Origin of the sequence: Pseudonocardia hydrocarbonoxydans (genome assembly GCF_006539565.1) — a bacterium.
GTDB lineage: Bacteria > Actinomycetota > Actinomycetes > Mycobacteriales > Pseudonocardiaceae > Pseudonocardia > Pseudonocardia hydrocarbonoxydans.
Genome location: NZ_BJNG01000026.1, coordinates 1 through 113015, shown reverse-complemented (window position 1 = coordinate 113015; position 113015 = coordinate 1). Strand labels below are relative to the sequence as shown.

General features: G+C 74.2%; 121 protein-coding genes and 2 pseudogenes (1 of these 123 running past the window's edge). 99 read left to right on the top strand and 24 right to left on the bottom strand.

The features are described from left to right. The 7 genes in view from mbhE to mnhG are tightly spaced (each overlapping or abutting the next) and all read left to right on the top strand, a layout consistent with a single transcriptional unit that may run on beyond the window. A protein-coding gene (mbhE, locus tag PHY01_RS16535; RefSeq protein ID WP_141279685.1) for a hydrogen gas-evolving membrane-bound hydrogenase subunit E crosses the window boundary here: on the top strand, window positions 1-2302 show its 3' portion. Its footprint begins 41 nt before the window's first position; 2302 of the gene's 2343 nt are visible here — the last part of the coding sequence; its start codon lies off the left edge, out of view; its stop codon occupies window positions 2300-2302. Then, entirely contained in the window at window positions 2299-2841 is a 543-nt protein-coding gene (locus PHY01_RS16530; protein WP_141279683.1) for an MnhB domain-containing protein, read from the top strand. The genes mbhE and PHY01_RS16530 overlap by 4 nt, the downstream gene beginning before the upstream one ends. Beyond that, window positions 2841-3371 carry a Na(+)/H(+) antiporter subunit C gene (locus tag PHY01_RS16525; protein WP_141279681.1) on the top strand — a complete coding sequence of 177 codons (531 nt, stop codon included), beginning with the start codon at window positions 2841-2843 and terminating at the stop codon, window positions 3369-3371. The genes PHY01_RS16530 and PHY01_RS16525 overlap by 1 nt, the downstream gene beginning before the upstream one ends. Beyond that, complete coding sequence (locus PHY01_RS16520) at window positions 3368-4924, top strand: Na+/H+ antiporter subunit D (protein ID WP_246085948.1); 1557 nt, start codon at window positions 3368-3370, stop codon at window positions 4922-4924. Before PHY01_RS16525 ends, PHY01_RS16520 begins: the two co-directional genes overlap by 4 nt. Then, complete coding sequence (locus PHY01_RS26565) at window positions 4921-5442, top strand: Na+/H+ antiporter subunit E (RefSeq protein ID WP_170183843.1); 522 nt, start codon at window positions 4921-4923, stop codon at window positions 5440-5442. Before PHY01_RS16520 ends, PHY01_RS26565 begins: the two co-directional genes overlap by 4 nt. Further along, complete coding sequence (locus tag PHY01_RS16510; RefSeq protein WP_141279677.1) at window positions 5439-5705, top strand: MrpF/PhaF family protein; 267 nt, start codon at window positions 5439-5441, stop codon at window positions 5703-5705. Before PHY01_RS26565 ends, PHY01_RS16510 begins: the two co-directional genes overlap by 4 nt. Then, on the top strand, window positions 5702-6055 hold the full coding sequence (mnhG, locus tag PHY01_RS16505; protein ID WP_141279675.1) for a monovalent cation/H(+) antiporter subunit G: 354 nt from the start codon (window positions 5702-5704) through the stop codon (window positions 6053-6055). Before PHY01_RS16510 ends, mnhG begins: the two co-directional genes overlap by 4 nt. A gap of 121 nt (window positions 6056-6176) precedes the next feature. On the opposite strand, the pseudogene PHY01_RS27675 reads toward mnhG, so the two are convergent. Further along, window positions 6177-8309, bottom strand: a pseudogene (locus PHY01_RS27675) (protein kinase domain-containing protein); the annotation flags it as partial. A gap of 126 nt (window positions 8310-8435) precedes the next feature. Here PHY01_RS27675 and PHY01_RS16495 point away from each other — a divergent pair. From PHY01_RS16495 to PHY01_RS16480, 4 genes are read left to right on the top strand one after another with little or no spacing between them, the layout of a single operon-like run. Beyond that, on the top strand, window positions 8436-8957 hold the full coding sequence (locus PHY01_RS16495) for a gamma carbonic anhydrase family protein (RefSeq protein WP_141279667.1): 522 nt from the start codon (window positions 8436-8438) through the stop codon (window positions 8955-8957). Then, on the top strand, window positions 8957-9637 hold the full coding sequence (locus PHY01_RS16490; RefSeq protein WP_141279665.1) for a uracil-DNA glycosylase: 681 nt from the start codon (window positions 8957-8959) through the stop codon (window positions 9635-9637). Before PHY01_RS16495 ends, PHY01_RS16490 begins: the two co-directional genes overlap by 1 nt. Window positions 9638-9679: 42 nt before the next feature. Continuing rightward, the gene (locus PHY01_RS16485) at window positions 9680-10384 is read left to right on the top strand and encodes a TetR/AcrR family transcriptional regulator (RefSeq protein WP_141279663.1); all 705 of its coding nucleotides are present in this window, start codon (window positions 9680-9682) and stop codon (window positions 10382-10384) included. After that, complete coding sequence (locus PHY01_RS16480) at window positions 10381-11592, top strand: cytochrome P450 family protein (protein ID WP_141279661.1); 1212 nt, start codon at window positions 10381-10383, stop codon at window positions 11590-11592. The genes PHY01_RS16485 and PHY01_RS16480 overlap by 4 nt, the downstream gene beginning before the upstream one ends. Before the next feature lie 69 nt (window positions 11593-11661). Here the strand turns inward: PHY01_RS16480 and rpmB are convergent, their stop codons facing one another. Further along, entirely contained in the window at window positions 11662-11856 is a 195-nt protein-coding gene (gene rpmB / locus PHY01_RS16475; protein ID WP_141279659.1) for a 50S ribosomal protein L28, read from the bottom strand. Window positions 11857-11965: 109 nt separating this feature from the next. On the opposite strand from rpmB, the gene fakA reads away from it, so the two are divergent. The 3 genes from fakA to PHY01_RS16460 all read left to right on the top strand — a co-directional run bounded on the left by fakA (window position 11966) and on the right by PHY01_RS16460 (window position 16721). Further along, window positions 11966-13591, top strand: a complete 1626-nt coding sequence (fakA, locus tag PHY01_RS16470) for a DAK2 domain-containing protein (RefSeq protein WP_141279657.1) — start codon at window positions 11966-11968, stop codon at window positions 13589-13591. Continuing rightward, the gene (gene recG / locus PHY01_RS16465; protein WP_141279655.1) at window positions 13588-15732 is read left to right on the top strand and encodes an ATP-dependent DNA helicase RecG; all 2145 of its coding nucleotides are present in this window, start codon (window positions 13588-13590) and stop codon (window positions 15730-15732) included. Before fakA ends, recG begins: the two co-directional genes overlap by 4 nt. 119 nt (window positions 15733-15851) lie before the next feature. Next, window positions 15852-16721 (top strand): PDDEXK-like endonuclease domain-containing protein, encoded by an 870-nt coding sequence (locus PHY01_RS16460; protein WP_141279654.1) that lies wholly within the window; start codon window positions 15852-15854, stop codon window positions 16719-16721. Between the two features lie 59 nt (window positions 16722-16780). Here PHY01_RS16460 and PHY01_RS16455 read toward each other — a convergent pair whose 3' ends face one another. Next, window positions 16781-17623 carry a hypothetical protein gene (locus PHY01_RS16455; protein ID WP_141279652.1) on the bottom strand — a complete coding sequence of 281 codons (843 nt, stop codon included), beginning with the start codon at window positions 17621-17623 and terminating at the stop codon, window positions 16781-16783. A 100-nt stretch (window positions 17624-17723) separates the two neighbouring features. On the opposite strand from PHY01_RS16455, the gene PHY01_RS16450 reads away from it, so the two are divergent. Further along, window positions 17724-21119 carry a pyruvate carboxylase gene (locus PHY01_RS16450; RefSeq protein ID WP_141279650.1) on the top strand — a complete coding sequence of 1132 codons (3396 nt, stop codon included), beginning with the start codon at window positions 17724-17726 and terminating at the stop codon, window positions 21117-21119. Then, window positions 21116-21682: a 16S rRNA (guanine(966)-N(2))-methyltransferase RsmD gene (gene rsmD, locus PHY01_RS16445; protein ID WP_141279649.1), complete on the top strand. Its 567-nt coding sequence runs from the start codon at window positions 21116-21118 to the stop codon at window positions 21680-21682. The genes PHY01_RS16450 and rsmD overlap by 4 nt, the downstream gene beginning before the upstream one ends. On the opposite strand, the gene PHY01_RS16440 is transcribed toward rsmD, so the two are convergent. Together PHY01_RS16440 and PHY01_RS16435 are read right to left on the bottom strand one after the other, a co-directional pair. Further along, window positions 21676-22419, bottom strand: coding sequence for a sulfite exporter TauE/SafE family protein (locus PHY01_RS16440; protein WP_141279647.1), 744 nt, complete (start codon window positions 22417-22419; stop codon window positions 21676-21678). The two genes, rsmD and PHY01_RS16440, sit on opposite strands and share 7 nt — an antisense overlap. A 31-nt stretch (window positions 22420-22450) precedes the next feature. Then, on the bottom strand, window positions 22451-23206 hold the full coding sequence (locus PHY01_RS16435) for a dienelactone hydrolase family protein (RefSeq protein ID WP_141279645.1): 756 nt from the start codon (window positions 23204-23206) through the stop codon (window positions 22451-22453). 56 nt (window positions 23207-23262) lie between these two features. On the opposite strand from PHY01_RS16435, the gene coaD reads away from it, so the two are divergent. From coaD to mutM, 7 genes are all read left to right on the top strand, one after another. Next, the gene (gene coaD / locus PHY01_RS16430; RefSeq protein ID WP_141279643.1) at window positions 23263-23745 is read left to right on the top strand and encodes a pantetheine-phosphate adenylyltransferase; all 483 of its coding nucleotides are present in this window, start codon (window positions 23263-23265) and stop codon (window positions 23743-23745) included. A 76-nt stretch (window positions 23746-23821) separates the two neighbouring features. Beyond that, window positions 23822-24565 (top strand): DivIVA domain-containing protein, encoded by a 744-nt coding sequence (locus PHY01_RS16425; protein ID WP_141279641.1) that lies wholly within the window; start codon window positions 23822-23824, stop codon window positions 24563-24565. Window positions 24566-24610: 45 nt separating this feature from the next. After that, window positions 24611-25855: a MinD/ParA family ATP-binding protein gene (locus PHY01_RS16420; RefSeq protein WP_246085947.1), complete on the top strand. Its 1245-nt coding sequence runs from the start codon at window positions 24611-24613 to the stop codon at window positions 25853-25855. Between the two features lie 216 nt (window positions 25856-26071). Beyond that, window positions 26072-26608: a YceD family protein gene (locus tag PHY01_RS16415; RefSeq protein ID WP_370467303.1), complete on the top strand. Its 537-nt coding sequence runs from the start codon at window positions 26072-26074 to the stop codon at window positions 26606-26608. A gap of 40 nt (window positions 26609-26648) precedes the next feature. Next, a complete protein-coding gene (gene rpmF / locus PHY01_RS16410; protein WP_141279639.1) occupies window positions 26649-26831 on the top strand; it encodes a 50S ribosomal protein L32 in 183 nt (60 codons plus the stop codon). 13 nt (window positions 26832-26844) lie between these two features. After that, complete coding sequence (gene rnc, locus PHY01_RS16405) at window positions 26845-27585, top strand: ribonuclease III (protein WP_141279637.1); 741 nt, start codon at window positions 26845-26847, stop codon at window positions 27583-27585. 6 nt (window positions 27586-27591) lie between these two features. Beyond that, window positions 27592-28461, top strand: a complete 870-nt coding sequence (mutM, locus tag PHY01_RS16400; protein ID WP_141279635.1) for a bifunctional DNA-formamidopyrimidine glycosylase/DNA-(apurinic or apyrimidinic site) lyase — start codon at window positions 27592-27594, stop codon at window positions 28459-28461. Here the strand turns inward: mutM and PHY01_RS16395 are convergent. Both PHY01_RS16395 and PHY01_RS16390 read right to left on the bottom strand, forming a co-directional pair. Beyond that, entirely contained in the window at window positions 28439-29473 is a 1035-nt protein-coding gene (locus PHY01_RS16395; RefSeq protein WP_141279634.1) for a magnesium and cobalt transport protein CorA, read from the bottom strand. The genes mutM and PHY01_RS16395 overlap by 23 nt on opposite strands. Before the next feature lie 72 nt (window positions 29474-29545). Then, entirely contained in the window at window positions 29546-30223 is a 678-nt protein-coding gene (locus tag PHY01_RS16390; protein ID WP_246085946.1) for a CAP domain-containing protein, read from the bottom strand. Window positions 30224-30244: 21 nt separating this feature from the next. Here PHY01_RS16390 and PHY01_RS16385 point away from each other — a divergent pair, with 21 nt between their 5' ends. The 8 genes from PHY01_RS16385 (at window position 30245) to PHY01_RS16350 (ending at window position 41823) form a co-directional block, all read left to right on the top strand. Next, window positions 30245-30535 (top strand): acylphosphatase, encoded by a 291-nt coding sequence (locus tag PHY01_RS16385; protein WP_141279632.1) that lies wholly within the window; start codon window positions 30245-30247, stop codon window positions 30533-30535. 39 nt (window positions 30536-30574) lie between these two features. Beyond that, window positions 30575-31852, top strand: a complete 1278-nt coding sequence (locus PHY01_RS16380; RefSeq protein WP_141279631.1) for an MFS transporter — start codon at window positions 30575-30577, stop codon at window positions 31850-31852. A 27-nt stretch (window positions 31853-31879) separates the two neighbouring features. Further along, window positions 31880-35464 carry a chromosome segregation protein SMC gene (gene smc / locus PHY01_RS16375; RefSeq protein WP_141279629.1) on the top strand — a complete coding sequence of 1195 codons (3585 nt, stop codon included), beginning with the start codon at window positions 31880-31882 and terminating at the stop codon, window positions 35462-35464. A gap of 36 nt (window positions 35465-35500) precedes the next feature. Then, complete coding sequence (ftsY, locus tag PHY01_RS16370; RefSeq protein ID WP_141279628.1) at window positions 35501-37126, top strand: signal recognition particle-docking protein FtsY; 1626 nt, start codon at window positions 35501-35503, stop codon at window positions 37124-37126. Between the two features lie 191 nt (window positions 37127-37317). Beyond that, window positions 37318-38676, top strand: a complete 1359-nt coding sequence (locus tag PHY01_RS16365) for an ammonium transporter (protein ID WP_141279744.1) — start codon at window positions 37318-37320, stop codon at window positions 38674-38676. A gap of 3 nt (window positions 38677-38679) precedes the next feature. Next, complete coding sequence (locus PHY01_RS16360; RefSeq protein ID WP_141279627.1) at window positions 38680-39018, top strand: P-II family nitrogen regulator; 339 nt, start codon at window positions 38680-38682, stop codon at window positions 39016-39018. 103 nt (window positions 39019-39121) lie between these two features. Beyond that, window positions 39122-39460 (top strand): P-II family nitrogen regulator, encoded by a 339-nt coding sequence (locus tag PHY01_RS16355; RefSeq protein ID WP_141279626.1) that lies wholly within the window; start codon window positions 39122-39124, stop codon window positions 39458-39460. Continuing rightward, window positions 39457-41823 carry a [protein-PII] uridylyltransferase gene (locus tag PHY01_RS16350; protein WP_141279625.1) on the top strand — a complete coding sequence of 789 codons (2367 nt, stop codon included), beginning with the start codon at window positions 39457-39459 and terminating at the stop codon, window positions 41821-41823. Before PHY01_RS16355 ends, PHY01_RS16350 begins: the two co-directional genes overlap by 4 nt. A gap of 55 nt (window positions 41824-41878) precedes the next feature. Here PHY01_RS16350 and murJ read toward each other — a convergent pair whose 3' ends face one another. Then, entirely contained in the window at window positions 41879-43408 is a 1530-nt protein-coding gene (gene murJ / locus PHY01_RS16345) for a murein biosynthesis integral membrane protein MurJ (RefSeq protein WP_170183842.1), read from the bottom strand. 90 nt (window positions 43409-43498) lie between these two features. On the opposite strand from murJ, the gene PHY01_RS16340 reads away from it, so the two are divergent. The 21 genes from PHY01_RS16340 to PHY01_RS16245 all read left to right on the top strand — a co-directional run bounded on the left by PHY01_RS16340 (window position 43499) and on the right by PHY01_RS16245 (window position 59912). Next, window positions 43499-44788: an ammonium transporter gene (locus PHY01_RS16340; protein ID WP_218030189.1), complete on the top strand. Its 1290-nt coding sequence runs from the start codon at window positions 43499-43501 to the stop codon at window positions 44786-44788. Next, on the top strand, window positions 44785-45123 hold the full coding sequence (locus PHY01_RS16335) for a P-II family nitrogen regulator (RefSeq protein ID WP_141279623.1): 339 nt from the start codon (window positions 44785-44787) through the stop codon (window positions 45121-45123). Before PHY01_RS16340 ends, PHY01_RS16335 begins: the two co-directional genes overlap by 4 nt. Window positions 45124-45158: 35 nt before the next feature. Then, the gene (locus PHY01_RS16330) at window positions 45159-45713 is read left to right on the top strand and encodes an AAA family ATPase (RefSeq protein WP_246085945.1); all 555 of its coding nucleotides are present in this window, start codon (window positions 45159-45161) and stop codon (window positions 45711-45713) included. A gap of 54 nt (window positions 45714-45767) precedes the next feature. Further along, the gene (gene ffh / locus PHY01_RS16325; protein ID WP_141279621.1) at window positions 45768-47288 is read left to right on the top strand and encodes a signal recognition particle protein; all 1521 of its coding nucleotides are present in this window, start codon (window positions 45768-45770) and stop codon (window positions 47286-47288) included. Window positions 47289-47290: 2 nt separating this feature from the next. Beyond that, window positions 47291-48358 (top strand): amidohydrolase family protein, encoded by a 1068-nt coding sequence (locus tag PHY01_RS16320; RefSeq protein ID WP_440590671.1) that lies wholly within the window; start codon window positions 47291-47293, stop codon window positions 48356-48358. Between the two features lie 30 nt (window positions 48359-48388). Then, on the top strand, window positions 48389-49705 hold the full coding sequence (locus PHY01_RS27140; RefSeq protein WP_218030188.1) for a CPBP family intramembrane glutamic endopeptidase: 1317 nt from the start codon (window positions 48389-48391) through the stop codon (window positions 49703-49705). Between the two features lie 144 nt (window positions 49706-49849). Beyond that, on the top strand, window positions 49850-50317 hold the full coding sequence (gene rpsP, locus PHY01_RS16310) for a 30S ribosomal protein S16 (RefSeq protein WP_141279617.1): 468 nt from the start codon (window positions 49850-49852) through the stop codon (window positions 50315-50317). Between the two features lie 73 nt (window positions 50318-50390). Then, window positions 50391-50630 (top strand): RNA-binding protein, encoded by a 240-nt coding sequence (locus tag PHY01_RS16305; RefSeq protein ID WP_141279615.1) that lies wholly within the window; start codon window positions 50391-50393, stop codon window positions 50628-50630. Between the two features lie 4 nt (window positions 50631-50634). Continuing rightward, window positions 50635-51183: a ribosome maturation factor RimM gene (rimM, locus tag PHY01_RS16300; protein ID WP_141279614.1), complete on the top strand. Its 549-nt coding sequence runs from the start codon at window positions 50635-50637 to the stop codon at window positions 51181-51183. A gap of 99 nt (window positions 51184-51282) precedes the next feature. After that, complete coding sequence (locus PHY01_RS16295; protein ID WP_141279612.1) at window positions 51283-51498, top strand: helix-turn-helix domain-containing protein; 216 nt, start codon at window positions 51283-51285, stop codon at window positions 51496-51498. 12 nt (window positions 51499-51510) lie between these two features. Next, window positions 51511-52068 (top strand): Clp protease N-terminal domain-containing protein, encoded by a 558-nt coding sequence (locus PHY01_RS16290; RefSeq protein ID WP_141279610.1) that lies wholly within the window; start codon window positions 51511-51513, stop codon window positions 52066-52068. Between the two features lie 85 nt (window positions 52069-52153). Beyond that, window positions 52154-52894: a tRNA (guanosine(37)-N1)-methyltransferase TrmD gene (gene trmD, locus PHY01_RS16285; RefSeq protein ID WP_141279608.1), complete on the top strand. Its 741-nt coding sequence runs from the start codon at window positions 52154-52156 to the stop codon at window positions 52892-52894. Between the two features lie 145 nt (window positions 52895-53039). Then, window positions 53040-53399 carry a 50S ribosomal protein L19 gene (gene rplS / locus PHY01_RS16280; RefSeq protein ID WP_141279606.1) on the top strand — a complete coding sequence of 120 codons (360 nt, stop codon included), beginning with the start codon at window positions 53040-53042 and terminating at the stop codon, window positions 53397-53399. Window positions 53400-53678: 279 nt separating this feature from the next. Then, complete coding sequence (gene lepB, locus PHY01_RS16275; RefSeq protein WP_373865361.1) at window positions 53679-54962, top strand: signal peptidase I; 1284 nt, start codon at window positions 53679-53681, stop codon at window positions 54960-54962. 19 nt (window positions 54963-54981) lie between these two features. Continuing rightward, window positions 54982-55755, top strand: coding sequence for a ribonuclease HII (locus PHY01_RS16270; RefSeq protein ID WP_246085944.1), 774 nt, complete (start codon window positions 54982-54984; stop codon window positions 55753-55755). Beyond that, window positions 55752-56075: a DUF2469 domain-containing protein gene (locus PHY01_RS16265; protein WP_141279604.1), complete on the top strand. Its 324-nt coding sequence runs from the start codon at window positions 55752-55754 to the stop codon at window positions 56073-56075. The genes PHY01_RS16270 and PHY01_RS16265 overlap by 4 nt, the downstream gene beginning before the upstream one ends. Window positions 56076-56160: 85 nt before the next feature. Continuing rightward, entirely contained in the window at window positions 56161-56514 is a 354-nt protein-coding gene (locus PHY01_RS16260; protein ID WP_141279602.1) for a YraN family protein, read from the top strand. 8 nt (window positions 56515-56522) lie between these two features. Beyond that, entirely contained in the window at window positions 56523-58154 is a 1632-nt protein-coding gene (locus tag PHY01_RS16255; RefSeq protein ID WP_141279600.1) for a recombinase family protein, read from the top strand. Between the two features lie 111 nt (window positions 58155-58265). Then, on the top strand, window positions 58266-58484 hold the full coding sequence (locus tag PHY01_RS16250; RefSeq protein WP_141279598.1) for a hypothetical protein: 219 nt from the start codon (window positions 58266-58268) through the stop codon (window positions 58482-58484). Window positions 58485-58756: 272 nt separating this feature from the next. Next, the gene (locus tag PHY01_RS26550; protein ID WP_170183841.1) at window positions 58757-58909 is read left to right on the top strand and encodes a hypothetical protein; all 153 of its coding nucleotides are present in this window, start codon (window positions 58757-58759) and stop codon (window positions 58907-58909) included. Between the two features lie 487 nt (window positions 58910-59396). After that, window positions 59397-59912, top strand: a complete 516-nt coding sequence (locus tag PHY01_RS16245; RefSeq protein WP_141279596.1) for a hypothetical protein — start codon at window positions 59397-59399, stop codon at window positions 59910-59912. Window positions 59913-59939: 27 nt separating this feature from the next. Here the strand turns inward: PHY01_RS16245 and PHY01_RS16240 are convergent, their stop codons facing one another. Beyond that, window positions 59940-60278 (bottom strand): hypothetical protein, encoded by a 339-nt coding sequence (locus PHY01_RS16240; protein ID WP_141279594.1) that lies wholly within the window; start codon window positions 60276-60278, stop codon window positions 59940-59942. 171 nt (window positions 60279-60449) lie between these two features. On the opposite strand from PHY01_RS16240, the gene PHY01_RS16235 reads away from it, so the two are divergent. From PHY01_RS16235 to PHY01_RS16140, 24 genes are all read left to right on the top strand, one after another. Next, on the top strand, window positions 60450-60674 hold the full coding sequence (locus PHY01_RS16235; protein WP_170183840.1) for a hypothetical protein: 225 nt from the start codon (window positions 60450-60452) through the stop codon (window positions 60672-60674). Window positions 60675-62165: 1491 nt separating this feature from the next. Further along, on the top strand, window positions 62166-62465 hold the full coding sequence (locus PHY01_RS28370; RefSeq protein WP_440590670.1) for a terminase small subunit: 300 nt from the start codon (window positions 62166-62168) through the stop codon (window positions 62463-62465). Continuing rightward, entirely contained in the window at window positions 62462-62605 is a 144-nt protein-coding gene (locus PHY01_RS26545) for a hypothetical protein (protein ID WP_170183839.1), read from the top strand. The genes PHY01_RS28370 and PHY01_RS26545 overlap by 4 nt, the downstream gene beginning before the upstream one ends. Continuing rightward, on the top strand, window positions 62605-64074 hold the full coding sequence (locus PHY01_RS16230) for a terminase large subunit domain-containing protein (protein WP_141279590.1): 1470 nt from the start codon (window positions 62605-62607) through the stop codon (window positions 64072-64074). The genes PHY01_RS26545 and PHY01_RS16230 overlap by 1 nt, the downstream gene beginning before the upstream one ends. Before the next feature lie 169 nt (window positions 64075-64243). Beyond that, a complete protein-coding gene (locus tag PHY01_RS16225; RefSeq protein WP_246085952.1) occupies window positions 64244-65434 on the top strand; it encodes a phage portal protein in 1191 nt (396 codons plus the stop codon). Next, entirely contained in the window at window positions 65431-65577 is a 147-nt protein-coding gene (locus PHY01_RS26540) for a hypothetical protein (RefSeq protein ID WP_170183838.1), read from the top strand. Before PHY01_RS16225 ends, PHY01_RS26540 begins: the two co-directional genes overlap by 4 nt. Further along, window positions 65574-66350, top strand: a complete 777-nt coding sequence (locus PHY01_RS16220; protein WP_246085943.1) for a peptidoglycan recognition protein family protein — start codon at window positions 65574-65576, stop codon at window positions 66348-66350. Before PHY01_RS26540 ends, PHY01_RS16220 begins: the two co-directional genes overlap by 4 nt. Then, on the top strand, window positions 66347-67117 hold the full coding sequence (locus PHY01_RS16215; RefSeq protein ID WP_141279586.1) for a DUF305 domain-containing protein: 771 nt from the start codon (window positions 66347-66349) through the stop codon (window positions 67115-67117). The genes PHY01_RS16220 and PHY01_RS16215 overlap by 4 nt, the downstream gene beginning before the upstream one ends. Window positions 67118-67287: 170 nt before the next feature. Beyond that, window positions 67288-68589 carry a phage major capsid protein gene (locus PHY01_RS16210; RefSeq protein WP_141279584.1) on the top strand — a complete coding sequence of 434 codons (1302 nt, stop codon included), beginning with the start codon at window positions 67288-67290 and terminating at the stop codon, window positions 68587-68589. A 1-nt stretch (window position 68590) separates the two neighbouring features. After that, window positions 68591-68923 (top strand): hypothetical protein, encoded by a 333-nt coding sequence (locus tag PHY01_RS16205; protein ID WP_141279582.1) that lies wholly within the window; start codon window positions 68591-68593, stop codon window positions 68921-68923. A gap of 11 nt (window positions 68924-68934) precedes the next feature. Beyond that, window positions 68935-69558, top strand: a complete 624-nt coding sequence (locus PHY01_RS16200) for a head-tail connector protein (protein WP_141279580.1) — start codon at window positions 68935-68937, stop codon at window positions 69556-69558. Continuing rightward, window positions 69555-69953: a hypothetical protein gene (locus tag PHY01_RS26535; RefSeq protein WP_170183837.1), complete on the top strand. Its 399-nt coding sequence runs from the start codon at window positions 69555-69557 to the stop codon at window positions 69951-69953. Before PHY01_RS16200 ends, PHY01_RS26535 begins: the two co-directional genes overlap by 4 nt. 5 nt (window positions 69954-69958) lie before the next feature. Next, window positions 69959-70369 carry a hypothetical protein gene (locus PHY01_RS26530; RefSeq protein ID WP_170183836.1) on the top strand — a complete coding sequence of 137 codons (411 nt, stop codon included), beginning with the start codon at window positions 69959-69961 and terminating at the stop codon, window positions 70367-70369. Between the two features lie 28 nt (window positions 70370-70397). Further along, window positions 70398-70724: a hypothetical protein gene (locus PHY01_RS16190; RefSeq protein WP_141279576.1), complete on the top strand. Its 327-nt coding sequence runs from the start codon at window positions 70398-70400 to the stop codon at window positions 70722-70724. A gap of 167 nt (window positions 70725-70891) precedes the next feature. Further along, a complete protein-coding gene (locus PHY01_RS16185; RefSeq protein WP_141279574.1) occupies window positions 70892-71308 on the top strand; it encodes an HK97 gp10 family phage protein in 417 nt (138 codons plus the stop codon). Further along, complete coding sequence (locus PHY01_RS16180; protein ID WP_141279572.1) at window positions 71308-73335, top strand: phage tail tape measure protein; 2028 nt, start codon at window positions 71308-71310, stop codon at window positions 73333-73335. The genes PHY01_RS16185 and PHY01_RS16180 overlap by 1 nt, the downstream gene beginning before the upstream one ends. Continuing rightward, a complete protein-coding gene (locus PHY01_RS26525) occupies window positions 73335-75524 on the top strand; it encodes a hypothetical protein (RefSeq protein WP_170183835.1) in 2190 nt (729 codons plus the stop codon). Before PHY01_RS16180 ends, PHY01_RS26525 begins: the two co-directional genes overlap by 1 nt. A gap of 9 nt (window positions 75525-75533) precedes the next feature. Then, complete coding sequence (locus tag PHY01_RS16170) at window positions 75534-76025, top strand: hypothetical protein (RefSeq protein ID WP_141279570.1); 492 nt, start codon at window positions 75534-75536, stop codon at window positions 76023-76025. A gap of 97 nt (window positions 76026-76122) precedes the next feature. Continuing rightward, window positions 76123-76389 (top strand): hypothetical protein, encoded by a 267-nt coding sequence (locus tag PHY01_RS16165; RefSeq protein ID WP_141279568.1) that lies wholly within the window; start codon window positions 76123-76125, stop codon window positions 76387-76389. After that, window positions 76386-76901 carry a hypothetical protein gene (locus tag PHY01_RS16160; protein WP_141279566.1) on the top strand — a complete coding sequence of 172 codons (516 nt, stop codon included), beginning with the start codon at window positions 76386-76388 and terminating at the stop codon, window positions 76899-76901. The genes PHY01_RS16165 and PHY01_RS16160 overlap by 4 nt, the downstream gene beginning before the upstream one ends. Before the next feature lie 276 nt (window positions 76902-77177). Beyond that, window positions 77178-78683 carry a YifB family Mg chelatase-like AAA ATPase gene (locus PHY01_RS16155; protein ID WP_141279564.1) on the top strand — a complete coding sequence of 502 codons (1506 nt, stop codon included), beginning with the start codon at window positions 77178-77180 and terminating at the stop codon, window positions 78681-78683. After that, on the top strand, window positions 78680-79825 hold the full coding sequence (gene dprA, locus PHY01_RS16150; protein ID WP_141279562.1) for a DNA-processing protein DprA: 1146 nt from the start codon (window positions 78680-78682) through the stop codon (window positions 79823-79825). Before PHY01_RS16155 ends, dprA begins: the two co-directional genes overlap by 4 nt. A 118-nt stretch (window positions 79826-79943) precedes the next feature. Further along, window positions 79944-80876, top strand: a complete 933-nt coding sequence (locus tag PHY01_RS16145) for a tyrosine-type recombinase/integrase (RefSeq protein ID WP_141279560.1) — start codon at window positions 79944-79946, stop codon at window positions 80874-80876. Further along, complete coding sequence (locus PHY01_RS16140; RefSeq protein WP_141279558.1) at window positions 80851-81747, top strand: FliA/WhiG family RNA polymerase sigma factor; 897 nt, start codon at window positions 80851-80853, stop codon at window positions 81745-81747. The genes PHY01_RS16145 and PHY01_RS16140 overlap by 26 nt, the downstream gene beginning before the upstream one ends. Before the next feature lie 4 nt (window positions 81748-81751). On the opposite strand, the gene PHY01_RS27670 is transcribed toward PHY01_RS16140, so the two are convergent. Then, window positions 81752-82144: a M23 family metallopeptidase gene (locus tag PHY01_RS27670; RefSeq protein WP_246085942.1), complete on the bottom strand. Its 393-nt coding sequence runs from the start codon at window positions 82142-82144 to the stop codon at window positions 81752-81754. A gap of 1069 nt (window positions 82145-83213) precedes the next feature. On the opposite strand from PHY01_RS27670, the gene rpsB reads away from it, so the two are divergent. The 6 genes from rpsB (at window position 83214) to PHY01_RS16105 (ending at window position 87886) form a co-directional block, all read left to right on the top strand. Next, window positions 83214-84101, top strand: a complete 888-nt coding sequence (gene rpsB / locus PHY01_RS16130) for a 30S ribosomal protein S2 (protein WP_141279556.1) — start codon at window positions 83214-83216, stop codon at window positions 84099-84101. Window positions 84102-84172: 71 nt separating this feature from the next. Next, window positions 84173-84988 carry a translation elongation factor Ts gene (tsf, locus tag PHY01_RS16125; RefSeq protein ID WP_141279554.1) on the top strand — a complete coding sequence of 272 codons (816 nt, stop codon included), beginning with the start codon at window positions 84173-84175 and terminating at the stop codon, window positions 84986-84988. Further along, window positions 84988-85740 (top strand): UMP kinase, encoded by a 753-nt coding sequence (gene pyrH / locus PHY01_RS16120; protein WP_141279552.1) that lies wholly within the window; start codon window positions 84988-84990, stop codon window positions 85738-85740. Before tsf ends, pyrH begins: the two co-directional genes overlap by 1 nt. Window positions 85741-85747: 7 nt before the next feature. Continuing rightward, window positions 85748-86305 (top strand): ribosome recycling factor, encoded by a 558-nt coding sequence (gene frr / locus PHY01_RS16115; RefSeq protein WP_141279549.1) that lies wholly within the window; start codon window positions 85748-85750, stop codon window positions 86303-86305. Between the two features lie 4 nt (window positions 86306-86309). Further along, window positions 86310-87212 carry a phosphatidate cytidylyltransferase gene (locus PHY01_RS16110; RefSeq protein ID WP_141279547.1) on the top strand — a complete coding sequence of 301 codons (903 nt, stop codon included), beginning with the start codon at window positions 86310-86312 and terminating at the stop codon, window positions 87210-87212. Beyond that, entirely contained in the window at window positions 87209-87886 is a 678-nt protein-coding gene (locus tag PHY01_RS16105) for a class I SAM-dependent methyltransferase (RefSeq protein ID WP_141279545.1), read from the top strand. Before PHY01_RS16110 ends, PHY01_RS16105 begins: the two co-directional genes overlap by 4 nt. On the opposite strand, the gene PHY01_RS16100 is transcribed toward PHY01_RS16105, so the two are convergent. Further along, window positions 87873-88271, bottom strand: a complete 399-nt coding sequence (locus PHY01_RS16100) for a Rieske (2Fe-2S) protein (protein ID WP_246085941.1) — start codon at window positions 88269-88271, stop codon at window positions 87873-87875. The two genes, PHY01_RS16105 and PHY01_RS16100, sit on opposite strands and share 14 nt — an antisense overlap. 80 nt (window positions 88272-88351) lie before the next feature. Here PHY01_RS16100 and PHY01_RS16095 point away from each other — a divergent pair, with 80 nt between their 5' ends. After that, window positions 88352-88888, top strand: a complete 537-nt coding sequence (locus tag PHY01_RS16095) for a hypothetical protein (protein WP_141279542.1) — start codon at window positions 88352-88354, stop codon at window positions 88886-88888. On the opposite strand, the gene PHY01_RS16090 is transcribed toward PHY01_RS16095, so the two are convergent. From PHY01_RS16090 to PHY01_RS27990, 3 genes are all read right to left on the bottom strand, one after another. Continuing rightward, window positions 88879-90282 (bottom strand): multicopper oxidase family protein, encoded by a 1404-nt coding sequence (locus PHY01_RS16090; protein ID WP_218030187.1) that lies wholly within the window; start codon window positions 90280-90282, stop codon window positions 88879-88881. The genes PHY01_RS16095 and PHY01_RS16090 overlap by 10 nt on opposite strands. Then, window positions 90279-91082: a hypothetical protein gene (locus tag PHY01_RS16085; RefSeq protein WP_141279540.1), complete on the bottom strand. Its 804-nt coding sequence runs from the start codon at window positions 91080-91082 to the stop codon at window positions 90279-90281. The genes PHY01_RS16090 and PHY01_RS16085 overlap by 4 nt, the downstream gene beginning before the upstream one ends. A gap of 73 nt (window positions 91083-91155) precedes the next feature. Continuing rightward, window positions 91156-91287 carry a hypothetical protein gene (locus PHY01_RS27990; RefSeq protein WP_281283648.1) on the bottom strand — a complete coding sequence of 44 codons (132 nt, stop codon included), beginning with the start codon at window positions 91285-91287 and terminating at the stop codon, window positions 91156-91158. Between PHY01_RS27990 and rlmN the strand changes: the two genes are divergently transcribed. The 3 genes and pseudogenes from rlmN to PHY01_RS28115 all read left to right on the top strand — a co-directional run bounded on the left by rlmN (window position 91286) and on the right by PHY01_RS28115 (window position 93313). Then, complete coding sequence (rlmN, locus tag PHY01_RS16080; RefSeq protein WP_141279538.1) at window positions 91286-92392, top strand: dual-specificity RNA methyltransferase RlmN; 1107 nt, start codon at window positions 91286-91288, stop codon at window positions 92390-92392. The two genes, PHY01_RS27990 and rlmN, sit on opposite strands and share 2 nt — an antisense overlap. After that, window positions 92320-92673, top strand: a pseudogene (locus PHY01_RS28120) (alpha/beta fold hydrolase); the annotation flags it as partial. The gene rlmN and the pseudogene PHY01_RS28120, both read left to right, overlap by 73 nt. A 97-nt stretch (window positions 92674-92770) precedes the next feature. Beyond that, the gene (locus PHY01_RS28115) at window positions 92771-93313 is read left to right on the top strand and encodes an alpha/beta hydrolase family protein (RefSeq protein ID WP_307723975.1); all 543 of its coding nucleotides are present in this window, start codon (window positions 92771-92773) and stop codon (window positions 93311-93313) included. A 309-nt stretch (window positions 93314-93622) separates the two neighbouring features. Here the strand turns inward: PHY01_RS28115 and PHY01_RS16070 are convergent, their stop codons facing one another. The 5 genes from PHY01_RS16070 to PHY01_RS28365 form a co-directional block, all read right to left on the bottom strand. Beyond that, complete coding sequence (locus PHY01_RS16070) at window positions 93623-94690, bottom strand: ATP-dependent DNA ligase (protein WP_141279536.1); 1068 nt, start codon at window positions 94688-94690, stop codon at window positions 93623-93625. A 96-nt stretch (window positions 94691-94786) separates the two neighbouring features. Further along, the gene (locus tag PHY01_RS27985) at window positions 94787-94915 is read right to left on the bottom strand and encodes a hypothetical protein (protein WP_281283647.1); all 129 of its coding nucleotides are present in this window, start codon (window positions 94913-94915) and stop codon (window positions 94787-94789) included. A 10-nt stretch (window positions 94916-94925) separates the two neighbouring features. Next, the gene (locus PHY01_RS16065) at window positions 94926-95975 is read right to left on the bottom strand and encodes a class I SAM-dependent methyltransferase (RefSeq protein ID WP_246085940.1); all 1050 of its coding nucleotides are present in this window, start codon (window positions 95973-95975) and stop codon (window positions 94926-94928) included. After that, window positions 95972-96244 carry a YdhR family protein gene (locus PHY01_RS28235; protein ID WP_141279725.1) on the bottom strand — a complete coding sequence of 91 codons (273 nt, stop codon included), beginning with the start codon at window positions 96242-96244 and terminating at the stop codon, window positions 95972-95974. The genes PHY01_RS16065 and PHY01_RS28235 overlap by 4 nt, the downstream gene beginning before the upstream one ends. 72 nt (window positions 96245-96316) lie before the next feature. Continuing rightward, entirely contained in the window at window positions 96317-98230 is a 1914-nt protein-coding gene (locus PHY01_RS28365; RefSeq protein WP_440590669.1) for an AAA family ATPase, read from the bottom strand. Window positions 98231-98336: 106 nt separating this feature from the next. Between PHY01_RS28365 and mug the strand changes: the two genes are divergently transcribed. Then, entirely contained in the window at window positions 98337-98897 is a 561-nt protein-coding gene (mug, locus tag PHY01_RS16050) for a G/U mismatch-specific DNA glycosylase (protein ID WP_218030186.1), read from the top strand. Between the two features lie 34 nt (window positions 98898-98931). On the opposite strand, the gene PHY01_RS16045 is transcribed toward mug, so the two are convergent. Further along, window positions 98932-99489, bottom strand: coding sequence for a TetR/AcrR family transcriptional regulator (locus PHY01_RS16045; RefSeq protein WP_246085939.1), 558 nt, complete (start codon window positions 99487-99489; stop codon window positions 98932-98934). A gap of 97 nt (window positions 99490-99586) precedes the next feature. Between PHY01_RS16045 and PHY01_RS16040 the strand changes: the two genes are divergently transcribed. From PHY01_RS16040 to PHY01_RS16030, 3 genes are read left to right on the top strand one after another with little or no spacing between them, the layout of a single operon-like run. Next, window positions 99587-100513: an SDR family NAD(P)-dependent oxidoreductase gene (locus PHY01_RS16040; RefSeq protein WP_141279530.1), complete on the top strand. Its 927-nt coding sequence runs from the start codon at window positions 99587-99589 to the stop codon at window positions 100511-100513. A 53-nt stretch (window positions 100514-100566) separates the two neighbouring features. Beyond that, a complete protein-coding gene (locus tag PHY01_RS16035) occupies window positions 100567-100896 on the top strand; it encodes a DMT family transporter (RefSeq protein ID WP_141279529.1) in 330 nt (109 codons plus the stop codon). Window positions 100897-100906: 10 nt separating this feature from the next. Further along, window positions 100907-101407 (top strand): TetR/AcrR family transcriptional regulator, encoded by a 501-nt coding sequence (locus tag PHY01_RS16030; protein WP_170183834.1) that lies wholly within the window; start codon window positions 100907-100909, stop codon window positions 101405-101407. A 3-nt stretch (window positions 101408-101410) separates the two neighbouring features. Here the strand turns inward: PHY01_RS16030 and PHY01_RS16025 are convergent, their stop codons facing one another. Both PHY01_RS16025 and PHY01_RS16020 read right to left on the bottom strand, forming a co-directional pair. After that, on the bottom strand, window positions 101411-102379 hold the full coding sequence (locus PHY01_RS16025) for a non-homologous end-joining DNA ligase LigD (RefSeq protein WP_141279525.1): 969 nt from the start codon (window positions 102377-102379) through the stop codon (window positions 101411-101413). A 7-nt stretch (window positions 102380-102386) separates the two neighbouring features. Beyond that, window positions 102387-102647, bottom strand: coding sequence for a DUF2631 domain-containing protein (locus PHY01_RS16020; protein WP_141279523.1), 261 nt, complete (start codon window positions 102645-102647; stop codon window positions 102387-102389). 45 nt (window positions 102648-102692) lie between these two features. On the opposite strand from PHY01_RS16020, the gene dxr reads away from it, so the two are divergent. The 8 genes from dxr (at window position 102693) to map (ending at window position 111046) form a co-directional block, all read left to right on the top strand. Next, window positions 102693-103868, top strand: coding sequence for a 1-deoxy-D-xylulose-5-phosphate reductoisomerase (gene dxr, locus PHY01_RS16015; protein ID WP_141279521.1), 1176 nt, complete (start codon window positions 102693-102695; stop codon window positions 103866-103868). Beyond that, window positions 103865-105154 carry a M50 family metallopeptidase gene (locus PHY01_RS16010; RefSeq protein WP_141279519.1) on the top strand — a complete coding sequence of 430 codons (1290 nt, stop codon included), beginning with the start codon at window positions 103865-103867 and terminating at the stop codon, window positions 105152-105154. The genes dxr and PHY01_RS16010 overlap by 4 nt, the downstream gene beginning before the upstream one ends. Then, a complete protein-coding gene (locus tag PHY01_RS16005) occupies window positions 105151-105651 on the top strand; it encodes a phosphatase domain-containing protein (RefSeq protein ID WP_141279517.1) in 501 nt (166 codons plus the stop codon). The genes PHY01_RS16010 and PHY01_RS16005 overlap by 4 nt, the downstream gene beginning before the upstream one ends. Before the next feature lie 120 nt (window positions 105652-105771). After that, window positions 105772-106914, top strand: a complete 1143-nt coding sequence (gene ispG / locus PHY01_RS16000; protein ID WP_174824128.1) for a flavodoxin-dependent (E)-4-hydroxy-3-methylbut-2-enyl-diphosphate synthase — start codon at window positions 105772-105774, stop codon at window positions 106912-106914. Between the two features lie 76 nt (window positions 106915-106990). Next, entirely contained in the window at window positions 106991-107824 is an 834-nt protein-coding gene (locus tag PHY01_RS15995; RefSeq protein WP_141279515.1) for a GNAT family N-acetyltransferase, read from the top strand. A 73-nt stretch (window positions 107825-107897) separates the two neighbouring features. Beyond that, a complete protein-coding gene (locus PHY01_RS15990; RefSeq protein ID WP_141279513.1) occupies window positions 107898-109715 on the top strand; it encodes a penicillin-binding transpeptidase domain-containing protein in 1818 nt (605 codons plus the stop codon). A 61-nt stretch (window positions 109716-109776) separates the two neighbouring features. Then, the gene (locus tag PHY01_RS15985) at window positions 109777-110154 is read left to right on the top strand and encodes a DUF3054 domain-containing protein (RefSeq protein WP_170183833.1); all 378 of its coding nucleotides are present in this window, start codon (window positions 109777-109779) and stop codon (window positions 110152-110154) included. Window positions 110155-110188: 34 nt separating this feature from the next. Continuing rightward, window positions 110189-111046, top strand: a complete 858-nt coding sequence (map, locus tag PHY01_RS15980; RefSeq protein ID WP_141279510.1) for a type I methionyl aminopeptidase — start codon at window positions 110189-110191, stop codon at window positions 111044-111046. 4 nt (window positions 111047-111050) lie between these two features. On the opposite strand, the gene PHY01_RS15975 is transcribed toward map, so the two are convergent. Together PHY01_RS15975 and PHY01_RS15970 are read right to left on the bottom strand one after the other, a co-directional pair. Continuing rightward, window positions 111051-111626: a hypothetical protein gene (locus PHY01_RS15975; RefSeq protein WP_141279508.1), complete on the bottom strand. Its 576-nt coding sequence runs from the start codon at window positions 111624-111626 to the stop codon at window positions 111051-111053. Further along, window positions 111623-112399 carry an alpha/beta fold hydrolase gene (locus tag PHY01_RS15970; RefSeq protein WP_141279506.1) on the bottom strand — a complete coding sequence of 259 codons (777 nt, stop codon included), beginning with the start codon at window positions 112397-112399 and terminating at the stop codon, window positions 111623-111625. Before PHY01_RS15970 ends, PHY01_RS15975 begins: the two co-directional genes overlap by 4 nt. A gap of 47 nt (window positions 112400-112446) precedes the next feature. On the opposite strand from PHY01_RS15970, the gene PHY01_RS15965 reads away from it, so the two are divergent. Further along, on the top strand, window positions 112447-113013 hold the full coding sequence (locus tag PHY01_RS15965) for a pyridoxamine 5'-phosphate oxidase family protein (RefSeq protein WP_141279504.1): 567 nt from the start codon (window positions 112447-112449) through the stop codon (window positions 113011-113013). Window positions 113014-113015: the final 2 nt, after the last annotated feature.

The following is a 113015-nucleotide window of genomic DNA, read 5'->3' as shown; positions in this document are numbered from 1 at the left end:
GTTGCCGCTGGTCTCCGTCCGCAGCCACCGGACGGCCTTCCTCGTCGCCGCCGTGCTGCCCGCGCTCACGCTGGTGTGGGCGCTCGCGCAGAGTGGCGTCGCACTCGGCCCCGGCCTGGCCGAGACCACCCCGTGGGCCCCGTCGCTGGGCCTGGAGCTGAGCTTCCGCCTCGACGCGCTCGCGCTGGCCATGATCGTGCTGGTCTCCGGGCTCGGCGCGGTGATCCTGGTGTACAGCGCGGGCTACTTCGGCCCGACCTCGGAGGAGGCCACCCGCTCCGCCGCGCTCGTGCTCACGTTCGCGGGCGTGATGCTCGGCCTGGTGCTCGCCGACGACCTGCTCACGCTCTACGTGTTCTGGGAGCTCACCTCGATCACGTCCTACCTGCTCGTCGGGCAGCGCGGGGAGAAGCGCGAGAGCAGGCGGGCCGCGTTGCAGGCCCTGCTGGTCACGGTGCTGGGCGGGCTGTCGATGCTGCTCGGTTTCGTGCTGCTCGGCGAGGCCGCAGGGACGTACCGGATCTCGGAGATCCTGGCCGACCCCCCCCGCGGCGGGATGGTCCCGGTGGCGCTGCTGCTGATCCTGCTGGGGGCGTTCACCAAGTCCGCCCAGCTCCCGTTCCACCCGTGGCTGCCCGCGGCGATGGTCGCGCCCACCCCCGTCAGCGCGTACCTGCACGCGGCGTCGATGGTGAAGGCCGGGGTGTACCTGGTGGCCCGGCTGTCGCCCGCGTTCGCCGACCTCGCCGTGTGGTGGGTGCCGGTGGTCGCCGTCGGAATCGGCACGATGGTCGTCGGCGGCTGGCGGGCCCTGGCCGAGACCGACCTCAAGCGCGTCCTCGCCTTCGGCACCGTCAGCCAGCTCGGGTTCCTGATGGTCCTGTTCGGGGCGGGCGGGCGGATCGCGGCGCTGGCCGGGATCGGGATGCTGCTGGCCCACGGGCTCTTCAAGGCGCCGCTGTTCATGATCGTCGGCGTGATCGACCACGCCACCGGCACCCGTGACCTGCGCCGGCTCTCCGGGCTGCGGCACTCGATGCCGGGGGTCGCGGCGGCCGGGGTGCTCGCCGCGGCGTCGATGGCCGGGCTGCCGCCGCTGATCGGCTTCGTCGGCAAGGAGACGGCGTTCGCCGCGTTCCTCGACGAGGGCGACTCGCGGAGCTGGGCGATCGCGCTCGGGCTCCTCGCCGGCTCGGTGCTCACCGCGGCCTACAGCGCCCGGTTCGTGTGGGGGGCGTTCGGCGCGAAGGCGGGCAAGGAGCCGACCCCGGTGCACCACGCGCCGGGCCCGCTGCTCACCGCGCCGGTCTGGCTGTGCGTGGTGGGCGGGCTCGCCCTCGGGCTCGCCGCCCCCGTCGTCGACGCGCTGGCGGCCGGGTACGCCGACCGGTACGTCCCCGCCGACGCCGAACAGGCCGGCTACGAGATCGCGCTGTGGCACGGCCTGGGCCTGCCGCTGCTGTTCTCCGCGATCGCGATCGGCGGCGGCCTGCTGCTGCACCGCCACCGCAAGCGGGTGCGCACGCTCGCGTACCGCAGCCCGTTCAGCGCGCAGAACGGCTACGAGAACACCGTGGCCGGGCTGGAACGGGTGGCCGTCGTCGTGACCGGCCGCTCGCAGGTCGGATCCCTGCCCGCCTACCTGGCCACGATCCTGGTCGTGGTGGTGGTGCTGCTCGCCCCGGCCACGCTGGCGGGCGGCGCCTGGCCCGCCGACCAGGTGCTCTACCACGAGATCGCGCAGGTCCCGCTGGGCATCGCCGTGGTCGTCGCCGCGATCGCGGTGGTGCGGGAGCGGCGCCGGTTCACCGCGGTGCTGCTGGTCGGCGTGATCGGCTACGGGGTCGGCGGGCTGTTCGTCGTCGACGGGGCACCCGACCTCGCACTGGCCCAGTTCCTGGTGGAGACGCTCTCGCTGGTGGCGTTCGTGTTCGTGCTGCGCAGGCTGCCCTCGCACTTCACCGAGCAGCCGTCGCCGCGCCGCTCGCAGGTGTTCAAGGCCGTGCTCGCGGGCGTCGGCGGGATCGTCGTGGCCGGGGTGGCGGTGGTGCTGTCCGGCGCGCGGGTCGCGCCGTCGTCCACCAGCGGCCAGTTCGTGGCGCTGGCCCCCGAGGGCGCGGGCGCCGACAACGTGATCGCCGCGATCCTCGTCGACTTCCGGGCGCTCGACACCGTCGGCGAGATCGGCGTGCTGTTCGTCGCCGCCGCCGGGGTGGCCAGCCTGGTCCTCGCCACCCGCTACGACCGGGGCCGCGACAGCGGCCAGGGCACCCCGCGACACGAGAAGGACGTGCTCGGATGACCGCCGCGGAGCCGGAGCGGGTGCCCTTCGAGGAGTGGGACCGGCCGCAGGAGGGCTGGCTGCTGTCGGGGCGGTGCCGCGACGGGGACGACCGCACCCTGCTGCTCGAGGTCGCCACCCGCACGCTGTTCCCGACGATGCTGGTGTTCTCGCTCTACCTGCTGCTGGTCGGGCACTACTCGCCCGGCGGCGGGTTCTCCGGCGGGCTGGTCGCCGGGCTGGCGTTCGTGCTGCGCTACACCGCGGGTGGCGACGTCGGGCTGGGCGCGGTCGTCACCGTGCGCCCCCCGGTGCTGATCGGGTCCGGGCTCACGATCTCGGTGCTCACCGCGCTGGTGCCGCTGGCCCTGGGCGCCCCGGTGCTTTCCAGCGCCAAGCTGGAGGTGGTGCTGCCGCTGGTCGGCAGCGTCTCCACGCAGACCAGCCTGCTCCTCGACGTCGGCGTGTACGTGCTGATCGTCGGCGTGGTGCTCGACCTGCTGCGCTCGCTGGGGTCCGGCATCGCCCGCGACATGCGCGACGCCGGGGAGCGCTTCTGATGACCACGATCAACGTCGCCATGGCGCTCACCGTCGGCACCCTGTTCGCGGCCGGGTTCTACCTGCTGCTGCAGCGCTCGCTGATGCGCGTGCTGCTCGGCGTCGTGGTGCTCGGGCACGGCACGAACCTGTTGCTGCAGATCGCCGCGGGCCCGCCGGGGGCACCGCCCGTGCTCGGCACCGGGAACACCGACCTCATCACCGACCCGCTGCCGCAGGCCCTCGCCCTCACCGCGGTGGTGATCACCTTCGCGCTCACCACGTTCCTGCTCGCGCTGGGCTACCGGTCGTTCGTACTGGTCGGCCACGACGAGGTGCAGGACGACGTCGAGGACCGCCGCATCGCCACCCAGACCATGCCCTCGGCGTCGCTCGACGAGGACCACGACCACGTCGAGCGCCCCGGCGCCGACTCCGACGACGACGCGGGCGACGACGAGACGGGCGGCGACGAGACGGGCGGCGACGAGACGGGCGGCGACGAGCCGGGCGGCGACGAGACCGGCGACGTCGAGGCGGCCGCCCGGTGAACAACGCCGCCGCCGACCCCTACGCCTGGCTGCTCGCGCTGCCGGTGCTGCTGCCCCTGCTGGGCGCGGCCGTCACCGTCATCGGCAGCCGCTCGCCCACGCTGCAGCGCGTCGTCGGCATCGTCGTGCTGCTGGCGGTGTCGGCCATCGCGGGGGTGCTGCTCGTCGTCAGCGACGGGACCGGGCCGATCGTCGCCCCGCTCGGGGGCTGGGCCGCGCCCGTCGGCATCGCGCTGGTGGCCGACCGGCTCTCCTCGCTGCTGCTGCTGGTGTCCACCCTGGTCACGCTCGCGGTGCTGGTCTACGCCATCGACCAGCGGATCGCCGACTACGGCCGCGGCACCGCCAGCACCACGTTCCACCCGATGTACCTGATGCTCTCGGCGGGGGTGTCCCTGGCCTACCTCACCGGCGACCTGTTCACGCTGTTCGTCGCCTTCGAGATCATGCTCACCGCCTCCTACGTGCTGATCACGCGCCGCACCAGCGCCCAGAAGATCCGCGCCGGGATGACCTACGTGACGGTCAGCCTGCTGTCGTCGCTGCTGTTCCTCACCGCCATCGCGCTGGTCTACGCGGCCACCGGCACCGTCAACCTCGCCGACCTCGCCGGGCGCGTGGCGCAGCTGCCGCCGGGGCTGGCCACCGTGCTCGGGCTGATGCTGCTGCTGGTGTTCGGCATCAAGGCCGCGATGGTGCCGCTGCACTTCTGGCTGCCCGACAGCTACCCCAACGCCCCCGGCCCGGTGGCGGCGCTGTTCGCGGGCCTGCTCACCAAGGTCGGCTTCTACGCGATGGTGCGCACGCAGACGCTGCTGTTCCCCCGCGACGACCCCTGGACGCTGCTGCTGGTGATCGCCACGGCCACGATGCTGGTCGGGGCGCTGGGGGCGCTGGCGCAGAACGACATCAACCGGCTGCTGTCGTTCCTGCTGGTCAGTCACATCGGGTTCATGCTGTTCGGGCTCGCGGTGTTCGACGCCGCCGCGGTGTCGGGTGCCGCGCTCTACGCCGCGCACCACATCACGGTGCTGGCCACGCTGTTCCTGGTCAGCGGCCTGATCACCCGGCGCACCGGCACCGTGCTGCTCGACCGGATGGGCGGGCTCCTGCGCACCGCGCCGTGGCTCGCGGCGCTCTACGCGATCCCCGCGCTGACGCTGGCCGGGGTGCCGCCGACGGCCGGGTTCGTCGCGAAGCTGGCGCTGCTGCAGGCCGGCGCGGCCGCGGGCCCGTGGCCCACCGTCGTCGCAGGGGTGGTGATCGTGGCCAGCCTGCTCACCCTCTACGCCCTCGCGCGGGTCTGGGTGCGGGTGTTCTGGGGCGCGCCGAAGGCCGCGCTGCCCGACGACGACCCCGACGACGAGGTGCTGGTGGGCACCTCGCGCACCCCGATGCCGATGTTCGCGGCCACCGCGGGCCTGGTGGTGGTGAGCCTGGCGATCGCGGCGTTCGCCGGGCCGCTCACGGCCGTCACCGGGCGCGCCGGGGTCGACCTGCTCGACCGCGACCCCTACCTGGTCGCGGTGCTGGGATCGGGAGGGGACCGGTGAACCGCGCGCTGAGCGTCGCCTGGCTGGCGTTCGTGTGGGTGCTGCTGTGGGGCTCGTTCACGCTGCTCACCGTGGTCGGCGGGGTGCTGGTCGGGTACGTCGTCACCGCGGTGTGGCGCCCGGGCGAGATGCAGGGCCGGCTGCCGGTGCGGCCGCTGGCGCTGCTGCGCCTGGTCGGCTTCCTGGCGCGCGACATCGTGGTGTCCTCGGCCGCGGTGAGCTGGCAGACGCTGCGCTTCGGCCCGCGCACCCGCGGCGCGGTGCTCGAGCTGCCCCTGCTGAGCAGCTCCGACCGGGTCGTGGCGATCGTCGCCGGGGCGTACTCGCTCTCGCCCGGCACGCTGGTGCTGCAGATCGACCTGCGGGAGAGCCGCTGGTACATCTACGTCGTCGGCCCCCGTGACCCCGCCGACGTCGAGACGGCCCGGCGGGCGGCGCTGGGCGTCCAGCGCCGGGTGCTCGCGGCCTTCGGCACGCCGGAGGAGCACCGGACCGCACGGGAGCTGGAGGCACGGTGACCACCGTCTACCTGATCGTGCTGGGCGTCATGAGCCTGGCCGGCCTGCTCACGCTCGTGCGGCTGTTCCAGGGCCCCGACGCCCTCGACCGGATCGCCGCGCTCGACGTCTTCATCGTGCTCATCATCGGCGCCACCGCCGTGTACGTGGCGTTCTACCGCGACGGGTCGAACATCCCGCTGCTGGTGGCGTTCGCGCTGCTGGCGTTCGTCGGGTCGGCCACCGCGGCCCGGCTGGCGGAGCGAAGGGAGTGGCACCGGTGATCCTCGACATCGTCTCCGCGGCCCTGCTGCTGGCCGGCGCGTCCCAGTGCCTGCTCGGGGCGCTCGGGCTGGTCCGGCTGCCCAGCGTGCTCTCGCGGATGCAGGCGGCCACCAAGCCGCAGACCCTCGGTCTGTTCCTGATCCTGGCCGGGGCCGCGCTGCGGGTGCCGCTGGAGAGCGCGGTCACGCTGCTGCTCGTCGCGGTGTTCCAGGTGATCACCGCGCCGGTCATCGCGCAGCTCGTGGGGCGCTCGGCGTACAACGGGGGGTCGGTGCAGCCGCGGCTGCTGGTCGTCGACGAGCTGGCGCCCCGGATGCCGAGCGAGGGTCCCGAGCGGCCGCCCGGCTGACCCCGGCCGTCACACCGCCGCGGTGTCGAGGATGAGCACCGTGCCCGAGTTCAGCAGCGTGACGTAGGCGGTGCGCCCGTCGGCCGACACGGCCACGCTCGTCGGGCCGTCGCCGGTCGGGATGGTGGCGCTCGCCCCCGACGTCGACGACCGAGAGCGTGTCGGAGTCGACGTCGGTGGTGTAGAGGAACCGGCCGTCGGCGGCGTAGGCGACGTCCTGCGGGTTGCGGCCCACGGGGACGGTGGCGACCACCGTGTCGGACGCGGTGTCGATGATCGAGACCTCGTTGCTGTCGAAGTTCACCACCGCCACCCGTGAGCCGTCGGGCGAGAGGGTCGTGCTGTGCGGGCTGGTGCCGACCGGGACGGTGGTGAGCACCGTGTCGGTGGCCGGGTCGATCACCGACACCACGTTCGACTCGTGGTTGGCCGCGTAGAGCCGCGAGCCGTCGGGGGAGAACGCCACCCAGTGCGGGTTGGGCGCCACCGAGATCCGGCCGACGACGGCGGCCGTGGCGGTGTCGATCACCTCGATGCGGCCGTCGTCGTGGCTGGGCACGTAGAGGCGGGTCCCGTCGGGGGTGGTGGCGGAGGCGAACGGCCTGCGTCCCACCGGGATCGTCGTGAGCACGGTGTTGGTGGCGGTGTCGAGCACGCCGACCAGGTTCACGGTGCGCTCGGTGTTGTAGATGCTGACGTAGGCGCGGCTGCTGTCGGGGGAGAAGGTGACGAACTGCGGCGGGCCCGCCTCCACCGGGATCGTGGCCGTGACCTGGTTGATCGTGGTGTCCAGGACGGTGATCACGCGGGCGTCGCGGTTGGCGATGTAGGCGAAGCGCCCGTTCGGGGCGATCTCCAGGTAGCCGGGGGTGGGACCGACCGACACGGCGCCCCGGACGGTCGGCACGGCGACGCTCGCCGCCGCGACGGGGGCGGCGTCGTGGTCGTGGCCCGTCGCCGCCGGCGCGGGACCCGGCGCGGCCGGGGCGCCGCCGGTGGGGCGCAGGACGATCCCGGTGACGACGGCGGCCGCGACGACCGCCGCCGCGACCACGAACGCGACCACCCGACCGCGGCCCCGCCGGGCGGGAGCGGGGTGGGGGGCGCCCTGGGGCGGGGGCGGCGGACCGGACGGGCCGCGGGGCGCGGGGACCAGGCGGGTGGCGGCGGAGAGGTCGACCCGGACGGTCGGGGCCTCGGCGGTGGCCACCGACAGCTCGGTGGCGGCGTCCCCCGTACCGCCCGCCGCACCGGCACCCGGCCCGGCGGGCGGGTCGGTGGGCGGGGTCGGGCCGGCGGGCGGGGTCGGGCCCGGGGGTGGGGTCGGAACGGTGGGCGGGGCGTCGGCGGGGGTGCCCGCGGCGGGGACCGCGACCGGGACGGCGGCCGGGCGGTCGGCCCCCGCGGCGGGTGCGGCACCGGCGACGGGGGCCGTGCCCAGCGCCTCGCGCGCCGCCCCGACCAGTGCCGTCGGCGTGGCGAACCGGTCGTCGACCTGCTTGGCCATCCCGCGCGCGACGACCGCGTCGATCTCCGGGGGCAACCCCTCGACCAGCGTGCTGGGCCGTGGCGGCTCGGTGAACAGGTGCGCGTACATCAGGGACGGCAGGTCGTCACCCGGGAACGGCGGGCCCCCCGTCAGGCACTCGTAGAGCAGGCAGGCCAGCGAGTAGACGTCGGCGCGGGCGTCGATCGCCGTGCCCGCGAACCGCTCGGGGGCCATGTAGTCCAGCGTGCCGATGGTGACGCCGGTCAGGGTGAGCGAGGTGCGGGAGGTGCCGACCGAACGGGCGATGCCGAAGTCGACCACGTAGACGAAGTCGTGGTCGGTCACGAGCACGTTGGACGGCTTGATGTCGCGGTGCACCAGGCCGTCGGCGTGCGCGGCCTCCAGCGCGTCGGCGACCTGGCCGAGCAGGTGCACGGTGCGGGCGGGCGGCAGGGCGCCCCGGTCGTCGAGGATCGCGCGGACGTCCCGGCCGTCGACCAGCCGCATGTCGATGAACAGCTGCCCGTCGATCTCGCCGTAGTCGTGGATCGGGATGACGTGCGGCTCCCGCAGCCGCGCGGCCACGTGCGACTCGCGGCGGAAGCGCCGCTGGAACTCCTCGTCACGGCTGTAGGCGGCGGGGAGCAGCTTGAGCGCGACCTGGCGGTCGCGGCGGGTGTCGTAGGCGACGTGGACCTCGCCCATGCCGCCGAAGCCGAGCAGCCGTTCGAGCCGGTACGGACCGATCTGCCGCGCCTCCACCATCCACCACCGCCGATCCCGCCGCCCGTCTGTCGGCGTCGGTTTCTCGGCGCGGGTGCGGCGGTCGTTACACCGGCGCGGCCCCGCCCCCCGGGCCGGACGGCGCGCCGGCCCGTAAGGTCCACGGCCGTGCCCATCTATGCGCTCGGCGCCGTCGAACCCGACATCCATCCCGACGCCTACGTCCACCCCGACGCCGTGGTGATCGGCGACGTGCGGATCGGCGCGGAGTCCTCGGTGTGGCCCACCGCGGTGCTGCGCGGCGACGACGGCCACATCGTGGTCGGGGCGCGCACCAGCATCCAGGACGGCTCGATCATCCACACCACCGTGCAGCGCCCGACGATCATCGGCGACGAGGTGACGGTGGGGCACAACGTGCACATCGAGGCGGCCACGATCGGGACGCGGGCGCTCATCGCCTCGGGCTCGGTGGTGCTCAACGGCGCGGAGATCGGGGAGGGCGGGGTGGTGGCCGCCGGTGCCGTCGTCTCGCCGAACGCCGTGGTGGAGCCGTGGACGATGGTGCTGGGGATCCCGGCGCAGGTGCGGCGCGGTCACACGGTGCCCGCGAACGCCACCGACTACGCCGTCGCCTCCTACGTCGAGCGCGGGAAGCGGTTCCGCGCCGAGCTGCGGCGGCTGTCCTGATGGCCGCCAAGCCGCTGTCCGAGGTCGTCGAGGCCGGGTGGGCGCGGGCCCTGGAGCCCGTCGCCCCGGTCATCGCCGACATGGGGGAGTTCCTGCGCGCCGAGATGGGCGCCGGGCGGCGCTACCTGCCGGCCGGGGCGAACATCCTGCGCGCCTTCACCCGCCCCTTCGACGCCGTGCGGGTGCTGATCGTGGGCCAGGACCCGTACCCGACGCCCGGGCACGCGATCGGGCTGTCGTTCTCGGTGGCGCCCGAGACGCGGCCCGTCCCGCGGTCGCTGGCCAACATCTTCCGCGAGTACAGCGACGACCTCGGCCACCCGACGCCGTCCACCGGCGACCTGAGCCCGTGGGCCGACCAGGGCGTCCTGCTGCTGAACCGGGTGCTCACCGTGGAGCCGGGCAACCCGGGGTCGCACCGGGACAAGGGCTGGGAGAAGGTCACCGAGCAGGCCATCCGCGCGCTCGTCGACCGCGACGGCGAGCCGCTGGTGGCGATCCTGTGGGGCCGCGACGCCCGCAACCTCGCCCCGCTGCTGGTGGACGTGCCGCTGGTGGAGTCGGCGCACCCGTCACCGATGTCGGCCGACCGCGGCTTCTTCGGCTCGAAGCCGTTCAGCCGCGCCAACGCCCTGCTCGAGGAGATCGGCGGCGACCCCGTGGACTGGAAGCTGCCCTGACGGGCCTTGCCGCGGACTGAACACGCGTTTAGTCTGCTGAACATGCGTTCAGGGGTGGCCGGGGAAGCGGACCTCACCGCCCGTGCGCGCATCCGGGACGCCGCGATCGAGGTGTTCGGCAGCGCCGGGTTCGACGCGCCGGTGCGTGCCGTCGCGGCGCGGGCCGGGGTCAGCCCGGGCCTGCTCAACCACCACTTCGGGTCGAAGGACGGGTTGCGGGCGGAGTGCGACGCGCACGTGCTGCAGCGGATCCGCCGGGCCAAGACCGACGCGGTCACCGGCAGCCCGGCCGTCGCGCTGGCCCAGCTCGCGGCCGTCGAGGAGAACGCGCCGTTGGCCGCCTACGTGCTGCAGGCGCTGCAGGCGGGCGGGGACTTCGCGGCCGCGTTCGTCGAGCAGATGGTGTCGGACGCCCGGGACTACCTGGCCGCGGGCGTCGCGGCGGGCACGGTGCGGCCCAGCCGGGACCCGGCGGCCCGCGCCCGCCACCTCACCCTGTCCGCGCTGGGGTCCCTGCTGCTGCACGCACGGCTGCGCAGCGGCGGCACCGACGTCGCCGGGCTGCTGCGGCACGTCGCCGACAGCGCGACGCTGCCCGCCCTGGAGCTCTACACCGAGGGGTTGCTGACCGACCGCAGCATGCTCGACGACTACCTGATGCAGGTTCCGGACCCGCCCGCCGCGGCGTCCGCTCCCGCCACGCCCCCGCCGGACGGGGGTGTCCCGAACCCTCAGGAGTCCGCATGACCACACCTCCGCCCGAGGCGACGCTCGTCGTCGACGGTCCCGAGTTCCTCGCCGACCCGCACACCCACTACGACCGGATGCGCCGCGAGACGCCGATCCGGGTCGGCCGGATATCGGTGCTGCCCGGCCAGGACATCCACTTCCTCGCCCGCTACGCCGACTGCGTCGCCCTCACCACCGACACGCGCTTCCGCCGGGCCCTCCCGGACGGCGCGCCGCAGCCCCTGCCCGAGGCGCTGCGCCTGCTGGCCGTGGACTCGATGATCCTCAAGGACGATCCGGAACACCGCAGGCTGCGACGGCTGGTGAGCAGGCCGTTCACTCCGCAGGCGGTCGGGCGCCTGGCCGAGCGCGTCCAGGAGGTCACCGGTGCACTGCTCGACGGATTCCTCCCCGGCCGCCCGGTCGACCTGCAGCAGGCCTACGCGCTCCCGATCCCGGTCACGGTGATCAGCGAGATGGTCGGGCTGGCGCCCGACGAGCGGACGACCTTCCACGAGGGGATGCGCCTGCTCGTCGGCGGTCTCGCCACCCTCGGCATGGACGAGGCGGTCCGGCGGATGGAAGAGCTGACCGGGTTCGTCCGCGGGTTGGTCGCCCGGCGCCGTCGCGCGCCCGGCGAGGACATCATGAGCGGGCTGGTCCAGGCCTCCGACGACGGCGAGGCGCTCACCGACGACGAGGTCGTCGCGATGGTATTCCTGCTCGTCGCGGCCGGGTACGAGACGACCTACAACCTGATCGGCAACGGGGTCGTCGCCCTGCTGGGCCATCCCGACCAGCTCGCGCGGCTGCACCGGGACCCGGAGCTGATCGACGGGGCCGTGGAGGAGATCCTGCGCTGGACCGGCACGATCGGGGGCACCAAGCCCACCTACGCCCACGAGGACGTCGACTGGCACGGCGTGCGGATCCCGCGCGGGGCGATGATGATGCCGCTGCTCGCCTCGGCCAACCGGGATCCGGCCGTGTTCGACCGGCCCGACGAGTTCGACATCACCCGGTCACCGAACCCGCACATCGCCTTCAGCAAGGGCGCGCACTTCTGCCTGGGGGCGAGCCTGGCCCGGATGGAGGCCCGGATCGCGATCGGCAACCTGGTCGCCCGGTTCCCCGGCCTGCGCCTCGCCGTCGACCCGGCCGCACTGCGCACGCTGCCCTCGCCGCTGATGCTGCGGCTCGACGGACTGCCGGTGGTGCCGGGCTGACCGCGGCCGGTGACACGACGACGGCACCCCCGCCGTGGCGGAGGTGCCGTCGTCGAGGTCTGGCGCCGCTCAGGCGCGGGCGACCTTGCCCGCCTTGAGGCAGGAGGTGCACACGTTGAGGCGGGTGCGGTTGCCACCGCTGGTGAGGCGGGCCCGAACGGTCTGGATGTTCGGGTTCCAGCGGCGGTTGGTACGGCGGTGCGAGTGCGAGACGGACATGCCGAAGCCCGGACCCTTGCTACAGACGTCGCAGACGGCAGCCACGTCGAACTCCTCGAATCGGGGAAACGCCGGGATCCCCCGGGCGTGAACCACGAGGATACCCGCGGCGCCGCGGGGCGGTGCACACCCCCCGGTCACTACGCTCCCCGACGTGCCCCCGCTCCTCGACGCCGCCCTGCTCACCGGCTGGGCGAAGGCCGCCGTCGGGGTGCTGGAGCGCCACCGCGCCGAGATCGACCGGATCAACGTCTTCCCCGTGCCCGACGGCGACACCGGCACCAACCTGCTGCTGACGATGCGCGCCGCGCTCGACGCCGTCGGCCGCGGGGAGCCGCAGGTGGCGGCCGCGCTGGCCCGCGGAGCCCTGATCGGGGCGCGCGGCAACTCCGGGGTGATCCTCTCGCAGGTGCTGCGCGGCGTCGCCGACGCCGTGGCGGCCAAGGCCGGGCCGTCCGCGGGCGGGAAGGTGCTGGCCGACGGGCTGGGCCGCGCGCACCGCCTCGCCACCGCCGCGGTCACCCGCCCCCGCGAGGGCACGGTGCTCTCGGTGCTCTCCGCGGCGGCGGTCGCGTCGGTGGCCGTGGGCTCCGACCGGCTCGACGCCGTCGCCGTGGCCGCGGCCGACGCCGCCCGCGAGGCACTGCGCGAGACCACCGGGCAGCTGCCCGAGCTGGCCCGCGCCGGGGTCGTCGACGCCGGGGGGATGGGCCTCTACCTCATCCTCGACGCCCTCGCGACGCTGGCCAGCGGGCGCGCAGGCTCCGGCGTGCCCGAGCCGTCGGGGGACCGGGGGCCCGCCCGCGGTCGCGACGCGCTGGTCGCCGCCCGCGAGTCGGGCAGCTCGGCGTTCGACTACGAGGTGATGTACCTGCTCGACACCGGGGCGGGTGGGGACGGCGGGGCGGGCGGGGACGACGCCGTGGCCGGGCTGCGCGAGGAGCTCGACGAGCTGGGCGACTCGGTGGCCGTCGTCGGCGACGGGGCGGGCACCTGGAACGTCCACGTGCACTGCACCGACATCGGCGCGGCGATCGAGGCCGGGATCGCCGTCGGGCGCCCGCACCGGATCACCGTGGTGCGGTTCGCCGACCAGCTCGCCCCGGCGCCCGACCGGTTCGACCGCGCCCGCGCCGTGCTGCTGGTCGCCCCGGGCGACGAGCTCGGGGAGCTGGCCCGCTCGGCGGGGGCCGACGTACTGGCCCGCGCGGACGCCGTCGACGAGCGGGCGCTGCAGGACGCACTGGTCGCCACCCGGGCCCGGCACGTCGTGCTGCTGCCCGCCGACGCCGACCTGTCCGCCGTCGCGGAGCGCGCCGCCGCGGCGGCCCGGCGCGACGGCCAGGAGGTGCAGGTGCTGCCCACGTCCTCGGTGCTGCACGGGCTCGCCGCACTGGCCGTGCACGACCCCGAGCGGCGGGCCGCCGACGACGTCGTGGCGATGGCCGAGGCGGCCGCGCTCACCCGCACGGCGTCACTGGTCGTCGCCGAGACCGAGGCGATGACGTGGGTGGGCCGCTGCGAGCCCGGCGAGGTGCTGGGGATCTCCGACGGCGAGGTCGTGCTGATCGCGCCGGACCTGGCTGTCGGTGCCCTGTGGTTGGCTCACCGCATGCTCACCGCGGGGGGCGAGATCGTCACGGCGCTGCTCGGGGAGGGTGCCGACGACGCGCTGGGCGAGGGCCTGGCCGCCGACCTGCGACGCACCCATCCCGAGGTCGACGTCGTGGTCCACCGGGGAGGGTGCACCGGACATCCGATCGTGTTGGGAGTGGAGTGAACGTCGATCTCGGCTCGCCGCTGGAGCCGCTGCTCGGGCGCAAGTCCGCCGACCTGCTGGCCACGCAGCTGGAGATCGGCACCGTCGGGGAACTGGTGCGGCACTACCCGCGCCGCTACGTCGACCGCGGGAAGCTCACCGACATCGCCGGCCTGGAGATCGGGGAGCACGCCACGCTCGTCGCGCAGGTGGAGCGCTCGGAGCTGCGGCCGATGCGGTCGCGGCCGGGCAAGCTGCTCGCCGTCGTCATCCGCGACGAGAACGGGGCGCGGCTGGACTGCACGTTCTTCAACGGGCAGAAGGTGCAGTACGCCATCGCGCCCGGGGTGCGGGCGGTGTTCTCCGGCAAGGTCGGGGTGTTCAACCAGAAGCTGCAGCTCACGCACCCGCAGTTCGAGCCGCTCGACGAGACCGACGAGGTGCGCCCGTTCCTGTCGGTCTACCCGGCCACCGCCAAGCTCGGCTCGCAGGTGATCGCCCGGTGTGTGCGGCAGGTGCTCGACCAGCTCGACGATCCGACCGATCCGCTGCCGCCGAAGATCCGCGACCGGGAGAAGCTCCCCGAGCTGGGCCGTGCGCTGCGCCGCATCCACGTGCCCGAGACCGACGCCGACATCCACGCCGCCCGCCACCGCCTGGTCTGGGACGAGGCGCTCGGCGTGCAGCTCGCGCTGGCCCTGCGCCGCCAGGCCACCGCCGCGCGGCCCGCCCCGCAGTGTCCGCCCGTCGCGGGCGGCCTGCTCGACGCGTTCGACGCCGCCCTGCCGTTCACGCTCACCGCGGGGCAGGAGGAGGTCGGGGCGCAGGTCGCGGCCGACCTGTCGCACGCCCACCCGATGAACCGGCTCGTCCAGGGCGACGTCGGCGCCGGCAAGACGATCATCGCGCTGCGGGCGATGCTGCAGGTCGTCGACTCCGGGCAGCAGGCGGCGATGCTCGCGCCCACCGAGGTGCTGGCCGCCCAGCACGCGCGGTCGCTGCGGGCGATGCTCGGGCCGCTCGCTGCCGCAGGCGAGCTGGACGCCGCCGAGCACGCAACCCGGGTCACGCTGCTCACCGGCTCGCTCGGGGCGAAGGCCAAGCGCAAGGCCCTGCTCGACGCGCAGTCCGGCGAGGCGGGCATCGTCGTCGGCACGCACGCGCTGATCCAGGACCGGGTCGGGTTCGCCGACCTCGGGCTCGTCGTCGTCGACGAGCAGCACCGGTTCGGGGTGGAGCAGCGCGACGCGCTGCGCGGGCGCGCGGAGAAGGCGCCGCACATGCTGGTCATGACGGCCACGCCGATCCCGCGCACCGTCGCGATGACGGTCTACGGCGACCTCGCGGTCTCCTCGTTGCGCGAGCTGCCCCGCGGTCGCTCCCCGATCGCGACGACGGTCGTGCCGCTGGCCGAGAAGCCGCAGTGGTTCGCCGGGGTCTGGCGCCGGGTGCGCGAGGAGGTGGCGGCCGGCCACCAGGCCTACGTCGTGTTCCCCCGCGTCGGCGACGCCGAGCCCGAGCCGCCCGCCCCCGACGACGAGGGCCGCCGCCCGCCGCTCGCCGTGCTCGACATCGCGCCGCGGCTGGCGGAGGGGGCGCTGTCCGGGCTGCGCCTGGGCGTCCTGCACGGCAAGCTGCCCGCCGACGAGAAGGACGCCGTGATGCGGTCCTTCGAGCGCGGCGAGCTCGACGTGCTGCTGGCCACCACCGTCATCGAGGTGGGCGTCGACGTCCCCAACGCCACCGCGATCGTCATCCTCGACGCCGAGCGGTTCGGGCTGTCCCAGCTGCACCAGCTGCGCGGCCGGGTGGGCCGGGGTGCGGCGCCCGGGGTGTGCCTGCTGGTCACCGAGATGCCCGAGGCCACCGCGGCCCGCGAGCGCCTGGCCGCCGTCGAGGGTACGACCGACGGCTTCGAGCTCGCCCGGCTCGACCTGGAGCTGCGCCGCGAGGGCGACGTCCTGGGTGCGCTGCAGTCCGGGCGCCGCTCGGGGCTGCGGCTGCTGTCGCTGCTGCGCCACGAGGAGATCATCGCGAAGGCGCAGGTCTACGCCACCGACCTGGTGGCCCACGACCCCGGCCTGGCCCGCAGCCCCGGCCTCGCCGCGCTGGTGGGCGAGGTCGTCAGCGACGAGCGCGCGGAGTACCTGGACAAGGTGTGATCGGCGAGATCGGGACATGAGCGCCATGGGTGGCGCTCATGTCCCGATCCTGACGATCACGGGCGGCCGGTTTCGGTGTTCGGCCTCGGGCCGGCGGGCTGTCGGGGCATCCTGCGGCGATGTTCTTCGATGGTCTCGTCGAGCGGCAGGGTGGGGTGGTGGGCCTGGCCCAGGCCGTCGAGCACGGCATGGCGGCCCGCTCGGTGCAGCGCCACGCCCGCGACGGCTCCTGGCGACGGCTCCGGCCGGCGGTGTACCTGGTCGGCGGGCACCGGCTCGACGACCGGGGGGAGGTGCGCGCGGCCTCGCTGTGGGCCGGGGAGCGCTCCACGATCGCGGGTCCCGCGGCGGCGTTCTGGCACGGGATGCTGCCGCGGGCGCCGGACGTCGTCGACCTGACGGTGCCGGCGGCGGCGAAGCCCCGGCCGCAGCCCGGGATCCGGATCCGGCGGCGCGACCTGCACCCGACCGACCGGGTGGGCATCGAGGGGGTGTGGCTGACCGGGACGGCGCTGACCGTGCTGGAGACCGCGGTGGCGCTCCCCGACGGGTCGAGCTTCCTGGACCGGTCGCTGCAGAAGTGGGTGCGGTTCCCGGGCCTGTACCGGGCGTACTGCCGCAACGTCGGGCGCGCCGGCTGGTCGCGGGCCGGTGAGCTGATCACCGCCGCGGCCGACCGGGCCGAGTCGGCGGCCGAGCGGTTGCTCGTCGGCATCCTGCGCGACGCCGGGATCACCGGGTGGCAGCTGGGTCATCCGGTCGGCCCCTACCGCATCGACCTGGCGTTCCCGACCGCGCGCGTGGCGGTCGAGGTCGACGGCTGGGCGTGGCACGTCGACCCGGAGCGCTTCCGGGGCGACCGTCGCAAGGGCAACGTCCTGACCCGCGCCGGCTGGGACGTCCTGCGCTTCACCTGGCACGACCTCGACGCCCGCCCGGGTGAGGTGCTGGCCGAGATCCGGGCCATGATCGAGCAGAGTGGGACATGAGCGCCACCGGCGGCGCTCATGTCCCGATCCTGATGATCTTCATCGGGCCCGGGGGCCGGTCAGGCGGGGAGGGCTCCGCGGGACGCGGCGTCGAGGGCGGCCCGGGCCGTGGGCGGGAGGTGGATCGTGCCGGCCGCGTCGAGCTTCGCGAGCTCGGCGCGGGCGCGGGCGTAGGCGGCGAGCCGCTCGGGCTCCTGGTCGGAGTCGCGGGCGGTGGTGAGCAGCTTGATCACCCGCTCCACGGTGGACCGCTCGGCGGGGGTGAGGCCGGAGAGCCGGATCCGCTCGGCGGCCTCGCGGGCGGCCCGCCAGGCCCGCTCCGCGCGGTCGACGGCCTGCGCGAACTGCGTCGCGTGGTCGTCACCGGGGTAGGCGTCGGACTCCAGCGCCTGCGCGTGGGCGAAGGCGTCGACGAAGCGGCCGGTGCTCGGCACCGTCACATCGGACAGGGCCGGGAGGCGCAGCACGTTCATCGGGTCGCACTCGTGGGCGGCGTAGGCCGCGGCGAGGGTGTGGAAGCGGTCGCGTGCGTGGCCCCACACGATGTCGGGGCGGCGCCGGGAGGCGGGACGGGCGGGCAGCGGCGCGGTGCCGGCCGAACGGGCCCGCAGCCTGCGCCGCACCACGTGGAACGCGATCCCCCCGGCGAGGACGAACGGCGTGGCGGCCGCGACGGTCAGCCCGATGGCCAGGGTCGTGGCCAGCAGCAACCCGAGCACCGACAGCACCGAGGCGAACACCAGCGGCAGGAGCAGCAGCCACGGGACGACCCGGCGCGGCAGCGGACGGCGCCGGCGCGTCAGGCGCCGGTCGTGGCGGCGCCGCTCGGCGTCGCGGCGCAGCCTCCGCCCCTCGGCGAACGCGGCGCCGGCCTGTCGGGTCGGGTGCCGGCGGTGTCCCACACCTCATTGGTACCCGATCCATCCTGAGATCGGCACGGGTCCGATCGGGTGTGCCCGGGTACCGTCTCGCCATCCGGATCAAGGATCGAGAGGGGCTGCCGTGTTCAGCAAGGTACTCGTCGCCAACCGCGGGGAGATCGCCGTCCGCGCGTTCCGGGCCTGTGCCGAGCTGGGTGCGTCGACCGTGGCGATCTACCCGTACGAGGACCGCAACTCGCTGCACCGCGCGAAGGCCGACGAGAGCTACCAGATCGGCGAGGAGGGCCATCCGGTCCGCGCCTACCTCTCGGTCACCGAGGTCATCCGGGCGGCGAGGAAGGCGGGTGCCGACGCCGTCTACCCCGGCTACGGCTTCCTGTCGGAGAACCCCGAGCTGGCCGAGGCCTGCGAGGAGGCGGGCATCACCTTCGTCGGCCCGCCGGCGAGCGTGCTGCACCTGACGGGCAACAAGGCCCGGGCCGTGGCCGCGGCCCGCGAGGCCGGGGTGTCGGTGCTCGGGTCGTCCGAGCCCTCCGACGACGTGCCGACGCTGCTCGCCGCGGCCGAGGACGTCGGGTTCCCGATCTTCGTCAAGGCGGTCGCGGGCGGCGGGGGGCGCGGGATGCGCCGCGTCCAGGAACCCGGAGAGCTGCGCGAGGCGATCGAGGCGGCGATGCGCGAGGCCGAGTCGGCCTTCGGCGACGCCACGGTGTTCCTGGAGCAGGCCGTGGTGAACCCGCGCCACATCGAGGTGCAGATCCTCGGTGACGCCGAGGGCAACGTCGTGCACCTCTACGAGCGCGACTGCTCGGTGCAGCGTCGCCACCAGAAGGTCATCGAGATCGCCCCCGCGCCCAACCTCGACCCGGAGCTGCGGGAGAGGATCTGCGCCGACGCCGTCGCGTTCGCCAACCACATCGGCTACGTCAACGCGGGCACGGTGGAGTTCCTGCTCGACGAGCGCGGCCACCACGTCTTCATCGAGATGAACCCGCGGATCCAGGTGGAGCACACCGTCACCGAGGAGGTCACCGACCGCGACCTGGTGATCGCCCAGCTGCGCATCGCCTCCGGTGAGACGCTGCCCGGACTGCGGCTGCGCCAGGAGGACATCACCCTGCACGGTGCCGCGCTGCAGTGCCGCATCACCACCGAGGACCCGTCCAACGGGTTCCGCCCCGACACCGGGACGATCAGCAACTACCGGTCCCCCGGCGGGCCCGGCGTCCGGCTCGACGGCGGCACCACGCACACCGGGGCCGAGGTCAGCGCCCACTTCGACTCGATGCTGGTCAAGCTGACCTGCCGCGGCCGCACGTTCCGCACCGCGGTGCGGCGGGCGAAGCGCGCCGTGGGGGAGTTCCGGATCCGCGGGGTCTCCACCAACATCCCGTTCCTCTCCGCCGTGCTCGCCGACCCCGACTTCCAGGCCGGGCAGGTCACCACCAGCTTCATCGAGGAGCGCCCCGAGCTGCTGACGGCCCGCCAGCCCGCCGACCGCGGCACGCGGCTGCTCACCTTCCTGGCCGAGACCACGGTGAACCGGCCCAACGGGGAGCGCCCCAAGGTCGTCGAGCCCGTCGAGAAGCTGCCGGTGTGCGACCTCGACGCCGCGGCGCCGGACGGCTCGCGCCAGCTGCTGCGCGAGCTCGGGCCCGAGGGCTTCGCGGCGCGGCTGCGCGCGCAGGAGGCCGTGGCCGTCACCGACACGACGTTCCGCGACGCCCACCAGAGCCTGCTGGCCACCCGCGTCCGCACCCGCGACCTGCTCGCCGTCGCCCCCCACGTGGCGCGCACCGCGCCGGAGCTGCTGAGCCTGGAGTGCTGGGGCGGGGCCACCTACGACGTGGCGCTGCGGTTCCTGGCCGAGGACCCGTGGGACCGGCTCGCCGCGCTGCGCGAGGCCGTGCCCAACATCTGCACGCAGATGCTGCTGCGCGGGCGCAACACCGTCGGCTACACGCCGTACCCGACCGAGGTCACCGACGCCTTCGTCGAGGAGGCGGCGCGCACCGGGATGGACATCTTCCGGATCTTCGACGCCCTCAACGACGTCGCCCAGATGCGCCCGGCGATCGACGCCGTGCGGAACACGGGCACGGCCGTCGCGGAGGTGGCGCTGTGCTACACCGGCGACCTGTCCGACCCCGCGGAGCAGCTCTACACCCTCGACTACTACCTGCGACTGGCCGAGCAGATCGTCGACGCCGGTGCGCACGTGCTGGCGATCAAGGACATGGCGGGCCTGCTGCGCCCGCCGGCCGCGCGCACGCTGGTGACGGCGCTGCGCGAGCGGTTCGACCTGCCGGTGCACCTGCACACCCACGACACCCCGGGCGGGCAGCTGGCCACGCTGATCGCGGCGATCGAGGCGGGCGTGGACGCGGTGGACGGCGCCGTCGCCAGCATGGCCGGGACGACCAGCCAGCCGTCGCTGTCGGCGCTGGTCGCCGCCACGAACCACACCCCGCGGGCCACCGGGCTCTCGCTCACCGCGGTGGGCGACCTGGAGCCGTACTGGGAGGCGGTGCGCAAGGTCTACAAGCCGTTCGAGTCCGGCCTGGCCTCGCCGACCGGGCGCGTCTACCACCACGAGATCCCCGGCGGGCAGCTGAGCAATCTCCGGCAACAGGCGATCGCGCTGGGCCTGGGCGACCGGTTCGAGCTGATCGAGGACTGCTACGCCGCGGCCGACCGGATGCTGGGCCGGCTGGTCAAGGTGACCCCGTCGTCGAAGGTGGTGGGCGACCTCGCGCTGCACCTCGTCGGCGCGGGCGTGGAGCCCGCCGACTTCGAGTCCGACCCCGGCGACTTCGACGTGCCCGACTCCGTCATCGGGTTCCTGCGCGGCGAGCTGGGCGACCCGCCCGGGGGCTGGCCCGAGCCGTTCCGGACCCGCGCGCTGGAGGGCCGCTCGCCGGAGAAGGAGTCGGTCGAGCTGTCCATCGACGACCGCCGCGGCCTGATGTCCGAGGACGACGGGGGCGCCGCCCGCCGCGCCACGCTCAACCGGCTGCTGTTCCCGGCCCCGACCACGGAGTTCCTGGCCCACCGCGAGACCTACGGCGACACCTCGGTGCTGTCCACGAAGGACTACCTCTACGGCCTGGAGCCCGAGCTGGAGCACTCCGTCGAGCTGGAGCCCGGCGTGCAGCTGCTCATCGAGCTGGAGGCCATCTCCGAGGCCGACGAGCGCGGCTACCGCACCGTGCTGACCACGCTCAACGGGCACCTGCGCCCGGTGACGGTGCGCGACGAGTCGGTCGAGAGCGACGTCAAGGCCACGGAGAAGGCCGACCGCGGCAACGACGCCCACCTCGCCGCCCCGTTCGCGGGCGTGGTCACGCTGCAGGTGGGGGAGGGCGACGCGGTCGACGACGGGCAGACCGTGGCCACGATCGAGGCGATGAAGATGGAGGCCTCGATCACCGCCCAGCGCTCGGGCACCGTCAAGCGGCTGGCGATCGGCGAGGTCCAGCAGGTGGAGGGCGGGGACCTGCTGCTGGAGCTGGAATGACCCGCATCATCGCCGGGACGGCGGGGGGGCGGCGCCTGACCGTCCCCCCGGCGGGGACGCGACCCACGTCCGACCGGGTGCGGGAGGCCCTGTTCAGCGCGCTGCAGCACGACCCCGGCCTCGACGGCGCCGCGGTGCTCGACCTGTGTGCGGGGTCGGGCGCGCTGGGGCTGGAGGCGCTCTCGCGCGGGGCGGCGCACGCGCTGCTGGTGGAGTCCGACCGCCGGGCCGTCGCGGTGCTGCGGCGCAACGTCGCCGACCTCGGCCTGCCGGGTGCGGAGGTCCGGGCCGCGCCCGCGGGCACCGTGCTGGCGGCGACCGCGCCCCGGCCGTTCGACGTCGTGCTGGTCGACCCGCCCTACGACGTGCCCGACGCCGAGGTCGGCGGCTGGCTCTCCGACGCGGCCGGGCACGGCTGGCTGGCCGCGGGGGCGGTCGTCGTGGTGGAGCGCCGGGCCGGGCGCGGGCGCGACGGGGGGAGCTTCGACTGGCCCGCGCCGCTGGTGGCGGTCCGGCAGCGGCGCTACGGCGAGACGGTCCTGTTCACCGGCGAACGTCAGTAGGCCTGCACGGCCAGGCCCGCGGCCAGCCCGAGCCCGGCCAGCGCGATGCCCACCCGCAGCGGGGCGGCCGGCAGGCGGCGCACGATCGCCGGCCCGAGCCAGCCGCCGGCGAGTAGACCGAGGGCCAGCGGCGGCACCGCCCACCACGCGACGGCACCGAACAGCACGAAGCCGATCGCGGCCATCGCGTTGGCCAGGCCGAGCAGCACGGCCTTCAGCGCGTTGCCGCGGGGGAGCGAGACCGGCAGCCCGACCAGGATCAGCGCCAGGATCAGCACCCCGGCCGCGGCGCCGAAGTACCCGGCGTAGACCGCGGTCGCGAACAGTCCGGCCAGGACGCCCGGCCCGGCCCGGTGTGAGCCGCGGCGCGCGGCGTACGCCCGGATCCGGGGCTGGAACAGCAGGACCAGCGCCGCGCCCCCGACCAGGAACGGCACGATCCGCTCGAACGCGCCGGGCGGGGTGAGCAGCAGCAGCCCGGCGCCCGCCGCCCCGCCCGCCACGGTGATCGGGGCGAGGCGGCGCAGCGTCGGCGCCTGCCCGGTGAGCTCGGGACGCGACCCGGCCGCCTGCCCGATCGTGGAGAACGCCAGCGCCACGGTGTTGGTGACGTTGGCGGTGGTGGCCGGCAGTCCGACCGCGAGCAGCGCGGGGTAGGAGAACAGCGACGCCAGCCCGGCGACCGACCCGGACAGCCCCGCCGCGAAGCCGGCCACGACGAGCCCCAGGAACGTCACGGTCGGGACGTTCCTGCGACCGGGGCGTGCCTCACGCCCGCGGCAGGGTGGCCGCGAAGAGCGATTCCAGCGCCGCCCAGTGCCGCTGGGCGGCGGCCTCGTCGTAGGCGGGGGTGTCGGGCACCGCGAAGCCGTGGGCCGCGGGATAGGTCTCGATCGTGTGGGTCACCCCGGCCCCGGTGAGCGCCTTCTCCAGCCGGTCGCGCGCGGCGTCGTCGAACGACCTGTCGTCGGTGGCCCCGGCGACGTAGACGGTGGAGCGGATGTCGGCGGCACGGTGGTGCGGGCTGTCCGGGTCCTCCTCCGACGCCAGGCCGCCGCCGTGGAACGAGGCGGTGGCGGTGATCCGGTCCGGCCGGTGCGCGGCGACGACCAGCGACGCGCGGCCGCCCATGCAGTACCCGGTGGTGCCGACCGCGTCGCCGGAGACCTCGGAGGCGTCGGAGAGGAAGTCCAGGAACGCGTCGAGGTCGCTGCGGTACATCGCCGCGGTGACGCTGCGCACCATCCCCATCAGCCGGGCGCGCTCGTCGGCGTCGGAGAACGCGGTGGCCATGTCGAACGGGGCCCAGCCGGGGGTGCGGTGGTAGACGTCGGGCAGCAGCACCGCGTACCCGTCACCGGTGGCGGCGAGCCGGTCGGCCATCGCGCGCATCGTCTCGCGGGTGCCGCCCGCGTCCGGGTAGAGGATCACCGCGGGCCAGGGCCCGGGGCCCTCGTCGGGCAGGTGCAGGGTCACGGGGCAGTCGCCGTCGGGGGTCGGGACGACGTGGTCGAGTACGGGCACGGGTCGAGTTCTACTCCGGACGGCGTCGCCGTGCCCGCCGGGTAGGGTTCCCGGCCATGAGGCGCGCGGTCTGCCCCGGTTCGTTCGATCCCGTCACCAACGGGCACCTCGACATCATCGGGCGCACCGCCCCGCTGTTCGACGAGCTGGTGGTCGCGGTGCTGGTGAACAAGTCCAAGAAGGGCATGTTCACCCTCGAGGAGCGCATCGAGATGCTGGCCGAGCAGACGGCCGCCTACCCGAACGTCCGGGTCGACTCCTTCCACGGCCTGCTCGTCGACTACTGCGTGGCCCACGACATCCGCGCGATCGTCAAGGGCATCCGGGCGGTGTCGGACTTCGACTACGAGCTGCAGATGGCGCAGATGAACCACCGGCTCTCCGGCGTCGACACGCTGTTCATGCCGACCGGGCCCGAGTTCAGCTTCATCGCCAGCTCGCTGGTGAAGGAGGTCGCCACGTTCGGTGGCGATGTCGCGCACCTGTTGCCCGCGGCGGTACACGAGCGGTTGCTGGAGCGCATCGCCGAACATGCCTGATCACCCGATCGGAACTTGACACGCGGGCGCACGCTCAATACGCCGTCCGGCGGTGCGCCGGTGGGAGGATGCCTGCGTGTACCGGGTCTTCGAATCACTCGACGCGCTGGTGACCGTGGTCGAGGAGGCCCGGGGCGTCCCGATGACCTCCAACTGCGTGGTGCCCCGCGGCGACGTCCTCGAGCTGCTCGACGACGTGCGGGAGGCACTGCCGGGGGAGCTGGACGACGCCCAGGACGTGCTCGACCGCCGTGACGACATCGTCGGCGAGGCCGAGCGCGAGGCCGAGGCGGCCCGGTCGGGTGCGCAGGCCGACGCCGAGCAGATGCTCGCCGACGCCCAGGCCGAGGCGACGCGGCTGGTCGAGCAGGCCCGCGCCGAGGCCGAGCAGACCCTGGCCCAGGCCCGGCACGAGGCCGAGCGCGCGGTGGTCGAGGGCAGGAGGCAGTACACCGAGCTCACCGACCGGGCCCGCGCCGAGGCCGAGCGTCTCGACGCGGCCGGGCGCGCCGCCTACGACCGCTACACCACCGACGGGCTCGCCGAGCAGACGCGGCTGGTGTCGCAGACCGAGGTGGTGCGCACCGCCCACGCGGAGGGGGCACGGGTAGTCGACGCGGCGGAGGCCGAGTCGGACCGCCTGCGGCGCGAGTGCGACGCCTACGTCGACGCGAAGCTCGCCGAGTTCGAGGAGACCCTGGGCAAGGCGCTGCGCACCGTCGGCCAGGGCCGCAACCAGCTCTGGCGCGGCGCGGGCGGCCCCGCCCCGGCCGCGCCCGGCTACGGCCGCACCGGCACCGGGATGGACCTGATCGACTGATCGCGATCCGGCCACGCACCGGGTACGTCACGCTACTGTGCGTCCATGGCGCGACGGGTCGAACCGGACCCCGCGGGCTGGTGGGAGCGGTACGGGCATCGCCTGGCGCCCCCACCGGGTGGGCCGAGTGCGGGGGATGCAGTGGAGACGTGGGGCGGCGACGTGCAGGCGGGCCGGCACACCGCGGGCGAGCTCACCGACGACATGATCGTGCGCCGCCGCGCCGACGTGCCCGGGGAGGGCTGGCGGCTGCTGCTGCACCGCCTCAGCGGGGGGCTGGTGAACCCCGGCCCGAGCGAGCTGGAGCGCACGCGCCGCCAGCTCGTGCACCGGCTGCGCCGCCCGTTGACGGCCACCCACCGCATCGCGGTCACCTCGATCAAGGGCGGGGTCGGCAAGACCACCGTGGCCACCTGCCTGGGCCTGGCGCTGGCCGAGCACCGGGGCGACCGGGTCGTCGTCCTCGACGCCAACCCCGACGCCGGCACCCTGGCCGACCGCCTCACCGGCGAGTCCTCGGTGACGGTCCGCGAGCTGCTGCGCGACATCGACCGCATCCACTCCTGGGCCGACATCACCCGCTACACCAGCCTCGCCGGCCGGTTGCAGGTGCTGGCCTCCGAGCAGGACCCGGCGTCGAGCGACGCGTTCAGCCGCACGGAGTACGAGCAGGTCAGCACGGCGCTGTCGCGGTTCTTCAACATCGTCATCACCGACTCGGGCACCGGGCTGGTGCACTCCGCGATGGAGGGCACGCTCACCCTGGCCGACAGCGTGATCATCGTCGGGGCGCCCACCGTCGACGGGGCCAGCCGGGCCAGCAAGACCCTCGACTGGCTGCTCGCCCACGGCCATCCCGAGCTCGCCCGCAACGCCGTCGTGGTGCTGTCGTGCGACCGCACCAGCGACGAGGTCGACGCCGGGCGCATCCGCGAGCACTTCGCCGCCCGCTGCCGCGCCGTCGTCGAGATCCCGCACGACCCGCACCTGGCCACCGGGGGTCGCGTGGAGCTGGCCCGCCTGCGCCCCCGCACCCGCGACGCCTTCCTCGGGCTCGCCGCGCTGATCGCCGACCGGTTCGACCGCGCCGTCCCCGACGTCCCGCCCGGTCCGTCCCCCGCGGCCCCGCCCCTCCCGCCGGGCCCCCCGCCGTCGCAGACGCCTCCCGCCGGACCGGGCCCCACCGGACCGGGGCGGCCCGGCTTCCCCCCGGGACAGGTCCCGCCCGCTCCACAGGGCCCCCGCGCCGCGGGCCCGCCTCCGCCCGGCTCCGGCACCCACCCGACCTGACGCCCCTACCCGCCCCGGCCCGACGGGTCCGGGTGGTCCGCGCACCCCGGTGCCCCACGCGCACCGTCGACGGTGCGCGGGACGCGAATCGGTGCGCGCGGGTCGCACCGGGGCGCGAGACGCGGACCGACGTGCGGCGCCGGGGCGGGAACCCGGTGGCCGCGGGGGCCTACCCTGGTCGACGTGAGCGCACACCGTCCCGCCGCCCGAGGCCCCGTGAGTCCCTGGGCCTTCGGCACCCGGGAGCTCGGCCGCCGACCGGGCGCCATGAAGTCCTACACCCGCACCGTCCCCGCCTCCGGCGAGCCCGAGCGGCTCGGCCTGGAGACCATCGGGGTGCCCGAGGGCAGCCCCGTCGAGCTCGAGGTGCGGCTGGAGTCGGTCACCGAGGGGATCTACGTCTCCGGCTCCGCGCACGCCGCGCTGGAGGGGGAGTGCGCCCGCTGCCTCGACCCGTTGACCGACGAGATCACCGTCGAGCTGGGCGAGCTGTTCGCCTACCCCGACAGCGTCACCGACGAGACGACCGACGCCGACGAGCTCCCGCGCGTGGCCGACGACCAGGTCGACGTCGAGCAGATCGTGCGTGACGCGCTGGTGCTGGACCTGCCGCTCTCGCCGCTGTGCCGCCCCGACTGCGCCGGGTTGTGCGTCGGGTGCGGGGAGAAGTGGGCCGACCTCGCGCCCGACCACGGGCATGAGACACTTGACCCTCGTTGGGCCGCTCTGCGTGAGCGCCTGCCTGCCGACTGAGACCCACAGTCGGAAATCGAGCACTGCTAGGAGATTCATCGTGGCCGTTCCGAAGCGCCGGATGTCGCGGTCGAACACGCGCTCGCGTCGGTCGCAGTGGAAGGCCACTGCCCCCACGCTCGCCGCCTGCTCGAACCGCGCCTGCCGCGCCGTCAAGCCCCTGCACGTGGCGTGCCCGACCTGCGGGCAGTACGACGGTCGCCAGGTCGTCAGCCCGGCCTGATCACCGGATCTTCGTGTCAGGACACGGCCGGCAGGGGCCCACGGAAGACCGTGGGCCCCTGCTGCGTGCCCTGGGCGTCGACCTGGGCGACGGCCTGCTGGTCCTGGCGCTGACCCACCGCAGCTACGCCTACGAGAACGGCGGGCTGCCCACCAACGAGCGCCTGGAGTTCCTCGGCGACTCGGTGCTGAGCATCGTCGTCACCGAGCGGCTCTACGTCGAGCACCCCGACCTGCCGGAGGGGCAGCTCGCGAAGCTGCGCGCGAGCGTGGTCAACATGCACGCGCTCGCGGGCGTCGCGGAGACGCTGGGGCCCGACGGGCTCGGCGCCTACCTCTACCTCGGCCGCGGCGAGGAGATGACCGGCGGGCGCACCAAGTCGAGCATCCTGGCCGACGCCACGGAGGCCCTGATCGGCGCGGTCTACCTGGAGCACGGCCTGGAGCCCGCCCGGGAGATGGTGCACCGCCTCTTCGACGCCCTGCTGGTCTCGGCGCCGCTGCTCGGCGCCGGTCTCGACTGGAAGACCAGCCTCCAGGAGTTCACCGCCGCCGCCGACCTCGGCGTGCCCGAGTACCGCATCACCGAGGACGGTCCCGACCACCTGAAGGTGTTCACGGCCACGGCGGTGGTGGCCGGTCGCGACCTGGGCACCGGTGACGGGCGCACCAAGAAGGAGGCCGAGCAGAAGGCGGCCGAGCTGGCCTGGCGCACGCTGACGGCCGAGGCCGCCACGGGCTCGCCCGCCTCCTGACCGGCCGTGCCCGAGCTCCCCGAGGTCGAGGTGGTCCGTCGGGGCCTGGCCGACCACGTGCTCGACCGCACGATCGTCGCCGTCGACGTCGCCCATCCGCGCGCCGTCCGCCGGCACGTGGCGGGCGGCCCGGACTTCGCCGCCCGGCTCGCCGGCCGCGAGATCACCGCGGCCCGCCGTCGGGGCAAGTACCTCTGGCTCGAGGTCGGTGGCGACGAGGCCGTGCTCGCCCACCTCGGCATGAGCGGGCAGATGCTCGTCGCCGACGCGGACCGGCCCGACGAGAAGCACCTGCGGGTCCGGCTGCGGTTCGCCGACGGCGGCCCCGAGCTGCGCTTCGTCGACCAGCGCACCTTCGGCGGGCTGTCGCTGCACCCCGTCACCGGTCCGGACCGGCTGCCCGAGCCGGTGGCGCACATCGCGCGCGACCCGATGGACCCGGCCTTCGACCTCGACGCCGCCGTCGCCGGGATCCGGCGCCGCCGCACCGGGCTCAAGCGGGCGCTGCTCGACCAGACCGTCGTCTCGGGCATCGGCAACATCTACGCCGACGAGGCGCTGTGGCGCGCCCGGCTGCACGGCGAGCGGCCCACCGAACGCCTCACCCGCGCGCAGGGCCGGGCGGTGCTGACCGCGGCCGCCGAGGTGATGGACGCCGCGCTCCTCGCGGGCGGCACCTCCTTCGACGCGCTCTACGTCAACGTCAACGGCGCCTCGGGCTACTTCGACCGCTCCCTGGACGCCTACGGGCAGGCCGACCGGCCGTGCCGGCGTTGCGGCACCCCGATCCGCCGGGAGAGCTTCATGAACCGCAGCAGCTTCAGCTGCCCGCGCTGCCAGCCCCGGCCCCGCGTCACAGCCACCCGCGGCGCTTGAAGCTCAGGTACAGCCCCAGCCCCAGCAGCACCATCAGGCCCACCGCGAACGGGTAGCCCAGCGCCCAGTGCAGCTCGGGCATGACGTCGAAGTTCATGCCGTATATCGAGGCGACGAGCGTGGGCGCGAACAGGATGGCCGCCCACGACGAGATGCGCTTGACCTGCTCGTTCTGGTCGTAGCCCGCCTGCGTCATGCGGGCCATCTCGTCGTTCTGCCGCTGCCCGACCAGCGCGGCGTTGACGGTGAGGATGTTGGTGAGCAGCGTGCGGAAGCCGTCGATGCGCTCCATGACGCGGGTGGCGTGGTCGGCGACGTCGCGCAGGGCCCGCCGCAGCTCCAGGTCCGACGGACCGGCCTTCTCCTTGAGCCGCTCGCGCAGCTCGACGAACAGCGTCTCCAGCGGCTCGACGGCCCGCTGGAACTCGATCACCTCGCGGGTCAGGGTGTAGATGCGCCGCGAGACGCCGGGATCGCCGCCGAAGACCTGCACCTCGATCTCGTCGATGTCGTCCTGCAGCCCGTCCAGGACGGGGGCGTAGTCGTCGACGACCTTGTCCAGCACCGCGTAGAGCACGGCGTAGGGCCCGTGCTCGAGCAGGCCGGGATCGGCCTCCAGCCGCTTGCGGACCGCGCCGAGATCGGGCTCCTCGGCGTGCCGCACCGTGATCACGAAGTCCGTCCCGACGAACAGGTGCACCTCGCCGATCTCGACGACCTCGTCGCGGTCGACGTAGCGAGCCGGGCGCAGCACCACGAACAGCAGGTCGCCGTAGCGCTCCAGCTTGGGCCGCTGGTGGGCGGTGACGGTGTCCTCGACGGCGAGACCGTGCAGGTCGAACTCCTCGGCGACGGCCTGCACCTCGGCCTCGCCGGGCCGCAGCATGCCGATCCAGCAGAAGCTGTGCCCGTCGGAGGGGCAGGCCTTGAGCTCCTCGAAGGTGTGGTCGAGCGAGGTCGGCTCCACCGCGCGCCTGCCGTCGACGTAGATGGCGTTGTCGACGACGGACATCGCGTCACCTCGTTCCGGTCGGGGCCGGTCGCGCCCGCCGCGCGCCCCCGGCAGAGCCTAACCGTGGGGGGATCAGCGGCCGAAGTTCTGCACCCAGTGGTCGCCGTCGGGGGTGTGGCCGACGCCGATGGTGGCGAAGTCGCAGTCCAGGATGTTGCGGCGGTGGCCGGGGGAGTTCATCCACGCCTCGACGACCTCGGCCGCGCTCCGCTGGCCGCGCGCGATGTTCTCCCCGCCCGGCGCGGGGTGGCCCTCCGCGCTGATCCGGTCGTCGAACCGGCGCCCGTCGCGGCTGACGTGGTCGAAGTAGCCCTGCGCCGCCATGTCCTCCGCGTGGCCCTGTGCGGCCGCGGCGAGGCGGGCGTCGGTGGCGAGGGGCTCGCAGCCGGCGTCGGCGCGCTCGGCGTTGGTCAGCTCCACGACCTGCGTCGCGGGCCCGCGGTCCGGCTCAGGTCCGGGAGTCGGCTCGGGCTCCGGGGTCGGGGTCGGGGTCGCGGTGGTCGTCGGGGCCGGGGAGGTGGTCGGCGCGGGGATCCTCGTCGGCACGACCGGGAACGGCACGATCGTGCGCCGGGGCCGCGGGGCGGGGGTGGGGGCCGGCGCGGGGGCGACCAGCGGCGTGCCGAGCGCGGTGTCGACGGCGTCGGGCAGCGCGGCGGGCGGGGCGAGGGCGACGACGGTGCCCATCACGACCGCGCCGGCGGCGAGCCCGGCGAGCAGGGGAGCCGTGCGACGCCGGAGGCTGATCACGGCGGGTAACCTAGCAGCCTTGTGAGCACCAACACCGATTCCACCATCCGGCTCACCGCCTGGGTCCACGGCCACGTCCAGGGGGTCGGGTTCCGGTGGTGGACCCGCTGCCGGGCGCGGGAGCTCCAGCTCGTCGGCGAGGCCCGCAACCTGCGCGACGGCCGTGTCGCCGTGATCGCGGAGGGTGACCGTCGCGGCTGTGAACGGTTGCTCGCGCTGCTGCGCGGCGACCGGACGCCCGGGCGCGTCGACGAGGTCGTCGAGCAGTGGGGCGAGGCGAGGGGCGGGTTCGACGGGTTCGTCGAGGCCTGAGACCTGGTGCGCCGGGCCCTGCACGGTCACGATGTCCCGGTGACCACGACGGGACGACCGACCATCGACACAGCCGTCCTGCAGCGGCGGATCGTGGGGGTGCTCGTCGTCGCGCAGGTGCTCGGCGGGGTGGGGGTGGCCACGGGCATCGCGCTGGCGAGCCTGAGCGCCGCGGACCTGTCGGGGTCCGACGTCGTCGGCGGTGCGGCCCTCACCGCGATGGTCGTCGGCACCGCGCTCGCCGCGCTGCCGGTCTCCCGGCTCGCCGCGCGGTCCGGACGGCGCCCTGCGCTGGTGCTGGGCTACGGCGCGGGCGCGGTGGGCGCGGCCGGGGCCGTCGGCGCGCTGGCGATCGGCAGCTGGCCGCTGCTGCTGGCCGCGCTGGTGCCCTTCGGCGCGGCGTCGGCGGCGGGGCTCGCGGCCCGGTTCGCCGCCACCGACCTGGCCGAGCCCGGCGCCCGGGCCCGCGCGCTGGCCGTCGTGGTCTGGGCGGTCACGGTGGGCGCGGTCGCCGGCCCCAACCTCGCGGGCCCGATGCAGACGGTGGCCGAGGCGATCGGGATGGAGCCGCGGACCGGCCCGTTCCTGCTGGCCACGGTGGCGTTCGCGGTGGCGGCGCTCGTCGTCGGGGCGGGGTTGCGGCCCGACCCGCTGCTGCTCGCCCGCGAACGGGAGGCGGCAGCCGCGCCCGCCACCGCGCCCGCGGTCCCGGCCCGCAGCGCCTGGGCCGCGGCGCGGGAGCACCCGGCGGCGCTGCTGGCGATCGGGGCGATCGCCGTGTCGCACCTGCTGATGGTCGGGCTGATGTCGCTGACGCCGGTGCACATGGACCACGGCGGGGCGTCGGTGTCGGTGGTCGGGCTGGTGATCAGCCTGCACGTCGCGGGCATGTACGTGCTGAGCCCGGTGTTCGGGGCGCTCGCCGACCGCTGGGGCCGTCGGCCGGTCCTCGCCGTGGGCGCGGCGCTGCTCGTCGCGGCGGGCCTGGTCGCGGGGCCCGCGGCCCCCACCGACCACGGGTCGCTGACCGTCGGGCTGATCGCGCTCGGTCTGGGCTGGTCCGCGGCGCTGGTCGCCGGGTCGGCCCTGCTCACCGACGCGGTGCCGCTCGCGGACCGGCCGCGGGTGCAGGGCCTGTCCGACGTCGCGATGAACGTCGCCGGAGCGGTCGGGGGCGTCCTCGCCGGGGTGCTCGTCGCCGTCGCCGGGTACGGGGTGCTGGGCACCTCGGTCGCGGTCGTCGCGGTGGCGCTGCTGGCCACCGTCCTGCTCGGTGCGGGGCGAGGGGCGCGCGGGGGGTCCCGGCCCGGTCGTTAGGCTGCGGACCCGCCGAACGGGAGAGCCGTGCACCTCAAGAGCCTGACGCTGAAGGGCTTCAAGTCCTTCGCCTCGGCGACGACGCTGCGCCTGGAGCCGGGGATCACCTGCGTGGTGGGCCCCAACGGCTCGGGCAAGTCCAACGTCGTCGACGCCATCAGCTGGGTGCTCGGCGAGCAGGGGGCGAAGGCGCTGCGCGGCGGCAAGATGGAGGACGTCATCTTCGCCGGGACGTCCGGCCGGGCGCCCCTGGGCCGCGCCGAGGTGACGCTGACGATCGACAACTCCGACGGGGCGCTGCCCATCGAGTACTCCGAGGTCTCGATCACGCGGCGGATGTTCCGCGACGGCGCGGGCGAGTACGAGATCAACGGCGCGCACTGCCGGCTGCTCGACATCCAGGAGCTGCTCTCGGACTCGGGCATCGGCCGCGAGATGCACGTCATCGTCGGGCAGGGCCAGCTCGACTCGGTGCTGCAGAGCAAGCCCGAGGACCGCCGCGCCTACATCGAGGAGGCCGCGGGCGTCCTCAAGCACCGCAAGCGTAAGGAGAAGGCGCTCCGCAAGCTCGACGCGATGCAGGCCAACCTCACCCGCCTCACCGACCTGACGGCCGAGCTGCGCCGCCAGCTCAAGCCGCTGGGCCGCCAGGCCGAGATCGCGCGCAAGGCCCAGAGCGTGCAGGCCGACCTGCGCGACGCCCGCCTGCGCCTGTCCGCCGACGACCTCGTGACCCTGCGCGACGCGCTGGCCCGCGAGGAGGCCGACGAGTCCGCGGCCCGGGCCCGCCGCGCGGAGGTCGAGGAGCAGCTGTCCGTCGCGCGGGTGGAGCAGGAGCGGCTGGAGTCCGCGCTGGCCGCCGACGCCCCGCGCCTGGCCGCCGCGCAGGACACCTGGTACCGGCTCTCGGCACTGGCCGAGCGCCTCTCCGGCACCGTCCGGCTCGCGCAGGAACGAGGCCGCCACCTCGCCGCGTCGGCGCAGGAGCGGGCGCCCGGGCGCGATCCCGACCAGCTCGACGCCGAGGCCGACGCCGTCGCCGAGCAGGAGGACGAGCTCGTCGCGGCCGTCACCGAGGCCCGGGGTCTGCTCGCCGAGCTGCTGGAGACCCGCGCCGAGCACGAGCGGACGCTGCAGGCCGCCGAGCGCGCCCACCGGGCCGCGGTGCGGGCGCTGGCCGACCGGCGCGCCGGGCTGGCCACCCTCGCCGGTCGCGCCGAGGCGATGCGCAGCACCGCCGCCGCCACCGCCGACGAGATCGAGCGCCTCTCCGACGCCCTCGCCGAGGCCGAGGCGCGCACGGCGGCGGCGCAAACCGAGCTGGACGCCGCGGGTGACGCCGTCGACCCGGGTGACGTGCCCGCCGAGCTGGAGCAGCGCCGGGCCGGTGCGGCCGAGGCGCACGACGGGGCGCGGCGGCGCGTCGCCGAGCTGGTGGCGCAGGAGCGCGCGGCCGAGCAGCAGCGCGCGCACTGGCGGGCCCGGGTCGACGCGCTGTCGGTCGGGCTCGCGCGCCGGGACGGCTCCGCCACGCTGCTCGACGAGGACGGCGTGCTCGGCACGGTTCCCGGCCTGGTGGCGGTGGAGCCGTGGGCCCGCACCGCGGTCGCCGCGGTGCTGGGGGAGCTGGCCGACGCCGTGGCGGTGGCCGACGCGGAGTCCGCGGTGGCCGCCCTTCGCCTGCTCCGCACCCGCGACGAGGGGCGGGCGGCGCTGGTGGTGGGCCCGTCCCCCGAACTGCAGGAAGGCCACCTTCCCGCAGCAAGGTTGCATGAAGGTGGCCTTCCTGCAACGGCGCGGTGGGTGGCCGACGGGGTCTCCGCCGACGGGGCGGCCGGGGCCGCCGTGCGGCGGCTGCTCGACGGCGTCGTGCTCGTCGACTCCCTCGACGACGCCGCCGCCGTGGTCGCCGCAGACCCGGCGCTGACCGCCGTCACCGCCGAGGGCGACGTGCTCGCGCCCGCCCGGGCGTCCGGCGGGTCGGGCACGGCGACCAGCGCACTGGACGTCCAGGCCGCCGTCACCGAGGCCGCCGACGCGCGCGACCGGGTCGAGCAGGAGCTCGCCCGGCTGCACCCGGCGCTGGAGGGGGCTCGGGCGGAGGAGGCGGCGCGGCTGGCCGACGTCGAGGCGGCGCGGCAGGCCGCGGACGAGGCCGAGCGGCGCCGGTCGGCGGCGTCCGCGCAGCTGGGGCGGATGGAGCAGGCGGTGCGCTCGGCCGCGGCGGAGGCGCAGCGGCTGCGTGAGCGGCGCGACACGGTCGAGTCCCGCCGCTCCGAGGCACTGCTCGCGCTGGAGGCCGCCGAGCAGCAGCTCGCGATCGCCGAGGACGAGCCGGTCGACGACGAACCCGACACCGAGCTGCGCGACGCCGCCGCCGACGCGCTGGAGTCGGCCCGGTCCTCCGAGGTCGACGCCCGGCTCTCGCTGCGCACGGCCGAGGAACGGGCGCGGGCGATCTCGGGGCGGGCGGAGTCGCTGCGCCGCCAGGCGTCGTCGGAGCGGCTGGCGCGGCAGCGGGCGGCCGCCGCGCGGGAGGCGCGCGAGCGCGGGGCCGCGGTGGCGGCGCTCGTCGTCGAGGCGGGGGAGACGGCGTGCGCGCGGATCGCGGGCTCGCTGGCCGCGGCCGCCACCGAGCGCGACGCCGCGGCCGCCGCCCGCGACGCCCGTGAGCGCGAGCTGGGCGAGGCCCGGCTCACCGCGCAGCGGCTGACCGCGCTGATGGAGAAGCTCACCGACAGCGTCCACCGCGACGAGGTGCTGCGCGCCCAGTCGCGGCTGCGGCTGGAGCAGCTGACGGAGAAGGTCCTCGCCGACCACGGCCTGGGCGTCGAGGACCTGGTCGCCGAGTACGGGCCCGACGTCCCCGTCCCGGCCTCGCTCGCCGAGACCGCGGAGTACGAGGCGGCGCGCGAGCGGGGCGAGGACGTCAGCGCGCCCCCCGCGATGCCCTACGACCGCGCCACCCAGGAGCGCCGGGCCTCGCGGGCGGAGAAGGACCTCGCGCTGCTCGGCCGCGTCAACCCCCTCGCGCTGGAGGAGTTCGCCGCACTGGAGGAGCGCTACCGCTTCCTGTCGACGCAGCTGGAGGACCTGAAGAACACCCGGCGCGACCTGCTCACCGTCGTCCGCGAGGTCGACGACAAGATCCTCGAGGTGTTCGCGCAGGCCTACGAGGACGTGGCGCGCGAGTTCGCGATCGTGTTCGACACCCTGTTCCCCGGCGGCGAGGGCCGGCTGGTGCTCACCGACCCCGAGGACATGCTCACCACCGGTGTCGAGGTGGAGGCCCGCCCGCCCGGCAAGAAGGTGAAGCGGCTGTCGCTGCTCTCGGGCGGCGAGCGCTCGCTGACGGCGATGGCGCTGCTGGTCGCGATCTTCCGCGCCCGCCCGTCGCCGTTCTACATCCTCGACGAGATCGAGGCGGCCCTCGACGACGTCAACCTGCGCCGGCTGATCAGCCTCATGGAGGAGCTGCGCGCGACGAGCCAGCTCATCGTCATCACCCACCAGAAGCCGACGATGGAGGTCGCGGACGCGCTGTACGGCGTCGCCATGCGCGGCGACGGCATCACCACGGTGATCAGCCAGCGGCTGCGGCCCGCCTCCTGAGCGACGCCCGTCGGCGGGGCATGACAGGGTGGTCCGGTGACCCCGGAGACCTTGTGGATCGTCGTCGCGGTCGTCGTGGCCGTGCTGCTCGTCGCCCTCGTCGCGGGACTGGTCCTGCGCAGCCGGCGGCGGATCAGCCTGCGCCAGGCCGAGGAGCTGGAGCGGCGCGACGACCCGTCCGCCCCGCCCCGCCGCGGGGGTACCTACCAGGCGGGCGGGGGCTTCTCCTTCGCCCCGGGCACCGGGGCCGCCACCCCGCCGCAGGCCCCCGGGCGCCCGCGGCACGGCGACACCACGCTCCCCGGCAGCACGCCCCCCGACAGCACGCCACCCGACACCACCCCCGCCCCGCCCGCGTCCGACGCGGGCGGCGCGACCCCGGCCGTCGACGACGCCGCCCCGCCGGTCGAGCCCGCATCTCCCGTCGAGGAGGCGCCCCGGGTCGAGCCCGCCCCGCCGGTCGAGCCCGCCCCGCCCGCCGACGGGGCCCCGCCCGCCGAGGCCCCGCCACGCGAGGCCGCCCCGCCCGCAGCCCCGCCCGCCGCAGGGGCCCCGCCGGTCGACACCGCTTCGCCCGCAGCCGACGCCCCACCGCGTGAGTCGGCCCCGCCGGCCGAGCCCGCCCCGCCCGCCGAGCCCGCCCCGTCCGCCCCGCCCGCCGAGGCGGCGCCGCCCCGCGACGTCGCACCGTCCACGAACGGTTCGGCCCCCGCCGCGCCGCCGGCCCTCGTCGAGGAGATCGCACCGCCCGGCGGCCGCCTGGAGCGCCTGCGCGGCCGCCTGGCCCGCTCCCGCTCCGGGTTCGGGCAGGGCCTGCTGGGCCTGCTCGGGGCGGGGGAGCTGGACGAGGAGTCCTGGGAGGACGTCGAGGCCACGCTGCTGCAGGCCGACCTCGGCCCCGAGACCACCGCCGAGCTGGTCGACACCCTGCGCACCGAGCTGGCCGCCCGCGGCGTCCGCACGGCCGAGCAGGCGCGGCAGCTGCTGCACGACGTCCTCACCGCGGCGCTGCGGCCCGAGCTCGACCGCTCGGTCCGCGCCCTCCCGCACGACGGGCGGCCCGCGGTGCTGCTGGTCGTCGGGGTCAACGGCACGGGCAAGACCACGACCACGGGCAAGCTGGCCCGCGTGCTGGTCGCGGGCGGCCACCGGGTGGTGCTCGGCGCGGCCGACACCTTCCGCGCCGCCGCCGCCGAGCAGCTCGTCACCTGGGGCGAGCGCGCGGGAGCCACCGTCGTGCGCGGGCCGGAGGGCGCCGACCCGGCGAGCGTCGCCTTCGACGCGGTGAAGCAGGGCACCACCGAGAGCGCCGACGTCGTGCTGCTCGACACCGCGGGCCGCCTGCACACCAAGACCGGCCTGATGGACGAGCTGGACAAGATCAAGCGGGTCGTCACGCGCCAGGCCGAGGTCGACGAGGTGCTGCTCGTCCTCGACGCCACCACCGGCCAGAACGGGCTCACCCAGGCCCGGGTGTTCGGCGACGTCGTCAAGGTCACCGGCATCGTGCTGACCAAGCTCGACGGCACGGCCAAGGGCGGCATCGTGTTCCGGGTGCAGCGCGAGCTGGGGGTCCCGGTGAAGCTCGTGGGCCTGGGCGAGGGGGCCGACGACCTGGCCCCCTTCGAGCCCGCGGCCTACGTCGACGCCCTGCTGCGCTGACCGCGTCATCCGGATGTAACCCGCCCGGGCCCCTCGTTCACCTTCCGGAAACACCGGTGGAGGGTGCCGGAAACACGCCGATTCGATAGTTCCCGCACCAGCCGCGGAATCCGTCCATACCGGACGGAGCGCGGCTCAGACGGGAAGGAGTCGACGTGCCTGGAGTGCCCGATACCGGCGATACCGCCTGGATGATGACGGCGACGGCCCTGGTGTTGCTCATGACACCGGGACTCGCGCTGTTCTACGGCGGCATGGTGCGCAGCAAGAGCGTGCTGAACATGATGATGATGAGCTTCGCCTCGATCGGCCTGGTCGGCGTCCTGTGGGTGCTCTACGGCTACTCGATGACGTTCGGGACGAGCGTGGGTGACGCCGGCATCGTCGGCGACCCCGGCCAGTTCCTGGGCCTGCAGGGCCTGACGGCCGGCACCTACCTGGCCGACGCCGAGGCCGGCACCGACGTGGCCGTCCCGCTCGTGGGGACGATCCCGTCGCTGGTGTTCGTCGGCTTCCAGGCCACGTTCGCGATCATCACCGTGGCCCTGATCTCGGGTGCGGTCGCCGACCGCATGAAGTTCGGCTCCTGGCTGGTCTTCGCCGGCATCTGGGTGTCGGTCGTCTACTTCCCGGTCGCGCACTGGGTCTTCAACTTCGACGACGTCACCGCGGGCGCGGGCGGCTGGATCGCCAACGACCTCGCCGCGATCGACTTCGCGGGCGGCACGGCCGTCCACATCAACGCCGGTATCGCCGCGCTGGTGCTGGCCATCGTCCTGGGCAAGCGCCGCGGCTGGCCGCGCGAGCCCATGCGCCCGCACAACCTGACGCTGGTCATGCTCGGTGCCGCGCTGCTGTGGTTCGGCTGGTTCGGCTTCAACGCCGGTTCCGCCGTCGGCTCGGGGGCCATCTCCGGGTTCGCGTTCCTCAACACCATCGTCGCCACCGCGGCCGCGATGATCGCCTGGCTGCTCGTGGAGCGCTTCCGCGACGGCCACCCGACCAGCCTCGGCGCCGCCTCCGGTGTCGTCGCGGGCCTCGTCGCGATCACCCCGGCCTGTTCCTCGGTGTCGCCCATGGGCGCCATCGCGGTCGGTGCCATCGCCGGTGTGCTCTGCGCCCTGGCCGTCGGCCTGAAGTTCCGCTTCGGCTTCGACGACTCGCTCGACGTCGTCGGCGTGCACCTCGTCGGCGGTCTCGTCGGCACCCTGCTGATCGGCTTCTTCGCCACCGCCGACTCCCCGGCCGGTGTCGCGGGCCTGTTCTACGGCGGCGGGGCCGACCAGCTGTGGCGCCAGGCCGTCGGTGCCGTCGCGGTGCTCGTCTACTCGGGCGTCGTCACGGCGATCATCGCCTTCGCGTTGAAGTTCACGATCGGGCTGCGCGTCTCCGACGAGGACGAGATCACCGGCATCGACGAGACCGAGCACGCGGAGTCGGGCTACGACTTCTCGACCCTCCGCGGCGGCAGCGGCCTGCGCCCGTCCGCCGGTGCGTCGACGCAGTCCGCCCGCGACCACGAGCCGGCCACCGCCGGTCAGGAGGTCTGAGAGATGAAGCTGGTCACGGCGATCGTCAAGCCGTTCGTGCTGGAGGACGTGAAGGGTGCGCTCGAGCAGATCGGCATCCTGGGCATGACCGTCAGCGAGGTCCAGGGGTACGGCCGGCAGAAGGGCCACACCGAGGTCTACCGCGGCGCCGAGTACTCCGTCGACTTCGTGCCGAAGGTCCGCGTGGAGGTCGTCGCCGACGACGCCCTCGCGGAGAAGGTCGTGGACGCCGTCGTCGAGGCCGCCCGCACCGGCAAGATCGGTGACGGCAAGGTCTGGGTGACCCCGGTCGAGAGCGTCATCCGGGTGCGTACCGGCGAGCGCGGAACCGACGCGATCTAGCTCCACCGTCTCGTCACCGGGCCCGCCCTACCTCCTCGCAGGTACGGCGGGCCCGGCCCCTTTCCCGGAGATTGTCCGGTTCGTCACCGATCGGAGAAGCGCAATGATGCTCGTGACGGCGATCGTGAAGCCGTTCGCCCTGGCCGACGTCCGCTCCGGACTGGAGTCGCTCGACGTCACCGGGATGACCGTGAGCGAGGTGTCCGGCTACGGTCGGCAGCGCGGGCACACCGAGGTCTACCGCGGGGCCGACTACCAGGTCGACTTCGTGCCGAAGGTCCGCGTGGAGGTCGTCGTCGAGGACGGGGTCGTGGACAAGGTGATCGAGACCGTGCTGTCCGCCGCGCGCACCGGCAAGATCGGCGACGGCAAGGTGTGGGTGACCCCGATCGAGACCGTGGTGCGGGTCCGCACCGGTGAACGTGGCGCCGACGCGCTGTGAGCGACACGATCGCGGTGTCGTCCGCGGGCGACGCACAGGACCTGGTGCGCGCCAAGGCCGTACTGCTGCAGTCCGGTGACACCAAGCGGCGCCTGTCGCCCGAGGCGCTGCGCACCGCGCTGGTCGACCTGCACGACTTCTGGCTCGCCTCGCGCTGCGCCGCGATCGGGCTCGGCGAGCGGGCCTCGCTCGTCGCGGTGGGGGCGCTGGGGCGCCGTGAGCTCGCGCCGTGGTCGGACCTCGACCTGGTGCTGCTGCACGACGGCCGCAAGGACATCGACCGGATCGCCGACCAGCTCTGGTACCCGCTGTGGGACGCCGGGATCGGGCTCGACCACTCCGTCCGCACGCCGGGGCAGGCCGTCCAGGTGGCGGCCACCGACCTGCGGGCCGCGTTCGGCCTGCTGGAGATCCGCCACATCGCCGGTGACACCGCGCTCACCGACTCCGTCCGCGCGTCGGTCCGGCAGGCCTGGCGCGCCGGCATCCGCAGCCGCTTCGACGAGATCGTCGAGTCCGCCCACGGGCGCTGGCGCAAGGTCGGCGACGTCGCGCACCGGGTCGAGCCCGACCTGAAGAACGGCCACGGCGGCCTGCGCGACATCCAGCTCGTCGACGCGCTCGCCGCCGCCCAGCTCGTCGACCGCCCCGCCGGTGACGTGCCGGAGGCCCAGCGCCTGCTGCTCGACGTCCGCACGGAGCTGCACCGGCTCGCCGGCCGCGCCCGCGACGTCCTGCGGGCCCAGGATGCCGACGAGGTCGCCGCGGTGCTGGAGCTGGGCGACCGCTTCGAGCTGGCCCGCGCGCTGTCCGGCGCCGCCAGGGCGGTGGCGTTTTCCGCGGAGACCGGCCTGCGCTCGGCGAAGGGCGCGCTGCCGCGCCGGGGCCTCGCGGCGCTGCGCCGCAGCCCGGTGCGCCGCCCGCTCGACTCCGGCGTCGTCGAGCACGCGGGGGAGGTGGCACTGGCCCGTGACGCCGCCGCGACGCGCGACCCCGCCCTGGTGCTGCGGGTCGCGGCCACCGCGGCGCGCACCGGGCTCCCGGTCGCCGCCGGCACGCTGCACCGGCTGGCCGACACCGCGCCCGAGCTGCGCGAGCCGTGGCCGCGCGACGCGCTGGGCGAGCTGCTGTCGCTGCTGGGCACCGGGCGCCCGCTCGTCGACGTGGTGGAGGCGCTGGACCGCACCGGCCTGTGGGGGCGGCTGTTCCCCGAGTGGGGTGCGGTGCGCGACCTGCCGCCGCGCGACCGCGCCCACGTGTGGACCGTCGACCGGCACCTCGTCGAGTCCTGCGCGCAGGTGGCCCGGCTGACCACGCGCGTCGCCCGGCCCGACCTGCTGCTGGTCGGCACGCTGCTGCACGACATCGGCAAGGGCCGCGGCGGCGACCACTCGGTGGTGGGGGAGTCGCTCGCCGTGCAGGTCGGGCGCCGGCTCGGGTTCACCGAGCCCGACGTCGCCGTGCTGGGGGCGATGGTCCGCCACCACCTGCTGCTGCCGCACACCGCGACCCGCCGCGACCTGGAGGACGCGGCCACCGTCACGCGCGTGGTCGAGACGCTGCAGGACGCGGTGGGCGCCTCCGCCGGGCTGGTGCTGGACCTGCTCACCGCGCTGGCCGAGGCCGACTCGCTGGCCACCGGTCCGGGCGTGTGGAGCCCGTGGAAGAAGACGCTGATCGGCGACCTGTCGCGGCGCTGCCGGGCGCTGATCGCCGGCGAGCCGCTGCCGGTGCCACCCGCGGACGGCGACCGGGAGCTGGCGGCGGCGGTGCGGGCCGACCAGCGCGTGCAGGTGCGCTTCGTCGACGAGGACACCCCGGCCACGGTGGTGGTGGCGGTGCCGGCGGCGAAGGGGTCGCTGGCCGCCGCCGCGGGCGTGCTCGCGCTGCACTCGCTGGAGGTGCACGCGGCGGAGGTGTCCACCACCGGCGACGTCGCGGTGCTCCGGTTCACGGTCTCGCCGCGCTTCGGCGGGCTCCCCGATCCCGCGCTGCTGCGCACCGACCTGGGCCGGGTCGTCGACGGGTCGCTGGTGCTGGCCGAGGCGCTGGCCCGCAAGGAGCGCGACTACGCCCCGACGCACTCCTCGGAGCCCGTCGCGCCGCCCCGGGTCCTGTGGTTCGACGACGAGGCCACCGGCGCGGTCGTGCTGGAGCTGCGCGGCACCGACCGCATCGGGCTGTTGCACCGTGTCGCCGCCGCGCTGGAGGACTGCGACGCCGAGCTGCGCTGGGCGCGGGTCGCGACGCTGGGGTCCTCGGTCGTCGACTCGTTCTCCCTGGGCGGGCCCAACGGCGACGGCGCCATCCGCACGGCCGACCGCCGCCGGATCGAACGGGCGGTGCTCGCCGCGGTCGGCTGAGGGGTGAGCGCGGGCAGGGCACCCCGCGGTGCCGCCGCGCCCGGGCCGACCGGGCTCAGCGGCGTCGCAGCTCGGCGGGGACGGCGCCGACCAGGCGGAACTGCTCCGGGCAGGCCAGCCGCAGGACCGGCAGGTAGCCGGCCAGCACCCCGGTCCCGACGGCCGCGCACACCGGCGCCGCCCCGGCCGGGCCGTCCGGGGTGCCGAGCCCCACCCGCACCAGCCAGCCCACCGCGGCGCCGGCGGCCCCGGCGGCCGCGAGCCCGAGGGCGGGACGACCCAGCGGGGGCACGGCCCGGTGCCGCCGGTGCAGCCCGGCCAGCGTCACCGCCGCGGCGACGACGCTCGCCGACACCGTGGCCGCCGCGATCCCGGCGACCCCGTGGACGGGGGCGAGCAGCAGGTCGAGCCCGACGTTGACGACCACCCCGGCGACGGCGGACGCCACCGGCACGGTGCCGTCGCCGAGCGCGTAGCAGGTGCGGGCGGCCACCTCGCGCACCGCGAGCACCGGGATGCCGACGGCGAACACCGCCGCCGCCGACGCCGTGAGCGCGACCGCGTCGTCGTCGAACGCGCCGTAGCCGTAGACCAGCCGGACCAGGGGGGTGGCCACCAGCGCCATCCCGATGCCGATCGGCACCAGCACCACCGCCAGCACCTCGACGCCGCGGGCCACCAGCCCGCGCAGCTCGGCGCGGCGGGCCGGGGTGACGGCCGCGGCGAGGCGGGGGTAGAGCGCGGCGAGCAGGGTGGCGACCAGCAGCAGGTCGATCGTCGAGGACAGGCGCGCGGCGAAGCTCACCGCCGCCACCGACCCCGGCCCGAGCGTGGAGGCCACCGCCCGGTCGACCAGGGTGTTCACCGAGGCCAGCGCGCTGCCGACGACGAGCGCGGGCACCAGCCGCAGCATCTCGCGCAGCCCCTCGTCGTGCAGCCGCAGCGTCGGCCACGCGGGGAGCCGGGCCGCGCGCAGGGGGACCAGCTGCAGCAGCAGGCGCACCAGCGAGCCCAGCACGAAACCCCAGGCCAGCGCGGTCGCCCCGAAGACCGGGCCGGCCAGCGCGGCGGCGGCGATCATGACCGTGTTGAAGCCGACGCTCTGCAGCGCGGCCGGGCCGAAGCGGCCCAGCGCCTGCCCGGCGCCGGCGAGCAGGTTGGTCGCCGTCACCAGCACCGTCGCGACGAGCACGACGCGGGTCAGCTCCACGGCCAGCGCGGCGGTCGGGGCGTCGAAACCGGGGGCGAGCAGCGCCACGACGCCCCCGGCGCCGACCCACACCGCCCCGCCGCCGACGGCGAGCACCAGGCAGGCCAGCCCGAGCGCCGCACGGACCGAGGCCATCCCCGCGTCCGGTCGCCCGGCGTCGACGGCGCGGGCCATCACCGGGATCGCGGCCTTGGCCAGCGCCCCGGCGATGAGCCCGAGCACCAGGTTCATCAACCCCTGGGCGACGAGGAACGCGTCGACCTCCGGCCCCGCGCCGAACACCACGGCGATCGTGAGGTCGCGCACGAGGCCGAGCCCGGATCCGGCGAGGCTCAGACCCGCGGTCAGCAGCGCCGCCCGGCGCACCCCACCCACGGGGTGACAGTGTGCCCGCCCGGGGTGCGGCAACCGGGACGACATGACCCGGAAATGCGCCGGTAACACCCTGCCCAGACGATCACCGCCGTGGACAGCGGGAACACGGCGTACGTGCTGGGCTGCGCGGCTCTGGTCATGCTGATGACCCCGGGTCTCGCGTTCTTCTACGGCGGGATGGTCCGGGCGCGCAGCGTGCTCAACATGATGATGATGTGCATCGTCTGCCTCGGGGTCGTCGGGCTGGTGTGGGTGCTGGGCGGGTTCTCGCTCGCCTTCGGCGACTCCACCGCGGGCCTGATCGGCAACCTCGACCACGCGGGCCTGCGCGACGCGGGTGCGGTCGTCGGCGGCGAGACCGGGATCCCGCTGCAGGTCTTCGCGATGTTCCAGCTGATGTTCGCGGTGATCACCGCGGCGCTGCTGTCCGGTGCGGTCGCCGACCGGGCCCGCTTCTGGCCCTTCGCCCTGTTCATCGCGCTGTGGACGGTGTTCGTCTACGTCCCGCTGGCGCACTGGATCTTCGCCTTCGACGGCTACGTCGCCGAGGCGGGCGGCTGGATGGCCAACACTCTGGGCGCACTCGACTTCGCGGGCGGCACCGCCGTCGAGATCAACTCCGGGGCGTCGGCGCTCGCGCTCGCCCTCGTCCTGGGGGCCCGGCGCGGCTGGCCGCAGCAGCCGATGCGCCCGCACAACCTGCCCGCGGTGCTGCTCGGCGCGGGCCTGCTGTGGTTCGGCTGGTTCGGCTTCAACGCGGGGTCCGCGCTGGCCGCGGGCGCGGTCGCGGGCAACGCGTTCGTCACCACGATGACGGCCTCGGCCGCCGCGGTGCTGTCCTGGCTGGCGCTCGAGCACCGGCTCGACGGCCGCCCGACCAGCCTGGGTGCGGCGTCCGCGGCGATCGCCGGGCTCGTCGGCATCACCCCGGCCTGCGGCTTCGTCGACACCTACGGCGCGCTGGTCATCGGCCTGCTCGCGGGCGTCGTCTGCCAGCTGGCGATCCGGCTCAAGTACCGCCTGGGCTACGACGACTCGCTCGACGTCGTCGCCATCCACGGCGTCGGCGGGCTGGTGGGCATGCTGATGCTCGGCCTCGTCGCCACCTCCGCGGTCAACGAGGCCGGCGCCGACGGCCTGTTCTACGGTGGCGGATTCGCCCAGCTCGGCAAGCAGGCCGTGGCGGTGCTCGCCACGATGGCGTTCGCCTTCACGATGTCGTTCCTGCTCGCCTGGCTGGTGCGGGCCACCGTCGGGTTCCGTGTCGACGCCGAGGTCGAGGCCGAGGGCATCGACGAGGCCGAGCACGCCGAGACCGCCTACGACTTCACCCCGCTGACCACCACCGCCCGCAGCCTCACGGAGGGGACCTCCCGATGATCCTGGTGACCGCCATCGTCAAACCGTTCGCACTCGGCGACGTCAAGTCCGCGCTGGAGCGCCTCGGGGTGCTCGGCATGACCGTGTCGGAGGTGCAGGGGCACGGGCGCCAGAAGGGGCACACCGAGGTCTACCGCGGCGCCGAGTACAACGTCGAGTTCGTGCCGAAGGTCCGCATCGAGGTCGTCGTCGACGACGAGGCGGCGGACAAGGTCGTCGACGCGGTGGCGGCGGCGGCCCGCACCGGCAAGATCGGCGACGGCAAGGTCTGGACGACCCGGGTGGAGCAGATCGTGCGGGTGCGCACCGGCGAGCGCGGCTCGGACGCGATCTGACGGAACGAACCGGGCCCTCCGCGCGTTCCGCCCGCGTGAGCGGGGACACGGGTGTGCGGCTGGCGGTGCCGGGGCGGGCGTTGGTGCTGGTCGGCGGGATGCCGGGAGCGGGCAAGTCGACGCTGCTCGCGGGCCTGGCGCCGGACCCGCGCGTCGCCGTGCTCGACTCCGACGTCCACCGCGCCCGGCTGCGCCGGGCCCTGCCCCGCACCCGCTACGGCGCCTACCGCTGGCTGGTCCACACCGCGCACCGGTGCGCGGTGCTGCGGGCGGCGTGCTCGCGCACCGAGGTCGTGGTGGTGCACCTGCCGGCCACCGGTCCGCGCACCCGGGCCGCGGTGGCCCGCCTCGCCGCGCTCACCGGGCGCCGCGCGCACCTGGTGTGGCTGCACGTCGACCCCGAGCAGGCCCGCCTGGGCCAGCGGGTGCGCGGGCGCGTCGTCGGCGAGGGCTCCTTCGCCGGGCACGCCGCGCGGGCCGCCGCCACCACCGCCGACCTGCTCGCCGGGCACGTCCCGCCGGGCTGGCACGAGGTCACCGTGCTCGACCGCAACCGGGCCCGCGCCGGGCTGGTGCTCGACGCCCCGTAGCGCCCCGCACGTGCGCCCTGCGGGCCCCGCGCCCGCCCCAGTAGTCTCGGCCGGGTGTTCGACACCCTCTCCGAGCGCCTCTCCGGCACGCTGGCGAACCTCCGTGGCAAGGGCCGTCTCTCCGACGCCGACATCGACGCCACCGCGCGCGAGATCCGCATCGCGCTGCTGGAGGCCGACGTCGCGCTGCCGGTGGTGCGCGGGTTCGTCGCGCGCACCAAGGAGCGGGCCAAGGGCGCCGAGGTCTCCGGGGCGCTGAACCCGGCCCAGCAGGTCGTCAAGATCGTCAATGAGGAGCTCGTCGGCGTTCTGGGCGGCGAGACGCGGCGGCTGCGGTTCTCCAAGGAGCCGCCGACGGTGATCATGCTCGCCGGCCTGCAGGGCTCCGGCAAGACCACGCTGGCCGGCAAGCTCGCGCTCTGGCTGAAGGGCCAGGGGCACACCCCGCTGCTGGTGGCCTGCGACCTGCAGCGCCCGAACGCGGTCACCCAGCTGCAGATCGTCGGCGAGCGGGCCGGTGCCACCACGTTCGCGCCCGAACCCGGCAACGGGGTGGGCGACCCGGTCGACGTCGCCCGCCGCGGCATCGCCTTCGCCAGGGAGAAGCAGCACGACATCGTCGTCGTCGACACCGCGGGCCGCCTCGGCGTCGACGAGGAGCTGATGCGCCAGGCCTCCGACATCCGCGAGGCGGTACGGCCCGATGAGGTCCTGTTCGTCGTCGACGCGATGATCGGCCAGGACGCGGTCGCCACGGCCGAGGCGTTCCGCGACGGCGTCGGGTTCACCGGCGTGGTGCTCACCAAGCTCGACGGCGACGCCCGCGGCGGTGCCGCGCTGAGCGTCCGCGAGGTCACCGGCCAGCCGATCCTGTTCGCCTCCGACGGCGAGAAGCTCGAGAACTTCGACGTCTTCCACCCCGACCGGATGGCCAGCCGCATCCTCGGGATGGGCGACCTGCTGACGCTGATCGAGCAGGCCGAGGGCGCCTTCGACCAGGAGCAGTCGGAGAAGGCCGCCGCGAAGATCGCCAGCGGCGAGCTGTCGCTGGAGGACTTCCTCGAGCAGATGATGGCCATCCGCAAGATGGGGCCGATCGGCAACATCCTCGGGATGCTCCCCGGCGCCAACTCCGGGCAGATGAAGGACGCGCTGTCCCAGGTCGACGACCGGCACCTCGACAAGCTGCAGGCCATCATCCGCGGCATGACCCCGGCCGAGCGGGCCGACCCGAAGATCATCAACGGGTCGCGGCGGCTGCGCATCGCCAACGGGTCCGGCGTGACCGTCGGCGACGTCAACGACCTCGTCAACCGCTTCTTCGAGGCCCGCAAGGTGATGAAGCAGATGGCCGGGCAGTTCGGCTTCGGCGGCGGGCAGCGCAGCGCCACCAAGAAGCTGGCGAGCAAGCGGAAGAACAAGAAGGGCAAGGGCCGCCCGACGCCCTCGCGCGCCGGCGGGGGCATCCCCGACCTGTCCGGCCTGCCGCCCACGCTCCAGCAGATGCCGCCCGGCCTCGACCAGCTGCCGCCCGGCTTCGACCCGAGCAAGCTCCGCTTCCCGAAGGGGCGCTGACGGTGTACCGCCTGCGGGGCGTGCTGTTGCCGGGCGAGGACACCGTCGAGCTGTTCGTCGACGGCGACGGCATCCTGGTCGAGGAGCCGATCGCGGGCGCCGAGACGCTCGTCGACGGCGGGTGGATCGTGCCCGGTCTCGTCGACGCGCACTGCCACGTCGGCCTGGGCCCGGACGGCCCGGTCGACCTGGAGGAGGCCGACGCCCAGGCCCGCCGCGACCGCGACGCCGGGGCGCTGCTGCTGCGCGACTGCGGCTCGCCCGTCGACACCTCGGCGCTGCAGGCCCGCGACGACCTGCCCGAGATCATCCGCGCGGGCCGGCACCTGGCCCGGCCCAAGCGCTACATCCCCGGCCTGGCGATCGACGCGGACGACCCCGCCCTGCTGCCCGACCTGGTGGCCGAGCAGGCGGCGGTCGGCGACGGCTGGGTCAAGCTGGTGGGCGACTGGATCGACCGCGGCGTCGGCGACCTCGCCCCCCTGTGGCCCGACGACGTGCTGCGTGCCGCGATCGACGCCGCCCACGCCGCGGGGGCCCGGGTCACCGCGCACGTCTTCGGCACCGACGCCCTGCCCGGCCTGATCGGCGCGGGCATCGACTGCATCGAGCACGGCACCGGGCTCACCGACGACCTGATCGCGCAGATGGCGCAGCGCGGCACCGCGCTGGTGCCCACCCTGATCAACGTCGACACCTTCCCGGCGATCGCCGACTCGGCCTCGCGCTACCCGACCTACGCCGCGCACATGCGCGAGCTGCACGCCGGCGCCCACGACGTCGTGCGCCGGGCCGTCGAGGCGGGGGTGCCGGTGTTCGCCGGCACCGACGCGGGCGGCGGCATCGCCCACGGCCGCATCGCCGACGAGATCCGCGCGCTGGCCGCCGCGGGGCACACCGACGCCCTGGGGGCCGCGAGCTGGAACGCCCGCGCCTGGCTGGGCCGCCCCGCCCCGCACCCCGGCCTGCCCGCCGACCTGGTGGTCTACCGCACCGACCCGCGCTCCGACCTGGCCGCCCTCGACACCCCCGCGCTGGTCATGCTGCGGGGCCGGGTGGTCGCGGCCTGAACGCACCCGCCGCCCGGTAACGTCATGATCGTGCGATCCGGGCGAGTCAGCGGGGGTGGGCGGCCCGCCGGGTCCGCCGGGGCGGGGCGCCGCCCCTGGGCGTTGCTCGTGCTGGGGGTGGTCGCGGTCGTCGCCGCGGGCCTGCTGTGGCGCCGCTCGCGCGCGGGCTCGGTCACCGGTCGCGCCGCCGCGCCCCCCGTAGTCGCTGCGCCCCCCGTCGCCGCGGCCTCCGCCGTCGCCGCGGGTCCCCCCGTCGCCGCCGCGGCCGTCGAGCCGGTGGGGCAGGCCCCGTCCTGGTTCGACGCGCCCGTCCCCACCGACACCGCGACCCCGCCGATGGGGATCCCCATCTCGGCGCCGGAACGCTCGCCCGGGGCGGCCGGCCCGGCCGGCGAGGTCACGGACCCGGCCCTGCGCCTGCCGGCCGGGCTCGCGGCCGGCCCGTCGGAGGTCACCGATCCGGCGCTGCGCCTGCCGGCCGGGTCCGGGCGCCCGCCGGGTGAGGGTCCCGGCGAGGTCACCGACCGCATCCCGGTGGTGACGCCCGCGGGCGCGCCACCGCCCGCGGCGCGCCCCGTGTTCCCGGGGGCGGCCGTCGCGGGTGCCGCAGGCCCGGGTGCGGCGGTCCCGGACGTCGTGGCCCCGCCGGCCCCCCGCCCGCCGCACCGCTGGGGGCTGGGCGCCTACCTCGTGGCCGAGGCGGTGTTCCTCGGCGTCTCGGCGCTGATGGGGCTGGCGCTCATCGGGCAGGACCCGGTCACGGCCGGGGCGCTCGCCGCCGCGCTGGGGGTACCCACGGTCGCCGCGGCGCTGACCGGCCTGCTGGTCACGTGGGTGCGGGGCAACGGGCCGGTCGTCGACCTGCAGCTGAGCCCGACCGCCCGGGACGTCGGCCTCGGCCTCGCCTTCGGCTTCGGCGGGCTGTTCCTGACGATCCCGGCGTCGCTGGTGTACGTGTCGGTGGTGGGGGAGGACGCGTCGTCGGCGGTCGGCGACGTCTTCGGCGGGGTCACCGCGGCCCCGGCGACGGCGCTGCTCATCGTCGTGATCGTGGTGCTGGTCGCGCCGCTGTGCGAGGAGATCCTCTACCGGGGCCTGCTCTGGGGCGGGCTGACGCGCCTGGGGGCCAACCGCTGGCTCGCGTTCGCCGTCACCACCGTCATCTTCGCGCTGGCGCACTTCGAGTGGCCGCGCGCGCTGCTGCTGCTGGTCGTCGCGCTGCCGCTCGGCCTGGCCCGCGTGTACAGCGACGGCCTGCTGGCTCCGGTGATCGCGCACCAGGTCAACAACCTGCTCCCGGGCATCGGCCTCTACCTCATGCTGACGGGCGCGTTCCCCGCCCTGTAGGCGTCTGGCACAATGGCGTGTCGGCCCCGCGGCCGGCCCTCTACCTGCCGCGGCCACACACGTTCGAGCGACGCGCAGCCCGTAACCCCACGCGAGCAGCGCGGCCTCATCGCCGCAGTACCGAATCAGGGAGCAGTCAACAGCGTGGCCGTCAAGATCAAGCTGATGCGTCTGGGCAAGATCCGTCAGCCGTACTACCGCATCGTCGTCGCCGACGCCCGCAACCGCCGCAGCGGCCGGGCGATCGAGACGATCGGCAAGTACCACCCGAAGAACGACCCGAGCCTCATCGAGGTCGACTCCGAGCGCGCGCAGTACTGGCTGGGTGTGGGCGCGCAGCCCACCGAGCCGGTCGAGCACCTGCTGAAGATCACCGGCGACTGGCAGAAGTTCAAGGGCCTGCCGGGCGCCGAGGGCACCCTCAAGCCGCAGCCGGAGAAGGTCGACAAGCTCGCCCGCTTCAACGCGGCTCTGGCCGCCGCGAACGAGGAGCCGACCACCGAGGCCACCACGGCCAAGAAGAAGGCCGATCGCCGTCCGAAGGCCGACGACGCCGCCGCCGAGGCCCCCGCGGCCGACGAGGCCGCTGCCGAGGCCCCGGCCGAGGCGTGAGCGAGCTTGCGAGCTCACAGTGGAGCACAGCACCGTCGGCCGCGAGGCCGACGAGCGTGAGCGAGGAGGACTCGTGACCGTCCTGGCCGACGCGCTGGAGCACCTCGTCCGGGGGATCGTCGATCACCCCGACGAGGTGCAGGTCGACCTCGTCACCAGCCGCCGGGGCCGCACCCTCGAGGTGCGGGTCCACCCGGAGGACCTGGGCAAGGTCATCGGCCGGGGTGGCCGCACGGCCACCGCGCTGCGCACCGTCGTCGGTGGCATCGGCGGGCGCGGCGTGCGCGTCGACGTCGTCGACACCGACCGCTGAGCCCGTGCCCGCACCGGTCCGCGGGCGAGCGGGAGAACTGCTCGTCGGCGTCGTGGTGCGGGCGCACGGCCTGCACGGCGAGCTCGGTGTGGAGGTCCGCACCGACTCGCCCGACGAGCGCTTCGCCCCCGGCGCCGTCCTGCTGGGGCGCCGCGCCGGGGCGCCCGACACCACGCTGACCGTCGAGTCCGTCCGCCGGCACTCCGGGAAGCTGCTCGTCCGCTTCGTCGAGACCCCCGACCGCACCGCGGCCGAGCCGCTGCGCGGCACCCGCCTGCTCGTGCACACCTCCGCGCTCGCGCCGCCCGAGGACCCCGACGAGTTCCACGACCACCAGCTCGAGGGTCTGCGCACCGAGCTCGAGGACGGCACGGTCGTCGGCACCGTCCGCGAGGTCATGCACGGCCCGGCCGGTGACCTGCTCGTGCTCACCCGCGCCGGTGGGGGACCGGACGTCCTGGTGCCGTTCGTGCGCGCCATCGTCCCGACCGTCGACCTCGAGGGCGGCCGCATGGTCCTCACCCCTCCCGACGGCCTGCTCGACGCCGACTGATCCCCCGCACACGGGCCGTCGTGCCCGGAGATGTGTGCGAACCGCTGTCGTTGTCAACGTGGATTGACACTGCCCGCCGTGTCAACGTAGGTTGACGGCATGAGTGATGCCACGAAGGTCGCCGCGGCGGCGTCCAGCCGGGACCCGGCCGTCGGCCTGGCGGCGGTGGCCTCCCTGCGGGGGCTGCTGGAGTCGCTGGAGGAGCTGCAGGTCACCAACGCGCGGGACCAGGGCTGGTCCTGGCAGCAGATCGCCGACGTGCTGCGGGTGAGCCGTCAGGCCGTCCACAAGAAGTACCGCCGGTTCGGGTTCTGAGAGGGGACGACGATGTTCGAACGGTTCACCGACAAGGCCAGGCGGGTCGTCGTGCTGGCCCAGGAGGAGGCCCGCGACCGGCGGGCCGACGCCATCCGGGCGGAGCACCTGCTCGCCGCGCTGTACCGGGTGCCGGACAACCTGGCGCTGACGGTGCTGGAGGCGCACTCCGTCGACGCCGAGGGGGTGCGCGCCGACCTCGACGGGCTGCGCGACGGGCTCGGCCCGGCCGACGCGCAGGCGCTGGCCACGCTGGGGATCGACCTCGACGAGGTCCGCCGGCAGGTCGAGGACACCTTCGGGGAGGGCGCGCTGGACCGCGCGCGGGGCCGGGCGCGGCGCTGGTCCGCCGGGCACATCCCCTTCGACCGCGGGGCGAAGAAGGTGCTGGAGCTGGCCCTGCGCGAGGCCCTGCGCATGGGGCACGGCTACATCGGCTGCGAGCACGTCCTGCTCGGGCTGCTGAACTCCGGCGGCCCGGCGCAGACGATCCTGGTCGCCCGCGGCGCCCGCCTGGACAGCGCGCGCGTGATCGTCGAGGAGTTGGTGCGGTGGCGGCGCGCGGGCTGACGGCGCACATCCCGCTGTCGCCGTGCACACGTCGTGACCTGTGCAGCGCGGCAGTGCCGTGTGCACGGCGCGTACGGTGCGGCGCGTGCGGATCGACGTCGTCACCATCTTCCCCGGGTACCTGGCGCCGCTGCGGGAGGCGCTGCTCGGGCGGGCGATCGAGGCCGGTCTCGTCGAGCTCGGGGTGCACGACCTGCGCGACTGGACCCACGACGTCCACCAGGCCGTCGACGACTCGCCCTACGGCGGCGGGCCGGGGATGGTGATGCGTCCCCAGGTGTGGGGTGAGGCGCTGGACGCGGTGCTCGCGGCCGGTCCGGCCCGGCTGGTCGTGCCCACCCCGGCCGGGCGGCCGTTCACCCAGGCCACCGCGCAGGCGTGGGCGGGGGAGGAGCGGCTGGTGTTCGCCTGTGGCCGGTACGAGGGGATCGACCAGCGGGTCGTCGACTCCTACGCGGCGCGCATGCCCGTCGACGAGGTGAGCATCGGCGACTACGTGCTCGTCGGTGGCGAGGTGGCCGTCATGGTGATGGTCGAGGCGGTGGTGCGGCTGCTGCCGGGCGTCCTGGGCAACCCGGTCTCGGCGCAGGAGGACTCCTTCTCCGACGGTCTGCTGGAGGGTCCGGCGTACACGCGGCCGGTGTCCTGGCGGGGGCTCGACGTCCCCGAGGTCCTGCGCAGCGGCAACCACGCCGCCATCGCCCGCTGGCGGCGCGACCGCGCCCTCGAGCGCACCGCGGCCCGCCGGCCCGATCTGCTCGACGCCCTGCCCGAGGACGCCCTGGACCGCGCCGACCGGGCCTTCCTCGCCGATCTGGACGGGTGAATTCGGTCCGGCCGGACGCGTCTGGCACTATGGAGGACGAGCTGCCGCGCCCGCTGGCGCCTGCCCGCGCCCCGCCGGACGTCGAACGCACAGGCGATGCGCGCACCCGCACGAGAGCTATCTGAACCGAGGACGGACCTTCGCGATGAACACCCTGGACGCACTGGACGCACAGCTGCTGCGGTCCGACATCCCCGCCTTCCGGCCGGGCGACACGCTCAAGGTGCACGTGAAGGTCATCGAGGGCACCCGCTCCCGCGTCCAGGTGTTCCAGGGCGTCGTCATCCGCCGCCACGGCTCGGGCGCCCGCGAGACCTTCACGGTCCGCAAGGTCTCCTTCGGGGTCGGCGTGGAGCGCACCTTCCCGGTGCACTCCCCGAACCTCGAGAAGATCGAGATCTTCACTCGCGGCGACGTCCGCCGCGCGAAGCTGTACTACCTCCGTGACCTGCGCGGCAAGGCCGCGAAGATCAAGGAGAAGCGCGAGACCACGTCCGCGTCCTGACCGACCCGGACCTGTTGCCGTAGCCTCGTGGCCGTGGCCCTCCCCGAGCTTCCCGACGACCGGCGGGCCCGACCGCAGCGTTTTCCGCCGGCCGGTGCACCCGGGGTCCGACACGCGGTGCGCACCCCGCCCGGGGGGCAGCCGGCCACGTCCCCGCTCGACGGCCCGTCCGCGGGCTGGTCCGGCGACGCCCTCGGACCGGCCGGTCGGCGCGAGCCCGTCGCGCCGCCGTCGGAGGCGGGTCGACCGAACGGGAACGGGCGCTCGCACCGCAACGGCGTGCTCCCCGCCGGGGGCCCGGTGCGCGAGAACGGCCGCGCCCACGGCGCGCTGCGTGACGTCGCCGGCCCGGCGGACGGTCGCCAGGCCAACGGCACCACCGCCCCCCGTCGGCCCGGTCCGCCCGCGAACGGTGCACCCCGGGCCGACGGCGTCCCGCCGGCCCGCCGACCGAGCCGCTACGGGGCCGTCCCGCCGCCGGTGCGCGGCGCCCGCCCGTCCGCGCCCGTGCGCCCCGACCCGGCGGACGACGAGCCCACCGAGGTCCACGACGACCTGTCGGCGTCCCTCGCCCCGGCGGCCACCCCGTCGCCGGAGCCCGCGAGCGACACGGAGAGCCCGGCGGAGGCGCCGCCCGCGCCCGCCGCCACCGTGTCCCCGGGGCGGCACCGACGCCGCGCCGGGGTGTCGGCCACCTCCCGTCCGGCCTCGGAGTACCAGGCCCAGGCCGCGGCCGCGCGCGGTGGGAAGAAGGTCCGTCCCGGCCGCAGACGCCGCGAGAACTTCTGGCGCGAGCTGCCGCTGCTGATCGTCGTCGCGCTCGTGCTCACCTTCCTCATCCAGACGTTCATGGCGAAGGTCTACGTGATCCCGTCCGGGTCGATGGAGACCACGTTGCACGGCTGCACCGGCTGCAACAACGACCGCGTGCTCGTCGACAAGGTCACCTACCGGTTCAGCGACCCGGCCCCCGGCGACGTCGTCGTGTTCCGCGGCCCCGACGGCTGGATCAACGACGAGTTCTCGGTGCCCCCGTCGGACAACGCGCTGCTCAACGGCCTGCAGCAGTTCGGCTCGCTGATCGGGCTCGCGCCCCCCGACGAGAAGGACTTCGTCAAGCGGGTCATCGCCGTCGGCGGCCAGACCGTGCAGTGCTGCGACAGCCGCGACCGCCTGCTCGTCGACGGCGATCCGCTCGACGAGCCCTACGTCTACTACCTGCCCGAGGCCGGGCCCGCGCGCGAGCAGCGGTTCGACGCGGTGACGGTGCCCGAGGGGCACCTGTGGATGATGGGCGACAGCCGCAACAACTCGTCGGACTCCCGGGCCGCGGGCCACGGCGCGGTGCCGGTCGAGAACGTCATCGGCCAGGCCCGGCTGATCGTGCTGCCCTTCGGCCGCTTCGGCTGGATCGAGTCGATCGACCCGCAGACCACCACGGCGGTGGGCATGGGCGGCTCCGACGGCGCGGGCGCGCCGCTGGCCATGGGACTGCTCGGTACGCTGCCCCTGGCCGTGTGGCGCCGCCGCCGGGCGGAGCGCGGCGACCCCTTCCTGCCCTGATCCCCGCACCGGAGAGTCCGTGCCCGCTCGTCGCCGCGCCCCGCGCGTCCTGCTGCCCGCCGGGCTGCGGCCCGACCGCGCCGTCGTCCGCCGCTCCGCGGGCAGCTGGACACTGCAGTCGACGCTGCACCGCCACGGGCTGGGCCCGGTCGCCGGGGTCGACGAGGCCGGTCGCGGGGCCTGCGCGGGCCCGCTCGTCGTCGCCGCGTGCGTCCTGCGGCCCGGCGACGCCCGCGCGCTCGACGGGCTGACCGACTCCAAGCTGCTCACCGCGGCCGCCCGCGAGGAGTACTACGCGCTCATCCGGCGCCGCGCGCTGGACCACGCGGTCGTCGTCATCCCGCCGGGGGAGGTCGACCGCCGGGGGGTGCACGTCGCCAACATCGAGGGCATGCGGCGGGCCGTCGCCGGGCTCGCGCAGCCGCCCGGCTACGTCCTGACCGACGGGTTCGCGGTGCGCGGCTTCGGCCGCCCCGCGCTGGCCGTGCCGAAGGGCGACCAGGTGGCGGCGTGCGTGGCGGCGGCGTCGGTGCTCGCGAAGGTCACCCGGGACCGGATCATGGTGGGGCTCGACGCGGAGCACCCGCAGTACCGGTTCGCCGAGCACAAGGGCTACTGCACGCCGGTGCACGACGCCGCGCTGGCCGAGCACGGGCCGAGCGCGGTGCACCGCCGGTCCTTCGTCAACGTGCGGGCCGCCGCGCGCGGCGCCCGCGCAGCGCCTATCCCTGCCGGGGGCCGCGTCGCCGTGCTGGTCCACAATGACGGGGTGAGCGAGGAGAGCGAGCTGTGAGCGCCGAGGATCTCGAGAAGTACGAGACCGAGATGGAGCTCACGCTCTACAAGGAGTACCGGGACATCGTGTCCCAGTTCTCCTACGTCGTGGAGACCGAGCGCCGCTTCTACCTGGCCAACTCCGTCGACGTCGCCGCCCGCAACGCCGACGGCGAGGTCTACTTCGAGGTCCGCATGTCCGACGCCTGGGTGTGGGACATGTACCGCCCGGCCCGTTTCGTCAAGAACGTGCGGGTGCTGACGTTCAAGGACGTCAACGTGGAGGAGCTGGACAAGCCCGACCTGCGGCTCCCGGAGAGCGACCAGTTCGGCTCCTGAACCGGGGTTGTCCACATCGACCCCGCTCCGTCCACAGATCTCCGAAAGTCCCGCCGGCGGCCCCGTGCGGCCCCATCGTGGACCCATGGCAGCGAAGGACGAGCTCGGACGTCACGGCGAGGACGTGGCGGTGCGGTACCTGGAGTCCCGGGGGCTGGTGGTCCTGGACCGGAACTGGCGATGTCGCGAGGGTGAGCTCGACGTCGTCGCCACCGACGCCGACGGCGCGCGGCTGGTGGTCTGCGAGGTCAAGACCCGGTCCGGCACCCGGTACGGCGAGCCCGCCGAGGCGGTGACCGGCCCGAAGGCCCGGCGGATCCGCCGCGTCGCCCAGCGCTGGCTGGCCCAGCGCGGGCTGCCGTGGGTCGAGGTGCGCTTCGACGTCTCATACGTAGGTCAACAGCGCACCAGCGCTCCGGATGACCTCACGGTTGGGTAATACTCGGTATGAAAACCACCAGAAAGCGTGCCGCGATCTACGCCCGGATCTCGGCAGACCCGACTGGATCGGAACTCGGCGTCACTGATCAGGTTTCCGACTGCCAGAAGCTGGCCGTGCGCGAGGACGTCGGATGGGTCGTGGTCGGCGAGCCGTTTGTCGAGAACGACGTGTCCGCCTACAAGAAGCGTAAGGTGGTCGTTGACGGCGAGGTGCGGTACCGGGTCGTGCGGCCCGTGTTCGCCGATCTGCTCGCCGGTGCTCGTGCGGGTGCGTTCGATGCCATCCTCGTTCATGACTTGGATCGAATGGTCCGTGATCCTCGGGATCTGGAGGATCTGGTCGAGCTGGTCGAGCACCACGGAATCGAGACCCGCTCCGTGACCGGCTCGCTGAATCTGCGCTCCGACGGCGACGTCACGATGGCCCGGGTGCTCGTGGCGATGGCGAATAAGTCCAGCCGGGACACGGCTCGGCGCGTGAAGCGGGCGCACCGCCGCAACGCCGAGGCCGGGGGAGCGAACGGGGGCCGGGCGATGTTCGGCTTCCGCCGGATGGAGACCGGTGCGCTCAAGAAGAACGGCACCCCGGAGCTGCGCATCGAGGTCGAGCCCCGGGAGGCCGACGCGATCCGCGATGCCGTTGAGCGGGTGCTCGCCGGAGCATCGCTGTACGAGATCTGCCGCTCGTGGGACGAGGCAGGGTTCACCCGGCCCTACGGCGGTACGTGGCGCCGGGCCCCGAGCCGGTTGAAGTCGTTGCTCGTGTCGGCCCGGGTCGCGGGGATTCCGATCTGCGACGGCGAGGAGCTGCGCGGCGTGGAGGCGCAGTGGCCCGCGATCATCAGCGTGGAGAAGCTCGACCAGGTGCGCGCCGTGCTCAACGACCCCGCCCGGCGGACGAACGGGCACCGCCCGGTGCGGAACTCCCCGTTGTCCGGGTTGATCCGGTGCGAGTGCGGCTCGGTGATGCGCTCGACCACCCAGCCCGGACCTCGTGGGCTGGACCCGCAGCGCAAGGTGGGCCGGGTCGACGCCTTCCGCTGCGCGTCCTCCTCCACCGCAGGCGGGTGCTTCTCGACCATCCGGGCGGAGCCCGTGGAGGAGGCGGTTCTGGAGGCTGTGGTCCGGGCGGCCCTGGAGTGCGACCTGGAGGCGCTGTCTCCCGACCCCGAGGACGGGGCCCGGATCGTCGCGATCGACGCGGAGCTGGCCCGGGTGGAGGCTGCCCGCGCAGACCTGGCCCTCCTGGTGGCTCAGCGGTCCCTGACGGCCTCGTCGGCGGGCCCCGCGCTGTCCGGGCTGGCCGAGCAGGAAGCGGCGCTCAGGGCCGAACGGGGCCGCATCTCCCAGCGGGTCCTCCCGGCGCAGCTTCTATCCTCGGTAGCGACCGACCTGGTCGAGGTCTCCGACGAGGAGGCCGACGCCCGGGCGGCGGGAGTGGCCGAGCGGTTCGTCGGTCTGGACCTCGGCGTGCGCCGGGCGCTGATCCGGATGTTCGTCGAGGTCACCATCGAGAAGGGTCTGCGCCGGGACCCGGGGGAGCGGGTGGTCGTCCGCAGGGCGTCTTCCGGGGAGCGGGTGAGGGTGGAGTGGCCCGCCGAGACGGCGATGTCATTCACGAATCTGTCAGTTTCGTGATTCTGCCCGGACTTCGCTTGTTGCTTGAGGCTTCAACGTGGTTAAGTTGCAGGTGAGGAGCGCGAAGCGCTCACAATCCCGAAGGAACTAGTTGTGAGTACGAAGCGCCCCATGACCGACGAGGCCCGGGTTGTGCGGGCCCGGCTCGGCGCAGCCAGTCGCAAGTACGGACCGGATCACGAGATCACCCGGGTGTTGCGCGAGAAGTGGAACGCCGAGCGGTGGCTGTCGGCCATGACCGAGGCGCTCGGCGCGCAGCGCCCACCCCTCGATGACGAGCAGCAGACCCGGCTCGACGAGATCGTGAGGATGGCCGGGCTGTGTCGTTGACCCGACCTAACGACCCGCGCTCCGGAAAGCCGTTCCCGGGTTGCCCGGCCGCAAAGCGGCCCGGGTTTCGGGTGGAGTCGGTTTCGTCTCGGTTTCGTAACGATGAATCCGTTCAGCGCGGTTCCGGGCTTTCTTGATCTTCAAAAATCGTGTATGGTCGGGGATGGAAACAGAGCTGTTCTTCTCTAGGTAGAGAACCAGTTAGAGCGGAAGACCGCGCGAGCGGGTAGGACCGTCCGGACCTCGGCTCCCACACGAAAGGTGCAGAGCACATGGATGCCGCCCGGACCGCCGACGAGTTCTTCACGAAGCTCACCGAGATCCTCGTGGAAGAGATCTACCTCCACTTCGAGGATCTGCGCGACGTCGAGCTGCTTCCCTCCGGGTACCTCGACCGAGTTCTGGCGCAGATCCTCTCCGCTTAGCAGGGTCCGCTCACTCGACGCTAAGCCGCACCGCCCCCGTCCGGGTCCTCCCCGATCCCTCCGGACGGGGGCGCTTCGCGTTCCGGGCACCGGCTGCTCGAATCCAGAAGCAGCGAGTTTCTTCGTCGCCTTGAAAGGCGGAACGGTTTCGGGTAAACCGGAGGTGCGTCAGGAGACGTGGATCGCGAAGTCCCCCCGGGTGCAGTTCGGAGTAGCTACCGAACCCGGGGGGAGGGTCCACCTTCCTGTGCACCCAGCGGTCGATCCTTTCCTCCTGATAGAACTGGTGTGAGTTGTGTCTGAAGATGGTTTGCTGACCCATGTCGGGTTGCCGTCCACGCCCGCCTCGGTGAACTGCAAGAACCCCAGCTGTCGGGGCCGTACCCGGTTCGGGGGCCGTCGGCTCCGGGTCGACACCGGCCTGACCACGTCGGGCATGCCGGGGGCGTGGGCGCGCTGCAACGTCGACCGGGGCGGGTGCGGCCGGGTGACGTGCGGAGCGGGGCTGCACCTGATCGCCAGCGTGCGGGACATGGCGTGGCAGTCCGGGTTGACCGACGGCGACGGGTACTCCGTGCCGGTCTGCCAGGAGGGCTTCTGCGGCAACCTCTACACCGAGATGGAGCGCGCGATCGTGGCGTTCCGGTTCCCGCGCGGCATCGACGCCCGCCTGGAGCTGGAGAAGTTCGAGGCCCGGGCGAAGTTCGGGCCTGAGGACCAGTGGATGACGATCACGGCGGTCACCATGCTCCGGGTGTTCGAGTACCACTCGGTGGTCAAGGAGCGGTTGCGCCGGGAGCGGCTGGCCGCGCTGCTCGCCGAGGAGGAGGCCGCTCGTGCGGCGGCCCGGGCGGCGGCTCCGTCCCCGGAGGAGCAGAAGGCGGCGCGCCGCGCAGCGTTCGCCGAGCAGGAGCGCATGTTCCGCGAGATGCTCCCGGACCTGTTCTCGGTGGAGGGCGTCGACCCCGAGCTGGCGGCGGCGTTCGCCAGGGACCTGGAGTAGTTCCGCCGGGGAAGCGCCGGGCCTCGCTCACGGCTGTGCCGGGGCCCGCGCGCGACCTCCGCGCTTTCGCCTGGTGCGCTGGCGCGTGACATCCCGGGCTCGCGGCGGTGCGGGCAGCTGCCGTTGCTCCAGCTCGTCCTCATCCTTCGGCACCGGCGCGTCCGGGGGCCCGTCCGGCTCGTCCTCATCCGGGTCGTCGGGCTCGTCCGACGCCTTGCCCTTGAGCGCGAGGGCAACCTTGACCGCGTGGTCGACGCCGCCGCGATCGTAGGCGTGGCGGACCAGGCGCAGGTGCAGCCACCGGTAGAGCACCGCGCACAGTGCAGCGGCGAACGGCGAGGCGGTGGCGATGGCGGCGAGGTCCACGGAGCGCTCCAGCCGGGCCTGCTGTCCCGCGCCCGGGAGCAGAGCCCGTCGGAGTGGTTCCGGAGTGCCCTACAGGCCGCTCACTCTCTGGCTCACCGTCCGAACCCGCCGCGCACCGATGCAGAGATGTATGCGGCACTGCATGCCATAGGTGCTGAGGTACCCGGAGTCGTGCTGCAGGAGTGGGCACGGATCGGCAACAAGGTTCGCATCATTTCGTCGAAGCCGGTGCGCGACCAGTGGGAGTCCATGAACCTGATCTTCCAGTTCTTCCTGCTGACTAGTGAGCTGCAAGACTGGAAGCTGCAGGATGGCACCGTCGATCGCATTGAGCAGGCACTTGATGCTCTCGCGAAAGCGATGCGTGTAGAACTCGACGTGGATCCGCCGACCTGATCCCCATTCGTTACGCTCCCGCCCCCATTTCCGGCCTAAAATGGTGGCGAGAGCTCGGGGCGCAGCACCGGTCCGGGTTCTGCGGTGACCTCGTTTGTGGTGATCGCTCCGATGTGCTGATCGGAGCGATCAGCAGAGATTAGGTCTCACATGTTTGTAGATTTCACTTTTCGAGACTGGGCGCTGGCGACGCTGTTCGTGCTCGCCATGGCCGTATTCGTGTGGAGCAACCTCGCCGTGTTCGGCATGCTGGCAGCCGGGGCAGCAGCGATGTGTTCGGTCATCCTGGGCGTTACCGCACTTCGGTATCGCGCTGGTGGGCTCCGGTGACCCGCACCAACATGCGTCGCTTGCCGGGGCAGGTGTGTGTGACCGGGTGCGGCCGTAAGGTGCACGCACGAGGATATTGCCATTCTTGCTACAAGCAGCATGCGCCGCGTAAGCCGTGCAAGTCGCCGGGTTGCTCGGGTCGCCATCATGCGCAGGGTCTGTGTGCGCGCTGCTACGAGGCTGCTCGTGCACGCGCCGATATTGGCGTGGTGCGGCCAGTGGGGCGGTCCGCCGCTGATCGCTTCGCTGAGCGCGTGACCCCTGGCTATGAGTCATGTCAGCTGTGGACAGGCCCGCTTGACATCAATGGATGCGCGTCGTTCACGCCTTCTGGCGGCCGGGCGTGGCGCGCGCATCGCTGGGCTTATGCGGTACGTCATGGTGCCGAGCCCCGTGACAGTGACGGTCGCGCGATCCCGCTTGATCATCACTGTCGGGTAAGACACTGCACTAATCCGGATCACCTAGAGCCCGTCTCGCATCGCACTAATTCTCATCGTGGCCGGGTGGCGGCAGGTGCGCGTCCCATTACTGAGAATGACACCAAATGGTTCTTCACTGCCTTGGCAGCGTGGTGTGCAGGGGCGGACAACTTCCCGACATCCGTTGTGACCGTCGAGGACTGACTGGTGAGCCGGTCCTGGGCGAAGGGCAGCACGCCTGCGTGGCGCCGAGTCCGATCGCAGGTGCTGGCCCGGGACCAGTACCGCTGCCAGCTGCAGCTCGACTGCTGCACGCACGTCGCCACTCAGGTGCACCACACCGTCGCTCGTGAGGTGGCAGGCGACGATCCCGCGGTGCTTGTCGCTGCCTGTCAGCCGTGCAACGGCCGGGTTGGAGATCCCCGGCGGTTTGACCCAGCACCGCGTCGGCCGGGATGGCTGTAAGGACGCATCGCTGGCTCTACATCCAGATACCACCCGCTGCCCTGATTCTCCCTCCCTGGTGGGCCGGGGCGTCCTGCCGTCATGGCATGACGAGGTATTGCAGGCGTGATATCCCGGGTATGACTGCCCATTTTTCCCACGAGCTGAGCAGTCGCCGTCACCCGCTGCCCTGATTCTCCCTCCCTGAAGTCGCCTCCAAGGGGACCGAATCCTCGGAAGAGGCCATTCGTATGGTTCTATTTCTTTACCATTGGACTGTGGGAGGACGGGGCTAATGCCGGGACGTGCCCGACTCTGCTCGGCTGACGCCCTGCTGTCCCCGGCAGTTGCTGCGACTGTCCGAGAGCTGAACGTCGAGGCCGTCGATACAGCCGCTGTAAAGCTCGCTGAGCGCTTAGCGGCGGCGATTGACTCCGCACCGCCCGAGTCGGCGGCTGCGGTGCTGGAGCGCCTTTCTGGGCGGCTCCTCGCGGTGCTGGTGGAGCTGGGCGCGACCCCGCGTGCGCGTGCGCAGGTGGGGAGGCCGGCTACCGCTGCGGGCACCGCGTTGTCTCGTCTGCGAGGCGTGTCGTGAGTCCGGCGTGGGTCGCTGCGCTTGCCGCTCTGTGGGTCGTCATCGCGGTGCTCGCCGCGATCCTGCTGGGCTGGGCCATCGAGTTGCGGGATCGGCAGGTGCCGAGCGACGACACCAAGGCCCCGCCGGGTGGTGGCTGATGACGCTACTCGGCTCGACGGAGCCTCGGATCTTTACCGAGCCTGCTGGGCGGCTGACGCGCTCGACATCACGTGGCTACGAGGTGGCGGACTTTGCCGAGGCCGTCCTCGGTGAGCCGCTACTCCCGTGGCAGCGGTGGCTCGCGATCCACGCGATGGAGCTGAATCGGGACGGCTCGTACCGGTTCCGGGTGGCCCTCGCGACGTGTGCCCGCCAGAGCGGGAAGTCGCATTTCCTGCGGGTCCTGTCGCTGTATCGGCTCTACGTCGAGGGCGTGCGGCTCGTCCTTGGAGTCGCGCAGGACGTGAGCATCGCGCGGGAGATGTGGTCGGCGTGCGTGGACACAATCAAGGCGGTGCCCGACCTGACGGCCGAGTTGGAGACGGTGCGTCGTGTCAACGGCGACGAGTCGTTCACGCTCTCGGGCGGCGGGCGCTACAAGATCAGTGCGGCCAATCGATCTGCGGGTCGGGGCTTGTCTGTGGATCACCTGTGTATGGACGAGATCCGCGAGCAGCGGGACTGGGCGGCGTGGTCGGCGCTCTCCAAGACGACCATGGCCCGGCCGCGAGCGCAGACGTGGGCGATCTCGACGGCGGGAGACAACCAGTCGGTGGTGCTGCGGCACCTCCAGGAGGCCGGTCGGTCTGGGCGTGACCCGTCGATCTTCTACGCCGAGTGGTCTGCTGTCCCGGGTTGCGATCTTGATGACGTCAGAGCGTGGGCTGCGAGCAATCCAGGGCTGGGCCGGACGGTGTCGGAGGCGGCGATCCGCACTGCGCTCGGTACTGACCCGCCCAACGTCTTCCGCGCCGAGGTGCTTAACCAGGACGTAGACGAGCTGGATGGAGCGATCGGGGCCGATGCGTGGAAGGCGTGCGCCGACCCCGCGGGTTCCCTCGCCCATGTTCGGGACCGCGTGATCCTGTGCCTCGACGTCAGCCCTGACGGCCATCACGTCACACTCGCGGGCGCGGCGGTGCTCCCCGATGGACGAGTTCGGGTCGAGATCATCGGTGCCTGGTCGAGTACCGCCGCCGCCCGCCGGGAGCTGTTCGGTGTGCGTGACGTGCTGCGCGACCCCGACGAGTCGGAGGGCGGCCTGACCGACGCGGGTCTGGTGGAGCAGATCGCCCCCGCCGCGCTGGCGTGGTTCCCGTCCGGCCCGGCGGGGGCGCTGGGCCCGGAGCTGCGTGGTCTGGGTGCGGTGGAGGTCAAGGGCTCCGAGGTAGCCGAGGCGTGCCAGGAGTTTGCCGACTTGGTCGTGGCTCGACGCGTGCTGCATCCCGGTGACCCGCTGCTCGACGCGCACGTCGCAGGAGCTTCCAAGCTGCACCAGGGCGACAGCTGGCGCTTCACCCGGCGGTGTGTGGGCCACGTTGACGCGCTCTACGCCGCCGCAGGCGCTGCTCATGTGGCGCGGACTTTGCCGGTGGAGCGCCCGCTGCCTCGGCCGATGATCGTTTAGGAGGGGTGAGGGTGTCGCTGCCGGTACTCGGCCAAGTGGCCGGGTTGGTCGCGCTCGTCGCGGGACTGGCGCTGCTGTTCGGTGTGGCTTGGGCGCTTGTCGTCGGCGGAGTCGTCTTGACCGGCTGGTGTGCTCTTGCTGAGGCGCAGCAGTCGAGGGGCGGCGCGTGATGGGGCTGGGTCGCCTGCTCGCCGGGCGCGCGCCGATCGAGCAGCGCGTCATCACCGACTACGCCGTGATCGACGGGGTCCGGGTCGACGGCTCCGGCGTCATCGGCACCGCCTACCGGGGTGCGCTCGGCGTGCCGGGTGTCTGGCGGGCCGCGATGCTGATCTCCGACACGCTCGGGTCGCTGCCCTGGCACGCCTACCGGGATCGGGCCGGTCAGCCCGTGGAGCGGCTGGCGCCGACCCCGCCGCTGCTGGACCGGCCGTCCCCGCCGGAGACGAGGGTAGAGACGTGGTCAAGCCTGTTCCTGGACCTGCTGTTGCAGGGCAACGCGGTAGCGGTGGTCGCGGCCCGCAACGTCGAGGGGTGGCCGACCGCGCTGATACCGGTTCCGGCGACGTCGGTCGGGGTGCGCCGCCGCCCGGCCGGGTTGGAGTACCGCATCGGCGACCGCACGTTCGGTGTCGGGGACGTGCTGCACGTGAAGGGTCCCTGCGCCCCGGGATCGCTGCGCGGGATGGCCGTCGTCGAGCATCACCTGCGCACGATCGAACTCGCGCACGAGCAGGGGCGACAGGCGTCTTCGCTGACCGACCACGGGGTGCCCACGGGCTTGTTGAAGACGACCAATGCTGATGCCACGCGAGAAGACCTGCTCGACATCAAGGCCGGGTGGCTGCGCTCGCAGCGGGAGCGCACGGTGGCGGTGCTCAATGCGACGTCGGAGTTCGTGCCGCTGTCGTGGGACCCGACACAGACCCAGCTTCTCGACGCCCGCAAGTTCGCCCTCCACGAGATCGCGCTGATCTTCAACCTCGACCCGAGCTGGCTCGGTGCGGCGCAGTCGAGCCGGGTCTACTCCAACATCACCGAGGACACCACGAACCTGGTGCGGTTCTCCCTCGGCGGGCATCTCGCCCGGTTTGAGCAGGGACTCTCAGCGCTGCTGCCGCGCGGGACGTGGGCGAAGGCGAACGTCGACGGGCTGCTGCGGGCCACTACCCGCGACCGGTACCAGGCCCACGAGATCGCGCTGCGGGCCGGGTGGCTCGACGTCGACGAGGTCCGCGCCCTGGAGGACCTGCCCCCGATGACTCCGGCGCAGCGGGCTGCGCGCTCCCCCGCCCCCGCGCCCGCTGCGCCGGACCCAACCGACGACGAGCAGCCCGACCAGGACGGAGACCCGTCATGAGCACGACCACCCCGAAGGCCCGGCCCGCGCCCCTCCCGACCTGCAATGTCCCCGGCTGTCCCCGCACCGGGCGCGTGCGCGGGCTGTGCGATCCGCACTGGGCCACCCACCGCGGCCTGGCCGACCCCAAGGACACCCCGTGATCACCATCTACGGTCGCAACACCTGGGGTGCCCGCTACGCCGCCGGTTTCGCCGCCGCCCCGCTACCCGCATCCGAGGTGTGGCTGCACCACTCGGTCACCTCGGCCCCGCCGATCGCCGCGTCGTTCGAGCAGGACACCGCCGCGGTGCGGGTGCTGGAGCGGATCGGGCAGGACCGGTTCGGGGGCGGGATCTCCTACACCTTCGCGGTGTGCCCGTCGGGGCGGGTGTTCGAGGGCCACGCCGTCGACCGTCGGGGCGCGCACACCGCCGGGCGGAACTCGTTCGCCCGCGCGATCTGCCTCGTCGGGGACTACGAGCGCAACCGGCCCACCGAGGCGCAGATCGTCGCCGTGGCCGAGCTGCTGCGCCACGGCGCCACCGCCGGGTGGTGGCGGCGCGCGTTCCTCAACGGCGGGCATCGCGACGCCCCCGGCGCCCGCACCGCCTGTCCCGGCCGCTACGGCTGGGACACCGTCCCGGCGATCAACCGACTCGCCACGCTCCCCATCACCCCGGAGGACGACATGTTCACCGACGCCGACCGTGCCCTGCTCGCCTCCCGCGCCTCGCGCGAAGATCTCGGTTTCGCCCGCGACCAGCTCGCCGCCGGGATCGGTGTCGACCCCGCCGCGGCACCCCCGGCGCTGTCCGGGCCGGACATCACCGACCGCGCCGTCGCCCGCCGGGTGGACGTCGGCTACGCGCTGGAGCAGATCCTGGCCCGGCTCGACGCGATCGAGGCCCGCCTGAGCGTCGGGGAGCTCCGATGAACCAGCTCATCACGCGCGCGTTCTCGCCCGAGCTGGAGGTGCGATCTGCCGGTGACGGCCGCACCGTGACCGGTGTCGCGGTGCCCTACGGACGGCCGCAGCGGATCGACTCCACGCTCACCGAGCAGTTCCGCCGGGGCGCGTTCAATGCCGCGATCCGGGCCGCGCACCGGGTGCCGTTCACCCGGGAGCACCTGAGCATGGGCGGGGCGCTGATCGGGCGGCTGACCGCGCTGCGCGACGACGAGGCCGGGCTGTACTTCGAGGCCCGGGTCTCGCCCACGGTCGCCGGGGACGAGACTCTGGCGCTGCTGCGTGACGGGGCCCTGGAAAGCGTGTCGATCGGGTTTCGGGCGCGGCAGAACCGGCGCCTGGCCGACGGCACGATCGAGCGGGTGACCGCGGACCTGCGGGAGTTGGCGGTGGTGCTGGAAGGCGCCTACGGCGAGCACGCCCTGGTGTCCTCGGTCCGCGCCGCCGACACCGGCCTGTCCGACGCGGACACCGCGTTCCTGCGGGCGATGATCGCCCACCACGGGTCGGCGCTGGACATGGCCCGCGACTACCTGGCCGGGTCGCCGTCGTCACCGCAGGTGATGGCGCTGGCCGACCGGATCGTCACCGGGCAGGCCGCCGAGGTGGAGATGATGCGCGGCTGGCTCGCCGACACCGGCGGCGCCCCGGCGCCCGACGACGCGATGGGGATGCGGTCGGTGCAGGCCGCGCGCATCCTGCGGGGGCTGCCGCTGCTGCCGCTCGTCTCATAGCTTCAGGACATGGATCTGGTATGATCCATGTCTGAAGTGCGATGCCGACCCCCCGGCGTCGCTGGTCAGCACCCCGGCCGCTCACACGATGCCGCCCCCCTGACCAGCGGTGGACGACACCCCGGCCGCTCGCGGAGAAGCCCCCACCCCTCCGTTGACCGGGAGTCCCCGTGACGAACCCCTACCTCGTCCGCCGCCGCGCCGACTACGACACGCTCCGGCAGGGCATCGAGGCCATCCAGATCCGCGCCGCCACCGAGGGCCGCGACCTCACTGAGGCCGAGCTGACGTCGGTCCGCTCGCAGGGTGAGCAGGCGCAGGCCCTCGCCGCCGAGATCACCGACCTCACCGAGATCCACAACCGGCACGCCGCGGTGGCCTCGATGGCCGCCGACCTCGCCGAGCCCACCGAGACCCGGGCCGTGTCGGGCACCACCACCCGCGACCGGGACCCCGGCCACTACCGCTCCGAGACCGACGGCGGACGGCACTCGTTCTTCGCCGACCTGTACCGGTCCCGCGCGCAGGGCGACGAGGACGCCGGACGGCGCCTCACCGAGCACACCCGTGCCCTGTCCACGGGCACGAACGGCCCCGGCGTGGTCCCGCCGCGGTGGCTGACCGACGAGTTCGAGCTGCTGGCCCGGCAGGGCCGCTCGCTGGCGAACGCGGTCCGCAACATCCCCCTCGGCGACGACCCCCGCCCGATCACCCTGCCCAAGCAGACCGTCGGCACCGATACCGTGGTCGCCGAGCAGGCCGCGGAGAACAACCCGGTCGTGGGCACCGACGTGTGGGACTCCGACGTCGACACCGTCACCCCGCGCCCCACCGCGGGCAAGCAGATCGTGTCCCGCCAGATGATCGACATGGCGTCCCCGGCGATCGACCAGCTCATCTACGGCGACCTGCTGTCGGTGTACAACGACCAGATCGAGCGGAAGGTCGGCGCGGCCCTGATCACCGCCGCCGGTGCGGCCATCACCACGTTCGCCACGGAGGCCGCGTTCAACGGCACCCTGCCCGCCGTGCCCGCCTACGACGCCGTGGTGGACACCTCCCTAGCGGTGTGGAACGCCCGCAAGCGCCCGGCGGACCTGCTGGCGATGACGGTCAACCGGTGGGGCAAGTTCAAGAAGCTCAAGGACAGCACTGGCCGGCCGCTGATCCCCGCCTCCACCGCCGGACCGATGAACGTCGTCGGTGTCGGCAGCGTCGCGATGGCCGGGCAGCTCGACGAGCTGGGGGTCATCGCCACCGACGGCATCGGGTCGGGCACCGCCTACCCGGAGTCGGTGCTGGCCCTGCGGGCGTCGGACACGCTGCTGTTCGAGTCCAACGTGACCCGTTTCCGGTTCGAAGAGGTCGTCGGGCCGGAGTCGGTCGTGCTGGGCATCTGGGCCTATAGCGCGGTCATCGTGCGGCAGTCCGGGAAGTCCGTGAAGCGTTTCGTCGTGACGGCGGCCAGCTGACATGGCGATCGTCGGCACGCAGACGCTCCCGCTGACCGGGGCGGCGCTGACCTACAGCGCCGCCGCCGCCGGTGGGGACCGGTTCACCCCCGGACCCCGCACCTTCCTCCACGTCCGCAACGGCGGCGCCTCGTCGGTCAGCGTCACCCTCACGGTGACCGCGACCGTCGACGGTATGTCGGTCGGCGGCGGCTCGCGTGTCGTCGCTGTCCCGGCCGGGGCCGACCGGCTGGTCCCGGTGCCCGCCGCGACCTATCAGGCCGTCGACGGTCTCGCCGACGTCGCATGGTCGGCCACGACGAGCGTCACGTTCGCCGTGGCGATCGCGCCGTAGGGACGGCGGCCATGGCTTGGGTCCCGTCCTACGTCTCCCTCGCCGAGGCGAAGGCGTACGTCCGCGTCGCCGACGCTCTCGACGACGCGGAGCTCAACCTCGCCGTGGCCGCCGCCTCGCGGATCATCGACGACCACACCCACCGGCAGTTCGGACTCCTTGACGCGCCCGCCCCGCGGATCTACACCGCCCGGCGCGACCCGGTCCACGACCGGTGGGTGGTCGAGATCGACGACCTGATGACCGAGTCGGGGCTCGTGATCGGCTACGACGCGGCGGGGGACGGTGGCTACGCCACCGCGATCCCGGGCTACGCCCTGCGCCCGGTGAACGCCGCCCCGTCGGGGTGGCCGTGGACGGCGCTGGTACTGGCCGCCCCGGCTGGTGTCGCGATCACCGACCGGGACGCCGGGGTCCGGGTTACCGCCCGGTGGGGCTGGACGACCGTGCCCGACGCCATCCGGCAGGCGTGTCTCTTGCAGACGTCGCGGTTGCTGTCGCGGAGGGACTCGCCGTACGGCATCGCCGGATCGCCCGAGGCCGGGTCGGAGCTGCGTCTGCTCGCCCGCGTCGACCCCGACGTGGCCGTGGCGCTGGCCCCCTACCGTCGTCACCACCGGTGGGGGTTCGCGTGAGGGTCGACGACGTGATGGCCGCGCTCGCCGCCGCGGTCGAGGTCATCCCCGGCCTGCGGGTCACCGCCTACCCGCCGGATCGGCTGGTGCCCCCGGCAGCGTGGCCGGAGTGGCCCGACGCCATCACCTACGACGCCGCGATGGGCCGCGGCGCCGACCAGATCACCGCGGAGCTGCGGGTGTGCGTAGGCCGGGTCGACGCCCGCAGCTCCCTCACCCTGCTCGCCGACTACGCCGCCGGGGCCGGGCCACGCTCGGTCAAGGCAGCGGTGGAGTCGTTCACCACCGCTGCCTACCACTCCGCGCGGGTCACCACCTGCCAGTTCGGGGTCGTCTCCGTCGCGGGCACCGAGTACCTCGCCACCACCTTCTCCGTCGACATCATCGGGAGCTGATCGCAATGCCGTTCGTACACAGCAAGGGTGTGGCCGTCTCGGTCAACGCCAAGCCCCTGGGCACCTTCTCCAACTCGGTGACGTTCGGCCGCACCGCCGACACCCACGACGTCACCACGTTCGGGAAGAACTCGAAGGTGTACGCGCCCGGGCTGAAGGACGGCACCGCGTCGATCTCCGGGATCTACGACTCGACCGCGGTCAACGGGCCCGGCGCGGTGCTGCGCCCACTGGTCGGCGCCGCCGCGGTACCGCTGGTGTACCAGCCCGAGGGCAGCACCGGCGCCGGGCGACCGACCGCGACCGTGCAGGTACTCGTCACCGGCTACGAGGAGTCGTCCGCCGTCGCCGACATGGTGATGTGGTCGTGCGAGTTGCAGCTGTCCGACGACATCGCCGACACCGTCACCTCCTGACCAGCCCCGACGAGCCGAGGAGCATTCGGTGCCCACCATCGACAAGGCCGCCTTGTTCGCCCCCCGCCTGCCCGAGGAGGACCACGACATCCCCGATCTCGGGACGGTCCGCATCCGGTCGCTGTCTCGCGCCGAGGTGCTGGCGATCCGCGGGAAGTCTCTGCCCGTGGACGAGATGGAGCGCCGCCTGCTGTCGTCCGCGCTGGTCTCCCCGCGCCTGACCGAGGCCGAGGTGGGGCAGTGGCAGGAAGCGTCCGCAGCGGGCGAGTTGGAGCCGGTCACGAAGGCGATCATGCGTCTGTCCGGGCTGGAGGAGGCGTCGGCGAAGGAGGCGGTCGCGCGGTTTCCAGGCTGACCCCGACCGCGAGTTCACGTTCTTCCTGGCGACCGAGCTGGGGATGACCGTGGCCGACCTGGAGGGCCGCATGTCGAACCGCGAGTTCGTGGAGTGGGCGATGTTCTACGCCCGGCGCAACCAGCGCCGGGAGCTGGCCGAGAAGCGGCACGGCAGGAGGTGACGAGGTGGGACTCCCCGACCCGATCCGCATAGACGGGCTCCGCGAGTTCCGCACCGCCCTGCGCCGGGTTGACCGCGCCCTCCCCAAGCGGATCAAGGACGTGGGGAACGCCGCGGCGCAGATCGTGGTGGACGAGGCGAAGCCGCGGGTGCCGCGCAGGACCGGGCGGGCCGCCGCGTCGATCCGTGCCGCGTCCACCGCCAAGGCTGTTCGGGTCGCCGCGGGCGGCAAGCGGGTGCCCTACTTCGCGTGGCTCGACTTCGGCGGGAAGGTCGGCCGCAACAACACCGCCACCCGCACCTTCTACAGCGAGGGCCGCTACGTCTGGTCGGCGTTCTCCGACCGCCGCGCCGACGTCGAGCGGGCCCTGACCGACGGGATGACCGAGCTGGCACGCGACGCAGGGATGGGGTCGAGCTGATGGCGCTGGGACCCACGGTCCGGCTCACCTTCGCCGGGGACTCCACCGACCTGGAACGGGCGATGGGCCGGGTCGGGAACGCCGCCGGGGAGATGGAGCGCACGTTCTCCGCGAAGTCGGCCGCGATGACCGTGGCCGGTGCCGCCGCCGGTGCCGGTCTCGTCGACGCGTTCAACACGAGCCTGGAGTTCGAGTCGGCCGGAGCGCTGCTGGAGGCGCAGCTCGGGTCCGGGTCCCCGCTCGCCGCCGCCGCAGGCGAGGCCGCCGGGAAGCTGTACGCCAACGCCTACGGCGAGTCGATCGGTGAGGTGAACGAGGCCGTCCGGTCGGTCGCGCAGAACATCTCCGGCATGTCGGGCGCGTCCGCCGCGGACCTGGAGGCCGTCACCGGGCAGGTGATGTCCCTGGCGCAGGTGATGCAGGTCGACGTCGGCCAGGCGACCAACGCCGTCGGGCAGATGATCCGCAACGGGCTCGCCACCGACGCGGTACAGGCGATGGACCTGCTGACCGCCGGTGCGCAGACCGGCGCCAACCGGATGGGCGACCTGGCCGACGTGATGGCCGAGTACGGCCAGACGTTCAAGATCGCGGGCTTGGACGGCGCGACCACCATGGGCCTGATGTCGCAGGCGATGGAGGGCGGGGCCTGGTCAGCCGACCTGGTCGCCGACGCCATCCGCGAGTTCGGCATCCTCGCGCAGGACACCGAGTCCACCGCTGGGCAGGCGTTCACCACGCTCGGGCTGAACGCGGCTCAGATGGCCGAGGACGTCGCCGCGGGCGGCGCCCGGTCGTCGGGGGCCCTGGACCAGACGCTCGACGCGCTGCGGGCGATGCCGCCCGGCACGGAGCGGGCCGGGCTCGCCGTCGACCTGTTCGGCACCAAGGCCGAGGAACTGGGCGACGCCCTGTTCGCGATGGACCCCTCCGAGGCCGCTGCCAAGCTCGGGGACTTCGCCGGTGCGGCGGCCGAGGCGGACGCCACCCTGGGCGCCACGGGCGCGGCGAACATCGAGAAGGCCCGCCGCGGGTTCGAGGGGCTGACCCAGTCCATCGCCGGGGTGGAGGGCCCGATCGGGTCCGTCGCCACCTACGTGGTCGGGTTCGGCACCGACGCCGTCACCATGGCCGGGTCGCTGGGCATGGCCGCGATGGCGCTGCGCGGACTCGGCATCGCCTCCGGTATCGCCACCGCCGCACAGTGGTTGTGGAACGCGGCCCTGTCCGCGAACCCGCTCGGGCTGGTGGTGATCGCGATCGCCGGGCTGGTCGCCGGTCTGGTGTGGGCCTACAACTCGTCGGAGACGTTCCGGGAGATCGTCAACGGGGCGTTCGCGTCGGTGCAGTCGTTCATCGGCGGGGCCGTCGGCTCCATCGGCGGGATCATCGGGTGGTTCGCCAACCTGCCCGGCATGGTCGGCGGCTGGTTCTCGTCGATGCGTGACGCCGCCGTGCGCCAGGCATCGAACCTGGTCGGGTGGCTGACCGGGCTGCCGGGGCGAGTGCTCGGCGCCATCGGCTCGTTCGGCTCGCTGCTCGCCAACGCCGGACGGGACCTGCTGACCGGGCTGTGGAACGGCATCACCGGCGCCGCGGGTTGGCTCCGGTCGAAGGTGCTCGGGTTCTTCGGGTCCATCCTGCCCGGTTGGGCCAAGAACATCCTCGGTATCCGCTCCCCGTCGCGGGTGTTCGCCAACGAGATCGGCCGCTACCTCCCGGCCGGTGTCGGGGTCGGCATTGAGGCCGGGATGCCGGGCCTGCTCGCGTCCGCGACCGCGATGGGCGACGCCACCCGGGCCGCCGCCGCCGACGCGATGGCCGGTGACCTCGCACTCGGCGCGCTGTCCGGCACACCCGTCACGGCCGCGTCAGGGCCCGCTGGGTGGGCCGCTGCGGGCACGACGGCACCCCCCGCGGGTGGAGGGGCCCCCGCGCCGACGGTGCGGTTCACCGGCAACACCGACTCCGCGTTCGCCGCGGCGTTCATGCAGCTCGTCCGCACCGGCAAGATCCAGGTGTCGTGATGGCGGCCCCGCTGCTGCCCGCCGCGCTCGGCCCGGACGCCCGCCTCGCCGTGGAGATCGCCTGGGGCGCGGACCTGATGGCGGACCCGGCGACGTGGACGTGGACCGACATCACCGGCGACGTCCGGCAGGACCCCGGGATCTCGACCACCCTCGGCCGGGGCGACGAGGCGTCCACCTCGCAGCCCGCCGCGACCACGCTGACGCTGGACAACACCGGCGCCCGCTACAGCCTGGGACCCCAGTCCCCGAACTATCCCAACGTGCGGCGCAATACCCCCGTCCGGGTGCGGATCGACCCCGGCGACGGCGCCTACCGGGTCGTGTTCCAAGGTGGCGCGGTCGGGTTCACCCCGTCGTGGAACCTGGCAGGCACCGACGCCACGGTGACCCTGGAGGCCGCCGGGACGCTGCGTCGGCTGTTGCAGGGCAACACCCCGGTCATCTCCCCGATCCGCCGTGCCCTGCTCGAACGCTCCGACGTCGTCGCCTACTGGCCGTGCGAGGACGGCCCGGAGGCGACCGTGCTGGCGTCGGGGCTCGCGGGCGGCAACCCGATGACCTACTCCGGGGCGCCGGACCTCGCCAGCTCCGACGCCTTCCTGGCATCCGCGCCGCTGCCGCTGCTGAAGGGGTCCACGTTCACCGGCAGCGTCCCGAACCACCCCGGCAGCGGAGCCGTGCAGGTTCGCGCCCTCGTCGAGTTCCCCACCACGGCGCAGGCCACCGCCGGGGTACTGGTGCCGCTGCTGCGGGTCTACACCACCGGCACCGCCGCCCGCTGGGACCTCTACTACGAGATCAGCCCGACCTCTGGCAATGGCCTGATCTCCGGCACCGTCTACGACCGGTTCGGCACCGTCCTCGCCGACACCGTCGGGGTCGGCTACAACCTGAACATCCCGCCGCTGGCGCGGCGCTGGTCGCTGGAGATGGTGCAGAGCGGCGGGAACATCAACTGGCGGTTCTCCACGATCACCGCGGACAGCGCAGCGGCCGGGTACACCAACGGGCCCGTCGTCACCGGCGCCACCGTGGGCACGGTCGTCGCCGTGCAGATCAACCCGGACGGCATCCTCGACGACGTCACCGTCGGGCACATCAGCGTGCAGAACGCACAGACCAGCTTGTTCGACGACCTCGCCGAGCTCAACGCCTACATCGGGGAGGTCACCTTCGTCCGCTACCGGCGGGTGTGCGCCGAGAACGGTATCCCCGAGCTGGTGCTCGGCGACTCGACATCGTTCAACCAGCCCACCGACCGGATGGGGCCGCAGACCGTCGCGCCGGTGCTGGCCCTGCTCCGCGAAACCGAGAGCGTCGACCAGGGCGTCCTGTTCGACGGGGTCAGCGCCGGTCTGCGCTTCCACTCCCGCCGCTACATCGAGAACCGCGCCGTGGTGCTGACCGTGTCCGCCGGGGACGCCCGGCTCGCGTCCCCGTTCGGCCCCACCGACGACGACCAGCGCACCCGCAACCGCGTCGAGGCCAAACGCGCCGGTGGTTCCTCGGTGGTGCTGGAGGACGCCACGGGGCCGCTCGGGGTACAGACCATCGGCCTCTACGACGACTCGATCGACGTCAACGTCCAGGGCGACGAGGCGCTGCCGCTGTACGCGGGATGGCTGCTCGCGAAGGGCACCGTCGAGGGATACCGCTACCCGACGCTGACCGTGGACCTGCTCGCCACACCCGACCTCGCGGCGGCATGGCTGGCGCTGCTGCCCGGGGACCGCATCGACGTCACCGGCCTGGACCAGGTGCTCCCCGGTCACCCGGAGGGGACGCTGTCGCTGCTCGTCGAGGGCATCTCCAACGAGATCACCGCCACCACCTGGACCGGTACCGCCCGCTGCTCCCCGTACGACACCTGGCGTGTCGGGGTCGTCGCCACCGACACCGGCGACACCGGCGCCTACGTCGCCCGCGCCGACACCGACGGGTGCGTTCTCGCCGCCGCCGCTCCCGCCGGGTCAACCTCGATCAGCATCACCACCACGTCCGGGCCGCTGTGGACCACCACCGCCGACGACATGCCCTACGACCTGGAGATCGCCGGGAGGCGGGTCACCGTCACCGCCTGCTCGGACCCCACCTCACCGCAGACGATGACCATCGCCCCGTCCCCGACCGCTCTGCCCACCGGTGCCCCGGTGCGGCTGTGGCAGCCCGCACGGGCCGGACTGTAGGAGAAACCGATGGCGTTCACCGCCGGAGCCAAGATCCGCGCCGCCGACCTCAACCGGCTCGGCGCGCTCGTCGGGCGCAACCAGCGCACCACCAACTCCGCGGCCATCACCACCATCGCGCGGGTGCTGTCCACCACGGCCCCGGTCGTCGCAGGCCGCACCTACCGGGTCACCTGCTACGGGGAGCTGTTCGGCAACAGCGGCGCGGCAACCACGCAGAACGAGCTCCGCCACACCACGAACAACACCGAGCCCACGACCACCTCACCGATCCTCGGGCGGGCACTGGTGCGCCACGACTCCACCATCGGCATCCCGGACACCTGCGTGATCGTCGCGTACTTCTACGCCTCGGCCACCGGAACCCTTCGGGTCGCGGTGTGCACGCAGCGGGTCGCCGGGACGGTGACGGTCGCCTGGACCGCGGCCCCCGACTTCCCCATGTCCCTGACCGTCGAGGACGTCGGAGACACCATCGCCACCACCGGAACCGTGTACTGACCCACCGACCGCGGCGCCGGGCCGATGCTCCCGGTCCGGCGTCGCACCCACCGACAGGAGACAGGAGCGGCCATGAACGACACGAAGGGCCCGGACCGTGGAACTGCTCGCGACGGCCGCGACCGACCCCGACCTGCTCAGCACCGTGTTCGGCGCGCTGCCCGACCTGGGCTCGCTCGGTGGCGCGCTGGCACTGGTGGTGGTGGTCCTGCGGTGGACCGCGTCGGAGCGCAAGTCGTGGCAGGAGGAGAGGATGCAGTGGCAGGCGGAACGGCTGGCCTTGCTGGACGAGGCGCGCCAGTTGCGGGGCGAGCTGCGCGGACGCGACAGCGGTTCGCCGCCGTCGCTCTCGTCGTCGGGGTGATCGCCTACGGCGGGTACGCGCTGAACCGGTCCGCCGACCGGATCGAGCAGCAGCAGACGACGGTCGTCGCCGAGCAGGCCCTCGTCGAGGTGTCGGACCCGCTGGCGGCGCTGTGCGAGTCCGATCCGACGATCCGTGCCCGGGTGGGCCCGGCGTGCGACACCGCCGCACAGGTCGCCTCAGCGCCCCCCGAGTCGCCCGTGGACGGCCTCGACGGGACCGACGGCAGGGACGGACGGGACGGGCTCGATGGGGCGGACGGGCAGTCTCCGGCATGTCTGCTGGAGCCGACCATGTGCCGCGGAGCGGACGGTGCCGACGGACGTGACGGCATGGACGGACGGGATGGCGTAGACGGTGTTGCGGGTCGAGACGGTGTCGATGGCGCGCCGGGCCGGGACGGTTCTCCTGCGGCCGAGCTAGTTGTGAATGAGGCGGACGGCTCGCAGTTGCGCTGCCCCCGCACCGGAGGGGATGACACGGCGCCTGAGTACACGTGCACCCGCGTGTGAGCAGCCGTACGTCGGCGACCGGAACGGCGGTAGGTCACTCGCTCTCACTCACGGTCACATGCCGCGCGTGATCAACTTCTGGTCCTGGCTCCGGGCCTGCTGCCCGTGCCGCCGCCCGCGACCCAACCCTCCGTGGTGGGTCCCGCCGCGCACCCGCCCGGACCGGCCTCCGGGTCGTCACCGGGCGGTGTGACTTTCACGCAGGTTCGTGGTGTGCGCGGTGCTCGTCGAGAGCGGGCGCCCGGCCACCCTGCAGTACTTCGAGGGTGCGTTCTGATGGCGCTGGCACGCGGGTGGTCGGTGGCGCTGCGCGGCGTCGACGGGCACGTGGTCGAGATCGAGGCCGACGTCGGCGGCGGGCTGCCGGGCGTCCACCTGCTGGGGCTGCCGGACGCGGCGCTGCAGGAGTCGCGCGACCGGGTGCGGGCGGCCGTCGTCAACTCCGGGGTGGTGTGGCCCAACCAGCGGATCGTGCTGGCGCTGAGCCCGGCCACGCTGCGCAAGACCGGGTCGGGGTTCGACCTGGCGCTCGCCTGCTGCGTGCTGGCGGCGGCCGAGCACGTGCCGCAGCACGCGCTCGACGGCACGGTCCTGCTCGGCGAGCTGGCGCTGGACGGGCGGCTGCGCCCGGTCCGCGGGATCCTGCCCGCGCTGCTGGCCGCCCGCACCGCCGGGATGCGCCGGGTCGTGGTGCCGGAGTCGGCGCTGGCCGAGGCCGCGCTGGTTCCCGACATCGAGGTGCTCGGCGCGGCGGACCTGAGAGAGGTGCTCGACTGGCTGCGCGGCGGCGCGCCGCTGCGCACGCCCGGCCCCGTCGTCGACGCCGACGGGCCGGAGCCACCCGACCTCGCCGACGTCGTCGGGCAGGACGACGCCCGGCACGCGCTGGAGGTGGCGGCCGCGGGGGGACACCACCTGCTGCTGGTCGGCCCGCCGGGCACCGGCAAGACGTTGCTGGCGCAGCGCCTGGTGGGGCTGCTGCCACGGCTCGCGGCCGACGACGCACTGGCGCTGGCGGCGGTGCGGTCGGTGGCGGGCCGGCTGCCCGCCGACGCCCCGCTGGCCACGCTCCCGCCGGTGGAGGCGCCGCACCACTCCAGCTCGATGGCCGCGCTCGTCGGCGGCGGTAGCGGACTGGCCCGGCCGGGGGCGGTGTCGCTCGCGCACCGCGGCGTGCTGTTCCTGGACGAGGCCCCCGAGTTCGGAGGGCACCTGCTCGACGCCCTGCGCACCCCGCTGGAGGAGGGCGAGGTCCGGATCGCCCGGGCGGAGGGCACCGTGCGCTACCCGGCCCGGTTCCAGCTCGTGCTGGCGGCGAACCCGTGCCCCTGCGCACCGGCCCACGACCGCGACTGCGTGTGCTCGTCGCTGGTCCGCCGCCGCTACCTGGGCAGGCTCTCCGGTCCGCTGCTCGACCGCGTCGACCTGCGGGCCGCGATGTACCCCGTCACCACCTTCGCCGCCGCGGCCGACGGGGAGGACACCGCCACCGTCGCCGCCCGGGTGCGGGAGGCGCGGGCGGCCGCCGCGCAGCGCTGGGCCGGGTGCGGGTGGCGGACCAACGCCGAGGTGCCGGGGCCCGCACTGCGGTCGCGCTTCGGGCTGCCCGACGCCACGGTCCGCCCGCTCGACGCGGGCATGCGCAGCGGTGCGCTCACCGCGCGGGGGGCCGACCGGGCACTGCGGGTGGCCTGGACGCTGGCCGACCTGGCGGGGGCCGCCCGGCCGCGGCCCGAGCACGTCGAGGCGGCGCTGTACTTCCGCGACCGGAGGGCGGCGTGAACGCGGTGCCGGAGGAGGTGCTGCGGGCGCGCGCCTACCTGTCCCGGGTCGCGGAGCCGCCCGCCCCGGGGTTGGCCGAGCTGGTGGCCGAGATCGGTCCGGTGCGGGCGGCCGAGCGGGTGCGCCGGGGCGAGCTGGGTGAGCGGGCGGCCGCGGAGACCTCGGCCCGCCGTTCGGTGGAGCGGGCGGAGGCCGACCTGCGCGCCGCCGCAGCGGCCGGGGTCCGGTTGCTCACCCCGGAACACCCGGACTGGCCCGCGGCGCCGCTGGCCGATCTCGCCGCCTGCGGCGTCGGGGATCTGGCGCCGCCGGTGGCGCTCTGGGTGCGGGGGCCCGGGCACCTGGCCGCGCTCTGCGCCCGGGCGGCCGGGGTGGTGGGGGCCAGGGCGGCCACCGCTTACGGCCTGCACGTGGCCGGCGAGTTCGGCGCGGGGCTGGCCGGGACCGGCCACACCGTCGTCTCCGGTGCGGCCATCGGGATCGACGGCGCCGCGCACCGGGGCGCACTCGGCGTCGCGGGCCCCACGGTGGCGGTGCTCGCGTGCGGCGCGGATCGCGCCTACCCGGCGGCGCACCAGGGCCTGCTCGCCCGCATCGCCGAGACCGGGCTGGTGGTGAGCGAGTACCCGCCGGGGAGCGTGCCGGCCCGGCACCGGTTCCTGGTGCGCAACCGGCTGATCGCCGGGCTGTCCGCGGCCACCGTGGTGGTGGAGGCCGGCCTGCGCAGCGGGGCCACGCGGACCGCCACCGACGCCGCCACCCTCGGTCGCCCGGTGCTCGCGGTGCCCGGCCCCGTCACCTCGGGGGTGTCCGCCGGGTGCCACCGGCTGGTGCGTGACGGGGCGGTGCTGGTCACCAGGGTCGAGGAGGTGCTGGAGGAGCTGGGCCCCATCGGGGCGCACCTCGCGGCCGACCCGCCGGGCGCCCGCCTCGCGCTCGACGCGCTCGACCCCGTCGGTCGCCTCGTCCACGACGCCCTGCCGGCCCGCGAGGCGCGCGAGGTGGGCTGGCTGGCCCGGGAGGCGGGGGTGCCGGTCGGGGCGGTGCGCGTCGCGCTCGTCGACCTGGAGCGGCGCGGGATGGTCGACCACCGCGACGGGCGCTGGCAGCTGCGCCCGCAGCACCTGCGGGCGGGGGGCTGAGCACCCCCCGCGGCGGCGGCCTCACCGGGCGACCCGGCCCGGCGGGCGACGCGGCCCGGTGCGCGACACGGCAGGCGCGGTGCTTGACCCGGTTCGGCCGGGGCCGGACCGTCGCGGTGTGTCCCCGCCGCCGGTCCCCGCCGCCCAGCCGGACCCCGCCGCCCCGGTCGGGGCCGCGCTGGAGGCGTTCGCGGCGTACCTGGAGCTGGAGCGCGGGCGGTCGGCGCACACGGTCCGGGCCTACCGCGGGGACCTGGACGGCCTGCTGTCCCGCGTCGACGACCTCGCCGCCCTCGATCTCGCCCTGCTCCGCCGCTGGCTCGCCGAGGGGCACGCGGCCGGGCTCGGGCGGTCGACGCTGGCCCGGCGGGCCGCGGCCGCCCGGACGTTCACCGCGTGGGCGCACCGGACCGGACGGCTCGCGGCCGACCCGGGGGCGTCGCTGGTGTCCCCGCGCCCCCGGCCGGCGCTGCCGGACGTGCTCGACACCGCCGAGACCGAGTCGCTGTTCGCCGCCGCGGTGGCCGGGGCGGCCGAGGGGGAACCGGTGGCCCTGCGCGACCTGGCGGTCGTCGAGCTGCTCTACGCGACCGGCGTGCGGGTGGGGGAGCTGTGCGGGCTCGACGTCGACGACGTCGACCACGAGCGTCGCGCCCTGCGGGTGCTCGGCAAGGGCAACCGGGAACGCAGCGTCGTCTACGGTGTCCCGGCCGGGCGGGCGCTGCGTCGCTGGCTCGACGTCGGGCGCCCGGCACTGGCGCGGAGCTCCTCGCCGCCCGCCCTGTTCCTGGGGGCGCGTGGGGGGCGGCTCGACCAGCGGATCGTGCGGGGCGTCGTGCACGCCGCCGCGGGGGCCGTGCCGGGTGCACCCGACACCGGCCCGCACGGGCTCCGGCACGCCGCCGCCACCCACATGTTGGCGGGCGGCGCGGACCTTCGTTACGTACAGGAGTTACTCGGTCACGCTAAGCTAGCAACGACTCAGCTGTACACCCACGTGACCGTCGAGCGTCTGAAGGTGGTTCATGAGCAGGCACACCCCAGGGCGTAGCGCGGTCCTGGATCGATCGGTGCAGCTCACCGGTCTGGGCGGGGCCGTGGTCGCGGCGCTCGCCAAGCGCGAGCAGGAGCTGACGGAGCGGGCTCCGGTGGTGGCTGCGGGCCCCGCCGTCGCGGCACCCGGGGCGGGCACGCCCGTCGAGCAGCTCTGGAAGTCCTACCTGGCCGGGCCGACACGCCCGGTTCGCGACCGGCTGCTCGTCCACTACACCCCGCTCGTCCGGGCGGTCGCGCACCGCACCGCCGCCGGACTGCCCGGCCACGTCGACCTGTCCGACCTGGTCCAGTCCGGCGTCTTCGGTCTCATCGACGCCGTGGAGCGGTTCGACCCGGAGCGCTGCCCGCGCTTCGAGAGCTACGCGGCGCAACGCATCCGGGGCGCGATCCTCGACGAGCTGCGCGCCCAGGACTGGGTGCCGCGCACCATCCGGGGGCGGGCGCGGGAGTTCGACCGGGCCCGCCAGCGACTCGACGCCCGCCTGGCCCGCGCGGCCACCGACCACGAGCTGGCCGCGGACCTGGGTGTGGCACTGCGCGAGCTGCGGACGGCGGGCCGGCACGTGCAGCTGGTGAGCGTCGAGGCGATGGACGAGGGGGGCGGGCTCTCCGAGGTGCTCGCCGACGACACCGCACCGGACCCGATGGCGGTGGTCCAGGCCCGGGAGACGTACCGGCAGCTCTCCGTCGCGGTGGCCCAGCTCGGGGAGCGCGACCGGCTGGTGGTGCAGATGTACTACCTGGAGAACCGCACGCTCGCCGAGATCGGCCGCTGCCTCGGCGTCACCGAGTCCCGGGTGTGCCAGCTGCACACCCGGCTGGTCGGGCGCCTGCGCGGGCGGCTGCAGGAGCTGGCGGCCGGGTGACCCGTCAGCCCGGCCACGGGTCGGGCACCGGCAGCAGGCGGACCCGCGGCGGGAGCAGCAGCACGAGCGGGTCGACGTAGACGGTGCGGTCGCGGCGCGCGCCCCAGTGCAGGCAGGCCGGATCGGGACAGCCGGGGTGGTCAGGTGCCAGCGACCCGAGCACGGCCCCCGCCGGCACCACCTGTCCCGTGGTGACGGCGGGTTCCACCGGCTCGTAGGTGGTCCGCAGGCCGTCGTCGTGCTGCACCGACACCAGCGGCCGCCCACCGACCGCGCCCGCGAACACCACCGTGCCGCCCCGTGCGGCCAGCACCGGCTGTCCCGGCACGCCCGCGAGGTCGACGCCGCGGTGCCCGGGCCCGTAGGCGTGCTCCGGGGCGCGGAACGGCGTGCGCACCGGCGGTGCCGGGAGCAGCGGCCACGCGTACCCCGCGCCGGGCGCCGGGACCCCCGCCCCCGGTACGGGTGACGGCCCCGGTCCGGGGGGTGGCGGGACGGGTGAGGGAAGCGGCGGGACCGGCCCGGGGAGTGGCGGGACGGGTGCGGGCGGAGGCAGGGGCGGCCCAGGCGGTGCCGGGACCGGTCCGGCACGCGCCGGGGATGCCGGTGGCGGGACCGCTGCCGCGGCGACCGTGGGTGCCGGTGAAGCGGCCGCGGCGATCGCGGGTGCCGGTGCCGCGACGAGGACCGCCCCCGCGGCGGCCCCGGTGACCGGAATCGACCCCGGATCCCCGACGACCCCGACGACGAGGGCGACGACGACCAGCACCACCCCGACCGACGCGCCACACGCCCACACCGCGCGCCGTCGCACACGCTGTGGCCGGTCGCACGGGTTGGAGGGTGTGCGAGCGACGTCCACCTGTGCGACGGCCACCGCCTCGCCCACCGGAGCGCCGCCGTCCCCGCCCCTGCCCACCTCGTCTCCGCCCATCTCGTCTCCGCCCATCTGGTCTCCGCCCACCTCGCCCCCGCCCACCTCGCCGCTTTCCGCCCGCACACCGCCCGTCCGTCTCCCCCTCGCCACTGCGCCACCCGCCGCTCCGCCGCCTCCCGGACGGGCGACCGGCGGGGCCGTCACCACCCGCCCCGGGCGTCTCGGTCCATGCCCCCAGGCTGCCGCGCATCGGCCGGGACGGCGGGCCGTGCCGCGGTCCTGTGGACGGGGCCGGGGCGAGGTGGACAGCTGGCGGACGCCCGGTGAGGGGCACCCGGGCCCCGGCGTACACTCGACCTGCACCCCGTTTGCCCGGGGTGACTTCGCGCGCTCGCGTACCCACCCCGCGCACTCCACGGGGCGGGATCGGTGGCCGGGCGGTCCCGCAGGTGTCGTTCACCGGTGGGTCCGGACGCCGACGCGGCGCCAGGGCGGAACCGCCGACCGGCGCTCCGCACAACCGCCCGCGTGGCCCGCAGTGATGTCGAACTGCTCAGGCCGCGCCCCGACCGAGAGGTGAACACCGGCCATGGCCGTCGTCACCATGAAGCAGCTGCTCGACAGCGGCGTGCACTTCGGGCACCAGACCCGACGCTGGAACCCGAAGATGAAGCGCTACATCCTCACCGAGCGCAACGGCATCTACATCATCGACCTGCAGCAGACGCTGTCCTACATCGACCGGGCCTACGAGTTCGTGCGCGAGACCGTCGCGCACGGCGGCACGATCATGTTCGTGGGCACGAAGAAGCAGGCGCAGGAGGCCATCGCCGACGAGGCGGGCCGCGTCAACATGCCGTATGTCAACCAGCGCTGGCTGGGCGGCATGCTCACCAACTTCCAGACCGTCCACAAGCGCCTTCAGCGGATGAAGGAGCTCGAGACGATGGAGCAGACGGGGGGCTTCGAGGGTCGCACCAAGAAGGAGATCCTCATGCTCACCCGCGAGAAGACCAAGCTCGAGAAGACGCTCGGCGGGATCCGGGACATGACCAAGGTCCCGAGCGCGGTGTGGATCGTCGACACCAAGAAGGAGCACATCGCCGTCGGCGAGGCCCGCAAGCTGGGCATCCCGGTCGTCTCCATCCTGGACACCAACTGCGACCCCGACGAGGTCGACTTCCCGATCCCGGGCAACGACGACGCGATCCGTTCCGCGGCGCTGCTGACCAAGGTCGTGGCGCAGGCGGCGGCCGACGGCCTGATGCAGCGCTCGCGCGCCCGCGGTGGCGACGGCGGCGAGGAGAAGGCCGCGGCCGAGGAGCCGCTCGCCGAGTGGGAGCAGGAGCTGCTCACCAGCGGCGCCGGCTCCGACGGGGCGAGCCTCACCGCCGCCTCGGCACCGGCGGAGGCGCCCAACCCGGCCGCCGAGCCCGCGCCGGCCACCACCAGCAACGGCACCCAGACCGCCAGCTGACCGCCACCGCCCCGGGCCGTACACCGGCCCGGGGCGGTTCCGGTCGCATCGACGAAGGACGAAGACTCACCATGGCGAACTACACCGCCGCCGACGTCAAGAAGCTCCGCGACCTCACCGGGTCCGGGATGATGGACTGCAAGAAGGCGCTCGAGGAGTCCGACGGCGACTTCGACAAGTCCGTCGAGCTGCTGCGCATCAAGGGCGCGAAGGACATCGACAAGCGCGCCGGCCGCGAGACGGCCAACGGCCTCGTCGTCGCCGAGGGCGGCACGATGGTCCAGCTCAACTGCGAGACCGACTTCGTCGCCAAGAGCGAGGACTTCCAGAAGCTCGCCGACGCGATCCTGCGGGTCGCCGTGGCCGACAAGCCCGCCGACCTCGACGCGCTGAAGGCGGCGAAGCTCGACGACGGCACCGTCGAGGACGCCGTCCTCGCGCTCTCGGCCCGCATCGGCGAGAAGCTCGAGCTCAAGCGCTACATCCACGTCGACGGCCCGGTGGCGCTGTACCTGCACCGCCGCGCGTCGGACCTGCCGCCCGCGATCGGCGCGCTGGTCAGCTACGACGGGGCCGACGAGAACGTCGTCAAGGGTGTGGCGATGCACATCGCCGCGGCCCGCCCGGCGTACACCACGCGCGACGAGGTCCCGGCCGAGGTGATCGAGAACGAGCGCCGCATCGCCGAGGCCACCGCCCGCGAGGAGGGCAAGCCCGAGCAGGTGCTGCCCCGCATCGTCGACGGCCGGATCAACGGCTTCTACAAGGACGTCGTGCTGCTCGAGCAGCCGTCGGTGCAGGACTCGAAGAAGACCGTGAAGGCCCTGCTCGACGAGGCCGGCGTCACCGTCAAGACGTTCGCGCGCTTCGAGGTCGGCCAGGCCTGATGACCGAACCCGGAGTCGACACCGACCACCGTCCCGGATTCCGCCGAGTGCTCCTCAAGCTCGGCGGGGAGATGTTCGGCGGTGGTGCCGTCGGTGTCGACCCCGAGGTCGTCGAGACCGTCGCCCGGCAGATCGCCGAGGTCGTCGCCTCGGGGGCGCAGGTGGCGGTCGTCATCGGCGGCGGCAACTTCTTCCGCGGCGCCGAGCTGCAGGACCGGGGCATGGAACGGTCCCGGGCCGACTACATGGGCATGCTCGGCACCGTCATGAACTGCCTGGCGATGCAGGACTTCCTGGAGCGCGAGCACCACATCGACACGCGCGTGCAGACCGCCATCACGATGGGGCAGGTCGCCGAGGCCTACATCCCGCGGCGCGCGATCCGGCACCTGGAGAAGGGCCGCGTCGTGATCTTCGGCGCGGGGGTGGGCATGCCCTACTTCTCCACCGACACCGCCGGTGCGCAGCGGGCGCTGGAGATCGGCGCCGAGGCGTTGCTGCTGGCCAAGGGCGTCGACGGCGTGTTCACCGCCGACCCGAAGCTCGACCCGGGCGCGAAGCTGTACGAGGAGATCACCCACCGCGAGGTGCTGGAGCAGGGGCTCAAGGTCGCCGACGCCACCGCCTTCAGCCTCTGCATGGACAACAGGATGCCGATCATCGTGTTCAACCTGCTCATCGAGGGCAACATCGCCCGCGCGGTGCGGGGTGAGAGGATCGGGACGCTGGTCAGTACGCCAGGGGAAAGGTAGGTACGTCGTGATCGACGAGACGCTCTTCGACGCCGAGGAGAAGATGGAGAAGGCCGTCTCCGTCGCCAAGGACGACCTCGCCTCGGTCCGCACCGGCCGCGCCACGCCGAACATGTTCTCCCGGGTCGTGGTCGACTACTACGGCGCGATGACCCCGATCAACCAGCTGGCCTCGATCTCCATCCCGGAGGCCCGCATGGTGATCATCAAGCCGTACGACGCGAGCTCGCTCAAGGCGCTGGAGAAGGCCATCCGCGAGTCCGACCTCGGGCTCAACCCCGGCAACGACGGCCAGATCATCCGGTGCGTCATCCCGCAGCTGTCCGAGGAGCGCCGCCGCGAGATGGTCAAGGTCGCGCGGAGCAAGGGCGAGGACGCGCGGGTCACCGTCCGCAGCGTGCGCCGCAAGGCGATGGACGAGCTCGGCCGGATCGTCAAGGACGGCGAGGCGGGCGAGGACGAGGTGGCCCGGGCCGAGAAGGAGCTGCAGGCCACCGTCGACCGGTACGTCCACCAGATCGACGACCTGGTGAAGCACAAGGAAGCCGAACTCCTCGAAGTCTGAGCCGGTGTCCACCTCCGCATCGCGTGACCTGCCGTTCGCGGCCGCCGGGTCACCACTGACCCCCGGCGAGTCGGCGGTGCCACGCGTCCCGAAGTCGGCGCGGCTGGGGCGGAACCTGTTCGCGGCGATCGCGGTGGGCCTGTCGATGGGCGCGATCATCCTGTCGTCGCTGCTGATCGTGCGGTTCTTCTTCATCGCGGTGCTGGCGGTGTCGGCGGCCATCGCCACCTGGGAGCTGGCCGGGGCGTTGCGGCGCGGGGCGGGCATCGAGGTGCCGCTCCCGGTGGTGCTCGTCGGGGGGCAGCTGACGATCTGGCTGGCCTGGCCGTTCGGCGTCGCGGGGCTGGCCGGCTCCTTCGCGCTGACGATGGTGGCCACCCTGCTGTGGCGGATGCGCGGGGGTGCCTCGCACTACGTCCGCGACGTCACCGCCACCGTGTTCACCGCCGCCTACGTGCCGATGTGCTGCGGTTTCGCCGTGCTGATGACGGTGGCGCCCGACGGGCTCGGCCGGATCCTGACGTTCATGCTCCCGGTCATCGCCTCCGACGTCGGGGGCTACGCGGCCGGGGTGCTGTTCGGCCGCCACCCGATGGCGCCGACGATCAGCCCGAAGAAGTCCTGGGAGGGTTTCGCCGGCTCGCAGCTCGCGGGCATGGCCACCGGGGCGCTGTGCGTGCACCTGTTCCTGGGCGGGCCGTGGCTGGTCGGCGTGCTCACCGGCTCGCTGCTGGTGGTCTCCGCGACGCTGGGCGACCTCGTCGAGTCGATGATCAAGCGCGACCTGGGCATCAAGGACATGGGGAACCTGCTGCCCGGCCACGGCGGCATGATGGACCGGCTCGACTCGCTGCTGCCCACCGCGGTCGTCGCCTGGCTGGTGCTGAGCGTGCTCGTCCCGGTATGAGCACCATCCCCAGCCCCAATCTCTGGAACTGGCCCGAGGTCTACGAGCAGGAGAACCGCGCGCAGGACGTCGACGGCGCCATCTGGGACGCGCTGCGCGCCGACGCCCCGTGGGCAGGCGCCGACGTGGTCGACGTCGGCTGCGGCGACGGCTTCCACCTGCCGGTGTTCGCCCGCGAGGCGGCCTCGGTGATCGGGGTGGAGCCGCACCCGCCGCTCGTCGAGCGGGCCCGGCGGCGCGGGCTGACGGTCCTGGAGGGCGGCGCCGCGGCGCTGCCGCTGCCGCCGTCCTCGGTCGATCTGCTCCACGCGCGCACCGCCTACTTCTTCGGGGCGGGCTGCGAGCCGGGGCTGGCCGAGGCGCGCCGCGTGCTGCGTCCCGGCGGGGCGCTCGCGATCGTCGACCTGGACGCCACCGTGGCCCCCTACGGCGACTGGATGCGCGCCGACATCCCGCACTACGACCCCGTGGCGGCCGAGCGGTTCTTCGTCCGGCGCGGGTTCTCGCTGCGCCGCGTCGCCACCCGCTGGGCGTTCCTGGACCGCGCGACGCTGGAGGCGGTGCTGCGCATCGAGTTCTCCCGGGCCACGGCCGACCGCGCGCTCGCGGCCGTGCCGGGCCTGGAGATCCCGGTGGGCTACCGGGTGCACGTGCGGCGGTTCAGCCGAGGGTGAGCTCGGTGCCCGACACCGTGACGGGCACGCTCGCCAGCCCCGACTGGGCGGGCCCGGTGAGCACGGCGCCGGAGAGGTCGAAGCGGCTGTCGTGGCACGGGCAGACGATCGCCGCACCGTCCACGGCGTTGACGTTGCAGCCCTGGTGCGGGCACACGGTGGAGAACGCGGCGAAGCTGCCCGCCGTGGCCTGGGTGACGACGACCGCGCGGTCGGCGAAGATCGTGGCGCCCCCGACGGGGACGTCGCTGGTGGGGCCCAGCGGCCCGTCCGCGGCGACGGGGGCGGAGGTGGTCGCGGCCGAGCAGCCGGCGACGGCCAGGCCTGCGGTCAGCGCCGCGGCACCGACGACGACGGTGCGGCGGTCCAGCGGGGAGTGGGGCACGGAGTACTCCAGGTGGTGGTGGGGAGCGGGGCGTCCGGGCCAACACTGGCACAGCCGGGCGTAGCGATACCGTGAGAAGCATGGCGAGGACGGTCACGCTCTCCGCCGCCGCGGTGCTCGCACTGGGCGGTGGTGCCGGGTGGTTGGTGGGGAGTTCGGCGCTGGACGCGGGCACGGGCACGGTAGTGCTGGCCGCCGGGATCGCGGTGACGGTGTGGCTGGTCGTCGTCGGCAGCCGGGACGCCGCGGAACGGCCGATGGAGCGCTGGCGCAGCCGCCGCCTGCTGCGGCTGGCCGTGGTCGGGCTGATCGCGATCGTCGGCTGCTCGGCGCTGCTGGGGTTCACCCCGTACGGCGAGCTGGCGGTGCCGCTCGGGTTCGGGGTGATCGGTGCGCTGCTGGTGCCGGCCTCGTCGCTGCTGGGCGACCGCACCTACCTGCTGCTGGGCGCGGCGTTGCTGCTGCTCGCCGCGCTGGGCGCGTTCCTGGCGCTGAACTCGGTGGGCCAGCTCTACCCGCGCGGGCTCGTCGGGCTGGGCGCCGGGGCGCTGCTGTGGGCCGCGTCGGCGTACCGGTCCGGCCTGGTCGCGCGGCTGCGCGGCACCCACTACCGGTAGCTGATCGTCCGCATCATCCCGTCCTCCATGTGGTAGTGGTTGTGGCAGTGGATCATCCACTCGCCCGGGTTGTCGGCGCGCCAGTCGAACGCCAGCTCGCCGCCGCGCGCGGCCACGACCGCGGTGTCCTTGCGGGGCCGCCCGGCGGTCGTCAGCTGGAAGTGGTGCCCGTGCAGGTGCACCGGATGGTGGTGGGCGCCCTCGTTGCGGACGGTGACCCGCACCCACTCGCCGTGGTGCACCGGCAGGGGCTCGCCGGGGGCGAGCCCGGCGACGTCGATGTCGGTGCCGCGCAGCGTCAGCGCGTAGGTGCGGTCGGGGACCCCGGCCTCCGGGACCCGGGACGGGCCGGTGGCGACGAGGTCGTCGTAGGTGAGCAGCCGGCCGTCGAGCTCGGCGGGACGGGCGTCGGCGGGCGGGGCGGCCGTGGCGGGCGCGTCGGTGTGGCGCAGCACGGCCCGGCCGAAGCCGGTCTTGCCCTCGGCGAGCACGCCGATCTGCCAGGCGCCCGGCACGGCCGCGTCGACGAGGACGTCGTAGCGCTCGCCCATCCCGATCCGGATCGCGTCGACGGTGACCGGCCGCACCGCCATCCCGTCGCTGTGGGTCACGGTCAGCGGATGGCCGTCGATCGCGAACCGGAACCCGGTGTCGGCGGCGGCGTTGACCACCCGGAGCCGGACCCGGTCGCCGCGGCGCACCTCGAATATGGCCGGGTCGGCCGGGGGCCGGGCGTTGACCAGCATGAGTGCGTACGAGCGGCCACCGAACGAGACGCGGTCGGGCCCGCCGGGGTCCTCGGCGGCGTCCGTCCCGCCGAAGGCCCCCGAGCCGCCGGGCGGGGAGCCGTGCCCGGCGTGCCCACCGGCCGGCGCGGCGTCGAGGCCGTCGCGCCAGTCGTCGAGCAGCAGGGTGTACTCGCGGTCGTAGGCCAGCTCCTCCGCGGCGGGTTCGACGACCAGCGCGCCGTACAGGCCGCGGTCGAGCTGGTGCCCGGAGTGGGCGTGGTACCAGTGCGTCCCCGCGTCGGGCACGGCGAAGGCGTACTCGAAGGAGGCGCCGGGGTCGATCGGCGGCTGGGTGAGTCCCGGCGTGCCGTCCATCGGGTTGACCAGCGAGATCCCGTGCCAGTGCACCGTCGTCGGCTCGGGCAGGGCGTTGGTGAGCGGGACGCGCAGCGTCTCGCCGGCCCGCAGCCGGATCTCCGGGCCGGGGACGGTGCCCCCGTATCCCCACGTCGTGGCCCGGGTGCCGGCGAGGTCGATCCCGACCTCGCCGGCACCCAGCGGCACCGTCAGCCCCGGGGGCGCCGGCATCCCGCCCGCGCAGCCGCCGAGCGCGACCAGCCCGGCCCCCAGACCGGCCAGGCGCAGGAACTGGCGCCGGGTCGTCACGCGACGGTGAACTCGCGGAGCATGCCGAGCGTGAAGTGCGGCGGGCCGGTGCCCTCGGTGGTCGGGGTGGTGCCCTCGGGCAGGAAGCAGGCCGCGACGTAGCGGCCCGGCGTCGCGTCGATGAAGGAGGTGTCGCTCTCGCCGGGGGCGGCGAAGACGATGCCGACGAGCTGCACCGAGGCCAGCGCCTCCTCCATCGGCAGCGCCAGCACGTCGGCGACGGGCAGGGTGACGTCGTCGTTGATGCGGGCGAGCACGATCTCGTGGAAGTCCTCGCCCTCGTTGGTCAGCGTGACGGCCGACTGCCCGGCCGGGAGGGAGTCGGGCAGGCCCTGGAACTCGAAGTCGACGGCGGTCACCGACGTCTCCTCGAAGCCGCAGTCGGCCAGCGCCGTCGCGTCGACCTCGTCCTCGGCGGCGGCGAACGCGGGGGACTCGGTGCCCGAGAAGTCGCCGGTGGACAGGCTCTGCGTGGAGGTCTCGACCAGGGTGTCGACGGAGTCCTTGATCTCCGCGGGCGCGGTCTCCTGCGCGGTGGTGAACAGCGGTCCGAGGGCCTGCAGCTGCTGGGCCAGCACGCCCTGCAGGGCCTCCGGCGGCAGCGCCTCCGGGGGTGGCGAGCTCGCGAACACCGACTCGATCTGCACCAGAGCGCTGCAGAACTCCGGGGTCCGGTCGGCCGGGGCGGGTGCGGGGGCGGCCGGGGCGGTGGCGGGTGCGCCGCCGCAGGCGGCCAGGGTCACGAGCAGGGCGGCGGCGGCCAGTACCGCTGCTCCGCGCCGGGTCGGGTGGGTCGTCATCGGGGCTCCTCCTCGGGTGCGGCGTCCTGGTCGGGAGGAGCGGACGACCGCGGGCGGCGATACCGGCGGATGGTCACGGTCCGGTCACGGTGTGGCCGTCGACGCGGACGGGCGGCCCCCGGGCGTCGGTGGTCGGCCCGGTGGCGCAGCCGGCGAGCAGGGCGGCGGTCGGGGCGCGCAGCACCTGGCACACTGGAGTGGTCATGACTTCCCTCCCGCTCGTCTTCGACGCGCCCCGCCGTGCGCTCCCGCCCCGCCACCTCGCCGACCTCGATCCCGCCGAGCGCCGCGCCGCCGTCGCCGAGCTGGGGTTGCCCGGCTTCCGCGCCGACCAGGTCGCGCGGCACTACTTCGGCCGGTTCACCGCCGACGTCGACGCGATGACCGACCTGTCACCCGCCGCCCGCGACGTGCTGCGTCCGCTGCTGCCCGAGCTGGTCACCCCGGTGCTCGAGCAGGCCTGCGACGACGGCGCCACGCGCAAGACGCTGTGGAAGGGCCACGACGGCACCCGTGCGGAGTCGGTGCTGATGGGCTACCCCGACCGCGCCACGGTCTGCGTGTCGAGCCAGGCGGGCTGCGGGATGGCCTGCCCGTTCTGCGCCACCGGCCAGGGCGGGCTGGAACGCAACATGTCGACGGGCGAGATCGTCGAGCAGGTCCGGCAGGCCGCCGCGGCCGCCCGGGACGGGGCGCTGGGCGCGCCCGCACGGCTGTCGAACGTCGTGTTCATGGGCATGGGCGAGCCGCTGGCCAACTACAAGCGCGTGGTGGCGGCGCTGCGCCGGATCACCTCACCGGCGCCGGACGGCCTGGGCATCTCCGCGCGCGGCGTCACCGTGTCGACGGTGGGGCTGGTCCCCGCCATCGACAAGCTCGCCGCCGAGGGCCTGCCCGTCACGCTCGCGGTGTCGCTGCACACCCCCGACGACGAGCTGCGCGACACCCTGGTGCCGGTCAACAACCGGTGGAAGGTCGACGAGGTGCTCGACGCCGCGCGCCGCTACGCGATGACCACCGGGCGGCGCGTGTCGATCGAGTACGCGCTGATCCGCGACGTCAACGACCACCCGTGGCGCGCCGACCTGCTCGGCAAGAAGCTCGCGCAGCGCATCGGCAAGCACCGCGTGCACGTCAACCTCATCCCGCTCAACCCCACCCCGGGCAGCGAGTGGGACGCCTCCCCGCGCCGGGTGCAGGACGAGTTCGTGCGGCGCGTCGAGGCCGCCGGGGTGGCGTGCACGGTGCGCGACACCCGGGGCCGGGAGATCGCCGCGGCCTGCGGGCAGCTGGCCGCCTCCGAGGCGTGACCGAGCCGTACGACGGCGGGCTGCTCGACGTCGGCGACGGTCAGCGGATCCGCTGGGACGTCCGCGGCAACCCCGAGGGCACCCCTGCGGTCGTGGTGCACGGCGGCCCGGGCTCGGGTGCGCCCACCGGGACGCACCGCTCGTTCGACCCCGACCGCTACCGGGTCGTGCAGTTCGACCAGCGCGGGTGCGGCGGCTCGCTCCCGCACGCGAGCGATCCGGGCACCTCGCTGGCGACCAACACCACCGCGCACCTCGTCGCCGACCTGGAGCGGCTGCGCAGCCACCTCGGGATCGGGAGCTGGGTGGTGTTCGGCGGCTCGTGGGGCTCGACGCTCGCCGGCCTACGCCCAGGCCCACCCGGAGCGGGTGCGCGCGATGGTGCTGGTCGCGGTCACCACGACCCGGCGCAGCGAGATCGACTGGCTCTACCGCGGCGTCGGCCGGTTCCTGCCGCGGGAGTGGGCCGCGTTCCGCGCGCATCACGACGACGAGGACCTGCTCGGCGGCTACGCCCGGCTGCTCGCCGACCCGGACGCCGGTGTGCGGGAGCGGGCCGCGCTGGCCTGGGCGACGTGGGAGGACGCGATCCTCGCGCTCGAGCCGGGTGGGCGGCCGGTCTTCACCCCGCGCCCCGGGCCCGACCTGCTCGCCCTGACCCGGCTGTGCGCCCACTACTTCTCGCACGGGGCGTTCCTGGAGGAGGGGGTCCTGATCCGCGAGGCGGGTCGGCTGGCCGGCGTCCCCGGCGTGCTGGTCCACGGCCGCCTCGACCTCGGTGGCCCGCTCACCACCGCCTGGGAGCTGGCCCGGGCGTGGCCGGGGGCGGAGCTGCACGTCGTCGAGGACGCCGGGCACCTGGGCAACGCCGAGTCCGGCCGCCTGATCCGCGCGGCGCTGGCCCGCTTCGCGGGGAGCTGAGGGACGACGACGTCGTCGCCGGACGAGGTGATCCGACGGCACGGCGAGCAGCACCGGCTGCGGCGGCGAGCGGGCCCGAGGACCGGGTCATGATCGCCATGAGTGGTGCAGAGCGGTCACGGATGGCACCTTTCCCCCACTTGTGGCGATCATGGCGGGCAGCCGGGCTCCGCGGGCCGAGGTGGGCCCCGGCGCCGGTGGGGTGGGTGGGAGCTGCGCCCGCCGAGGAGTTCGCGCGCATCGACCCGGCGACGTCGCGTTCGGTGGCGCACCGGGCGGCGCCGGCGAAGGCCGGTCCCCGGCCGCTGATCACCCCAGCCCGAGGACCTCCGCCAGGTCGAAGTCGACGGCCTGCTCCAGCTGCGCGTAGGTGCACGACTCCGGGGTGCGGTCGGGACGCCAGCGGACGAACTGGGCGGTGTGCCGGAACCGCACGCCCTCCATGTAGTCGTAGCGCACCTCGACCACCCGCTCGGGCCGCAGCGGTGTGAACGAGAGGTCCTTGCCGTTGTTCCAGCGGCTGCCCTCGCCCTTGCGTGGGGTGCGCTCGCCCTCCTCCTGCCTCGCCCACGCCCACGGGTGGTCGTCGAACGTGGTGACCAGCGGCTGCAGCTCGTCGAACAGCTCCCGGCGCCGGGCCATCGGGAACGCGCCGATCACCCCGACGGACGCGAGGACGCCGCGGTCGTCGAACAGACCGAGCAGCAGCGAGCCGATCGCGTCCGGCCCGGACTTGTGCACCCGGTACCCGGCCACCACGCAGTCGCAGGTGCGCTCGTGCTTGATCTTGGCCATGACGCGCTTGTCGGGCTGGTAGGTCTGCTCCGCCTTCTTGGCGATCAGCCCGTCGAGCCCGGCCCCCTCGAACTGCTCGAACCACTGCTGGGCGAGCGCGCTGTCGCGGGTGAGCGGGGTGACGTGCACCGGCGGCTTCGCCCCGCCCAGCGCCCGCTCCAGTGCGGCGCGGCGCTCGGCGAACGGGAGGCCGGTGAGGTCGTCGTCGCCCAGGGCCAGCAGGTCGAACGCGACGAAGCTGGCCGGGGTGGTCTCGGCCAGCATCTTCACCCGGCTCGCGGCGGGGTGGATGCGCTGCTGCAGTACCTCGAAGTCGAGCGTGTTGTGCTCGCGGTCGAGCACCACGATCTCGCCGTCGATCACCGCCCGGTCCGGGAAGTTCGCCTTCACCGCCTCGACGACCTCCGGGAAGTACCGCGTCATCGGCTTCTCGTTGCGGCTGCCGATCTCCACGTCGTCGCCGTCGCGGAAGATGATCGAGCGGAAGCCGTCCCACTTCGGTTCGTAGAGCTGGCCGTCGGGGATGGCGGCCACGGGCTTGGCCAGCATGGGTTTCACCGGCGGCATGACGGGCAGGTCCACGGGCGCCATAGTGCACGGTCGGCGGCGCCCGTGGGACCCGGTCGTCGGATCGCGGTGTCGGATCGCGGTGTCGGATCGCGGTGTCAGATCCTGGTGTCAGATCGTGGTCTTCAGGATGCAGATCGCGAGGTGCGCGGCGAGCACCCCCGGGTCCGCCTCGCACGCGCGCAGCGCGTCCGCGATCGTCGTGCGTACCCCGGACAGGCCGTTCAGCAGGTCGTTCATGGTGATCTCCTCAGCGTCTGACGTCGTAGATGTCGTTGAACGGGGTGGACAGCACCCGCTGGAAGCGGGTGAGGCCGGCCTCGCGGGCGACCTCCTCCAGCGCCCGCGGCCCGGCCTGGGTGCCCAGTGCGCGGTCGCCGTGCTGTGCGAGCGCGTTCGGGACGCACAGCAAGGTCGAGAATCCGTAGTACATGCGACCGATCGGATGGGTGTTCGCCGCCAGGTCGTCACCCGCGGTGGGCTCGACGAGCAGCCAGCAGCCGTCGTCGGCCAGCGCGTCGCGGATGTGCCGGGCGGCGCCGACGGGATCGCCCATGTCGTGCAGGCAGTCGAACGTGGTGACGAGGTCGTAGCCGGTGCCGGAGAACGTGGTGGCCGCGGCGACCTCGAACCGCACCCGGTCGGCGAGCCCGGCCTCCGCGGCGCGCTCGGCGGCCATGCCGATCGACTCGTCGTGGTAGTCCGACCCGGACACGGACGCCCGCGGGTAGGCCTGCGCCATCAGCACCGAGCTGGCCCCGAGCCCGCACCCGACGTCCGCGACCCGGCCCCCGGCGCGCAGTGCGGCATCGACGCCGTCGAGCGCCGGGATCCAGGACGACGTGAGGTTCGCCAGGTAGCCCGGCCGGAAGAACGCGTCGCAACCCAGGAACACGTCCGGATCGTGGGCGTGCCATCCCATCCCGGTGCCCGTCCGGAACGAGTCGGTGATCCGGCGCTCCGCCCGCAGCGCGCCCAGGGCCAACAGGAACGCGCCCGGCAGGTACACCGGGCCGTCCGGGTCGGCGAGACAGAACGCCTGCTCCTCGGTCAGCCGGAAGACGCCGTCGCCATGGGTCACGTAGCCGCCCGCGGCCTGTCCGCGCAGCCACTCGGTGACCGGGCGGACCTGGGTGCCGGTGCGGTCGGCCAGCTCTGCGGGGGAGGCGGGCCCCTCGGCCAGCGCCCGGTACAGGCCGAGTCGGTGGCCGATCACGACGGATCCGGCGGCGGCCGTGGCCCCGAGGTCACCGACGAACCGGTCGAGGAACGCGTCGAGCACGCCCTGGTCCAGCGTCATGTCGGCGCCCCCACCGGCGTCACGACCGGGAGGCCCGGCTGGGTGCGGCGGGTGGTCTCCTCGTCGACCCCGAACCGTCGTACGTCGATGTCGGTGAAGTGCGGGAAGGAGCGGACGGTGCGGTACAGCGCGGACGCCAGGAACGCGTCCGCGGCGGCGTCGTCGGTGAACAGGTAGACCCCGCCGTACCGGGTGGCCCCGGGGTCGGTGAGCCAGATCTTCGCGAGCAGCCCGGGCTGCTCGCGAACGCGGGTGCGAGCTCGGCGCAGACCTCGCGGTAGCGGGCATCGGTCATGTCGACGAGCCGGAAGGTGATCAGGAGTGTGTGCATGCGGGCGACGCTAGGTCGGCCGCCGCCCCCGTCGCATCGGGCGATCACGCCATCCGGTGGCCCGGATGCTGTAGGCGCTCAGGTGAGCCCCCGCTCGGCCGCGATCCGGGCCGCCTCCGCGCGGGTGTGCACCTCGAGCTTGGTGAAGATGGTGGAGACGTGCCGGCCCACCGTCTTCTCGCTGATGAACAGCTGTGCCCCGATGTCGCGGTTGGAGCGGCCGTGGGCGAGCAGTCGCAGCACGTCGAGCTCCCGCGGGGTCAGCCCGGTGCCCGGGGTGGGGGGGGTCGCCCGACGTCTCGGTGTCGACTAACCGGCCCAGCCAGCCGTCGACGCTGCCGGGCCCGAAGTCCAGCCACACCGGCTGGTGCGGCCCGACCGGCGCCCCGACCGGGGCGAAGCCGAGGGGCAGGAAGATCGGTCCGAGCTGCGACAGGTCGACCACCGACGAGTACAGGCGGCGTAGCCGCGGCCGCAGCTCCATGTAGACGCGCTTCACGTCGAGCCAGCACGCCGACACCGCGGGCGAGCGCAGCTCACCGGAGTCGCGACCGAGCCAGCGGCGCATGAACAGCACCCGGTCGTCGCGGTCGGGCGGGGCGGCGGCGAGGTGGTCGAGCCACGGCCGGGCGATCGGGTCGGCGTCGAGCAGGGCCGGGTCGACGGTCCCGCGCTCGGCGATCTGGACGAAGGCCGCCACGCTGCGGTCGGCGTCACGGGCCACCGCGAACGTCTCGGGATGGCGGGCCCACCAGCGTCCGAGCGCGGCCGCGGCGTCCGGTGTCTCGTGCCGGGCGGTGATCGCGTCGATGGCCGGACCGTCCTCCGGCCGCGCCGGCTCGACGGTGAACCCCGGCCGGGTGCTCGGGAAGCACGCGTCGCGCACCACCGGGTTCTCGATCAGGAACATGAGGTCGGCGGTGACCTGCCACAGGTTCCCGCCCCCGGTCCCGGCCCGGTCGGTGAAGAACCGGGCGGCGCGGCGGCGGTAGGCCCGCCGGGCGTCCGGGTCGCGGACGGCGAGCTCCTGCCCGACGGTGTCGCGGACGACGTCGTGCAGCAGCAGCCCGTCGGCTCCGGGCTCGGTGGACGGAAGCGCGCGCAGGGTGTCGAAGGCGCTGCGGGCGTCGTCGACGTCCAGGACGGCGCGCAGGATCGGCTCGGTCACCCGGCGCACCGTGGACGCCGCCTCCACCACGGGCACGGTCCCGGCGGGCAGCGGCCCGAGGAAGCCGTCCAGCAGCCCGGTCGGTGCGGGGGAGGCGCCCGGGTCGGCGCGCAGGCGCGCGGCGGCCAGGACGAGCGCCAGCGGGTGTCCCCGGGCGAAGTCGTTGGCCCGGTGGGCGAGCGGCTCGTCGAGACCGCGGGCGCGCAGCAGGTGCAGTGCGTCGTCCGGGGCGAGCGGGGTGAGCCGGAAGTCCGCGACGAGGTCCGTCCAGCCGGGGGTGGTGTGCCAGAGGGCACTCGGCCGGTCGCGGCCTGCGAACAGGGTGACGACCGATGCGGGGAGCGCGGGCAGGAAGGCGGTGCGCAGCCAGGTGTCGAGCAGGCCGAGCACCTCGTAGGTGTCGATCGCGAGGACCGTGCGCCGGGGATCGGCTGCGACCGCCGCCGCGATCGCGGCCGTCCCGGGTTCGGCCTCCGTGAGTCCGAGGGCCCGGCCGAGCGCGCTCCGCAGCCCCCGCGGAGTCGGCTCGACGTCGCGGCCGTCGAGCACGATCGAGCGCACGCCCGGCCCGGTCGCGGCGAGGACCGCGTGCAGCAGCCGGGACTTCCCGATGCCCCCCGGGCCGTGCACGAACGCGGCCACGAACGGCGGCTCGGCCGCACCGATGGCGGAGGACAGGGCCGTGAGCTCCCGGTGGCGGCCGACGAACCCGTCCGCGGCGCGCTCCACGAGAAGCTCGGCGATCGTGCGCGTCATCGTCCACGTCCCCTCTGTGGCGAGCCGGTCAGGGTAGGCCGGACGCCCCGGCCGGAACAGGTGTCGCCGTGGGAAGGGGCCGTCCGGCGGTGGCAGGATCGGCCGGGTGGCCCCGAAGCCCAGCCCGTCCGACCTGCAGGCCGCCCGCGCGCTGACGATCCCCGACGTCCTCCCCGGACCCGACGACCCGCCGCTGCGCGTCCTGTTCTGCGGCATCAACCCGGGCCTGGTCTCGGCCGCCACCGGGCACCACTTCGCCCGCCCCGGCAACCGGTTCTGGCCGGTGCTGCACCGCTCCGGCTTCACCCCGCGGCAGCTCGCGCCCGCGGAACAGGGCGAGCTGGCCGGGCTCGGCCTGGGCCTCACCAACCTGGTCGCGCGCGCCACCGCCCGCGCCGACGAGCTGGGCGCCGCGGAGATCGTCGCCGGGGGTGCACGCCTGCGGGCGCTGGTCGCGGAGCGCGCGCCGGGGTGGCTGGCGGTCGTCGGCGTCACGGCGTACCGCACGGCGTTCGGCGCCCGCCGGGCCGTGATCGGGCCGCAGGACGAGCCGTGGGGCGGCACGCGGGTGTGGGTGCTGCCCAACCCGAGCGGGCTCAACGCGCACTGGACGCCGGCCGCCATGGCCGACGAGTTCGCCCGGCTGCGCGCCGCCACGGGCGCATAGGCCTCAGCCGGACAGCACCGTCACACAGGGCCCGTCACGGCTTCCGGAGTCCGTCCATCAGGAGGTCGAGCATGCGCGCGGCCTGGGCCGGTTCGGCCGCGGCGAGGCCGATGCCGCTGACGCTCGCGAGCACGTCGGCCGGTTCGACGTCGTCGCGCAGCGTGCCGGCCGCGGCCCCCGCGCCGAGCAGCGACGACAGGGCCTCGACCATGCGCTCGCGGCTGGCGGCGAACGGGTTGTCACCGGCCGCGGCCAGGGCGCGCAGGGCGTCGCCCATGCCGCGCTTGGTGGTCATGTAGTCGACGAACCGGTCCATCCACACGCGCAGCGCGCGGTCGGTGGGCAGCTGGGCGAGCAGGTCGGACGCGGCGCCGCACAGCCGGGTGACCTCGTTGCGGTACACGGCCTCGACCAGCGCGTCCCGGGTGGGGAAGTGCCGGTAGAGCGTGCCGATGCCGACCCCGGCGTCCTTCGCGATCCCCTCCAGGGTGGCGTCCGGACCCCGCTGCGCGAACGCGCGGGCAGCCGCGGTGAGCACGCGCTCGCGGTTGCGCCGCGCGTCGGCGCGCATCGGGTGTGTGGCGGGCGTCACAGCTGCTCCTCGGAATCATCCGGAGGCCCCTCCGTTTGAACGGAAGGTAGCGGAGGTTCCTCCGCTTCGAGCCTACCGGCCACGAGAGGAACGGGACATGACCACCGCATCCCGTGTCACCACCCCCTTCACCGCCATCTCCGGCGCCGCCGAGATCGTGGCGGACGTCGACCTCACCGGCCGCCGCGCGATCGTCACCGGCGGCTCCTCCGGAATCGGGATCGAGACGGCCCGCGCGCTCGCGGCCGCGAACGCCGACGTCACGATCGCCGTCCGGGACGTCGACGCGGGCGTGCGGGCCGCCGCCGACATCGTGGCGTCCACCGGCAACGACCATGTCCTCGTCGCGCCGCTGGACCTCACCGACCAGGCCTCGATCGCCTCGTTCGTCCGCACCTGGGACGGCCCGCTGCACATGCTGGTGAACAACGCCGGCGTCATGGCCACCCCGGAGCTGCGCACCCGCGAGGGATGGGAGCTGCAGTTCGCGACCAACCATCTCGGGCACTTCGCGCTGGCCACCGGCCTGCACCTCGCCCTCGCTGCGGCCGGGGACGCGCGGATCGTGTCCGTCAGCTCGAGTGCGCACCTGCGCTCGCCGATCGTGTTCGACGACGTCCACTACCTGACCCGGCCGTACGTGCCGTCCATCGCCTACGCCCAGTCCAAGACGGCGAACGTCCTGTTCGCGGTGGAGGCGGCCCGCCGCTGGGTCGACGACGGGATCGTCGCCAACGCCGTGATGCCCGGCGGCATCCGCACCCGGCTGCAGCGCCACCTCGCCCAGCCGGAGCTGGGGCGGACGGCGGGGCCGGTGCGCTGGAAGACCCCGGCCCAGGGCGCGGCCACCTCGGTGCTGTTGGCGGCGTCGCCGTCGGTGGCCGGGGTGAGCGGGCGCTACTTCGAGGACTGCGCGGAGGCGGGCTCCAGCCGGCCCGGATCCCGCACCGGGGTCGCCGCGCACGCCCTCGACCCGGAGGCGGCGGCCCGGCTCTGGGACGAGTCGGTGCGCACCCTGGCCTGAGTGGCAGAATCTGGAGCAGATGCTCAGTTTTCTGTCTCCGGTGGAGGTGCGGGATGTGGTTCTGGCTGGCCGGGGCGATCGCGGCCGAGGTGATGGGCACGGTGGCGCTGCGCTTCTCCGAGGGCTTCACCCGCCTCGTCCCGTCGATCGTCGTGGCGCTGGGGTACGGCTTCGCGTTCTACGCGCTGTCGCAGGCGCTGGCGCGGGGGATGGTGCTCGGCGTCGCGTACGGGGTGTGGGCGGCGGCCGGGGTGGCGCTCATCGCGCTGATCGGGGCGGCGTTCCTCGGGGAGGGGCTGACCTGGGTCCAGGTGGGCGGCATCGGTCTGGTGATCGCCGGGGTCCTCGCGCTGGAGCTGGGCGGGGCGCCGCACGGTGCCTGACGGGCGGCGGGTGAAGGGGGAGCGGCGCAGGCGGCTGCTGCTCGACGCCACGCTGCGGCTCGTCGGCCGGGCGGGTGCCGTCGCCGTCACCCAGCGGGCCGTCGCGGCCGAGGCGGGGGTGGCGCCCAGCGCGGTCCTGTACTACTTCCCGACCGTCGACGACCTGCTGGTCGCCGCGTTGCGCGACGTCAACGACCGGTGGGTGGGCGCCCTGCAGGACCTGCCCGCCGACCGGTCCGCGGCCCTGGACGCGCTCGCCGTCATGGTGCGGGGGAGCCCGACGGGGGACGAGGGCCTGGCGGAGTTCGAGCTCTACCTGCTGTCCGCGCGGCGGCCGGAGCTGCGGCCCGAGCTGGACCGGTGGTGGGGGGCGCTCGACGCCGTGGCCGCCCGGCTCGCCCCGGACCGCGCCACGGCGTTCGCCGCCGCGCTGGACGGGCTGTTCCTGCGGGCCTCGACCGGCGTCGACCTGCCGGACGTGCGGGTGGTGCTGGCCCACCTGGCCTCGTGAGCGCTACGCGTCGAGGTCCTGGGGCTCGGGCGGTTCCTCGGCGCCCTCGTGGGCGTCGCGGTCGGCCCAGTCCAGCAGCGGGGCCAGGGAGAACGGCGCGTCGTCGATGCCGGCGTGCAGGTCGCCCAGCTCGACGAACCGGGCGGGCACCGTCGCGATCGTGAAGTCGCGCGGGTCGGCGTCGTCGACCTCGTCCCAGCGGATCGGGGTGGACACGACGGCCTCGGGCACCCCGCGCACCGAGTAGGCGCTGCGGATGGTGTGGTCGCGGGCGTTCTGGTTGTAGTCGACGAACACCGACGCGGGATCGCGGTCCTTGCGCCACCAGGTCAGGTCCACCAGGTCGCAGCGCCTGCCGACCTCGCGGGCGAACGCGTGCGCCGAGCGCCGGACGTCGGCGAAGCCGTGCTCGGGCGGGATCCGCACGTAGACGTGCATCCCGGAGCCACCGGAGGTCTTCGGGAACCCGGTCGCGCCCAGCTCGTCGAGCACCTCGTGGACGACGTGCGCCACGCGCCGCACGTCGTCGTAGGACGCCTCGGGCATCGGGTCGAGGTCGATGCGCCACTCGTCGGGCTGCTCGACGTGCCCGCGCCGGGAGTTCCACGGGTGGAACTCCACGGTGGACATCTGGACCGCCCACACGACGTCGGCGGGATGCTGGACGCACAGCTCGTCGGCGGTGCGGTTCCAGCGGGGGAAGTGCACGCGCACGGTCTCGACCCAGTCGGGCGCCCCGCGGGGCAGCCGCTTCTGGTGCACCTTCTCCCCGGTGACGCCGGTGGGGAAGCGGTGCAGCATGCACGGCCGGTCGCGCAGGGCGCGCACGATGCCGTCGGAGACGGCGAGGTAGTACCGCGCGAGATCGAGCTTGGTCTCCCCGCGAGCGGGGAAGTAGACGCGGTCGGGGTTGCTCAGCCGGACGGTGCGGTCACCGACGGCGAGCTCGACCGCCTCGCTCTTCGACGTCAGGGCCCACCTACCGGCGCCAGGCGTTGCGCTTGCGCAGCGAGTGCGCGATCAGCACGGCGGCCATCGCGACGCCCACCCCGATGAGCCAGATGTCCTCGGTGCGGCCGGTGTGGTTGCCGATCAGCATGACGAAGACGATCGCGGTGGAGACCCAGCCGGCGATCAGCGCGCCCTTGGGGAACTCGCCGTGCCAGCCCCACTCGGCCGACGGCTCCTCGTCGGGGTCGACCGCGGTCCGCTGCGCCAGCTCACGGGAGTCACTCGCCATGGGGCACATCCTGGCACAACACCGCGGCGGGGATGATGAGCGGTGATGAACACCCGATCCGTGCTCGTGCTGGGTTCCACCGGTTCGATCGGCACGCAGGCGCTCGACCTGCTCGACGCCCACCCCGACCGGTTCACCGTGGCCGGTCTGGCCGCCGGTGGGGGCGACGTCACGCTGCTGCTGCAGCAGATCCGCCGTCACGGCGTCCGCGCGGTCGCGGTGGCCGACGCCGAGGCCGCGGCCGCGCTGCGCCGGGCGCTGCCGGGTGCCGGGCTGCGCGGGGTCGAGGTGCTCTCCGGTGCCGCCGCGGCCACCGACCTGACCGCGGGCGCGGGCGCCGACATCGTCCTCAACGGCATCACAGGCTCGGTCGGCCTCGGTCCGACGATGGCCGCGCTGGGGTCCGGGGCCACGCTCGCGCTGGCCAACAAGGAGTCGCTGGTCTCCGGCGGCGCGCTCGTCACGGGCGCGGCCGCACCCGGGCAGATCGTTCCGGTCGACTCCGAGCACTCCGCGCTGGCCCAGTGCCTGCGCGGCGGCCGGGCCGAGGAGGTGGCGCGGCTGGTGCTGACGGCGTCGGGCGGCCCGTTCCGCGGCCGCACCCGTGAGGAGCTGGCGGGCGTCACCGTCGACGAGGCGCTGGCCCACCCGACCTGGGCGATGGGCCCGGTGATCACCATCAACTCCGCCACCCTCGTCAACAAGGGTCTGGAGCTGATCGAGGCGCACCTGCTGTTCGACGTGCCCTACGACCGGATCGACGTCGTGGTGCACCCCCAGTCGATCGTGCACTCGATGGTCACCTTCGTCGACGGCTCGACGCTGGCGCAGGCCAGCCCCCCGGACATGACGCTGCCGATCGCGCTCGCGCTGGGCTGGCCGGAGCGCCTGGCGGGCGCGGCACCGCCCTGCACCTGGGCCGCGCCGCAGACCTGGGAGTTCGAGCCGCTCGACGAGGACGCGTTCACCGGGGTCCGGCTGGCCCGCCGCGCCGGGGAGGCGGGCGGCTGCCTGCCCGCGGTGCTCAACGCGGCCAACGAGGAGGCGGTGGCCGCGTTCGTGGCGGGCGCGCTGCCGTTCACCGGCATCACCGACCTGCTCGACCGCGTGCTCGACGCCGCCGACGCCTGGACCGCCGACCCCGCTAGCGTGGACGACGTGCTGGCGGCGGAGGACTGGGCCCGGGCGCACGCCCGTGAGGCCACCGGAGTGACGACATGATGTTCGTGCTGGGGATCCTGATCTTCTTCGTCGGGATCCTGATCTCGGTGGCCTGGCACGAGCTGGGCCACTTCGTCACCGCCCGCTGGTTCGGCATCAAGGTGCCGGAGTTCATGGTCGGCTTCGGGAAGACCATCTGGTCGGTCAAGCGCGGCGAGACCGAGTACGGCCTCAAGGCGATCCCGCTCGGCGGCTACATCCGCATGATCGGCATGATCCCGCCCGCCCCCGGCGAGACGCTGGGGCGCAGCCGCCGCTCGGGCCCGTTCCAGGGCATGATCGACGACGTCCGCGCGCAGTCCCAGCTCGACGTGCGCCCCGAGGACGCCCACCGGCAGTTCTACCTGCGCGCGCCGTGGAAGCGGATCGTGGTGATGGCCGCGGGTCCGATCATGAACCTGATCCTGGCGGTCGTGCTGTTCGCGATCCTGCTCATGGGCATCGGCCAGTTCAACGGCACCACCACCGTGAGCGCGGTGAGCGAGTGCGTCCTGCCCGCGGACTCCACCACGCAGACGTGCCCCGTCGGCGCCCCGCCCACCCCGGCCGCGCTCGCCGGGTTCCGCGCGGGCGACGAGATCGTCGCGCTGAACGGGCAGCCCTTCGAGCGGTTCGGTGGCGACGACCTGCGCGCCGCGATCCAGCGGTCCTCCGGCCCGATCACGGTCACGGTCCTGCGCGACGGGCAGCGCCTCGACCTGGCCGCCACGCCGATCAGCAACCTGGTGTCGTCGGTCGACGACCCGAGCACGCTCGTGCAGGGCAGCTTCCTCGGCATCGGCCTGGTCTCGGACTACGAGCGGCTCGGGCTCGGCGCGGTGTTCGTCGAGATCGGGGACGTCGTCGGCCGCACCGGGCAGGCGATCGCCGAGCTGCCCTCGCGGGTGCCGAGCCTGTTCGGGTCGGTGTTCCTGGGCGAGGAGCGCGACGTCGACGGCCCGATCGGCATCGTCGGTGTGTCGCGGATCGGCGGGGAGGTCCTGGCGCAGGAGATCCCGTTCGTCGCCGAGGCGTCGCTGCTGCTCATGCTGCTCGCGTCCGTCAACATCTCGCTGTTCCTGTTCAACCTCCTCCCGATCCCCCCGCTCGACGGCGGGCAGATCTTCCCGGCCGCCTGGGAGGCGGTGAAGAAGCGGATCTGGAAGCTGCGCGGGAAGCCCGATCCCGGGCCGGTCGACGTGGCGAGGCTGATGCCGGTGGCCTACGTCGTGGCCATGGTGTTCATCGTGTGGAGCGGGCTGCTGCTGGTCGCCGACGTGATCAACCCCGTGCGGCTGTTCCAGTGAGCGCCGCCCCCGAGGGGGATCTCCGCCCGCTGGCGGTGTTCGACGTCGACGGGGTGCTGGCCGACGTCACCCACCGGCTGCACCACCTGCGGGCCCGGCCGCAGCGCTGGGAGCGGTTCTTCCAGGCCGCGGACCGCGACCCCCTGCTGGCGGAGGGCGCCGACCGCCTGCGCGCCGCCCTGCTCGACCACGACGTGCTCTACCTGACCGGCCGCCCCGAGCGCACACGCCGGCTCACCGAGCGCTGGCTCGACCGCCACGACCTGCCGACCGGGCCGCTGGTCATGCGCCGCGACGACGACCACCGCCCCGCGCGGTGGATGAAGCGCGAGGTGCTGCGGCGGCTCTCGGCCACCCGCGAGATCGTGTCGGTGCTCGACGACGACCCGGCCGTCGTCGCGGTGCTGGAGGCCGACGGCTGGCCGGTGGAGCTGGCCACCTGGCTGCCGCACTCGTCGACGCTGCAGCGGGCGCAGGAGCGGCAGGGGCGTACCTGACGCGCCCCTTTGCTCTGCGTACCTCCACGCACCGCGATGCGCCGAGGTGCGCAGAGCAAAGGGGGTGCTTCCCGACACGGTGGGCGGCGGCCGCCGACGCCGCGGGGGATACTGGGGGTCGTGACCGTCTCCCTGGGCATGCCCGCTCCTCCCGCGCCGACGCTGTCGGAGCGCCGGAAGACCCGTCAGCTGCAGGTGGGGACCGTCGGTGTCGGGTCCGAGCACCCCATCTCGGTGCAGTCGATGACCACCACCCTGACCTCCGACGTCAACGCCACCCTGCAGCAGATCGCCGAGCTCACCGCGGCCGGCTGCGACATCGTGCGCGTCGCCTGCCCGAGCCAGGACGACGCCGACGCGCTGCCGGCCATCGCGGCCAAGTCGCAGATCCCGGTGATCGCCGACATCCACTTCCAGCCTCGGTACGTCTTCGCCGCCATCGACGCCGGGTGCGCCGCGGTGCGCGTCAACCCAGGCAACATCCGCAAGTTCGACGACCAGGTCAAGGAGATCGCGGCCGCGGCGAAGGACCGGGGCACGCCGATCCGGATCGGCGTCAACGCGGGCAGCCTCGACAAGCGGCTGATGGAGAAGTACGGCAAGGCCACGCCCGAGGCGCTGGCCGAGTCGGCGATGTGGGAGGCGGGCCTGTTCGCCGAGCACGACTTCCACGACATCAAGATCTCGGTGAAGCACAACGATCCGGTCGTGATGGTCCGCGCCTACGAGATCCTCGCGCAGCAGTGCGACTACCCGCTGCACCTGGGCGTCACCGAGGCCGGTCCGGCGTTCCAGGGCACGATCAAGTCCGCCGTCGCGTTCGGGGCGCTGCTGCGCCAGGGCATCGGCGACACGATCCGCGTCTCGCTCTCGGCCCCGCCCGTCGAGGAGGTGAAGGTCGGCGCGCAGATCCTGCAGTCGCTCAACCTGCGCCCCCGCAAGCTGGAGATCGTGTCCTGCCCGTCGTGCGGGCGCGCCCAGGTCGACGTCTACAAGCTCGCCGACGAGGTCACGGCCGGGCTGACGGGCATGGAGGTGCCGCTGCGCGTCGCCGTCATGGGCTGCGTCGTGAACGGCCCGGGGGAGGCCCGCGAGGCGGACCTGGGCGTGGCGTCGGGCAACGGCAAGGGGCAGATCTTCGTCAAGGGCGAGGTGATCAAGACCGTGCCCGAGCACGCGATCGTCGAGACGCTCATCGAGGAGGCCATGAAGCTGGCCGAGACGATGGAGGGCGACGGGGCACCCGAGGTGTCGGTCGGCTGAGCGGGGCTCGCCGCGGCGATCGTCGGGCGGCGGATCCGCCGTGGGCATCGGGGCTCCGGTATGGCACCGTAGACAGGTGCTCAGAGTCGCCGGCGCCCGGCTTCTCGACGACCGGGACCGGCCGGTCGTCCGCGCCGCGCTCGACGCGGATCCGGTGGCCTCCTGCATGGTCGCCGCGCGGGTCGAGGTGGCCGGGCTCGACCCGTGGCGCCTGGGCGGCGAGGTGTGGGCGTCGGGATCGCGGCACGACGGGCTGTGCTTCTCCGGGGCCAACCTCGTGCCGCTGCGCGGGGAGCGCCCGGCCATCCGCAGCTTCGCCGACCGCGCGCGTCGGCACGGGCGCTCCTGCTCCTCGATCGTGGGCCGCGCGGAGCTGGTGATGCCGCTGTGGGAGGAGCTGGCGCCGCACTGGGCGCCCGCCCGCGAGGTGCGCGCCGACCAGCCCCTGATGGTGCTGCCCGGGCCGCCCTCGGTGACCCCTGACCCGGCCGTGCGCCCGGTGCGCCCCGACGAGCTCGACCGCTACCTCCCCGCCGCCATCTCCATGTTCATCGAGGAGGTCGGCGTCGACCCCCGCGCCGGCGACGGGGGCGCGGGCTACCGGGCCCGGGTCGCCGAGCTGGTGTCGGCGGGCCGCGCGTTCGCCCGCTTCGAGGGCGACCAGGTGGTGTTCAAGGCCGAGATCGGTGCGCTGTCGAGCCGCGTGGGCCAGATCCAGGGGGTCTGGGTGCACCCCGCGTGCCGCGGGCACGGCCTCGGCACGGCCGGCACCGCGGCGGTCGTCGAGCGGCTGGCGGGGATGAACCGGGTGTCGAGCCTGTACGTCAACGGTTTCAACCACGTCGCCCGCGCGTCCTACACGCGCATCGGGTTCACCCAGATCGCCAGCTTCTCCACGATCCTGTTCTGACGGCCTGTTCCGGCGGCCTCTTCTGGCGGAGGTGCGCGGGCGCGTCCGCGGCCCGCTCGGCATACTCGCGGTCGTGCCAGCCCGCCGTGCCCTCGCCCTCCTCCTGACGGCGGCGGTGCTCGGCACCACCGCGGGCTGCGGCCTGTTCGGCGGGGGCGGGCCGGAGGAGGCCGTCGAACGGTTCCTGGCCGCCTGGAGCGCGGGTGACGCCGCGGGTGCCGCGGCGCTGACCGACGACCCGGCCGCGGCCACGGAGCTGCTCACCGCGACCCGCGCCGCACTGGCGCCGCAGGGGCTGACCGCGACACCGGCGCAGGTCCGCACCGCCACCGACCGGGCGACGGCGTCGGTCGACGTCACCTGGGACCTGGGGCAGGGCCGCACCTGGAGCTACCTCGGGGAGCTGGAGCTCACCCGCACGCCCGGCCGGCCCGCCGACGACGGTCCCGGCTGGCGGGTGCTCTGGAGGCCGACCGTCGTGCACCCGCAGCTGGGCGCGGGCCAGCGCCTGGCCCTGCGCACCGAGACCCCACCGCCCGCGCCCGTCGTCGACCGGAACGGGGCGCCGCTGCTGGAGCCCACGCCCGTGGTCTCGGTGCTGCTCGACCGCACCGCCGCGGGCGACCTCCCGGCCGTCACCGGTGCGCTCGCCGCGGCGCTGGGCCCGCTCGACCCGTCGATCACGCAGTCCTCGATCACCGACGGTGCCGCGCGCACCCCGGACGGCCAGGTCTACTCGGTCGCGGTGCTGCGCGAGCGCGACTACCACTCGGTGCGCGACGCCATCTACGAGCTGCCCGGCGTCCGGTTCACCACGGCCCAGCGCCTGCTCGCCCCCGACGCCGCGTTCGGGCGGCAGGTGCTGCCCGCGGTCCGCACGCACGTCGCGCCGCAGCTCGACGGCGTCGACGGCTGGTCGGTGCGGGTCGTCGACGGCGCGGGCAGCGACGTCACGGTCCTCGCGGAGACGCCGCCGCGGCCCGGCTCGACGGTGGCCACCGGTCTCGACCGCAGGCTGCAGACCGCCGCCGAGGACGCCGTCGAGCCGATCCCGCAGCAGGCGATGCTGGTGGCGATCGCCCCGTCGACGGGGGACGTGCTGGCCGTCGCCCAGAACGGTCCCGCCGACGCCGAGGGCGCGCTCGCGCTGACCGGCCGCTACCCGCCCGGCTCGACCTTCAAGATCGTGACCGCGGCCGCGGGGATCGCCGAGGACGGGCTGACACCCGACGCCCCCGTCGCCTGCCCGGGGACGCTGACGATCGGTGGCCGGCCGGTGCCCAACATCGACCTGTTCGACCTCGGCACGGTGCCGCTGCGCACCGCCTTCGCGCGCTCCTGCAACACCACCTTCGCGCAGATCGGCGCGCAGCTGGCCCCCGGCGCCCTGCCCGCCGCGGCGCTGACGCTCGGCCTGGGCGCCGACTACGCCGTGCCCGCGCTGACCACGATCACCGGATCGGTACCCGTGGCGCAGGCCGAGGTACAGCGTGCCGAGAACGGCTTCGGACAGGGCCAGGTGCTGGCCAGCCCGTTCGGCATGGCACTGGTGGCGGCCACCGTCGCCCGCGGCGCGGCGGTCGTGCCGGAGCTGATCGACGGGGAGCCCACCGAGCAGCTGGTGCCCCCGGCGGCGCCCGACCCCGCGGTGCTCGCGGCCGTGCGCCCGATGATGCGCGCCGTCGTCACCGAGGGGTCGGCGACGGCGCTGGCCGGGCTCGGGGAGGTCCACGGCAAGACGGGCACCGCGGAGTTCACCGACGACGGCCGCGCGCACGGCTGGTTCGTGGGCTACCGCGGCGACGTCGCGCTGGCGGTGCTGGTCGTCGACGGCGGATCGTCGGCCCCGGCGGTCGAGGCGGCCGCGCGGTTCCTCGCCGCCACCCCCTGACCGCGCCACCCCTGGTCGCGGGCGGTGGCCGCGCCCGGCCCGCCGTCCTATCCTGGGACCCGTGCCGCGCAGCCGGATCCCCGCGCTCGCCCTCGCCGCCGACCTCGTCGCGGTGGTGGTGTTCGCCGCCGTGGGCCGGGTCAACCACGCCGAGTCCGGCGACCTGTGGGGCCTGCTGGTCACGCTCGCGCCGTTCGCGGTCGGGGTGGGGGCGGCATGGGCCACGCCGGTGGTGCGCGCCGACCCGTCGGGGCTGCGGGCCGGCGCCGTCGTGCTGGCCGGGGCGGTGGTCGTCGGGCTGGCCCTGCGCGCGGGTTTCACCGGCCGGCTGCCGGTCTCCTTCGCGGTCGTGACGGCGCTCTCGCTGGCGGTGCTGCTGCTCGGGTGGCGGGCGTTGTCGCTGGTCGTGGCCCGGCGCGCCGCTCACCGCGTGCCCTGAGCCCCACCCCCGCGCCCGACCTACACTGGACGTCATGTCCACCCGCACGCTGCTCACCCCCGGCACGCCCACCCCGATCCGCCCGGTCCCCGCGCACATCCCGCGGCCGGAGTACGTCGGCAAGAAGGCCCCGGCGCGCAGCACCGAGCCGTGGGTGCAGGACGCCGAGACCATCGAGCTGATGCGCCACGCGGGCCGGATCGCCGCGCAGGCGCTCGCCGCCGGGGGCGCGGTCGTCGCGCCCGGTGTCACCACCGACGCGGTCGACGCCGTGGTGCACGAGTACCTGCTCGACCACGACGCCTACCCCTCGACGCTGGGCTACAAGGGCTTCCCGAAGTCCTGCTGCACCAGCCTCAACGAGGTGATCTGCCACGGCATCCCGGACACGACGGTCATCCAGGACGGCGACATCGTCAACATCGACGTCACCGGCTACGTCGGCGGCGTCCACGGCGACACCAACGCCACCTTCCTGGCCGGCGACGTCGACGAGGAGAGCCGGCTGCTCGTCGAGCGCACCCGCGAGGCGATGCTGCGCTCGATCAAGGCGGTGCGCCCGGGCCGCGAGCTCAACGTCGTCGGGCGCGTCATCGAGTCCTACGCCAAGCGCTTCGGCTACGGCGTGGTCCGCGACTTCACCGGCCACGGCATCGGCCGCAGCTTCCACAGCGGGCTCGTGGTGCTGCACTACGACGAGCCCGACGTCGACATCGTGCTCGAGGAGGGCATGACGTTCACGATCGAGCCGATGATCACCCTCGGCTCGATCGACTACGACATCTGGTCCGACGGCTGGACCGTGGTGACGAAGGACCGCTCGCGCACCGCGCAGTTCGAGCACACGATCCTGGTCACCGCCGACGGTGCGGAGATCCTCACGCTCCCGTGAGCGATCAGTAGTACGTCGGCGGCACCTCGCCGGGCCGCACCGGCACGACGTCGAGCCCGGTGTCGTGCAGCAGTGCCTCGATCGCGGCCGCCGAGGCACCGATTCCGGCCCAGTGCGGATCGACGTCGCTCGTGACGCACCAGGCCCGGTCGTGTGGCCACACGAACGCGGGCGGCCACGCAGTGCCGGGTGCGCCGAGGTCGGCCGCCCACGTGTCGACGGCGTCGAGCGTTCCGCGGAACAGGCCGTAGCGCCGCGTCGGGAGCTCCACCAGCGGGCCGGGCGGGAGCGGCAGGTCCGAATAGCCCTCCCAGGCGCAGAACCAGCAGTCACCGGGCGTGGCGGTGAACGGGGCGAGCACGTGCAGCGCGCGCCGCACCTGCGCGATGTCGGACGGGTGGTCGTCGGGGACCTCGACGTCGCCCTCCTCCTGCCCCGGGCCCGTGGGGTCGGGCACGAAGCGCAGCCGGGCGGACGCGGCGAAGCCGGCCGGGCCCAGGGTGATCAGCCGCCCCTCCGGGACGGGGGAGCGGACGACCCAGTCGGCGGCGGAGACGTCGGCGCTGCGGAGGAGCGTCACGTGAGCAGGTCCGCCAGGCCTTCGGGGCGCAGCTGGAACCCGATGTGGCTGCTGTCGAGGTCGTGCACGGTGAACGGGTGGTCCGGGAAGGCGGCGTCGGCGTCGGCGACGAACCGGTCCTGGCGCGCGAGCGGCAGCGCCCGGTCCCCGGTGAGCCGCACGTACGTCCGCGGCACCGCGGCGCCGGCGCGCAGCCGGACCGCCTCCTCGTCGATGTGCAGCGACTCGTCGGTGTCCATCGTCGCGAGGTAGCCGCGCAGCTCGTCAGGGGTGCCGTCGGCGAGCAGGGCGCGGTGCAGCCCGTCGAAGACCTCCCCGGAGGTGGGCCAGGCGACGCGCAGCGCACCGAGCGCGACCGGGTCGGCGGACAGCAGGCCGCCCAGGAGCGGGTCCAGCAGGCTCTCGCCGACGCCGTCGTAGCTCGTGCGCGGCGCCGTGCAGCACCACGCGGAGACGTAGACGGCGCGGGCGAGCTGATCGGGCACCGCGTTCGCCGTGGCGGTGACCGTCAGCCCGCCGCGGCTCGTGCCGACCAGCACCACCGGCCCGTTGCGCGCCGCACGCTCGACGACCGCGCGCACGGCGGCCACGTCGTCGGCGGTCCCGACGCCGGCGAGCGCGCTGCCACCGTCGGGGACGCGGGCGGTCGGGCCGTGACCGGGCAGGTCGACGGCGAGGGCACGGTGGCCCCGCAGCGTCAGCTCGCGCACCAGCGGCGACCAGGCCGTCCCGTTGCAGAAGGCGCCGGGGACGAGGACGAAGGTCGTGATCACCCCGACATCCTGGACGGCCGGGGCCCGCGGATGCGACCGTGAAACGCGTGGCGAAGATCTACGACGACATCGACGAGCGGATGACGGCCTGGATCGAGAGGCAGCCGCTGTTCTTCGTCGCCACCGCCCCGCTCAACGGCGACGGGCTTGTCAACCTCTCGCCGAAGGGCACGATCGGCACCTTCCGCGTGGTCGACCGCCACACGTTCGCCTACCTCGACCTCACCGGCAGCGGGGTCGAGACCATCGCCCACCTGCGCGAGAACGGGCGCATCTGCGTCATGTTCTGCGCGTTCGACGGTGGGCCCAGGATCGTGCGCCTGCACGGCACCGGCGGGGTGGTCTTCGCGGCCGACCCCGGTTTCGCCGAGGTGGTCGCACCGTTCGGGGCGGCGGGGGAGAGCAGGCGGCCGCAGACCCGGGCCGTGATCACCGTCGACGTGTCCCGGGTCGCCGACGCCTGCGGCTACGCGGTGCCGCGCATGGACCTGGTGGAGGAGCGCGGCCTGCTCGACGCCTGGGCCGAGACCCGCGGCTCCGACCGGATCGCCACCTACCACGCCACGCGCAACGCGACGAGCATCGACGGCCTGCCGGGGCTCCCGTCCCGCTAGGG

Excerpts from the sequence above, each read along its gene's own strand:
- PHY01_RS16530 (WP_141279683.1), top strand. The coding sequence starts at position 2,299 with ATGACCGCCGCGGAGCCGGAGCGGGTGCCCTTCGAGGAGTGGGACCGG.
- PHY01_RS16525 (WP_141279681.1), top strand. The coding sequence starts at position 2,841 with ATGACCACGATCAACGTCGCCATGGCGCTCACCGTCGGCACCCTGTTC.
- PHY01_RS16490 (WP_141279665.1), top strand. The coding sequence starts at position 8,957 with ATGGCCGCCAAGCCGCTGTCCGAGGTCGTCGAGGCCGGGTGGGCGCGG.
- PHY01_RS16485 (WP_141279663.1), top strand. The coding sequence starts at position 9,680 with ATGCGTTCAGGGGTGGCCGGGGAAGCGGACCTCACCGCCCGTGCGCGC.
- PHY01_RS16480 (WP_141279661.1), top strand. The coding sequence starts at position 10,381 with ATGACCACACCTCCGCCCGAGGCGACGCTCGTCGTCGACGGTCCCGAG.
- PHY01_RS16460 (WP_141279654.1), top strand. The coding sequence starts at position 15,852 with ATGTTCTTCGATGGTCTCGTCGAGCGGCAGGGTGGGGTGGTGGGCCTG.
- rsmD (WP_141279649.1), top strand. The coding sequence starts at position 21,116 with ATGACCCGCATCATCGCCGGGACGGCGGGGGGGCGGCGCCTGACCGTC.
- coaD (WP_141279643.1), top strand. The coding sequence starts at position 23,263 with ATGAGGCGCGCGGTCTGCCCCGGTTCGTTCGATCCCGTCACCAACGGG.
- PHY01_RS16420 (WP_246085947.1), top strand. The coding sequence starts at position 24,611 with ATGGCGCGACGGGTCGAACCGGACCCCGCGGGCTGGTGGGAGCGGTAC.
- PHY01_RS16395 (WP_141279634.1), bottom strand. The coding sequence starts at position 29,473 with ATGTCCGTCGTCGACAACGCCATCTACGTCGACGGCAGGCGCGCGGTG.
- PHY01_RS16365 (WP_141279744.1), top strand. The coding sequence starts at position 37,318 with ATGATGACGGCGACGGCCCTGGTGTTGCTCATGACACCGGGACTCGCG.
- PHY01_RS16360 (WP_141279627.1), top strand. The coding sequence starts at position 38,680 with ATGAAGCTGGTCACGGCGATCGTCAAGCCGTTCGTGCTGGAGGACGTG.
- PHY01_RS16355 (WP_141279626.1), top strand. The coding sequence starts at position 39,122 with ATGATGCTCGTGACGGCGATCGTGAAGCCGTTCGCCCTGGCCGACGTC.
- PHY01_RS16335 (WP_141279623.1), top strand. The coding sequence starts at position 44,785 with ATGATCCTGGTGACCGCCATCGTCAAACCGTTCGCACTCGGCGACGTC.
- PHY01_RS16295 (WP_141279612.1), top strand. The coding sequence starts at position 51,283 with ATGAGTGATGCCACGAAGGTCGCCGCGGCGGCGTCCAGCCGGGACCCG.
- PHY01_RS16290 (WP_141279610.1), top strand. The coding sequence starts at position 51,511 with ATGTTCGAACGGTTCACCGACAAGGCCAGGCGGGTCGTCGTGCTGGCC.
- rplS (WP_141279606.1), top strand. The coding sequence starts at position 53,040 with ATGAACACCCTGGACGCACTGGACGCACAGCTGCTGCGGTCCGACATC.
- PHY01_RS16260 (WP_141279602.1), top strand. The coding sequence starts at position 56,161 with ATGGCAGCGAAGGACGAGCTCGGACGTCACGGCGAGGACGTGGCGGTG.
- PHY01_RS16255 (WP_141279600.1), top strand. The coding sequence starts at position 56,523 with ATGAAAACCACCAGAAAGCGTGCCGCGATCTACGCCCGGATCTCGGCA.
- PHY01_RS16250 (WP_141279598.1), top strand. The coding sequence starts at position 58,266 with ATGACCGACGAGGCCCGGGTTGTGCGGGCCCGGCTCGGCGCAGCCAGT.
- PHY01_RS26550 (WP_170183841.1), top strand. The coding sequence starts at position 58,757 with ATGGATGCCGCCCGGACCGCCGACGAGTTCTTCACGAAGCTCACCGAG.
- PHY01_RS28370 (WP_440590670.1), top strand. The coding sequence starts at position 62,166 with ATGCCGGGACGTGCCCGACTCTGCTCGGCTGACGCCCTGCTGTCCCCG.
- PHY01_RS16230 (WP_141279590.1), top strand. The coding sequence starts at position 62,605 with ATGACGCTACTCGGCTCGACGGAGCCTCGGATCTTTACCGAGCCTGCT.
- PHY01_RS16225 (WP_246085952.1), top strand. The coding sequence starts at position 64,244 with ATGGGGCTGGGTCGCCTGCTCGCCGGGCGCGCGCCGATCGAGCAGCGC.
- PHY01_RS26540 (WP_170183838.1), top strand. The coding sequence starts at position 65,431 with ATGAGCACGACCACCCCGAAGGCCCGGCCCGCGCCCCTCCCGACCTGC.
- PHY01_RS16215 (WP_141279586.1), top strand. The coding sequence starts at position 66,347 with ATGAACCAGCTCATCACGCGCGCGTTCTCGCCCGAGCTGGAGGTGCGA.
- PHY01_RS16205 (WP_141279582.1), top strand. The coding sequence starts at position 68,591 with ATGGCGATCGTCGGCACGCAGACGCTCCCGCTGACCGGGGCGGCGCTG.
- PHY01_RS16200 (WP_141279580.1), top strand. The coding sequence starts at position 68,935 with ATGGCTTGGGTCCCGTCCTACGTCTCCCTCGCCGAGGCGAAGGCGTAC.
- PHY01_RS26530 (WP_170183836.1), top strand. The coding sequence starts at position 69,959 with ATGCCGTTCGTACACAGCAAGGGTGTGGCCGTCTCGGTCAACGCCAAG.
- PHY01_RS16180 (WP_141279572.1), top strand. The coding sequence starts at position 71,308 with ATGGCGCTGGGACCCACGGTCCGGCTCACCTTCGCCGGGGACTCCACC.
- PHY01_RS26525 (WP_170183835.1), top strand. The coding sequence starts at position 73,335 with ATGGCGGCCCCGCTGCTGCCCGCCGCGCTCGGCCCGGACGCCCGCCTC.
- PHY01_RS16170 (WP_141279570.1), top strand. The coding sequence starts at position 75,534 with ATGGCGTTCACCGCCGGAGCCAAGATCCGCGCCGCCGACCTCAACCGG.
- PHY01_RS16155 (WP_141279564.1), top strand. The coding sequence starts at position 77,178 with ATGGCGCTGGCACGCGGGTGGTCGGTGGCGCTGCGCGGCGTCGACGGG.
- PHY01_RS16140 (WP_141279558.1), top strand. The coding sequence starts at position 80,851 with ATGAGCAGGCACACCCCAGGGCGTAGCGCGGTCCTGGATCGATCGGTG.
- rpsB (WP_141279556.1), top strand. The coding sequence starts at position 83,214 with ATGGCCGTCGTCACCATGAAGCAGCTGCTCGACAGCGGCGTGCACTTC.
- tsf (WP_141279554.1), top strand. The coding sequence starts at position 84,173 with ATGGCGAACTACACCGCCGCCGACGTCAAGAAGCTCCGCGACCTCACC.
- pyrH (WP_141279552.1), top strand. The coding sequence starts at position 84,988 with ATGACCGAACCCGGAGTCGACACCGACCACCGTCCCGGATTCCGCCGA.
- PHY01_RS16105 (WP_141279545.1), top strand. The coding sequence starts at position 87,209 with ATGAGCACCATCCCCAGCCCCAATCTCTGGAACTGGCCCGAGGTCTAC.
- PHY01_RS16095 (WP_141279542.1), top strand. The coding sequence starts at position 88,352 with ATGGCGAGGACGGTCACGCTCTCCGCCGCCGCGGTGCTCGCACTGGGC.
- PHY01_RS16085 (WP_141279540.1), bottom strand. The coding sequence starts at position 91,082 with ATGACGACCCACCCGACCCGGCGCGGAGCAGCGGTACTGGCCGCCGCC.
- rlmN (WP_141279538.1), top strand. The coding sequence starts at position 91,286 with ATGACTTCCCTCCCGCTCGTCTTCGACGCGCCCCGCCGTGCGCTCCCG.
- PHY01_RS27990 (WP_281283648.1), bottom strand. The coding sequence starts at position 91,287 with ATGACCACTCCAGTGTGCCAGGTGCTGCGCGCCCCGACCGCCGCCCTG.
- PHY01_RS28115 (WP_307723975.1), top strand. The coding sequence starts at position 92,771 with ATGGTGCTGGTCGCGGTCACCACGACCCGGCGCAGCGAGATCGACTGG.
- PHY01_RS27985 (WP_281283647.1), bottom strand. The coding sequence starts at position 94,915 with ATGAACGACCTGCTGAACGGCCTGTCCGGGGTACGCACGACGATCGCG.
- PHY01_RS16065 (WP_246085940.1), bottom strand. The coding sequence starts at position 95,975 with ATGACGCTGGACCAGGGCGTGCTCGACGCGTTCCTCGACCGGTTCGTC.
- PHY01_RS28365 (WP_440590669.1), bottom strand. The coding sequence starts at position 98,230 with ATGACGCGCACGATCGCCGAGCTTCTCGTGGAGCGCGCCGCGGACGGG.
- PHY01_RS16040 (WP_141279530.1), top strand. The coding sequence starts at position 99,587 with ATGACCACCGCATCCCGTGTCACCACCCCCTTCACCGCCATCTCCGGC.
- PHY01_RS16035 (WP_141279529.1), top strand. The coding sequence starts at position 100,567 with ATGTGGTTCTGGCTGGCCGGGGCGATCGCGGCCGAGGTGATGGGCACG.
- PHY01_RS16020 (WP_141279523.1), bottom strand. The coding sequence starts at position 102,647 with ATGGCGAGTGACTCCCGTGAGCTGGCGCAGCGGACCGCGGTCGACCCC.
- dxr (WP_141279521.1), top strand. The coding sequence starts at position 102,693 with ATGAACACCCGATCCGTGCTCGTGCTGGGTTCCACCGGTTCGATCGGC.
- PHY01_RS16010 (WP_141279519.1), top strand. The coding sequence starts at position 103,865 with ATGATGTTCGTGCTGGGGATCCTGATCTTCTTCGTCGGGATCCTGATC.
- map (WP_141279510.1), top strand. The coding sequence starts at position 110,189 with ATGTCCACCCGCACGCTGCTCACCCCCGGCACGCCCACCCCGATCCGC.